Source organism: Pseudomonas sp. SIMBA_041 (genome assembly GCF_046535095.1).
GTDB classification, from domain to species: domain Bacteria; phylum Pseudomonadota; class Gammaproteobacteria; order Pseudomonadales; family Pseudomonadaceae; genus Aquipseudomonas; species Aquipseudomonas mucoides.
The window spans coordinates 576,301-672,162 of record NZ_JAWRXJ010000003.1; the positions used below are offsets into that span (position 1 = coordinate 576,301).

Genomic DNA, 95,862 nt, shown 5'->3' on the forward strand with positions numbered 1-95,862 from the left:
ACGGCCGTGGCCCATGCGATAACCGCTGCGCGCGCGGTCCAGCAGGTACGGCGCGTTGGACATGCTTTCCATGCCGCCCGCGACCACCACGTCAGCACTGCCGGCCATCAGCATGTCGTGGGCCAGAATCGCTGCTTCCATGCCCGAACCGCACATCTTGTTGAGCGTGGTGCAACGGGTCGATTTGTCCAGCCCGGCGCCCAGTGCAGCCTGGCGCGCCGGCGCCTGGCCGAGGCCAGCGGACAGCACGCAGCCAAACAGCACTTCTTCAACGGATTCGGCGTTGATGCCGGCGCGCTCGACCGCGGCACGGATGGCCAGGGCGCCGAGCTGCGGCGCGGTCAGGCTTTTCAGGTCGCCCTGAAACCCGCCCATCGGGGTGCGGACGGCGCTGACGATAACAATCGGATCGTTGGCAATGGTCATGTCAAAACTCCTTACTTGGCGGCCATGCGCAAGGCACCGTCAAGACGGATCACCTCGCCGTTGAGCATGCTGTTTTCAATGATATGCCGGACCAGCGCGGCGTACTCGCCGGGTTTGCCCAGGCGCGGCGGGAATGGCACGCCAGCAGCCAGCGAATCGCGCACTTCCTGGGTCATGCCGGCCATCATTGGCGTTTCGAAAATGCCCGGGGCGATGGTCATCACGCGGATGCCAAAACGCGCCAGTTCACGGGCGGCGGGCAAGGTCAGGCTGACGATGGCGCCTTTGGATGCGGCATAAGCCGCCTGGCCGATCTGGCCGTCATAGGCAGCGGCCGAGGCCGTGTTGATGATCACGCCGCGTTCGCCATCGGCGTCCGGCTGGGTTTCGGCGATGGCCGCCGAGGCCAGGCGCAGCATGTTGAAGCTGCCGATCAGGTTGACGTTGATCACCTGGCTGAAACTGGCCAATGCATGCGGGCCGTTCTTGCCGAGGATTTTCTCGCCACGCACGATACCGGCGCAATTGACCAGACCGTTGAGGCCACCGAAGGCTTTGACCGTGGCCTGCACCGCCGCTTCCGCCGCCGCTTCGTTGCTGATGTCCGCGACCACGCTTTGCGCGCCCAGGCGCTGGGCCTGCGCCGCCACGGCCTCGGCATTCATGTCCACCAGCATCACTTTGGCGCCGGCCGCGACCAGCATTTCAGCCGTGGCGGCCCCCAGGCCGGAAGCACCGCCGGTGACCAGAAAAATCTTGTTTTCGATCTGCATCATTGTTTCCTTGGATTCAAGCTGAAACGTTCTTCGCGGCGGCCTCTTGAGCCTTGGCGATTTCCTGGTTGCGCAAGATAAAGCGCTGCAATTTGCCGCTAGGGGTTTTCGGCAACTCGCTGACAAATTCGATTTCACGGGGATAGGAATGCGCCGCCAGACGCTTGCGCACGTGTTGGCGCAGTTCTTCGGCCAACTCCGGTGTGGCGCGGTATTGCTCGCAGATCACGACGAAGGCCTTGACCAGTTCGGTGCGCTCCGGATCGGGTTTGCCGACCACCGCCGCCTCGACCACGGCCGGGTGCTCGATCAACGCACTTTCCACGTCGAACGGGCCGACGCGGTAGCCGGAGGTGGTGATCACGTCATCGCTGCGACCGACGAAGCTGATGCTGCCGTCCGGGTTCCACTCCACGGTGTCGCCACTTAAATAATAGTCGCCGACGAACGCTTTGGTCGGCGCGCCTTCATAGCCGTTGAACCAACACATCGGCGACTGGGTGCGATCGATGGCCAGAATGCCGGGCTGACCGACGCCGAGCTCCTTGTATTCTTCGTCCAGCACCACGATGCGGTGGCCAGGCGAGGCAAAACCGGCGGCGCCAACGTGAACCGGGTGTTCCAGTGCATGGTGATTGCACAGGACCATGCCCAATTCGGTCTGGCCGTAATGGTCGTGGATGACCACGCCGAGGTTGTCGGCGAACCAGCGGATCACTTCCGGGTTCAGCGGTTCGCCGGCGCTGCTGACGATGCGCAGCTTGCCCTTGATCGACTTGGCGAACTCGTCGCCGCCCGCGATCAGCAGGCGGTAAGCCGTCGGCGATCCGGTGAGGTTGGTAATCCCGTACTTGTTGATCACCCGGCAGGTGCTTTCGAGGGTGAATGGGCCATCGTAAAAGGTGATCGGATGCCCCATCGACATCGGCCCGGTGACGCCGAAATAGATGCCGTAGGCCCAGCCCGGATCGGCCACGTTCCAGAACGCGTCTTCGGGACGCAAATCCACGGCGTCGCGGGTGTAGCTCTGGAACGCGACGATGGCTTTGAGCGGCACCGACAAGGCTTTCGAAGGGCCGGTGGTGCCCGAAGTGAACATCAACAGGAACGGGTCTTCGCCGGTCAGCAGCACCGGTTCGCAGTCGGCGGAATAATTCGCCAGTTCGGCCCAGAAGCTGTAATCGCCACGGACGATGCCCTGGCCTTTGGCGCCACCGACGGTGACGACGGTCGGGCAGTCGGCGACTTCAGCGAGTTTCGGGCGATTGACCGCGTCGGTCACCACGACTTTGGCCCCGGAGCAGCCGAGACGGTGTTCGATGGCTTTGGGGCCGAACGCGGTAAACAGCGGCTGATACACCGCCCCAATGCGCCAGGTGGCGAACACGATGATCAATAATTCGATGTTGCGTGGCAGGAGGCCGGCGACCTTGTCGCCCTTCTTCACCCCTTGGGCCAGCAGGAAATTGGCAAAACGCGCGGCTTTATCCTGCAAGTCGCAGAAGGTGTACGTGGCGCTGGCGCCATCGCGCCCTTCCCAGAACAGCGCAATGCGCCCCGGCAAGGCATGCCGGTCGCAACACTCGACACAGGCGTTGAGCGCTTGCAGGGAACCGCTGAGTGCGGCGTCGACGGTGTGCTGATAATTGAACTGTGATGTGGCAGACAAGTAATCGCGCATTGCCAGAATCCCTTTGTATTTTTATTAGGTTGGGGGAACCGTAAAAACCAGGGAAATACTCGCTCTGTGGGCAGAACGGGGCAATGGTCAAAGTTATCAAGTTGCGTGACTGCTTTGGCCAAGGTTCAGGAGGTGGGGCGCCTGAGCGGACGCCATCGCGGGCAAGTCACGCTCCCACAAGGGACTGCATTCCAAATGTGGGAGCGTGGCTTGCCTGCGATGGCGTCGGTCGTATCTATACAGGGTTTGGATCAGTGCGCTTCGTTCAGAATCAGGCTGCGGTAATGCCCCGGATTAGACCCCGACCACTTGCGGAACGCCTTGTAGAACGAACTGGCATCGGCAAACCCCAACCGCGTCGCGATCTCGGCGAAGCTGATGCTCGGCTCGGCCAGCCAGACGATCGCCAGTTCCTTGCGCACGCTGTCTTTGAGCCCTTGATAGGTCTGCCCTTCTTCCGCCAGACGCCGGCGCAAGGTCGAGGCCGATATGCACAGTTGCTGCGCCAAGGGTTCGGTCTCGGGCCACTGTTCAGCGGGGAGCTGTCGCAAGTTGTGCTTGATTCGGCTCGCAAGGCTTTCCGGATCACGGTACTTGACCAGGATATTGGCCGGCGCATGGGCCAGGAAACGCTTGAGTTCTTCCGGGCTGCGCTTGATGGGTAAATCCAGGCAGTCGGCCGAGAAAATCATCCGGGTGCGCGGGCGGTCGAAGCGCAGGTTCTCGGAGAACATCACCTGATAGTCGTCGCAAAAATCCGGCGCGGCGCAGCGCAATTCGATGGCCAGAATCGGGATGCGCCGCCCGGCCAACCAGCAGGCCACGCCGTGGACGATCATCCAGTAGGTAAAGTAGGTGAAGGCGCGACGCGGGTCCTGGTCGTCTTCCAGCAGCACGATTTCGGCCAGGCTTTGCTGGCGAACCAATTGCGCGGGCACGTGTTCGAGCATCAACGACAGAAAGCTCAACCCCGTGGTCAAACCAGCAGCGAGGCTGGGCTGAACCATGGAGCAACGACAAAGAAATTCGAGGCTGCCGGACTTGAGCTTGCGCGGGTCCATGCCAAAAAATTCGTCATCGCCACGCCGGGCCAGCAAGCGCCAGAGCCGCGCATAGGCGGTGGCCGGAACACGGGCATCGGTGGTCTGCAGCCAGGCCGGATCGATGCCGACCTTGTTCAACACCTCGTCGGTCGCCTGACCGGGGGCGCAACTTTGCAGCAGCGCTTCGCGCACCAGTTGAATGGAGATGGTGTCTTTTTCCGACATTGAGCGCGGTGAGCCCTGTTGTTTTTTGAGTGTGGGCATCTTACCGCAGCCGTTTGCCCAGTGCAGATCCCTGTAGGAGTGAGCCTGCTCGCGATAGCGGTGTGTCAGTCACCTCAGTTGCTGACAGTCAGTCCGCCATCGCGAGCAGGCTCACTCCTACAGGGGAATGTGTGATGCTCAAGGTCGTTCAGGTTAGGTTCAGGTAAATGGCAATCAACCCCATATGGGAATGAGTGTCATTATGTTACAAATTAGCACCCTATCTAATTCCACCGGTGCTGAATGCTCGTTCCTTTCCTGATCATGCTGCGCGAAGGCATTGAAGCCGCGTTGATCGTTGGCATCATCGCCAGCTACCTCAAGCAAACCGGCCGTGGCCAGTGGATGCCCGCCGTGTGGATCGGCGTGTTCCTCGCCGCCGCCCTGGCCCTGCTGGTGGGCGGTGGCCTGGAGCTGGTCAGCGCCGAGTTCCCGCAGAAACAACAAGAGCTGTTTGAAGGCGTGGTCGGTCTGGTGGCCGTCGGCATTCTCAGTTCCATGGTGTTCTGGATGCGTAAAGTGGCGCGTTCGATCAAGCATTCCTTGCATGTATCCCTTGATCACGCGCTGACCGGTTCCAGAAACCAGGTGTTCGCGCTGATCGCCATGGTGTTTTTCGCCGTGGCCCGGGAAGGCCTGGAGACAGTGTTCTTCCTGCTCGCCGTGTTTCAGCAAAGCGAAGGCCCCGCCGCGCCCATCGGCGCCCTGCTCGGCCTGGCCCTGGCCATCGTCATCGGTTTCCTCATCTATACCGGCAGCATGCGCCTGAACCTCAGTGCGTTTTTCCGCTGGACCGGGTTGTTCATCCTCGTGGTCGCCGCCGGCATTCTCGCCAACTCGGTGCAGGCGCTGCATGAAGCCGGGCTGTGGAATCACCTGCAAACCGTGCTGTTCGATTTCAGCGCCACGCTGCCGATGGACGGCCCGCTGGGCTCGGTGCTGGCAGGCATGTTCGGCTATCAGGACGCGCCAACCGTCAGCACCCTCGGCGCTTATCTGATTTACCTGGTGGTGGCGCTGGGGATGTTTTTTCTCCCGGCCCCGGCACCCGCAAAACAGTCTTCTTCCGTTTCCAGTCAGTAAGGGCTTTCATGTCAACGCCTACTCCAAATGTGGCCGCACCTTCCAGGGCTTTGCGCTGGGCGGTGGCCGGTTCGGTGATCGTGATGATCGCCGCCGGCGGCCTGTTCTACTACGCCTCGAACATGGCCGCGGCCAAACGCCAGGCCAACCATGACGAAATCGTGGTGAACATTCACCCGCACAGCTGCGAGCCGAATGCGTTGACGGTCCCGGCCGGTCGCGCCAGTTTCCGCATCGTCAACCGCTCGGACCGCGCCGTGGAATGGGAAATCCTCGACGGCGTGCTAGTGCTCGAAGAGCGCGAGAACATCGCGCCGGGCCTGAGCCAGGTGATCAACGCCAACCTAGCGCCCGGCGACTACACGATCACCTGTGGCTTGCTCAGCAACCCGCACGGCACCTTGCACGTGACCTCGACGGCCGCGTCCGACGCCGCCGCCAAGGCCAAACCGTCGATGGCCGCGTTCATCGGGCCGCTGTCGGAATTTCGCGTGTACCTGAGCAGCCAGAGCACGGCGCTGATCAAAGCCGTCACCGCGCTTGAGCAAGCGATCGAGGCCGGCGACCTTAGCCAGGCGCAAGCCTTGTATGTGCCGGCCCGTGCTGCGTATCAACGCATCGCCCCGGCCGCACAGCGCTTGGCCGAACTGGACAACGCGATCAATGCCCGCGCCGACTATTTCGAAAAACGCGAACAGGACCCGGCCTTCGTCGGCTTCCATCGCCTGGAATACGCGCTGTTCCAGCAACGCAACCTCGACGGTCTGACGCCAGTGGCGCAACGCCTGACCAGTGATGTCACCACGCTCAAACAACAATTGCTCGCCGAGCCGCTGCCGCCGGAACAACTGGTGAGCATTGTGGTGCGCAACCTCAACACCCTCGCCGACGTACGCGCCAGCAGCGGCGAAGAAGAACGCTACAGCCACACCGACCTCAACGGATTCGCCGCCAACCTCGACGTCGCGCACAAAGTTGTCGAGCTGTTGCGACCGATGCTGAGCAAGATCGCCGCTGACGTTCTGTCGAAGATCGACAGCGCCCTCGCCGACTTCGACAGCGAACTCAATGGCCTCAAGGTCAAGGACGGCTACGCCAGCTACGACAGTGTCAGCGCCGAACAACGCAAACAGATCGCCGACAAGGCCCAGGCACTGGCCGACGCCCTCGACACCATCGATCCCGCCCTTGGCCTGTCCGGCCTGTAAGCAGAAGACGACATTCAGATGAACGATTCAGAGCAATTCAACCTCCAGCGTCGCCGGGTCTTGATGGGCATGGGCGCCGCCGGTGTCGCATTGGCCGGCAGCGCCCTGAGCTGCCCGGCGATGGCCGCCAGCCCCGCGCAAGTTACCGAAGCGCCGAGCAGCGACCAGACCGAAGACCGCCACGCGTTCCATGGCAAACACCAGACCGGCATCGTCACCCCGCGCCCGGCGTCGGGCATGCTGGTGTCGTTTGATGTGTTGGCCAGCAACCGCGAAGACCTCGAGCGGCTGTTCCGTACCCTCAACGAGCGCATCGCGTTTTTGATGAAGGGCGGCCCGGTGACCCAGGTCGATCCTAAATTGCCGCCAGTGGACTCCGGGATTCTCGGCCCAGTGGTGACGCCGGACAATCTGACCATCACCGTCTCGGTGGGCGAGTCGCTATTCGATGAGCGCTTCGGTCTGGCCAACGTCAAACCCAAGCGGTTGATACGCATGGTCGGTTTCCCCAACGATGCGCTGGAAGCTGACTGCTGCCACGGCGACTTGAGCGTGCAGTTCTGTTCCAACACCACGGACACCAACATCCACGCCCTGCGCGACATCGTGAAAAACCTCCCGGATTTGCTGCTGGTGCGCTGGAAACAGGAAGGCAGCGTGCCGCCGCAGGCCCCGGCGAAACCGGGTGTTCCGGCACAGAGTGCGCGCAACTTCCTCGGTTTCCGCGACGGCTCGGCCAACCCTGACTCCAACAACGCCAACGCCATGGACAGCATTGTCTGGGTCCAGCCCGACAGCGATGAACCGGCCTGGGCGGTAAATGGCAGCTATCAAGCGGTGCGGATTATCCGCAACTTTGTCGAGCGCTGGGACCGCACGCCGTTGCAGGAACAGGAAAGCATTCTCGGACGGGTCAAAAGCACCGGAGCCCCCATGGGCGGCGCCCATGAAACCGAGGTGCCGGACTACGCCAAAGACCCGGAAGGCAAACTGACCAAACTCGACGCGCACATCCGCCTGGCCAACCCGCGCACCGCCGCGACCCAGGCCAACCTGATCCTGCGCCGTCCGTTCAACTACTCCAATGGCGTGAACAAAAACGGTCAGCTCGACATGGGCTTGCTGTTCATCTGTTACCAGGCCGATCTGGAAAAAGGCTTCATCACCGTGCAAACCCGTCTGAACGGCGAACCGCTGGAGGAATACCTCAAGCCTGTCGGCGGCGGCTACTTCTTTACTTTGCCGGGTGTCACGGGCGATCAGGATTTCATCGGTCGCTCGCTGCTGGACGCCACCCATTCAACAACAACCGCCTAACAACGCCCAACACGGAACCGCCCCATGAAAAAGTCGCCACTCGCTTTGCTGCTGACCCTTGGCTTGCTCAACACTCCGTTTTCAGCGTTCGCGGCGACCGCGCCGCTGGACCTGGTGGGGCCAGTCTCGGACTACAAGATCTACGTCACCGAACAACTGGACGAATTGGCCAGCCATACCCAGCCATTCACCGACGCGGTGAAAAAAGGTGACTTGGCCACCGCGCAAAGGCTCTATGCCCCGACCCGCGTCTACTACGAGTCGATCGAGCCGATTGCCGAGCTGTTCAGTGACCTGGACGCGTCCATCGACTCCCGCGTCGACGACCACGAAAAAGGCGTGGACGCCTCCGACTTCACCGGCTTCCACCGCCTCGAATACTCGCTGTTCTCGGAAAAAAGCACCCAAGGCCTGGGCGACCTGGCCGACGGTTTGAACAAAGACGTCAAGGATCTGCAAACCCGCGTCGCTGGCCTGACCTTCCCGCCTGAGAAAGTCGTCGGCGGCGCGGCGGCGTTGCTGGAAGAAGTGGCGGCGACCAAGATCTCCGGCGAAGAAGACCGTTACAGCCACACCGACCTGTATGACTTCCAGGGCAACGTCGACGGCGCAAAGAAAATCGTCGACCTGTTCCGACCGCAGATCCAGAAGCAGGACGCGGCGTTCATCGCCAAGGTCGACAAGAACTTCGCGACCGTGGACAAGATCCTGGCCAAGTACAAGACCAAGGACGGTGGTTTCGAAACGTATGACAAGGTGAAAGAGAGCGACCGCAAGGCGCTGGTTGGGCCGGTGAATACGCTGGCGGAAGATTTGTCGACGTTGCGTGGGAAACTCGGTTTGAACTGAGGTTTTGTAGCGTCTGGGCTGTCCCCATCGCGAGCAAGCTCGCCCCCACAGGGGTTTTGTGTTGATCACAATTTCAGTGTGGGAGCGGGCTTGCCCTCGATGGCATTATCACTATCACCGATATTCCCCCCGCTTTCCCGATACCCGCGCTACCATCCCCGCAAACAATAAAAGCTCACGGAAGGCTCACCCCATGACCCCCGCCACCTTCGACCTGCGCCCATTAATGGTGGCCAACATGGCCTGTTCCATGTCGATGATGGCGTTTGTCTCGCTGATCGGCCCGATTGCCCGGGTGCTGGGCCTGGCCACGTGGCAGGCCGGTGCGGCGGTGACGGTGTCCGGGGTGATCTGGATGCTGCTGGCCCGCCCGTGGGGCCAGGCCAGTGATCGCTATGGCCGGCGCCGCATTCTATTGATCGCCACCGCCGGTTTCACCCTCGCCTATTGGGCCTTGTGCCTGTTCATCGACGCGTCATTGCGATTCTTGCCATCGGCGCTGCTGGGGTTCATCGGTTTGATGATCGGCCGCGGCTTGATCGGCGTGTTCTATGCCGCGATCCCGGTGGGAGGCAACGCGCTGATCGCCGACAACATCGAGCCGCAGCACCGCGCCAAAGCCATGGCGGCGTTGGGGGCTGCCAACGCCTGTGGCCTGGTGATCGGGCCGGCCATCGCCGCGTTGCTCTCGCGTTTCAGTTTGAGCCTGCCGTTCTACGCCATGGCCGTCCTGCCGCTACTGGCCTTTCTGGTATTGCGCTTCAAGCTCAAGGGCCAGGAATTGCACCTGCGGCAAGTACCGCGCAAGGTGCACCTGAATGATCCGCGCCTGCGCCGGCCCATGGCGGTCGCGTTTGTGGCGATGCTGTGTGTGTCGATTGCGCAGATCACCGTCGGCTTCTTCGCCCTCGACCGACTCGGCATGAGCCCGGCCGATGCCGCGCAAACGGCGGGCATTGCCCTGACCATGGTCGGTTTCGCGTTGATCTGTTCGCAACTGGTGGTGCGCTGGCTGGAATGGCCGCCGCTGCAGTTGATCCGCGCGGGTGCACTGGTGGCGTCTGTGGGATTTGCCAGCAGTATCCTCGCGAATACCGCGTGGGGCTTGTGGCTGTGCTTTTTCGTTTCGGCGGGCGGGATGGGGCTGATTTTTCCGTCATTCGCCGCGTTGGCGGCGAACGCCGTGGACGCCTCGGAGCAAGGCGCGACCGCTGGCTCCATCGGCGCTGCGCAAGGCTTTGGCGTGGTCATCGGGCCATTGGCAGCCACATTGATCTACGACCTGGACCCGCGCCTGCCCTATCTGGTGGCCGCTTCGCTACTGCTGCTGGTGGCCCTGTGGCCAAAGCCCCCGGCAGCGCTGAGCCTTACAGAATCCGATAGAGCAACCGCTCAATCCGCACCCGACTGACGCGCGTGAGGAACTTGGCCACGGCCGGCGGGTAGTCCAACAGCGTTTCGAGGTTCTGGTAACGCTCGATGCGCTGGGTGTTTTGGAAAATCTCCACCAGCTCAGCCTTGCGCGGCTCCAGCAACTCGCCTTTCGGGTCATCGATCAGCAGCGCGTTTTCCAGGTCAAGACGGAACGCTCGCGGGTTGAGGTTGTTGCCGGTCAGCAAGGTGTAGCGCTGGTCGATCCACATGCCTTTGAGGTGATAGGTATTGTCGCCATCGCGCCACAAATGCAGGTTCAGCTTGCCGCTGTCGATGCTGTGTTGATGGCGTTTGGCAAAACGTCGCAGGCTGATCTCATACAGGTACGGCAGCGCCGCGATCACCTTGAACGGCTCGCTGGGCGGGATGTAGAAATCGTTGGCGGTCTTGTCGCCGACCACGATGTCGACCTTCACGCCCCGGCCCAGCGCCCGGTTGATTTCCCGGGTCACCGCCAGCGGCAAGTTGAAGTACGGCGTACAGATGGTCAGTTGATGCTGGGCGGTGGCGATCAGCTCGCAAATCACCCGGTTCAATGGATTGTTCTTGCCCACACCGAGCAACGGACTGACGCACAAATCGCCTTTCAGCGTGGTGCCGGCGGTGGTGTCGTAGGCGGCGTGCTTGAGGCGGCTGCGCAGGTCGCCGATGTCGTTGCGCAGGCTGCGGGTGGTCGGCAGGTTCGGCAAGTCGAGGCGGTGCACGGCTTTGGACGCGATGAACCCGTGCTGGATCAAGTGCTGCATGGAGTTGGCCAGCGCCTGGTTCTGCAGCACGTGATAGCGGTCGAAGCGGTACTTGTCGAACTTGTGCAGGTACACATTGTTCAGGCTCGCACCGCTGTAGATCACGCAGTCATCGATGACAAAGCCTTTCAAATGCAACACGCCAAACAACTCGCGGGTCTGCACCGGCACGCCATACACCGGCACTTCACTGGCGTGGGTGCGAGTCGCTTCCTGATACCACGCAGAGTTTCCCGGTTGCTTGCCGGCACCGATCAGGCCGCGCTGGGCGCGCAGCCAGTCCACCACCACGACCACGTCCAGCTGCGGACGCGCCAGTTTGGCGGCGTGCAAGGCATCGAGGATTTCCTGCCCGGCTTCGTCCTGTTGCAGGTACAGCGCGACGATATAGATGCGGTGCGTGGCCTGGGCAATTTTCTCCAGCAGGCAACGACGAAACTCGGCAGCGCCGGAAAGGATGGTGACGGCATCGGCGGTCAGCGGAAAACTGCGCAGTTTGGGCAGCAGAGGGCGTTTGAAAAGCGACGGCATAGGGCTCGCAGTGGGTCGAATCCGAAGAATTCAAGAGCTTACACCATGGATGGGCCTGGGTCTTGTTACCGTCTGTAATGGACCCATCGCGAGCAAGCTCGCGCCCACTGGGGAACGCATTCCAAGTGTAGGGGTGAGCCTGCTCGCGACGGGCCCATAACAGTCAATATAAATTTATATTGACCAAGGAGAACGTACGTTCTACTGTTCACCACATGAACGAATTAACCACCAATACTACGCGCGACATCATTCTGGATGTCACCGAAAAGTTGATCTATAAAAGTGGCATCGCCGCCACCGGCATGGACCTTCTGGTGAAAACCGCCGGTGTCTCCAGAAAAAGCATCTACCGCTACTTCGCCAACAAGGAGGAGCTGACCGTCGCAGCCCTGCAACGCCGCGATGTGCGCTGGATGCATTGGTACAAAACCGCCGTCGATCAGGCTGAAACACCGGCCGACCGCCTGCTCAACCTGTTTACCGTGCTCAAGGTCTGGTTCGCCTCGGAAGGCTTTCGCGGTTGCGCCTTCATCAATACCAGCGGCGAAACCGGCGACCCGCAAGACCCGGTCCGCCTGGTCGCCAAGGAACACAAACAGAAGCTGCTCGACTATGTGCGCGAGCTTTGCACCGAACATGGTGCCAGCGATCCGGAGAACACGGCCAGACAGCTGCTGATCCTGATCGACGGTGCCATTACCGTGGCGCTTGTCATGGGTGATCACAGTGCCGCCGATAATGCGCAATGCATGGCGCGAAAGTTATTGGACCTGTAACACTTTATATAAGCGTGACAATGTGTTTGAACGTTATTTTTATTGGGAGACTTTACATGTCTAACGCTGAAGTTCGTCCGCCATTGCCCCCTTTCACCCGCGAGTCGGCCATCGAAAAAGTTCGCCTGGCCGAAGACGGCTGGAACTCTCGCGACCCGCAACGGGTATCGCTGGCTTATACACTGGACACCCAATGGCGCAACCGCGCCGAGTTCGCCTACAACCGCGAAGAAGCCAAAGGTTTCCTCACCCGCAAATGGGCCAAGGAGCTGGATTACCGTTTGATCAAGGAGCTCTGGGCCTTCACCGGCAACCGCATCGCCGTGCGCTATGCCTATGAATGGCACGACGACTCGGGCAATTGGTTCCGTTCCTACGGCAACGAGAATTGGGAGTTTGATGAAAACGGCCTGATGGCTAACCGGTTTGCCTGCATCAACGACCTGCCGATCAAGGAAAGCGAGCGCAAGTTCCACTGGCCACTGGGACGTCGGCCGGATGATCATCCGGGGCTGTCCGACCTCGGCCTGTAAATTCACCCAGATCCAATCTGTAGGAGTGAGCCTGCTCGCGATTGCGGTGTATCAGTCACTGTATATATCGACTGACACTCAGCCATCGCGAGCAAGCTCGCTCCCACAGGGGACGATGGTGTTGCGCAGATCCCATGTGGGAGCAAGCTTGCTCGCGATGGGGCCAGACCAGTCGCCGCAGAAGTCGGATCTAGGTAAGATACCGCCCCTTCCCCGCAGCCCTTTCCTGCGCCCCGCCGAATAAGCCGATTCCATGCCTTTCGAACTCAGCGTTGACCTCACCACCCTGGCCATTCTGGCTGTCGTTGCCTTTATAGCCGGCTTCATCGACGCGATTGCCGGGGGTGGCGGCCTGCTCACCACGCCCGCACTGCTCACCGCCGGCCTGCCGCCGCACCTGGTGCTGGGCACCAACAAGTTGAGTTCCACCTTTGGCTCGGCCACCGCCAGTTTTACCTTCTACCGACGCAAGCTGTTCCATCCCCGGCAGTGGGTGCATGCCATCGTCGGCACCCTGATCGGCGCATTGACCGGCGCCATCGTCGCGCATTACTTGCCGGCCGAGTGGCTGAACAAAATGCTCCCGGTGATCGTCTTCGCCTGCGGCGTGTACCTGTTGTTCGGCGGTACACCCAAGGCACCGCTGGACAGCGATGCACCGATCAAGAAAAAGTGGCAGTCGACCCAAGGCTTCAGCCTCGGTTTCTACGACGGTGTGGCCGGTCCCGGCACGGGTGCATTCTGGACCGTCAGCACCCTGCTGATGTACCCCATCGATCTGGTGAAGGCCAGCGGCGTGGCGCGCAGCATGAACTTCGTCAGCAACATTGCGGCGCTGTCGGTGTTCGTGTTTTCCGGGCAGGTGGACTGGATCATCGGCCTGAGCATGGGCGTGTCGGTGATGGCCGGCGCATTCTTCGGCGCTCGCACCGCCATCAGCGGCGGCGCGAAGTTCATCCGTCCGGTGTTCATCACCGTGGTACTGGGCTTGACCGTGCGGTTAGCCTGGCAACACTGGTTCAGCGTGGCCTAAGCGCCGCGCCACGTAGACGTCGATCAGGTACCGGGCAATCGAGCGCGACGCCGGCAACGGCGGCAGCGCGTGGACGTTGAACCACTGGGCGTCTTCGATTTCGTCTTCCTGACAGACAATCTCGCCACCGGCGTACTCCGCATGGAAGCCGAGCATCATCGAGTGCGGGAACGGCCAGCACTGGCTGCCCAGGTACTGGATATTCTTGACCTCGATCTGCACTTCCTCGCGAACCTCGCGAATCAGACAGTCCTCAGCCGACTCACCCGGCTCGGCAAACCCGGCCAACGTGCTGTAGACCCCGCTGACAAAACGCGGCGAACGCGCCAGCAGCACTTCATCGCCACGGGTCACCAGCACGATCATGCTCGGCGAAATCCGTGGGTAATAGCGCAAATCACAAGGCTCGCAGTACATCGCCCGTTCACGCGGAACTTGCGTCGCCTCCTGCCCACAATTGCCGCAGAAGCGATGCTCACGGTACCAGGTGCCAATTTGCGCGGCATAGCCGAGCACCTTGTACACCGTGTGATCGCCCTCAAGCATGAACGCCCGCAGGCCTTTCCAGTTGCAACCCGCAACGTCGCTGGCGCTGCGCAGTTCCAGCAGATAGACCGGCTCACCGTCGAGATGGCCGATGCCGTGTTCGGCGAGAATCGGCAAGTCCTGACGCTTGAGCCATTCACGCGGGAACAGCGCGCCATTGTCATCGAACAGGAAGCCTTCCGGGCTGCGGGCCACGGCCCAGCCGCCGGGTTGATCGGTGTCCAGTACTGCAGTGGTCCAGCGTGAAGTCATGTTTAATCAGTCCAGAAATTCGGGTTTCTGTTTGCTCATATGGGCGGCCATGGCCACGCGCAAATCGGTGGATTGCAGCATGGCGGCGTTCCAGGTGGCGACGTATTCGAGGCCGTCGTCGATGCGGTGGTCGCGCATGTAGCTGATCATCTCTTTGGTGCCGGTGACCGCAATCGGCGACTTGCTGGCGATTTCCCGGGCAATGCCCATGACGCCCTCCAGCAGGCTGGCAGTGTCGCTGTAGACGCGATTGACCAGGCCGATGGTGCGCGCTTCCTCGGCGCCAAACGTGCGACCAGTGTAAGCCAGCTCACGTAGCATGCCGTCACCGATGATACGCGGCAAGCGTTGCAAAGTGCCTACATCCGCCGCCATGCCGATATCGATTTCCTTGATCGAGAATTGTGCGTCTTCGGCGGCGTAGCGCATGTCGCAGGCGGCGATCAGATCAATCGCACCACCCAGGCAATAGCCTTGAATCGCTGCCAGCACCGGCTTGCGGCAATGGTCGACGGCATTGAAGGACGCCTGCAGGGCGAGAATCTTGCGGCGCAGCAGGCGTGCATTGCGGCCGACGTCCTTGCCCAGTTCATTGGCCACGCCAGCCAGCATCATCAGGTCGATGCCGGAGGAGAAGTGCTTGCCGGCACCGCTGAGGACTACCACGCGCGCTTCATCGGTGTCGTCGATCCACTGGAAAATCTCGATGATCTCGCTCCAGAACGCGGCGTTCATGGCGTTGATCTTTTCCGGACGGTTGATCTGCACATGGGCGATGTTGTCGGCGAGTTCGACGGTGAACGCGGTGTACTGAGACATGGCAGTGATCCTTTTACCGGGCAAAAAATGAGGTCCGGACTATAACAAGGCATTGGCGGGGGGAGTAAGGCAGTGGTTCGGCCAAAAGCGGGACTCTGCAGGGATTTGTGCTGTCTGGGTGGGCCTGCTCGCGAAGGCCACACCACCGATCTAACTGCCCTTAACCGCGACGAACGCCGCGGTCTCATAAGGCACCGTCACCACATCCCGCCCACGCAACGCCGGCTCCCCGGCAATCAACGCCCGAACCTGCTCATCCACCCTCGCCCGCTGCGCCTGCGGCAACGCCGCAATAAAACTGGTTGAACGCACTCGATTGAAAATCACATCCTCAGGCGCCCCTGTATGGCCATGGCTGAAATGCTGCGCCTGCAACGACCCAAACGCCGGGTGAGGAAACGCCTGGCGCCAGGCACCGGTGTAATAGCGCGGCGTATCGCCTTCCAGCGCATTGACGATCGCATCCAGTTTCGGCACCCAACTCACCCGGGTATCGCGCACGTTCCACACCAACCCCAACCGCCCACCCGGTTTCAGGACCCGGGCAATTTCGGTCAGCGCTTCGGCACTGGCAAACCAGTGGAAGGCCTGGGCGCAGACCACCACGTCCACACACGCATCCGGCAGCGGCAGATCCATGGCAGTGCCGCTCACGGCCAACACCTCGGGATGAGCCAGGGAGAGTTTTTCCAGCATCTGCGGTACGGGCTCAACGGCAATCACCTGCGCCCCGGTCGCCAGCAAGCGGCCGGTGAATTTGCCGGTGCCGGCCCCCAGGTCGATCACGGTGCTGTCCGCGTTCAAGCCCAGCGTACCGGTCAACCAGTCGGCTACGGCCGGCGGATAGTCCGGGCGGCCGCGAACATAGGTGTCGGCGCCGGTCTTGTATCCCGCCGCTGCAGAATGATGAACGTAGTCTTTCATGGCAGTTCTCCGCTGGACAACGAATGCTGTCGAGCATAGCGCCTAGGTTTAAGCTTTCCTTGTAATGATCAGCACAAAGAAATGAATAATTGTTCACGCTGCGGTGTTCTTGTATCAGCACCACGAACGATGGTGGATCAAACCCTGGAGCCTTGCCCATGAACCTGCGTTTTGCTGTTTTCACCGCCCCGCTGCTGCTTGCCGGTTGTCTGACGGCAGCGCTGACCAGTTCCCTGGCCCTGGCCCATGGCGACGAAGATGAGCCCGCCAAACCCAACTGCCCGAAAGGCCAGGTCTTCGATTCCAAATCGCAAAAATGCCTCAGGCAGACCAGCAGTCTGGTGCCGGATGCCGACCGCACCAATTACGCCTATCGTCTGGCCAAGGACGGTCGCTACGAAGAAGCCCTGGCCCTGCTTGATACACTGAAAGATCCGAACACGGCCAAAGCCTTGAACTATCGCGGCTACGCGACGCGTAAACTGGGGCGCACCGACGAAGGCATCGGTTACTACCTGCAATCGGTCAAACTCGACCCGCAGTATGCGCAAGTGCGCGAGTACCTCGGCGAGGCCTATGTGATCAAAGGCCGACTGGACCTCGCGCAAGAACAGTTGCAGCACATCAAATCGATTTGCGGCAGCACGTGCGAGGAATACCAGGACCTGGCCGAAGCGATAAACGATTCATCGAAAACCTGACACTGATTAAACGACGGAGGTCGCTATCGCCAGCGATCATGCAATCAGGGCCGAACTGGGCCAACATCTAGCGCGATTGTGGCGCTATGGCTTGCTGCTGTCCCGGCAACGGCATGTGGCCGAAGACCTGGTGCAGGCGACCTGCGTGCGGGCGCTGGAGCGTGCCGGGCAGTTTGTCCCCGGCACGCGCATGGACCGCTGGCTGTTGAGCATTCTGCATTCAATCTGGCTCAACGAAGTGCGCGCCCGCCGGGTGCGCCAGGGTCAGGGGTTGGTGGACGCCGAAAGCCAGTTATCGTTTGACGGCGAGCACGCGGCGCAAACCCATGTGCGCGCAGCCCAGGTGATCAGGCGTGTCGACGCGCTGCCCGAAGCCCAGCGCGAAACCGTGTACCTGGCGTACGTCGAAGGCTTGTCGTATCGCGAAGTCGCCGAGGTGCTGCAAGTGCCCGTCGGGACCGTCATGAGCCGGCTGGCCGCTGCACGGGTGAAACTGGCCGAATATCCACCGCTGCATGCTGTACCGAACCCTTCCTCGGGAGAACGTCGATGAACGAACGCGCCGCACCGTCGGACGAGCAACTGGTGGCCTACCTCGACGACCAGCTCGATGCCGAGCAACGCGCCCGCATCGACACGGCCATCGCCGAGGATTCGGCGCTCAACCTGCGCCTGCAATGGCTGGCCCGCAGCAGCCTGCCGTTCAAGGACGCGTTTGCCCAATTGTCGCAACAGGCGCCCATCGATCGTTTGCAGTCCATGCTCGACACCTTGCCTTCGCCTGAACGCCCGTCGATGGATCGACGCTGGTTTCTGGCGGCCGCGGCCGGGTTGGTGGTCACCAGCGTGGTGGCGGATCGCTTGTTCCTTGGCTGGCAATTGAGCCAGGAAAAGAACAACTGGCGCGGGTTGGTGGCGGATTACATGTCGCTCTACGTGCCTGAAACCCTGGAACACTTGCCCAGCGATGAAGCCACCCAACTTGCGCAACTGCGCTCCATCGATACGCGCCTGGGCCTGAGCCTTGCGCCCGCGAAGCTGACCTTGCCGCGCGCTGAGTTCAAGCGTGCGCAAATCCTCGAATACGATGGGGTGCCGATTGCCCAGATCACCTACCTGGACCCTGCGAATGGCCCGATGGCGTTGTGCGTCACGCTCTCCAATAGCGGCAGCCGGCACTTCGCCCGTGAGCGTCGGCACGGCATGAACGTCGTGTATTGGGCGGACATGGAACACGCATGGATGCTGATCGGGCACAACCCGGCGGCGGAACTCGAAGACATGGCCAAGTTATTGCGTACGCGACTCAGCACATAGTTCTATAGCAGCTGTCGAGCCTGCGAGGCTGCGCAGCTGCTACAAAGAACGCGTCAGGGTTGGGTGGGTAACCACAAGCGGAAACGTGCGCCGCCTAGCGGGGACGGTTCGACCGTCAGGGTGCCGCCCTGCGCCTCCAGCGCCCGACGGCTGATCGCCAACCCCAACCCAAACCCGCCCGTGGCCCGGTCGCGGCTGCGGTCCAACCGATAAAACGGTTCAAAAATCCGCTCACGCTCGTCATCCGGAATGCCGATCCCGTCGTCATCCACCCAGATCTCACAGCCCTTCGCACACACCTGCACGCCAACCTGAATGCGTTTTTCGCAATAGCGCATGGCGTTGCGTAACAGGTTCTGGATCGCGCGGGCGGTCAGGCGCGGGTCGAGGGTGAAGCGTTCGAGTTGGCCATGAAGCAGCACATCCATCACGATATGCGGCGACTCCAGTTCTTCATCAACGCTGCCCAGAATGCTGTCGATAAACTCGTCCAGCGCTACTTCAACCTGCTCCGGCACTTGCGCCGGGTTTTGCAGGCGGCTGTAGGACAGCAATTCCAGGACCAATTCATCCAGCTCACGGATGTGCGCGACCAACCCTTGCAAGCGCTCGCGACTGGTCACGGGCAGGTCATCGGACAGCGCCAGCGCCAGGCCAAAATCCAGGCGGGTCAGCGGTGTGCGCAGTTCGTGGGATACAGCGTTGAGCAAGTCGCGCTGCTGGTTCAGCAGGTTTTCGATGTCGCCAGCCATGGTGTCGAAGACATTGGCCAGGCTGCCAATGTTGGAATGTCGGGAAATCCGTGTGCGTTCGCTCAGATGGCCTTTGCCGAAACGCTCGGCGGTGCCTTTGAGGCGTTCCAGATCACGCCAGTGCGGGCGCAGCCACAGCAGCAGGCAGGCGAGCATGGTCGCCCCGATCAGGACGTTGATGCTCCAGTACAACAGGCTGACGTCCATCGGGTCCGGCGGCACGATCATTTGCACCACCGTTTGCTCGTTCAACGGCGCCACGGCGAGCGTGCGCCAGCCCCAGTCGCCGATGCGCACCACGTTCTCGCCGCTTTGCAGGCGTTCGCGCTCGTACAAGGTGAAATCCGGGTCGTCATTGCGCGTCAACGCGATGTGCAGCGGGGCGAAATCCTTGTCCATCTCGACCGCCAACGCCGGCCATTGCACTTCAGGCACGGCGTGAAACTGTTTGACGATGAGGGTTTGCAAGCCGCGCGAATAGTCGAGGTTGTAGGTGACAAAGCGTTCATGGAAGACCTTGATCACCAGGTCCGGCACCAGGTAAATCGCCGCGCTGAACGAGACGATGGTCACCAGATACAGGCGAAACAGAATCCTGAACATCGTCTCAGCATTCCCACTCGGAACGACTGAACAGGTAGCCCTTGCCCCACACCGTCTTGATCTTGCGCGCTTCACCGGCGTGGTCGTCAAACTTGCGCCGCAACTTGGAAATCGCCACGTCCACCGAACGGTCGGTGCCGTTGAATTCGATGCCGCGCAGGCGTTGCAGGATCTGGTCGCGACTCAGCACTTCGCCGGCATGACGGGCCAGCACCACCAGCAGGTTGTATTCGCCGCTGGACAGCTCGACCAATTGCTCACGCCAGGTCACCGTGCGCTCCGACAGGTCGATGCACAGGTTGCCCATAAGGATGCGGTCGTTGGCGGTTTGCGGCTCGCCAAGGCTGCTGCGGCGCAACAGCGTGCGCACGCGCGCCAGCAGGACGCGGGGCTCGCAGGGCTTGGTGACGTAATCGTCGGCGCCCATTTCCAGGCCCAGGACTTGATCGTGGCTGTCGTCGCGGGCGGTGAGCATCAGGATCGGCAGCGTCGCCGAATCCGCCCGCAGCAAGCGGCACACTTGCAGGCCGTCGAGGCCTGGCAGCATCAGGTCGAGGATCACCAGGTCCGGCGGATTGACCCGCGCACGCTCCCGCACATGATCGCCACGGCTGATCACGCTGACCGAATAGCCGTTGCGTTCCAGGTAGCTGGCGATCAGTTCGGAGAGCGCGGTGTCGTCTTCGACCAAGAGGATGTTGGGCATGGGGTGTTCCAGAAAGTGCTGTGGCGACGGGTCGGGCGCTATCGCGAGCAAGCTCGCTCCCACAGTTGATTGGGGATGTTCACAACATCTGTGTCTACACCAAATCCCTGTGGGAGCGGGCTTGCCCGCGATGGCGGCTTGACCGTCGCAAAAAATATCAAGTCGCCAAGGATATACGCCCTCACCCCCGCTTGAGTAAAACCCTTACACAATTTCACACAGCACCAACAAAGCTTCACCGCTACCCTCGTCCGCTCCCCGTAGGATGCGGGTGGTCATTATTGGGGTAATTCCATGTCAAAGAATCTGTTCGCCACGCTCGGCCTGCTTGCATTGGCGCTGACGCTGAGCGCCTGTGACAAGTCCTCCACCGCCGAAGAACAGGCGCCGCTGGCTACCGTGCGTATCGAAACCATCGAAGCCCGCCCCCTGTCGATCACCAGCGAATTGAGCGGGCGGATTGCTGCGCCGAGGATTGCCGAAGTCCGGGCCCGTGTCGCCGGCGTCGTGTTGCAACGCACCTTCAACGAAGGCAGCGATGTGAAGAAAGGCGACGTGCTGTTCCGTATCGATCCGGCGCCCTTCAAGGCTGACCTGGACAGCGCCGAAGCGGCGTTACGCAAGGCCGAGGCCAATGCGTTCCAGGCCCGGCTGCAAGAGCAGCGTTATGCCCAACTGATCGAAGGAAACGCCATCAGCGGCCAGGATTACGACAACGCCCGCGCCAACGTCCGGCAAACCGCCGCCGACGTCGCCGCCAACAAAGCCGCCGTGGAACGGGCGAAGCTCAACCTCGGTTATGCCACCGTCACCGCGCCGATTTCCGGTCGCGTCGGCCGTGCGCTGGTGACCGAAGGTGCACTGGTCGGGCAAAACGAAACCACGCCACTGGCGCTGATTCAGCAGCTCAACCCGATCCATGCCGATCTGACCCAGTCCACCCGCGAACTCAATGACTTGCGCCGCGCCTTTCGCTCCGGCCAGTTGCAGCAAGTCGGCCAGGGCCAGGCCAAAGCCACGTTGATCCAGGACGATGGCAGCCTCTACCCGCTGCCGGGCAAGCTGTTGTTCACCGACATCACCGTCGACCCGAGCACTGGCCAGATCATCCTGCGCAGCGAATTCCCCAACCCGGACCTCGACTTGCTGCCCGGCAGTTTCGTGCGGGTGCGCCTGGAACAAGCGGTGAACCAGCAAGGCATCAGCGTGCCGCAACGGGCGATCCAGCGTGACAGCGCCGGCATTGCCCACGTGTTGCTGCTGGACCCCGAGCAGCGCGTCGGCCTGCAACCGGTTGAACTGGGCGCGGTTCAGGACGATCGCTGGATCGTCACCGGCGGCCTCAAACCCGGCGACCGCATCGTCACCGAAGGCCTGCAACACGCACGCCCCGGTGAACACGTGCAGATCGACAGTTCCCCTCTTCCACTTGCCCAGGTTTCCGGGCAGTAAGCAGGACGCTTTTTATGCCGCAGTTCTTTATTGATCGCCCGGTGTTTGCCTGGGTGGTTGCCTTGTTCATCCTGCTGGCCGGCGCATTGGCCATTCCGCAGTTGCCCGTGGCGCAGTACCCGGATGTCGCCCCGCCGCAAATTGAAATTTATGCCCAGTACCCGGGCGCTTCGGCGCAGACCGTGGACGAAAGCGTGGTCAGCCTGATCGAGGAAGAACTCAACGGCGCCGATCATTTGCTGTACTTCGAGTCGCAAAGCAGCCTCGGCAGCGCCACGATCAAGGCCACCTTCCAACCGGGTACAGACCCGGAGATGGCCCAGGTCGACGTGCAAAACCGCCTCAAGGTCGTGGAGTCGCGACTGCCGCAAGCGGTCAATCAGCAAGGCCTGCAAGTCGAGAAAGTCTCCGCCGGTTTCCTGTTGCTGGTCACCCTCACCTCCAGCGACGGCAAACTCGACGACGTGGCGCTCAGCGATTACCTGGCGCGCAACGTGATGAACGAGATCAAGCGCCTGGACGGCGTCGGCAAGGCGCAGTTGTATGGTGCAGAACGGGCGATGCGCATCTGGATCGACCCGCAGAAGCTGATTGGTTTCAACCTGACCCCGGCCGACGTCAATGCCGCCATCGTCGCGCAGAACGCCCAGGTGTCCGCCGGCAGCATCGGTGATTTGCCGACTCGTACTACACAGGAAATCACCGCGACGATTCTGGTGAAGGGCCAGTTGTCGACGCCGGAAGAATTCGCCGACATCGTGCTCAAGGCCAACCCCGACGGTTCCACCGTGCGCATTGGCGATGTCGCGCGGGTCGAGATCGGCAGCCAGGAATACAACTTCTCCACCCGCTTGAACGGCAAGCCGTCGACCGCCGTCAGCGTGCAACTGGCGCCCGGCGCCAATGCCTTGAGCACCGCCACGTTAGTCCGCGCGAAGATGGATGAACTGTCGCGCTACTTCCCGGCCGGCGTGGAATACAAAATCCCCTACGACACCTCGCCGTTCGTCAAAGTCTCGATCACCAAAGTGGTTTACACCCTGGGCGAGGCAATGCTGCTGGTGTTTGCGGTGATGTTCCTGTTCTTGCAAAACATCCGTTACACGCTGATCCCGACGCTGGTAGTGCCGGTCGCGTTGATGGGTACGTTTGCGACCATGTTGGCGCTGGGCTTTTCGATCAACGTGCTGACCATGTTCGGCATGGTGTTGGCCATCGGCATTCTGGTGGACGACGCCATCGTGGTGGTGGAGAACGTGGAGCGGATCATGGCCACCGAAGGCCTGTCGCCCAAGGAAGCGACGCGCAAGGCAATGACGCAGATCACCGGGGCAATCATCGGCATTACCCTGGTGCTGGTGGCGGTGTTCATCCCGATGGCGTTCATGCAGGGTTCGGTCGGGGTCATTTACCAGCAGTTTTCATTGTCGATGGCCACGTCGATCCTGTTCTCGGCATTCCTCGCACTGACCTTGACCCCGGCGCTGTGCGCGACGTTGCTCAAACCGATTGCCAAGGGTGAACATCACGAAAAAACCGGGTTCTTCGGCTGGTTCAACCGTGGCTTCGAACGCTTGACCGATCGCTATCAAGGCTGGGTTGCCTATGCGTTGAAACGCACCGGCCGATACCTGCTGATCTATGGCGTGCTGCTGATCGGTCTGGGCGTATGTTTCAGTCGTCTGCCCTCCTCGTTCCTGCCGGTCGAGGATCAGGGGTACACCATCACCGACATTCAGTTGCCACCGGGCGCGAGCAAGAACCGCACGGTGCAGGTGGTTGAGCAGATTGAAGCGCACAACGCCACCGAACCGGGAATTGGCGACAGCACGATCATTCTCGGTTTCAGTTTTTCCGGCAGCGGGCAGAACGCCGCGCTGGCGTTTTCCACGCTCAAGGATTGGTCTGAACGCGGCAGTGACGATTCGGCGAGTTCGATTGCCGACCGGGCCAACGTCGCGTTGAGTCAGATCAAGGACGCCGTGGTGTTCTCGGTTCTGCCGCCACCGGTTGACGGCCTCGGCACCTCCAGCGGTTTCGAGTTCCGTTTGCAGGACCGTGCTGGCCTCGGCCATGCCACGCTGATGCAGGCGCGCAGCGAACTGCTCGCAGCGGCCGAGAAGAGCCCGATCCTGATGAACGTGCGTGAAAGTGCCTTGGCCGAAGCACCGCAAGTGCAACTGGAGGTCGACCGCAAGCAAGCCAACGCGCTGGGCGTTTCTTTTGCCGACATCGGCAATGTGCTGTCCACCGCTGTCGGCTCGGCCTACATCAACGACTTCCCCAATCAGGGCCGGATGCAACGAGTCGTCGTGCAGGCTGAAGGCGATCAGCGCAGTCAGGTGGCTGATCTGCTGAAGATGCACGTACGCAATACCCACGGAAAAATGGTGCCGTTGTCGGCCTTCGTCCAGGCCAAATGGACCCAGGGCCCGGCGCAACTGACCCGTTATAACGGCTACCCGGCGATAGCCATTTCCGGTGAACCGTCGCCGGGTCACAGCACCGGTGAAGCCATGGCGGAAATCGAGCGGTTGGTCGCACAAGGGCCCGCGGGACTGGGTCAGGAATGGACCGGATTGTCGTTGCAAGAGCGATTATCCGGCAGTCAGGCACCGATTCTGCTCGGCCTGTCGCTGCTGATCGTGTTCCTGTGCCTGGCCGCACTGTACGAGAGCTGGTCCATTCCGACCTCGGTGCTGCTGGTGGTGCCGCTCGGCGTGCTTGGCGCGGTATTGGCCGTGACCTTTCGCGGAATGCCCAACGACGTGTTCTTCAAGGTCGGACTGATCACCATCATCGGGCTGTCGGCTAAAAACGCGATCCTGATCATCGAGTTCGCCAAGAGCCTCTATGACGAAGGGCATGACCTGATCGATGCCACGCTGCAAGCCGCACGGTTGCGGTTGCGACCGATTGTCATGACGTCGCTGGCATTCATTCTGGGCGTGGTGCCTTTGGCAATTGCCACGGGCGCGAGCTCGGCGAGCCAGCAGGCGATAGGCACCGGCGTGATTGGCGGGATGATCACGGCAACGCTGGCGGTGGTGTTTGTCCCGGTGTTTTTCGTGGTGGTGATGAAGTGGGTCAGACGATTTAACAAAAACCACTGAACCACTTCATTCTATAAACCCTGTTTTTTAAGCCAACTATCCCCCGTGAACTGTCAAATCTGACAGTTCACGGGGTTCGCATTCCTCTTTACGCTGGGTTCAACACTCGACAACGTCGTCGAGCACGCAATGAACCCGAGCGAAGGAATGCCCAGATGAAAAAATCAGCCCGCCCTACACCAAACGCCACTATCGGAACGTGCACCGCAGATCTTGGCGAGCGCGGAAAGTTTGTGGGCGACGAAAAAAAAATGAAGTTATACAAAGATCCCGGTGAAGGTCGCTGGTATGCAATGGCCACTCATAACGTCGAGAAAGATAAACCGCACTATTACGATCTCGCCTTCGTCATTCCTGATGAGGGTAATGTGGCCGACAAGGTTTACGAAATTGATGACGACTTCCACAACCTGAAGACCGTCAAAGTCACCTTTTGGGAGCGCAATGGACCAGGCGCCGAAGCGTTTATAGCCAAGTCGGGGCGTTTGACCTTCACCATCAACGAAAGCACTGGGAATGCCACCGCTACCTTCGAGTTTCAGACAGACAAACAAGTCACTGTGACCGAAGGGAAGTTCGACCTGGAAGGCTTTGATCCAAGCCTGATGGTGTCGACGGAGCACAAAGCCTCCGAGAGCTTCACCGCTGACATTCAAGACGGCGAGTTCCCGAAAAATTACAGTGCTGTTGAATTTTCCCTCACCCGGCAAGAGGGTAACGAAATCAACTTTCCACTGGCGCATTGGTTGGGCTGGTCCAAACAACCCGGCACGCCGAATGCCGTCATTTCCCTGTTCGTCGCCACTACGCTTGATGCCAACAAGGAATACACCCTCAGTCGCAACAGCAATGAAGTTCGGGCGATGTACATCGATTTTGATGCCTCCGGGATACGGAGTTACCTCTCCATAGGCGGGACGCTCAAGCTCGACTCCATCCCACTCGAGGATTCATCCTTGTGTGTCTTGAAGGGTTCTATCGAATTCGAAGCCGAACGCTCGGACGGGTCAAAAACCATCAGCGTGAAAAAAGGGCTGTTCCATTTCGACGGCACAAAGCATCCGGCCTGAGCATTTTGATAAAAGGCAAAAGCTCCGCACTTGCCGCATCACTCACGGCAGGGCTATGGTGCTGCAAAGCCCCTGACCGTGAGTCTTCATGCCCTTCCTCGCGCGCACCCACCCTCGCCTGTCCGCCGCCGCTACCCTGGGTGTCGCGGCAGGCATTCTGGCTCCGGTCGATTCGATCATCAGCAAAATCCTTATAGGCTGGAATGTCGGGGTGTGGACTTACCTGATCCTGATGCTCTGGCTCGCCGCCCGCGCCAAAGCGCCGGATGTAAAGCGTATTGCCGAGATTGAAGACGAAAATGCCGGCCTGGTGTTGTTCGTGGTGAGCATCGCCGCGCTTGCCAGCCTCGCGACCATCACCTTCGAACTGGCTGGCAGCAAGGAGCTGGAAACCACCCGCAAGCTCCTGCATTACGGCTTCACCGCACTGACGATCATCGGTTCATGGCTGTTGATCGGGGTGATTTTCAGCGTGCATTACGCTCGCCTGTTCTACACCTGGGACGGCAAGGACCTGGCGCTGCGTTTCGCCGAAGGACTGGAAACCCCCAATTACTGGGACTTCCTGTACTTCTCTTTCACCATTGGCGTGGCGGTGCAAACCTCGGATGTCGGTGTGGCGACACGGGGTATTCGCAAAATCGTGCTGGCGCAATCGTTGATCAGTTTTCTGTTCAACACGGCGATTCTAGGGTTTTCGATCAATATTGCGGCGGGGTTGTTTGGCTGATGGCTGCACAAACGTTCTAGTCATTGTTCCCTGCGTGGGTGTCAAATAAGTCGGCAATCCGTTTCGCAGGTGCAGCATGACCCATCACAACTGGATCGACCTGGCTCAAGACGCCGACACCGGCATCGAAACCCTGCGCGCCCATTTCGAGGGCCACGCTTACGATCCGCACTGGCATGACAGCTATCTGGTGGGCGTGACCGAGCAAGGTGTCCAGCAGTTCAATTGTCGGCGCACCCGCCACCAAAGCACGCCGGGCAAGGTATTCCTGCTGGAACCGGGGGACATTCATGACGGTGAGGCGCCGACGGAGGATGGTTTCACCTACCGAATGTTGTACCTCGACCCACTGTGGTTGCAGCAGGAACTGGGCGCCGTTTTCGAACATGCCCCCGACCATAGCCAATTGAGTTTTGCCACCACCCTGGCCAGCGACACCCGACTGGCTCAGGCCACCAGTCTGGCCTTTCAGACACTGCATGGAGGCGAACTGAAGATCGTACGCCAGGCCGCCCTCGACGGTTTACTCGGACGCCTGACCAGCCACCTGCGCTGGCGCGCGCGTTATGCCGAAGACCCGCGCCTGCCGCTGGTCGCGCAAAAAGCCCGGGAGTACTTGCACGCCAATGCTCAATACGACATCGGCCTCGACCAGGTGGCCGCAGCAACCGGTGTAGACCGATACCGCCTGACCCGCGCCTTCAAGGCAGCCTACGGCCTGGCGCCCCATGCCTATCTGGTGCAATTGCGCCTGGCCACTGCCCGACGCCTGTTGGCCCGTGGCGCACAGCCGGCGACGGTGGCGATGGAACTGGGTTTTGCCGACCAGAGCCATCTGGGGCGCTGGTTCGTTCGGGCGTATGGTTTGACGCCGGCCATGTACCGCAAGCGCTGCTCAAATCTTCCAGACGCTTGAAACGTACTTTGTGAGGATCAGCTTCTGAAATCATTCACGGAGCCCATTCTCATGCCGTCCACTTTCCTTACGATGTTGCCCTTTGTGCTGTTCGCTTTTGTCGCCTCCATTACGCCGGGGCCGACCAACATTCTGGTCATGAGCAACAGCGCTCGTTATGGTTTCAAAGCCGCATTGCCCATTGTCTTCGGCGCTTGCACGAGCGCCGGTTTGATCGTGTTGGCGGTTGGCAACGGCATTGGTGAAACGTTGGATAAGCTGCCGCTCATTGAATCTTTTATGAAGTGGACGGGAGTGCTCTGGCTCAGCTATCTGGCCTGGCAGATTTACCGTTCGCCGGCCACGCTCCCCCACACAGAGCACGCCGCACCGCACAAAGTCGGACTTTGGGCCGGTGCCAGCCTGCAACTGGTCAATCCTAAGACCTGGATGATGGCGTTGGCCGTCGTCAGCGTGTTTGCAGGCTCCGGGGAAGATCGCCAGGTACGAACGCTTTGTCTGTCGATGATCTTTTTTCTGGTTGCGTTGCCGTGCATGGGATCCTGAGCCCTGCTGGGCGCGGGGTCAGCCAAATGGATACGTTCGTCCAGCGCCATGAGACGCTTCAATCAATTCATGGCGTTTTTGCTGTTGGGATCGGCCTGGCTAAGTGTGCTGGCGTAACGTGAACCGGACAGAAAAAAATGCCCCGACCGAGGTCGAGGCATTTTTTCGCTGATTGATCATCAGAAGAAATAGCTCACTCTCAAGCTACTGCTCCAGTCCTGATTGACCGTCGTCCCTTGACTGCCGCCCACCTGACCGGACACCTGCCAGTTGCGTTGCGCCGGCGTCCACTTGAGCCCGGCGCCATACTCGAAAGAGCTACTGGCCCGGTCATCATCAAAGCTGTCGTCGTTGATCTTGATTTCGTTGGTTTTCACAAACTCATGGTTGAGCGCCGTGGACAGACTCGGCTCCAACGTGCTGCCGTTATCGAGCGCAATGACGCGGCCGCCACGAATACCCACTTTGCCCTGCAACGAACGCATGGTATCGGCGCTGACTTCGAGGCCATTGTCGAGCTTGTAGTTATCGCTTTGAGTGACGCCTGTCGAGACCTGGAATTGAGGCTCGATGAAGTAGCCATTTTTTAGGTGGATATGTTTGCCCACGGCCACCGAACCGCTTGCGCCCAAGGCCTTGTAGTCGCCCTTGGCCCGGGAGCCATCACTCATGGTCACTTTGGCTTTGTTATCGAACTGGTTGATTTTGGCCATGACATTGACGAACACACCACTTTCAACATCGAAGGTACTGCCGTAAACCCCGGCATTCAGGCTGTCGACAATGGCACTGGAACCGTACTTCAGGTCGATGTTGGTACGGCTCGCTCCGACGAACCCGCCCAGCACCCAAGAGCGTCCGCCCAATTCGACGACCGTATCGGCACCACCGGTGATACCGGTCTGGTTCTGGGTGTATCCATCGCCATAGGCGTTGTCGACATTGTACTGGTTGCCATAAGTGCGGACCCAAACGCTGTTGCTCAGGTTCACCGCGCCGTCATCCATCGCACGCATTGAGGCGTCGGGGCGGATGCTGAGACTACGATCGCCCACCTGGTCGTTGAGCATGGCCGCTTCGGCGTTCAACACGCTGCGCGCACTGCCGGCCAGAGCCAACGCGGTATTGCTTGAAGTACTGACCGTTTCCTTGTCGGGATTGAGGTACAAACCCTCACCTTCCTTCTCCAACCGATACACAAAAGTGCCTGCATCGACGGTGGAGCGATTGGCCAGCGAAAAGTGCGCGTTGCCGGCCGCGATGTTACCCACCTTCACCGGCTCGGCCGTGACCGGCGTAGTGCCGGTCGCAGCGATTTGCAGTTTAAAATCCCCGTTTGCGTTTTGGGCGTCAAGGAAATCGGTGGCGCCGTTGCCGAGGTCGGTGCCCATCACGATCATGCCCTTACCCGAAAGATTAACCACGTTCAGTTGCTGGAACTGCTCGTTGGTCCCCATGCGAACGACACCATCATTCAAGGCAAGATTTTCCAAGGCGCTGTCGCCAGTCATCACCCACTGCGCGGCGTTATTGATATTCACATTACGGGAATTGTTGATCTGACCGGTCAACACCGAACCGTTGTCCAGAAGCACGTTGCCATTGGTGCCGGTTACGACATTACCCGTCATGTTGCTGCCATTGTTCAGCGTCAGGCTGGAAACATTGTCGACATTGCCCTTGAGCGTAGAAAGGTTATCCAGCAGTACGTTGCCATTGGTATCGGTGAGCACGTCACCGGTCATGCTGCTGCCGTTGTTCAGCGCAAGGCTGACGACATTGTCGACGTTGCCGTTGATGACGGAGCCATTGTTCAGGCCGACCGTGGCAGCCGTTCCGGCAACCGCCTGCACATTACCGTTCAACGTGCTGCGGGAATCGAGGCTGACCCGCGTAACGTTCTGCAGATTGCCATCAATAGAGGCTGCGTTTTGCATCAACAGTGCGACGGTGCTGCCGGTATCGGCAATGACATTACCGCTTAATGCACTGGCGTCGACGGTGAGGTTGGCCGTGGAGCGATTGGTCGCCAGGAGCGCCGTGCCATTGCCGCCGATCAGTTCCGTGCCGTTGAGAACATTGATGGTTGCGACCGATCCCGCAGCACCGGACGAGCCCAGCACGATTGCTGAACCTGTTCCTCCTGTCACGCGGCTACCATTGAGCGTCACATCGCTCGCGTTGACGCCGGTCGTGTCGGTAATGATTTGCAGGCCATCTTGCTCACCGGAAATAACGCTCCCAGTCGCCGATAGCGTTGCGCCGCCCAATTGCACGCCGTAACTGGTTGCTCCGGTGCCGCGAAGGGTCGAGTTTTCGACATTCAATACCGCGAAACCCACCGCGTTTGCACCTCCCAAAGCGCCGGTGATCGTACTGCCCCCCTTGACCGTGGCACTAGAAGATACCGGCGTGTTGATATTGCGCCCCAACAGCACACCAAAACTATTCCCGCTGGTGATGTTCGTGTTGTCAATTGTGGCAGTACTGTCGATCAGCTGAACCGCTCCCCTGCCGGTCGTACTATTGACGTTGGCTCCAGAGATGTTCAGCACCGAAGTATCCGCACTGATGCGCTGGCTTTGGCCACCGTTAAAAACGACGGTGGCTTTTTGTGAATCAATAGACAAGGTAGTTGCGTTATTGATCGTCAATGTTCCCCCTTGAGATACCCCCCAACTTTCCGGCGCGGGTGGATTAGTCACTACTGCGCTTTCGCCTGGCAACAGTGTTCTGCTGTAGGCGTCGGGAGTGGAAACGAGAACAGTCGCAACTGCGGTCGTAATCAATGTTCTTTTAAAAAAAACCGGATATTTAAAACACGAAAAAAAATACATGAAGGACTCCTCAAACCTGCACAATCACACAAGATTTTTCTGGCAGAATAAAAGTCCCACCAGAAGCGCCAGGCAGCCTAAAGATAAAAATTAAATTCTGATGTAGGAAAAATCCTTGTTCATTGGAAAATGATCCTCCAATGGCGTGCCCTTCATCAGATCCTGCCTCCGCTCAATGGAAAAGCATCGCAAGGAAGAAATTCAAACCTCCCTTGCGATGTTAAAAAACCATTTGATTAATTAAGGGGCTGGAGCGGCCGGCGCCGCCGTTTGGTCGCAATAATTGAAACTATTGCTGATGGTATCCAGCGGTTTGAAAACGGGTACAGATGTTTGCTGCCCATTAATCTCGGTTGTATACCAATATTTCCCGAAGGCAATCGCTCCGCGTACCGGTTGTGCTGCTTTGAAAACTGCGGGGCTGCCCACCGGTGCCACATCAGGCACATCGGCGGCCTTAATGACATAATCTTGCGAAGCCTCCGTACCTGGAATCAACTGAGTACCCGCCAGATCGCGATAGGCCGCGAAATGGGCTGTAATGGTTTTACCTGGTGGCAGGAGCGGACTCTTTGCAATAAGCAAACCCAGTTTGTATGCGCTTGTAGGGCTGGTCATCCCGAAGCACTCGATGAAATCACGATTTGCAGGGTTGCGGATAGCGATCGTAGGCGAAGGCAAAGGAATTGGAACGCCACTGACTGTCACCGGTTGCGGCAGGGATTTCATGACGTTCTTGTCAGAACCTGACTTCTGAATCGTCCAGTAAGCCGATACTTCTGGAGTAGGAAGTCCGGAAATGATGTTTGCCGGAACGTCAACTACAAACCCATTTTCGTCTGTAAATGAAACATATTCGGCAATCTTCAGATCATTGATATAGCACGTGGCCGTCTGTTCCGGGGTGATATCTGGATCACTGAGCGCAAATACGACTGTGAATTTACCAGCCTTGTCGCGATCGCCAGGCAGCAAACTATTCGGCGTACCAGAGGCACCAGTGACAACGGGTAGTTGCATAGCCCGGTTTGTCAAATCCGGAAGATCTGGATTCGTTGGACCCGCGTAGTCAAACGCCAACATAAAGGTTGCTTCTGGCGACTCAACGTTGGGGGTCATCCCGGTCCGGGTGATTACAGACATGATCGTGACAGCTTTTGGCTCGTCGGCATCAGCAAATAGTTTTGCAAGGTCTGCATAAGTAAGCGCGAAACTCAGATTCGCACCAGCCCATGGTTGTGGAGCCGTTTCTACAAAGTTGGTCGCGTCAGCCGCATCCTCTAAAATCAAAAAGATTTCGTCGCCCGTTTCCGCATGTTGGATAAACGCGTTTTCGACAATCGCAAAAATCCCACTGGCAATATCGTCCAGAAAAAGCGGAGTGTTGTAGTTTGGATCGGTTTTTGGCACCAAAGGTGCTTTTGTCAGCAACGGTCTTTGCGCAAGAGCCAATGTCAGAAAGGCGGTCGACACTGACTCCAGACTTTGGTTGCCGGGAAGGTCTTTCCAGTCATACACGATATTGACACGCCCGTTCGGGAGTTGACTCAACATCGTATTTGGAAATGAGATAGCACCACTTGCAGGGACTTGATCGTCCCAGACCAAAACCCTCTGAGTGCCGGACACGAGCCAGATGCGCAGATGATCGTCCAGTCGCCGAAGGGGATAACCAACGTTCATTGTAATGTTCAAGTTGGCGTTCGCGGGCAGTGCCCTCCAGGCCTCATTGATAGTGACTTGCGAATCCGTAGGTTTATTGACAAAGACAGGAGCTGGCGTTGGCCTTACTTCTCGTCTTGGGTTTTTCGTATTGAATGGCGCAGTCTGGTCGATTACAAATTTCAGGGTATTGGAAGGTTCCTCGTTACCACCACCTCCCTTATAAAGTTTAATCATCACCTCATAGGTAGTAGGTGTTGCCGGCGTAGGTTGCTCCGGAAACAAGCTAGCGGGTATTTTAAATGGAATGACACCATCAGGCCTGTCAGCAATTGGCCCTAGGGAAAATGTTTGATCGTGGGCGACTAAAGTCCCACCTTCTACTCCTAAGTAAAAATCAAAATCATCTCCGTCGAGCTCACTAAGGGTGCGAATAAAATTTAAGGTAATTTCCCCGCTATCCAGAACACTTTTCGCGATAAAGCCCTCAGCCAGCGTGTCTATTGTAATAGCCGAGAAAGGTCCAGCATCACTAACACCAACGGATTCAGCTCTTTGCTTTTTAGGTACAGATTGCAGTGTCATCTTTGCTTCTCCTTGTGCATTAAGGCCAGTAGGGCCACTTTCGCCGGGTGTTACTCTGTCTATTCTCACCAAACCTTTTCGTGACTCACCGATCAGCCGCCCAGCTCTAAGCAACTGCCAATAGACGAGGGCCGAGTCGTTATCAATAAGAGGTTTTATATGAGGATCAAATGGAATGCCTTGCTCATATCCTTTATCAATGTCCTGCTGTTGCAATTTTTTATCAAAAGCGCCATATGTATTGGATACAGGCGGACCACTTCCATTCAAACTTAAGTAACCTTGCCAGTGCACTTTGGCAATATCGTCAGGTACTGCAATGCCCGTTGAGGCAGGTATCGCAACGGTTGCGCCGGATGTCAGTGGTGGAGCCGTATTGTTATTCAGATATCCCCAAACCGTGGCATGGGGAAATGTCAGTTCCGCCAGAACGAGAGGTACAGTGTGATCAATCGTCAACTTTCTTTCTGGCGAAGGGTCGGGGATACCGCCTGAACCTTTCCAGACTTTATAAGATAAAAATTCGATGCCATCGATTGCCAAATGCTGCGGTGTCAGTGCGAAATATAAAAAGGCTGGTTGTGGCGGGCTGAAAAATTCAGTGTAAAGCCTTTGCTCAACTCCGCCTCGACGTGTCATGACCCAAAGTTCATCGTTATTCAGAGGTTTGACCCAATAAGGAATAGCAATACGAGTACCATTACGCAGAATATCGAGGGGGACATATCCCTCGATATCGCTATCGTCGATACCCTCGACTGAAAGTGGCGCCGCCAATATTCCTGCGTCTGACTCCGAAGACTTCTTTGCCGTCATCGCATTTACCTGTTTGATGGTAGAAGCACTGCGCGTAACTTCTCAGTCGCTCATGGAAGAATTAAGCGCTAAGCCATCGCACTTGCCTACTGTCATAACTGACAGGTAAATCGACCATTCGTCTGGAAACTAGCCGTGGTACAGGTCCGTCGGCGATGAACTCGACTTGACGAAGAGGCAGGGATTAGTGTTCCCTGAAACCGGTTTCACTGCGATAAAAAAGCCAATCCAACAACAAAAAGCTACCGCCATGAACGATTTCTCCGCCGCCCAGCGTAACCGCGTCACCATGCTCGACGTTGCCGAACACGCTGGCGTGTCCAAGGCCAGCGTCTCGCGTTTCATTGGCGACGACCGCGCCCTGCTCTCCGATGCCACGGCCTTGCGCATCGAGCAGGCAATTGCCCAACTCGGCTACCGCCCCAACCAGATGGCCCGTGGTCTGAAACGCGGACGCACTCGCCTGATTGGCATGCTGGTGGCCGATATCCGCAACCCTTATTCAATTGCCGTGATGCACGGGGTGGAAACCGCCTGCCGTCAGCACGGCTACAGCCTGGTGGTGTGCAACACCGATCGCGATGACGAGCAGGAACGTCAGCACCTGGCGTTGCTGCGCTCCTACAACATCGAAGGCTTGATCGTGAACACCCTGGGCCATCACCGCGACGAACTGCGCGAGTTGCATCGGGAGATGCCGATGGTGCTGGTGGATCGCAAGGTTGAGCAGCTTGAGAGTGACCTGGTCGGGCTGGATAACCCGGCGGCCGTGGAGATGGCCCTCGCCCACTTGCAGGAACGCGGTTATCGCGATGTGTTGATGGTGACCGAGCCGTTTGACGGCACCAGTTCCCGGATCGAGCGGGTCAGCAGTTTCAAGATGCAGATTGAGCAACGTCCGGCGCTGAATGGTGCAGTGGTCGAAACCGGTAGCGAGTTGACCGCCCACGTTAAGACCTTCTTGAACACTCCCGGCTCCGGCCCGAAAGCGCTGTTTTGCGCCAATGGCATTGCCGCGTTGGCCAGTACGCATTCGTTGCGTGAGTTGCAGTGCAATTTGTTTGCGGATGTAGGGTTGATCGCGCTGGATGACCTGGATTGGTATCCGTTGGTGGGCAGCGGGATTACCGCCCTCGCCCAGCCGACGGCCGAGATTGGCGCGAGCGCGTTTGAGTGTCTGCTCAAACGGTTGCGTGGGGATGCCGGAGCGGCGCGGACACTGGATTTTTCTGCGCAGCTGGTTGTTCGGGGATCAACCCTTGGGAATCTTTGGTGAACGTTATGGCCCCTTCGCGAGCAGGCTCGCTCCCACAGTTGAACGCATTCCAATGTGGGAGCGAGCCTGCTCGCGAAGACGCCCCGAAAAACATCGCCCTTTTCAGCCATGCATTTTTTTTGAACAAAAATGAAACCGGTTTCAGAGGTATAAAAACAATGAATACACCCCCCGTTTCCATCAGCCTGTCCAGCTACGGCGCAGACCTTGTGCGCCAACGTGGCCAAGGCAGTTTTATCGATGTGCTGGCCGCCGCCGGCGCTACGCGCATTGAATGGCGCGAAGAGCTGCTGACCGATGAAAACCCGCTGCAACTGGCCGACAACAGCCACGCCCAGGGTCTGGAAAGCATCTACTCATCGCCCATGGAGCTGTGGCTGGCCGGTCAGTCAAAACCCAATCCTGAGCTGACCGCGACCCTGCAGCGTGCCCAAGCGTTCGGCGCCAAATGGCTGAAAGTTTCCCTGGGTTACTTCACCGACAACAATGATCTTCAGGCACTCAGCCGCGTCCTCGCCCAGAGCCCGGTACAGGTGCTGGTGGAAAACGACCAGACCTTGCACGGCGGTCGCATCGAACCCTTTCAACGCTTTTTTACTCAAGTCGAACACCACAACCTGCCGATCAAAATGACCTTCGACATCGGCAACTGGCACTGGCAGGACCAATCCGCCGCCAGCGCCGCACGGTTGCTCGGTCGGCATGTCGGTTACGTGCACTGCAAAGCCGTGACCCGCCGGGCCGACGGAAAACTGGTTGCGATCCCGCCAACCGCCAATGATGTGCACGAGTGGGAACACCTGCTGCGACACATGGCCCAAGGTGTTATGCGGGCGGCGGAATACCCGCTGCAAGGCGATGACCTGGTGCAACTGACCACCGAACACGTCGCTGCCCTCGCCCGCCTTGGCCAATCCCGGTTGGAGAACGCTCATGTCTGAGTTCGATATCCTGTCGTTCGGCGAAACCATGGCGATGTTTGTCGCTGAGCAAAGCGGTGATCTGGCCGACGTCGGCCAGTTCCACAAACGTATTGCCGGAGCGGACAGCAACGTCGCGATTGGCCTGTCACGGCTCGGCTTCAACGTGGCGTGGCTGAGTCGAGTGGGCGCCGATTCATTGGGCCGATTTGTCGTCGATACGCTGCGCAAAGAAGGTCTGGATTGCAGCAACGTCGCCATCGACCCAGCGCATCCGACCGGTTTCCAACTCAAGTCCCGTACCGACGATGGCAGCGATCCGGCCGTCGAGTATTTCCGGCGTGGTTCGGCCGCCAGTCACTTGTCGGTGCAATCGATCTCCTCGTCATTGCTCGACGCCCGGCACTTGCACGCCACCGGTATTCCACCGGCGCTGTCTGCATCTGCCCGGGAAATGTCCTTCGAACTGATGACCCGCATGCGCAATGCCGGACGCAGCGTGTCGTTCGACCCGAACCTGCGCCCGAGCCTGTGGGCCAGCGAGCAACAGATGATTACCGAAATCAACCGCCTCGCGGGCCTCGCCCATTGGGTGCTGCCGGGGTTGAGCGAAGGCCGTTTGCTGACCGGGTTTGAAGACCCGGCGGACATTGCGGCGTTTTATCTGGATCTGGGTGTTGAAGCGGTGGCGATCAAACTCGGCCCGCATGGGGCGTATTACCGCACCTCACTGGATCAGGGGTTTATCGCAGGCATACCGGTGCAAACCGTGGTGGATACGGTCGGCGCTGGCGATGGCTTTGCGGTCGGGATGATCAGCGCGTTGCTGGAAAACCAAAGCGTTGCCGATGCGGTGCGGCGTGCCAACTGGATTGGCAGTCGTGCGGTGCAGAGTCGGGGGGATATGGAAGGGTTGCCGACCCGGCTGGAATTATCTACTGAATTTGAAGGCGTCAATCGCCATCAAGCTGTGCGCCTACAGGCGTTGTAGGAACCGAGCTTGCTCGCGATGAGACCCGCACAAACGCTGAAGATGTAACTACCTGCTGCGACAAAAACAACAAGCTCAGGAGCACTGCCCATGAAAACCGCCTCACTCGCCACCCGCCGCTGGTGGTACATCATGCCCATCGTGTTCATCACCTATAGCCTGGCGTATCTGGACCGCGCCAACTATGGCTTCGCCGCTGCCTCGGGCATGGCCGCCGACCTGATGATCACGCCGGGCCTGTCGTCGATGCTCGGCGCGCTGTTCTTCCTTGGATACTTTTTCTTCCAGGTGCCCGGCGCGATCTATGCCCAGAAACACAGCGTCAAAAAGCTGATTTTCGTCAGCCTGATCCTCTGGGGCGGGCTCGCGACGCTGACCGGGATCGTCTCCAATGCCTACTGGCTGGTCGTCATTCGCTTCATGCTAGGCGTGGTTGAAGCCGCGGTCATGCCGGCGATGCTGGTCTATCTGTGCCACTGGTTCACCCGTGCCGAACGCTCACGGGCCAACACGTTCCTGATCCTCGGCAACCCGGTCACCATGCTCTGGATGTCGGTGGTGTCGGGCTATCTGGTACAGCATTTCAGCTGGCGCTGGATGTTCATCATCGAAGGTTTGCCGGCAGTGCTGTGGGCATTTATCTGGTGGCGCCTGGCGGACGATCGTCCGGCGCAGGCCAAGTGGCTCAGCGATCAAGAGAAGCAGGACCTGGAAAGCGCCCTCGCCGCCGAACAGGTCGGCATCAAAGCGGTGAAGAACTACGCCGAAGCCTTTCGCTCGCCGAAGGTGATCATCCTGGCGTTGCAGTTTTTCTGCTGGAGCATTGGCGTTTACGGCTTCGTGCTGTGGTTGCCATCGATCCTCAAGGCCGGTGCGCAGATGGACATGATCGAAGCCGGCTGGCTCTCGGCGCTGCCGTATCTGGCCGCAGTGATCGGCATGCTGCTGGTGTCGTGGGGCTCGGACAAACTGCAGAAGCGTAAACGCTTCGTCTGGCCGCCGCTGCTGATTGCCTCCATTGCGTTCTACGGTTCCTACGCCTTGGGCGCCGAACATTTCTGGTGGTCCTACACCCTGCTGGTGATTGCCGGCGCCTGCATGTACGCGCCGTACGGGCCATTTTTCGCCATCGTCCCCGAAATCCTTCCGGCCAACGTGGCGGGCGGTGCCATGGCATTGATCAACAGCATGGGCGCGCTCGGTTCGTTTGGCGGCTCCTATCTGGTCGGTTACCTGAACAGCTCCACCGGCTCGCCCGGCGCTTCTTACTTGCTGATGAGCGGCGCGTTGATGCTCTCGGTGGTGCTGACGATGTTCCTCAAGCCCGGCGCCAGTGACCGGGTCGTGGCCAAGGCCGATACGCAACGGCCAGTGACGGCTCACCCTTGAACATGAAGTTGAGATGATGACGATGAAAAAGCAGGTCGTGCTGTACAAGAAACTCTCGCCGCTGTTGATGGCTCGCCTGCATGAGCACACCGACGTGACGCTGATCGATAACCTCAGCCCCGAAGGCATTGCACAACTGCGCGACGCCCTGCCCCGCGCCCAGGGTTTGCTCGGCGCGAGCCTGAAACTGGACGCGCAGTTATTGGACCTGGCGCCGAATCTGAAAGCCATCGCCAGCGTCTCGGTCGGTGTCGACAATTACGATATCGACTACCTGACCGAACGCCGCATCTTGCTGAGCAACACGCCGGATGTACTGACTGAAACCACGGCAGACACCGGTTTCGCGCTGATTCTGGCGACCGCCCGGCGCGTGGTGGAATTGGCCAACATGGTTCGCAACGGCCAATGGCAACGCAACATTGGCCCGGTGCATTTCGGCACGGATGTGCATGGCAAGACGCTGGGCATCATCGGCATGGGGCGTATTGGTGAAGCCTTGGCTCAGCGCGGGCATTTCGGATTTGGCATGCCGGTGATTTATCACAGTCATTCGCCGAAACCGGCGGTGGAAGCGCGTTTCAATGCACAGTACCGCAGCCTGACGGAGCTTTTGCAGCAAGCTGATTTCATTTGCCTGACCTTGCCGCTGACGGCTGAAACCGAAGGGCTGATCGGCGCCGAGGAGTTCGCCTTGATGCGCCCGGAAAGTATTTTCATCAATATTTCCCGGGGCAAGGTGGTGGACGAAGCAGCGCTGATCGAGGCGCTGCGTACAGGACAGATTCGGGCGGCAGGGCTGGATGTTTTTGAGCGTGAACCGCTGCAGTTGGATTCACCGTTGATGACGTTGAATAACGTAGTGGCGACGCCTCACATGGGCTCGGCGACGCATGAAACGCGGGAGGCGATGGCGCGGTGTGCGGTGGATAATCTGCTGATGGCGTTGGCTGGAGAACGGCCGAAAAACCTGGTGAATGCCGGGGCGTGGCAGGCTTAAGACATTTGCTGTTCTTCAGGCGGCCATCGCGAGCAAGCTCGCTCCCACATTGGATCTGTGGCGTTCACAAACCCCTGTGGGAGCGAGCTTGCTCGCGATGAGGCCAATAACTTCAGGCTCTACGCGCCTCCAGCAGGTCCGCCGCACACAACGCAATCCGCCGACACGCATCCGCCAGCTTCACCTGATCCACCACCAACCCAATCCGGATATGCCCCGCCGCACTCGGCCCGAACGCCTCCCCGGCCAGCACCGACACCCCATAACCCTCAAGCAACCGTTCGGCAAAGCCCTGGGCGCCGAGCCCGGTCTGGCGTACGTCAACCATCACAAACATGCCGCCATCCGGACGGATCGGCTGGATGCCGGGGCATCCGCTCAACCGTGCGCACACCAGATCCCGACGCTGACGATATTCCTCGCGCATCAGCGCCACTTCCGGCAAGTTTTGATCCAGCGCCAATTGCGCGGCGTTCTGGATGAAGTCCGGAATCCCGAACAACATGCACAACGACAGATTCACCAGGTGCTCGGCCATGGGTTTCGGCCCGATCGACCACCCCACGCGCCAGCCGCTCATGGCGTGGGATTTGGACAGGCTGTTGATGGTCGCGGTGCGCTCGGCCATGCCCGGCAAACTCGCCGGGCTGATGTGTTCGCCCTCGAACAACAAGTCGCTGTAGACCTCATCGCTGATCAGCCACAGGTCATGGCGCACGCACAATGCTGCCAGCGCTTGCCAGGTCTTCAAGGACAGGCTGGCACCCGACGGATTGTTCGGACTGTTGAGCAACAGGACACGAGTCCTGGGCGTGATCAGCGCCGCCACATCCGCCGGGTCAACGCGAAAGCCGTTCTCCGGCCGCACCGCCACCGGCACCACTTTAGCGGCACAGGCGCCGAACACCCCTTCATAGGTCACGTACATCGGTTCGGCGACGATCACTTCATCACCCGGATCGAGCAGGCATTGCGCAACGGAATACACCGCGCATTGCGCCCCCGGAAACACAATCACATGATCGGCGTCCACCGCCTGACCACTGCGTTGCCTATGGCGTCGCGCGATGCTGCTGCGCAATCCGCGGCTGCCGCGCACGTCCGGGTAGTGGGTGTCGCCGGCCTGCAAGCTGTCGATAGCGGCCTGGACAATCGGTGGTGGCGTGTCGAAATCCGGATCGCCGATCGACAGAAGCAGGACATCAATGCCCTGCTCGCGCATGTCCAGCGCTCGGTCATGAATCCGCCAGGCTGCCGCTCCGTCGCCGGCGATTCGTTGGGTCAAGGCTGAATAGCGCATGTGATTCTCCTGTCGCGCGCGGACTCCCAGCCTTCACCCTATCTCAAATCACGAAACGCGCCACCATCGCATTCAAATCCACCGCCAGGCGCGACAGTTCATGGGTGGCGACGCTGGTCTGGTTGGCACCGGTCGCGGACTGAGTGGCCAGGTCGCGGATGTTCACCAGGTTGCGGTCGACTTCGCGGGACACTTGCGCCTGTTCTTCCGACGCACTGGCGATCACCAGGTTGCGTTCGTTGATCAAGTGGATCGACTGGGTGATCTGCTCCAGCGCGACACCGGCGGCGCGGGCCATTTCCAGGGTGCTTTGGGTGCGCTGATTGCTTTGCTGCATCGACGAAACCGCTTGGCCGGTGCCGTTCTGGATGCCGGCGACCATTTTTTCGATTTCCTGGGTCGATTGCGCAGTGCGATGGGCCAATGCCCGCACCTCGTCTGCCACCACGGCGAAGCCTCGTCCGGCTTCACCGGCACGGGCAGCTTCGATGGCGGCGTTGAGTGCCAGCAGGTTGGTTTGTTCGGCGATGGCGCGAATAACGTCCAGCACTTTGCCGATGTCACGGCCCTGCGCGGCCAGCCCTTCGATCATCACCGAGGTGTTTTGCACGTCGTGGGTCATGGTCTGGATTGCGTTGACGGTTTCCACCACCCGGTCACGGCCTTCGCGGGCGGCTTGGGTCGACTGGCTGGAGGCTTCCGAGGTCGACACCGCGTTGCGCGCGACCTCTTCCACGGCGGCGGTCATTTCGTTGACGGCGGTGGCAGCTTGTTCGATTTCGTTGTTTTGCTGTTGCAGGCCGCGCGAGGCTTCCTCGGTCACGGTGCTGAGCTCTTCAGCGGCAGCGCCCAGTTGCGTGGCGGAACCGGCGATCTGTTCGATGGTTTGGCGCAGGTTGGTTTGCATGGCGGCCAAGGCGCCGAGCAAACGAGCCGGTTCGTCCTTGCCGTCAATCTCGATAACTTTGGTCAGGTTGCCGCCGGCGATGGTTTCGGCCGCCTGCACCGCGCGGTTCAGCGGGGTGACGATGCTGCGGGTCAGCAGCCAGGCCAGCAGCACAGTCATGAGCGACGCCAGCACCGACACCAGAATGATGCCGTACACGGCGGTGTTGTAGTTTTCTTCGGCGGTGACACCGGCCGTTTTCGCGGCCTCATTGTTATAGGCCACCAGCTTATTCAGCTGTTCGCCCATCAGGTCGGTGCCGTCCTTGATCCGCGTGTTGATCAAGGTGCGCAGCTCCTCGACCTTGTTCTGGCGCGAAAGGTCCAACATTTCGCGCTGCGCTTGCATGTAATTGTCCAGCGTCGCGCTGAACACTTTATACAGCGCCGCTTCGTCCGGGCCCATCGGCAATGCGGCATAGCTGGCCTGCGCCTTGCGCGCCTTGTCGGTGAGCACGGCAATGCGGGTTTCGGCTTCTTGCAGGCTGGCCGGTTCGCGGTTGACCAGAATCCGGAACGACAAAATGCGCATGCGCAGGATATTTTCGGTGACATTGCCCAGGAAGCTGACGCTGGGCAGTTGAGTACTGCTCATATCGATTGAGGATTGACGGATGATCGACATGCGGTTCACGGCAAACACACCCAGCACGATGACGAGCAAGGCAATGAAAGCAAAACCGAGGAAGGCGCGAGGCGCGATGTTCAGATTACGCAGTGACATAAGTGGATTCTCGGGTGATTGAGGCTGCGAGCATCCTTGCCGGTGATCACTGAAGGGGCGTTCCTTCAGCTCGGCGCCACTGTCGAATCGGGTGTGTGAGCGTCTATAAGTTGTATCGGCCGGGGATGAGGATTTCTGCGGGGGATGAGCAAATATATTTCGGGGGGGATGAGTGTTTCACTCATGAAACACAAATCCCTGTAGCAGCTGCCGAAGGGTGCGTTCGACTGCGAAGCGGTCGCGTTTTTTAGATCCTGCGACTGCTGCACACTCGAACGCAGCCTCGCAGGCTCGACAGCTGCTACTTAGCGATTCGCCAGACCCGTGCGATGTCGCTCGCGCGATCTTTCAGCAACCGTGGCGCTTCGGCGCACGCCTGTTCCAGCGTCATCGGACCACTGGCCAAGGCAAACGCCGCATCGATGCCGTGCTCGTACAACGCCTGATAACCCTCGCCCAACGTGCCCGCGATCACGATCACCGGCACGCCTTGCTGCCGGGCAATGCGCGCCACGCCGAACGGCGTCTTGCCGCGCAAGGTCTGCGCATCGAAACGCCCTTCGCCGGTAATCACCAGGTCGGCACCTTGCACGGCTTCAGCCAGCCCAACCAACTCGGCAACCACGTCCACACCGGCCTGGAACTGCGCGCCGAGAAACGCCTTGGCGGCAAATCCCAGACCGCCGGCCGCCCCACTGCCCGGTTCGTCCTTGACGTCGTGACCCAACGCACGCGCACACAGTTGGGCAAAGTGCCCCAGCGCGTTATCCAGTTTCTGGACTTGCTCGGGCGATGCGCCTTTCTGCGGGCCGAAAATCGCCGAAGCGCCGTGAGGGCCGCACAGTGGATTGTTAACGTCGGCAGCAATGTCAAAACGCACGCCACTCAGGCGCGAATCCATGCCGCTCAGATCAATGCGATCCAGTTGCGCCAACGCCAAACCGCCCGGTGCCAGGGTTTGCCCCTGCGCATCCAGCAACTTCACGCCCAGCGCCTGCATCGCCCCGGCACCGCCATCGTTGGTGGCGCTACCACCAATTGCCAGAATCACCCGTTGCGCACGGGCATCGAGTGCCGCGCGAATGAGCTCGCCGGTGCCGAAGGTGCTGCTGGTGCACGCGTCGCGTTTGCCCGGCGGAACCAGTTGCAGGCCACTGGCCTCGGCCATTTCGATGATCGCGGTGTGGTTGTGCGGGAGCCAGCCCCAGGCGGCGTCAACGGTTGCACCGAGTGGCCCCCGCACCTTCGTGCGGCGCCATTCGCCCTTGCACGCGGCCAGAATAGACTCGACCGTGCCTTCGCCGCCGTCGGCCATCGGGCATTTGACCAAGTGCGCGTCCGGCCACACGTCTGCCAGCCCCAATGCAATGGCGTCGGCCACGCCTTGGGCGCTGAGGCTGTCCTTGAACGAATCGGGGGCGATGACGATTTTCATGCGAATTCTCCAGTTCCAATGCGCTCCATGCTGCCAGTAGCCCCGGACAATAACGCCAGTCCGCTGCACAAGTGGGTGTGGCGTTTATTGTTCATTTTCACAAAACCGCACGACTACACACTGTGTTGTAGCCGCTGCCGAGCCTGCGAGGCTGCGTTCGGCCGCGAAGTCGTCGTAAACCCGGCAAGCGCAATTTCCCTGACACACCGCAGTGCGTGATTTTACGACTGCTGCGCAGCCGAACGCAGCCTCGCAGGCTCGGCAGCTGCTACAGGGGTTGTGTTCGGTCAGTCGGTTTGGGGCAGGAGCTGGACGCCGAGGTAGAGCGCAAGCATCCCGTCCAGCCTGAGAGGATCAACCCCACTCAACTCGGCAATCCGCTCCATCCGATACCGCAAGCTATTGCGATGAATCCCCAGCGCATCAGCACACGCCTGGCTCTGACCATCGTGATCACACCAGCTGCGCAGCGTCGCCAACAGTTGACCGTTGCCATCCTTGGCAATGACTTTGCGCAGCGGCTTGAGCAATTCGTCCAGCGCATCGTCATTACGATGCCGCCACAGCATCACCGGCAATCGATAACGGGTCAGCGTCAGCAAGCGCGAACGCGGCAACACATCGCGTCCATACGCCAACAAATCACCCACGCGCCGGTAGCAGCGGCGCAGCCCCGATAAGCCATCGGCCTGCCCGCCCACGGCGATGCGCAAAATGTTCCAGCCCAAGCCGTCGAGTTTTTCCAGCAGCCGATCATTCTCGATCGATTGCGAAGCCGGTCGGCACCACAGCAACGACGACTTCGCCGAACTCACGCACCAACTGTCCGGGTAACGCGACATCAGCCAGGCGCTCAGCGCTTCAACGGTTTGCGCCGGGCCGTGTTCCAAGCCCAGTTCAAAAAGATACGGCACCCGCGTCATCTGCGGCTTGAGCCCCAATTGCTGCGCCTCATCGAGCAAGCGCGGCGAGTCCCCGGCCTCGCTCAGCAGCAACGCGAGCAGATCGTCACAACGCTGACGCCGCCATTGCTGGTCGGCCTGCTGATTGCGCTGGCCGACCAGCATCTCGGCGGTCATCCGCACCAACTCGGCATAGGTGCGCAACGGCTCGGGCTCGCCAGTGATGCCAAGCACGCCAATCAAGCGCCCATCCAGCAGCAGCGGCAAGTTGATCCCCGGTTGCACGCCCTTGAGATGCATTGCCGTTTGCGCGTCGATTTCCACCACCCGCCCGTTGGCCAGCACCAATTGCGCACCCTCGTGGCGGGTGTTGATGCGCTCCGGTTCGCCGCTGCCGAGAATCAATCCCTGGCTGTCCATCACGTTGACGTTGTACGGCAGGATGGCCATCGCCCGGTCGACGATGTCCTGGGCCAGGTCGTGATCGAGTTCGAACATAACGGTGATCCTTGAAAACGGGGTGGGACGGGTTGTTCACCCGCACAGGCCTTGGTCGCAAACCCTGTGCTCAGGCACAAAGACAACCACCCAAGGCGTGGCCGAGACTCACTGGGCGATCAACGTTACCCTTGCAAAAAAAAAAATCATAATAAAGAGAGAGCCGCCATGTCACAGAGCGCCGCCGCTACCCAGGCCATCGTTGACGAGAAAAACGCCGTCTACAAACGCATTACCCTGCGTTTGATCCCCTTCATCTTCATCTGCTACCTGTTCAACTACCTCGACCGGGTGAACGTTGGATTTGCCAAACTGCAGATGCTCGACGCCCTGAAATTCAGCGAAACCGTGTACGGCCTCGGTGCCGGGATCTTCTTTATTGGCTACGTGCTGTGCGGCGTGCCGAGCAACCTGGCCCTGACCAAATTCGGCCCGCGACGCTGGATCGCGCTGATGATGATCGTCTGGGGCACGCTCTCGACGTGCCTGCTGTTCGTCACCACCCCGACCGAGTTCTACACCCTGCGCCTGTTCACCGGCGCCGCCGAAGCCGGGTTCTTCCCGGGCGTGGTCCTGTATCTATCGCAATGGTTCCCGACCTTCCGCCGGGGCCGCATCATGGCGCTGTTCATGTCGGCGATCCCGGTGTCCGGCCTGCTCGGCAGCCCGTTTTCTGGCTGGATCCTCAATCACTTTGGTGCAGGCCAGGGCGGCTTGGCCGGCTGGCAGTGGATGTTCCTGCTGCAAGGCATTCCGACTGTGATCCTCGGTGCCCTCGCCTATTTCCTGCTGAGCGACAGCTACGCCAACGCCAAATGGCTGACCCCGTTCGAGCGCTCGGTACTGGAAGCGGATCACGCTGAAGACTTGGCCAACAAGCCGAAAACCACCACGGATTCGTTGCTGGCGGTGTTCAAAAACCCGGCGATCTGGGCGTTTGGTTTGATCTACTTCTGCATCCAGAGCGGCGTGTACGCGATCAACTTCTGGCTGCCGTCGATCATCAAGAACCTGGGCTTCAGCGATAACCTGGTGATCGGCTGGTTGAGTGCGATTCCGTACCTGTTGGCGGCGGTGTTCATGTTGCTGGTCGGTCGCTCGGCGGACCTGCGCAAGGAACGTCGCTGGCATTTGGTGGTGCCGATGTTGATGGGCGCGGTGGGTCTGTTGATCGCGGTGAATTTCGCGACGACGCCGGCGATTGCGATTCTCGGCCTGAGCATCGCCACCATGGGCGCCCTCACCGGCCTGCCGATGTTCTGGCCGGTGCCGACGGCACTGCTGAGCGCGGGCGCGGCGGCGGGTGGTCTGGCGTTGATCAACTCCATGGGGCAGATGGCAGGTTTCCTCAGCCCTTACCTGGTGGGCTGGGTCAAGGACAGCACCGGTTCGACGGATGCTGCGCTTTATCTGCTGGCGGGTGTGATTGTGGGTGGCAGCTTGCTGGCACTGCGGATGACGCGGACGTTGCGGGTGTAACGAAGCCTCTGCCCCTGATCGTTCCCACGCGCGTGGGAACGATCATCTCGAGACCGCTTTAGCTATACGGGTCGACGTTATCCAGCATCCGGTTCACCGCCAGTTCACCCAGCATGACGGAGTTTTGAATGCCCAGCAGTGTATGGCGCTGTGTGCCGTTCAGTTGCCCGGCGAAATCACTCAACATCACACTCGCTGACGCCAACGTCTCGCAGGCGTTGACCAGCAGGGTTTCGTGATCGGTGTCGGGGCCGATGGAATAGATGGTGCTGGGTTTGCGTGGGGTGTCTTTGGGGATGACCGGTTTGAGGTAGTAATCGAGGGCGCGGTCGGCGGCGGTGTTGAGTTTTTTGGGATTGGTGGATTCGTACGGCGAAACGTCGTCGGTGTCGATGTCGGTTTCTGGTGGGTTGGGTGTGATCTTGAACATAGATGAAACTCCTTGCGTCGAATAAGGAGCCATCACTTTCGCTACCAAACGAAGAGGTGGTGGCCATACGCAGGTTGGTAGACCGGGACGCAAGGAGACCGGCGCGCCCGAAGACGCCCTGTGCATGACCACCATAAAGTCGAGACGAAAGACGCCACGAAATAGTGATGCTGCGAACCTTACGTAAATCCCGGGCTACCAAACCCGATCGCTGTTTTTCAGCGACGAGCAAACGATAGAGCCCAGCCCCAAGGCGCACAAGCCGGCGGATTCTGGCGCAGTCGTAGGCAACGGCGCAAGGTTATGTAGCCTCCAATCCCTTCCCTCCCGCCCGTTTAAACATTGCTGTTTATTGCCACAGGCTCATTCCTACACTGGCTCCACCATTGAGCTGATATTCCGATTGCTCCCGACGACGGTTCTGGTATTTGATTGAGGCCTTTCCCCCCCCCACCGGTAAAAGGATTTCCTCATGAGCTATCGCACGCTGGGTCATTCAGGTTTACAGGTCTCTACCCTGACCCTGGGCACCATGATGTTCGGCGAACAGACCAGCACCGAAGATTCCCTGCGGATCATCGACAAGGCCTGGGACCAGGGCATCAATTTCATCGACACCGCCGACGTTTACACCGGCGGGCGTTCCGAAGAAATCGTCGGCGAAGCGATTGCCGGCAACCGCCACGAATGGGTGCTGGCGACCAAGGTTGGCTTCGGCCCGGTGGACGGTGTACCGAACCGCAGCGGCTTGAGCCGCAAACACCTGTTCAACGGCATCGACGCCAGCCTGACCCGTTTGGGCACTGACTACCTCGACATCTATTACCTGCACCGCGAAGACCACAACACGCCGCTGGAAGTGACCGTGTCGGCGATGGGCGACCTGATTCGTCAGGGCAAGGTTCGCTATTGGGGTTTGTCGAACTACCGTGGCTGGCGCATTGCCGAGGTGATCCGTGTGGCCGATCAACTGGGCGTCGACCGGCCAGTGATCAGCCAACCGCTGTACAACATCGTCAACCGTCAGGCCGAGACCGAACAAATCACCGCCGCCCACAATTATGGTCTGGGTGTTGTGCCTTACAGCCCGTTGGCGCGAGGTGTGCTCAGCGGCAAATATGCGCCGGATGTGAAGCCGGACGCCGATAGCCGCGCCGGGCGTGCCGACAAACGCATTCTGGAAACCGAATGGCGGGTTGAGTCGTTGCGCATTGCCCAGCAGATTCAGCAGTACACCCAGGAACGTGGCGTGGGGATTGTCGAGTTTGCGATTGCCTGGGTGCTGAACAACGGCGCGGTCACTTCAGCGATTGTCGGGCCGCGCACCGAAGAACAGTGGGACGCGTACACCAAGGCGCAAGCGGTGAAGATTACGGCGCAGGATGAGGCGTTTATTGATTCGCTGGTGGTGCCGGGGCACTCGTCGACGCCGGGGTTTAATGACGTGAGCCATTTTGTGTCGGGCCGTAAACCCCGCACCCACTGAAGAAACACACAACCCGTGTGGGAGCGTGGCTTGCCCGCGATGGCATCGACGCGGTCTGAGGGATGTACCGCGGTGTCTGCATCGCGGGCAAGCTACGCTCCCACACTAGGTTTGTGGTGATTGATCAGCCGATATTCGACTGTAAAACCACGTATCCTCTGCGCCCTGTTTCACCTTCAACCTCGCGAGGGCAGTTTGTCTAAAGGTATCGCTTTATCGGTGTCGGCCTCGGTGCTGTTTGCCGTCATGTACTACTACACGTCGTTGCTCACGCCCCTGAGCGGCGTGGAAATTTTCGGCTGGCGCATGTTGCTGACCGTGCCCTGCATGACCGTGTTCATGGTGGTGTCCGGCGAGTGGACGCGCGTGGTGGAGATTGTCCGGCGCGCCATGGCGAATCCGACATTGATCGCCGCCCTGATCGCCTCCTCGGCCCTGCTTGGCGTGCAACTCTGGCTGTTCATGTGGGCGCCGCTCAACGGCTACAGCCTGGACGTATCACTGGGGTATTTCCTGCTGCCACTGACGATGGTGCTGACCGGGCGAATCGCCTACGGCGAACGCTTGTCCTACCTGCAAAAAGTCGCCGTGGTACTGGCCTGCCTCGGCGTGATCAATGAGGTGTATCAGGTCGGTGGTTTTTCCTGGGCGACGTTGCTGGTGTGCATTGGTTATCCCACCTATTTCATCGGGCGCAAGCGCCTGGCCTCGGACAACCTCGGTGGTTTGTGGCTGGACATGGCGTTGACGCTGCCGGTGGCATTCTGGTTTGTGCAAAGTGGCGAGCAAGGCTTCGGCGTGTTCGATCAACACCCGTGGCTGTCGCTGTTGATCCCGATCCTGGGGGTGATCAGCGCGTCGGCATTGGTGGTCTACATCATCGCCAGCCGCTTGTTGCCGTTTAGTCTTTTCGGGTTGTTGAGTTACGTCGAGCCGGTGTTGTTGCTGGGCGTGGCGTTGCTGCTGGGGGAAAGCATCAAGCCTGGGGAATGGTTGACCTATATTCCGATCTGGATGGCGGTGGTGGTGCTGGTGTTCGAAGGCTTCAAACACCTGATGCGACAGCGCCGCCCTTAAGCCTTACACAAAACAAATGCAGGAGTGAGCCTGCTCGCGACAGCGTCTTCTAATTCAACATCAATGTTGACTGAAAGACAGCTATCGCGAGCAGGCTCACTCCTGCAGGTTTAGTGGTGTGGCGGGTTACTCGGTGGCGAGCACGCCACGACGAACCTGGTCGCGTTCGATCGATTCAAACAGCGCCTTGAAGTTGCCTTCGCCGAAACCATCGTCGCCTTTACGCTGGATGAATTCGAAAAACACCGGCCCCATCAGGGTTTCCGAGAAGATCTGCAACAGCAGGCGCTTGTCACCCGACTCGGACGAACCGTCCAGCAGAATGCCCCGCGCTTGCAGTTGATCCACCGGCTCGCCGTGGTTTGGCAAACGGCCTTCGAGCATTTCGTAATACGTTTCCGGTGGCGCGGTCATGAAGCGCATGCCGATGCTTTTCAGGTGATCCCAGGTCTTGATCAGGTCATCGGACAGGAACGCAACGTGCTGGATGCCTTCGCCGTTGAACTGCATCAGGAACTCTTCGATCTGCCCGGCGCCCTTGGACGACTCTTCGTTCAGCGGGATGCGGATCATGCCGTCCGGCGCGGTCATGGCCTTGGAGGTCAGGCCGGTGTATTCGCCCTTGATGTCGAAGTAGCGAATTTCGCGGAAGTTGAACAGCTTCTCGTAGAAGTTGGCCCAGTAGGCCATGCGACCGCGATACACATTGTGCGTCAGGTGGTCGATGATTTTCAGGCCGGCACCGACCGGATTGCGGTCCACACCTTCGATGAACACGAAGTCGATGTCATAGATCGAGCTGCCTTCGCCGAAACGGTCGATCAGGTACAGCGGCGCACCGCCAATGCCTTTGATCGCCGGCAGGTTCAGTTCCATCGGACCGGTTTCGATGTGGATCGGCTGGGCGCCGAGTTCCAGTGCGCGCTTGTAGGCGAGCTGCGAATCCTTGACGCGAAACGCCATGCCGCATACCGACGGGCCGTGCTCGGCCGCGAAGTACGAAGCAACGCTGTGCGGTTCGTTGTTGAGGATCAGGTTGATCGCGCCCTGGCGATACAGGTGCACGTCTTTGGAGCGGTGGGTCGCCACCTTGGTGAAGCCCATGATCTCGAAGATCGGCTCCAGGGTGTTCGGGGTTGGCGATGCGAATTCGATGAACTCAAAGCCCATCAGGCCCATTGGGTTTTCGTATAAATCTGCCATTTTGGCGCCTCATCATGCTTTTAGAATTAACAGTTAAAAAGTGTTAGTTGCTAGCAATGCTGAGACCGGCGGGTGGCGCACAGGAGATGCCCCGCACGCTGCGGGCGAGGAAGTCACCGTAGATCAATTGAAACCCAAAACTCTTCATTGTCGACCCAAGGCTCTTGCGGGCGAGGCTTCTGCTGCCAGAAGACGTTTATTATTGTATGCGTAACCCGATTCTACACAGCGTAAATCGGTTTGTCCGCCTTCTGTATCAAATCCCCTTTTCCCCTACTCGCGCAAGGGGTTTATTACAGAGGAAAATCCCCGCCAGAATCAACACGCCGCCAAGGTACATCGCCAGTGTCAACGGCTCGCCCAGCAACAGTGCGCCGAGGATGACGGCGGTCAACGGGTTCAAGGCTATGAACACTCCTGAACGCGTCGCGCCGATCTGGCGGATGCCGTCGTAATAACCAATGTAGGCCAGCGCCGAACCCAAAACCCCGAGGTACATCAGGCTCAGCCATTGTTGCGGACCGAGGCTGAGCAGCGCGCTGACACTCAGTTCACCGCGCACGGCACTGGTCACCCAGAGCATCGCCGTGCCCAACAGAATCGAATACGTCACCGTCTGCACCGGCCCCAGCGAATGATTCAGCGCTTTGGAGAACAGCGAATAAATACCCCAGCCGAGCACGCAGCCGAAAATCAGCAAGTCACCTATCCAGGCATCAGCGTTGCCGGCCAATAGCTGCGGGTTACGACTGGCAATCACCACACTCGCCCCGGCCATACAAATCACGATGCCGAAGACTTTGGCCCGGCTCAGGCGCTCCTTGAACAGCAACCATGAGGCGAGGCCGATCACTGCCGGGTTCAGCGCAACAATCAACGAGGCTCGCGAGGCGTTGATGTAATGCAGCCCATAAAAGAAGCACAGGTTATAGAAGAAGATCCCGAAGAACCCCAGCAGCGCCAGTCGCAGCCATTGTTGCGGGTTCGGCCGGATCAACGGGATACGCGCCAACAGCAGAAACAGCAACAACGCCGCGCTGGCCAGCAGGAACCGCAGGCTGGCGGCGAACAACGGGCTGAGACTGTCGGCGAGAAAACGCCCGGCCACAAATGTCCCGCCCCAGATCATGGTGACGGCGGCGAGTTTCAGATACACCGGTGTGTGCGAAGTCATTGTTTTCGCAGAGATTGTCATGGAGAAGCAAAACCAGGGCGAGGAAGATGACGTATCATTCGACTAATCAACGATCATCGTAAAATGAGTAAAAACTCATGACCCTGACTCAACTCGAGATTTTCTCACTGGTTGCTGAACTGCGTGGCTTCACGGCGGCAGCCAATCGCCTGGGGATTTCCCAGTCGGCGGTGTCTCACGCGCTCAAGTCGCTGGAACAGGAACTCGGCGTCGAACTGCTGCGGCGGCATCAGTCCCAGGTCGAACTGAGCGATATCGGCCAACAACTGTTAATGCGCGCCCGAACAATGCTCGGGCTGGCCAACACCTTGCGCCAGGAAGCGGCCGATGCGCGCGGGATGAAGCGCGGCACGTTGCGCATCGGCTCGTTTGGCCCGACCTCATCGATCCGCCTGCTGCCGCAGATCCTGCAGCACTACCGCACGGCGCATCCGGGCATTGAAGTCCACATCGACGAAGGCCCGGATCGCCAGGTGATTCAATGGCTTGAAGAGCGGCGAATCGACATCGGTTTTGTGGTGCTGCCTGAAGAACGCTTCGACACCTTCGCACTGCTGGAAGATCAGATGGTCGCACTGGTGCCTGCCGAGCACGCACTGGCCGATCGCGACAATCTGAGTTTGAGCGATTTGTGCAACGACCCGTTCGTGCTGACGGAGGCAGGCTCATCGGAGCTGGTGTCGCGACTGTTCAGCGCCGCTCGCCTCATACCGAACATCCGATATCGCTGCTCACAATTGCTCAGCACGCTGGACACGGTCAGCCGCGGCGATGCGTTGACGGTCGTGGCTGAAAGTTCTCTGCCCGACAACGTCAACAGTCGCTATGTGAAAAAACCACTGTCGCCCCCCGTTATTCGCCAGGTCGGACTGGCGGTGCTGGACCAGCGTCAGGCGTCACCCGCGACGCTGGCCTTTATCAAACTGGCCACTGGCCTGAACGCTCATTGAGCGGCATAAGCGCCAAGGGCCAACTATCATGGCCACTACCTGAACTCTTTATGGGAGGCGTGTTGTTGTCCTGCCCGCAGTTGAGAGCCCTGTTTCTGTGTGAGAGATTTCGCGAATGCCATTGAGTGCCAAACGCCGTCGCCCGTTGCGCATCCGCATTCTGGTGACCCTGCTGTGTGGATTGCTTCCGGTGATATTGGGTTTTGCCATTCTCTATATGCAGGCTGGACGAGCTCTTGAGCAAAGCACCCGGGTGACCGCAGACGAAGCCGTGCGCCAGTTCGAACTGATGCTGGACAACACGGCGCAGTCCGCGAGCGAGTTGTTGCCGCTGGCCGGAAAAAATTGCGACGACGTCATACTGGCCTTGCGTGAACAAGTCACCCGCCGCCCGTTTGTGCGCTCGGCCAGCCTGGTGTGGGATGACAACCTTTATTGCACTTCGTTGTTTGGTAACACTCAGCAAAAGGTCGACGCCGCAAACTACGTGCAAGGCAAGTTGCGGCTTATGAACGGCAACCCGGTCACCCCCGATACGGCGTTGCTGGTGTATCGCCTGAATGAGGGAAAACAGGGGGCGATGACGACGCTAGACGGTTACCACTTGACTAATGTGCTGCGCCTGATTGGTCGCAAGACGATACTGCTGTTGCAAGTGGGGCCGTACTGGTTGTCGGTCGACGGCAAAGTCCACGAAGGCGCCCTGCCCGCTTTGCCCTTGGCCGAAAGCGAACAGACGTCCTCGCGCTATGCCTTTTCAGTCGTCTCCGGTTTCCCAGAAGGGGAAAACTGGCGTTACATGGCCAGCGAATATCCGCCGTTGTTCAGCCTGCTGATTTTTTTTGGCGTGGCATCGGGCGCCATCGGGCACGTCTTGCAAAGGCGTTCATGGTCGCCCATTCATGAAATGCAGCGCGCCCTCGCGGCCGACGAGTTTGTTCCCTGGTTTCAGCCCGTGGTGCATGGCGATACCCGGAAGTGGTCCGGCACCGAAGTGTTGATGCGCTGGAAGCACCCAAAGGAAGGCCTGGTCCGGCCTGATCTGTTTATCCCGTTCGCCGAAGACTCCGGGTTGATCGTGCCCATGACCCGTTCCCTCATGCGCCAGACTGCGCAATTGCTGGGGCCTGTTTCTTCCTCGTTCGCCGAGCCCTTTCACATCGGCATCAATATCACTGCCAGCCACTGCAAGGACCTGGAACTGGTCAAGGACTGTCGTGAGTTTCTCAGTGCCTTTGCACCCGGCTCCATTTACCTGGTGCTGGAACTGACCGAGCGCGAATTGATCAAGCCCAGCGACATTACGTTGGAGCTCTTTGAACGACTTCATGCACTGGGCGTGATGATCGCGATTGACGACTTTGGCACCGGGCATTCCAGCCTGGGTTATCTGCGACAGTTCAATGTGGACTTCCTGAAAATCGACCAGAGTTTCGTGGCCATGATCGGCATCGACGCCCTTTCACGGCATATTCTGGACACCATCATCGAACTCTCGGCCAAGCTCGATCTGGGGATCGTTGCCGAAGGTGTCGAAACCGAAGAACAAAGCGACTATCTGACCGCCCACGGTGTGAACTTCCTGCAAGGTTATCTGTTCGGTCGACCGATGCCCGCCGCAGAATTCATTAGCGCATTAACCCACCATTAACTAATGGTTTTATGCGACGAATCATCGGCATCGCGCACCAAATTGAATCAAAAGACTACTGTTGTTACATGAAGAAAATGTCAGGATTTACTCTTGGCCAATTAACTACTACAATTTTTCGTACCTGTGCAAGATGAGCAGGTGAGCCACTATCACCGAGTCGCTTCAAGGCTCTTGGCTTATAGCTTTGTTTGCGGTTGGTATCAGCCAAACACACTATTGGAGTAAAGATATTGTCCAGACTCGCTGAATTTCGTGCAGCTGAAAAGGCCCTTCAGGAACAGCTCAAGCAGCTGGAATCGCTGAAGAATGATGCCGGCCTCAAGAAAGAAATCGAATTCGAAGAAAAGCTCCAGGGGCTGATGAAAACCTACGGCAAAAGCCTGCGTGACATCATCGCCATCCTCGATCCGAACCCGGCAAAATCCGGCCTGCAACAAGCAAAAACACCTAAAACCCGCCGCGCTCGCGTGGTCAAGGTCTATCAGAACCCGCACACCGGCGAACTGATTGAAACCAAGGGCGGCAACCACCGCGGCCTGAAGGCCTGGAAGGAACAATATGGCGCAGCCACTGTTGATTCCTGGCTGCGTGGCTAACAGCTTGCGGTTATCAAAAAGCCCTGCTCATGCAGGGCTTTTTCATGAATACTCACTAAATGCAACGATCTGACGGGATCAACTCGCAACTTACCGATCAACTTTATGCTTAATGCCTTTGGGTATCTAAAAATGTCGGAAACCGCCAAAATCCACTGACACGTAAACCCCCGACACTAAAGTTTCAAGCTGTTACGCACCGCCTCGATTTCTTCCTGACTTGCCTTATAAGCCTCGGCCTGCCCTGCGTAAGAAAGAACATAGGCTTTATCGGCATCCACCGCCCCGACCAATGTTTGCGACAGCACGTGTCGCCCGTTCTGGGTAATGGTGCAGGTTGTTTCCAGCGCCGACAGGCGGCTCAATGTCGCGGGATGTATTTTGTTGCAGACACTTTGATAGCCGCTTTGAAAGAAATCTTTCTGCACCGCTTTGCGCATCTCAAGCAAAACGCCCTGCACATTCACTTGATGACCGCTTTCGACTTGAGTCATCGTCAACTCCATGACCATGACTGGCGTGCCGCTTTGATCGTTTTTGACCGCACGCTGACGGGAAACAGCTGAATTGGCCGCGTCTGGCGCAAGGGCTTCGACTTCCCAGCCACTGGGCCACGTCACCTGTGGCGCCTCGGCATGAGCAATGGCAACCATTGAAAACAGGCCCAGCAGGACGAACATCGGCTTACAGAATCGAACCATTGCAATAAACACTCACGAATTGAACCGTAAAGTCTGAGCCTCGCCCGCCTGTCAGGCAATAGCAGACCGTTTGGGTTTGGTGATGTCAGAGCCCTTGCGTATCATTGTGACCATTCGTTAGCCCCACTTATTTTCCGGAGGGCCCATGAGCCTGCACGAATTGAACACCTTCCCAGGCGTCACCGCCCAGCCTGACACCGCCACCCAGAAATTCGTCTTCAATCACACCATGCTGCGGGTCAAGGACATCACCAAGTCCCTGGACTTCTACACGCGTATCCTCGGTTTCTCGCTGGTGGAAAAACGCGATTTTCCAGAAGCGGAATTCAGCCTGTATTTCCTCGCCCTGGTCGACAAGAACCAGATCCCGGCCGACGCTGCCGCCCGCACCGAGTGGATGAAGTCGATTCCCGGCATTCTCGAACTGACCCACAACCACGGCACCGAGAACGACCCTGACTTCGCCTACCACAACGGCAACACCGACCCGCGTGGTTTTGGTCATATTTGCATCTCCGTGCCGGACATCCGCGCGGCGTGCGAACGTTTTGAAGCGCTGGGCTGTGACTTTCAGAAGCGTTTGAATGACGGACGCATGAAGAGCCTGGCCTTCATTAAAGACCCGGATGCTTACTGGGTTGAAATCATTCAGCCTGCTCCGCTTTAACCTTCACCAAACATACCCCTGCAGGAGTGTGTGAAGCACAAAAAACCCCATGATCACTCATGGGGTTTTGTGTTTTCAGCGGCGGCGTTTATGCGGGGGCCGAGGTCCGGATCAGGTGATCGAATGCGCTCAGGGAAGCCTTGGCGCCCTCGCCCACCGCAATCACGATCTGCTTATACGGCACGGTGGTCACGTCACCGGCAGCAAACACGCCCGGCATCGAGGTTTCACCGCGAGCATCGACGATGATCTCGCCACGAGGCGACAACTCGATGGTGCCCTTGAGCCAATCGGTGTTAGGTAGCAAACCGATCTGCACGAAGATGCCTTCGAGGTTGACCGTGTTGAACTCGCCCGAATCGCGATCTTTGTAGACCAGACCGGTCACCTTCTGGCCATCACCTTTTACTTCACTGGTCAAGGCACTGGTAATGACGGTGACGTTCGGCAGGCTGAACAGCTTGCGTTGCAACACCGCATCGGCGCGCAGTTTGCTGTCGAACTCCAGCAGCGTGACGTGGCTGACGATACCGGCCAGGTCGATGGCCGCTTCAACGCCGGAATTACCGCCGCCGATCACCGCCACACGCTTACCCTTGAACAGCGGACCGTCGCAATGCGGGCAGAAACAGACGCCTTTGGCTTTGTATTCCTGCTCGCCCGGCACGCCCATTTCACGCCAGCGCGCACCGGTGGCGAGAATCAGCGCCTTGGTTTTCAGTGTGGCACCGCTTTCGAAACGGACCTCATGCAACTCACCGGGATTCTTCGCCGGGATCAGCGCGGTGGCGCGTTGCAGGTTCATGATATCGACGTCGTATTGCTTGACGTGTTCTTCGAGCGCGCTGGCCAGTTTTGGCCCTTCGGTTTCCTGCACGGAGATGAAGTTTTCGATGGCCATGGTGTCGAGCACCTGCCCACCAAAACGTTCTGCCGCGACACCGGTGCGAATGCCTTTACGCGCGGCATAGATCGCCGCTGCTGCACCCGCTGGACCACCGCCGACGACCAATACATCAAAGGCGTCCTTGGCGCTGAGCTTCTCGGCTTGACGCTCGATGCCGCGGGTGTCGAGCTTGGCGAGGATTTCTTCCAGGCCCATGCGGCCCTGGCCGAAGTTCACGCCGTTCAGGTAGATGCTTGGCACTGCCATGACTTGGCGCTCATCGACTTCGGCCTGGAACAGCGCGCCATCAATGGCGACGTGGCGGATGTTGGGGTTCAACACGGCCATCAGGTTCAGCGCCTGGACCACGTCCGGGCAGTTCTGGCAGGACAGCGAGAAGTAAGTCTCGAAGCTGAACTCGCCTTTGAGTGAGCGAATCTGTTCGATCACTTCAACGCTGGCCTTCGAAGGGTGGCCGCCGACTTGCAACAGCGCCAACACCAACGAGGTGAATTCGTGGCCCATCGGGAGGCCGGCAAAGCGCAGGCTGATGTCGGCGCCCGGGCGATTGATCGAGAACGATGGCTTGCGTGCGTCATCACCGTTATCGAGCAAAGTAATTTGCGTGGAAAGACTGGCAACGTCTTTCAACAGTTCGAGCATTTCCTGGGATTTCGCACCGTCGTCGAGGGAGGCAACGATCTCGATCGGCTGGGTGACCCGTTCCAGGTACGATTTCAACTGGGCTTTAAGATTGGCGTCCAACATACGGGCGATTTCCTTTCTGGTATTTCGTGAAAAGCAGGCATAAAAAAACGCCCGAGCGAATCTCGCCCGGGCGTTTTTGAGGGCGGTTGCAGCTTACTGAGTAGGTGCGGCGTACCGCCCTGTTGTAGCGCTCACAGACTTAGATCTTGCCGACCAGGTCCAGGGACGGCGCCAGAGTGGCCTCGCCTTCTTTCCACTTGGCCGGGCAAACCTGGCCTGGGTGAGCAGCGACGTACTGGGCAGCCTTGATCTTGCGCAGCAGCTCGGAAGCGTCGCGGCCAACGCCGCCATCGTTCAGTTCAACGATTTTGATCTGGCCTTCAGGGTTGATCACGAAGGTGCCACGGTCAGCCAGGCCTGCGTCTTCGATCAGCACGTCGAAGTTGCGGGAGATGGCGTGAGTCGGGTCACCGATCATGGTGTACTGGATTTTGCCGATGGCTGGCGAAGTGTTGTGCCAGGCAGCGTGGGCAAAGTGGGTATCGGTGGAAACGCTGTAGATCTCGACGCCCAGTTTCTGGAACGCGTCGTAGTTGTCAGCGAGGTCTTCCAGTTCGGTCGGGCAAACGAAGGTGAAGTCAGCCGGGTAGAAGAAAACGACAGACCATTTGCCTTTCAGGTCAGCGTCCGACACTTTTACGAAGTCGCCATTTTTGAAGGCGTCAGCTTTGAACGGTTTAACGTGGCTGTTGATGATAGGCATCGATGACTCTCCGTCAGGGTTGAAAAGTTGGGTTAACAAGTTGATGGGGTGAATCCTACCCACTCGATCCCCGGATGGCTCATTGGCAAACCTCATGCTGGTGATTTGTTTTCGCTATTAGCCGACGGTATTAATAGAAGAAAACGTGATCTACAGCGCCAACGGCTTTTCCGCGAGTCGGGCCATGCCCAGAAACGGGCTGGCTTCAACATAGCGCATGGCGGACTTCATATCCTTCCAGCCCACGTAACTCATCAACGACTTCAAGTCCCAACCACTCTGATGGGCCCAACTGGCAAAGCCGCGTCGCAAGGAGTGACTGGTGTAGTGCTCGGCGGGAATGCCGGCGCGCTCAAGGGCCTGGCGCAGTAGCGGGATGACACTGTTGGCGTGCAACCCCTCCTCGCTCAGGTGCCCCCAGCGATCGATGCCTCGAAACACCGGCCCACGAACCAATGCGGCTTCGGTGATCCACTGGATGTAAGCGTTCACCGGGCAAAGGCGTTGCAAGGCTGGGGTCTGGTAGGTCTTGCCGAGGTTCTCGCGGTCGCTCTTGGTGCGCGGTAAGTAGAGTGTGATGCCAGAGCTGGCGATCGCTTGAACGTGCTCGATTTGTACACGGCACAGCTCATCACTGCGAAACCCGCGCCAGAATCCCAGGAGGATCAGCGCCATGTCGCGCCGCGCCCGCAGGAGCGCCGGTCGATCCTGCTGCGCCCTGGCTTCTGCCGCTTCTTTTTCCAACCAGGCAACCACCTGCTCCAGATGTTGCAGTTGCAACGGTTCGGCCTGTTTTTCCTGAGCCGGGTGCAGCGCGCGAATCCCCTTGAAGACCTTGCGCACCACTGGCGCCTTGGTCGGATCAGGAAATCCCTGACTGTGGTGCCACTGCGCCAGCGCCGACAGACGCAACTTCAGCGTATTGATCGACAACTCCCCCGCATACGCCACCAGATAGCGCGCGACGCTGTCGGCGGTGGCCGGCAGAAACCCGCCCCACGTGACTTCGAAATGCTCAATGGCTGCCCGGTAGCTGCGCCGGGTGTTGTCGCGCGTGGCGGCCTGTAGGTATCGATCCAGCTCGGTCATCGGTTCAACTCTCTAAAACGTACCGCGTTGGCGGGTGCAATCGTGCCGTGCGGCTCATCACACGGGGTAATACCAGTATATCCCGCATGACATATTGACATCATTTATCTTTATTTTTTAGATGGTACACTGCGTACTTTAGTGGCATGTACCACAGTACGAAATCGTAGGAGAACTCATGGCTCGTGGCGGCGTAAATAAAGCAGTGGTGCAAGCGGCACGGTTGGCGATCCTCGCCCGTGGCGAAAACCCAAGCATCGATGCAGTACGGATCGAAATGGGCAACACCGGCTCGAAAACCACGATCCATCGCTACCTGAAGGAACTGGATGACGGCCGTGAACGGGCCGAGCCCGTGGCGGAACCCATCGATGACGAACTGGCGGATCTGGTGTCGCGCCTGGCCCAACGCCTGAAAGAGAAGGCCCAGGAACCGATCGACCAGGCTCGCGAGCAGTTCGACCAGCAGCGCAAAACACTGGAAAGCCAGCTTTCAGAAGCCCAGGAAGCCAATACCGAATTGCATCAGCAGTACGAGATGCAAAGCCTGGCACTGACCCAGGAATCCGAATCGCTACAAGAAACCCGCTCCATGCTGCAAACCGAGCAAACCCGCAATGCCGGGTTGAATCAGGCACTGGCCGGTTTCGAATTGCGCTTGCAGGACAAGGACGAGCAGATTCGCTCACTGGAAGAAAAGCACCTGCACGCCCGCGAGGCCTTGGAGCACTACCGCAACGCCGTCAAGGAACAGCGTGAGCAGGAACAAGGCCGCCACGAAAGCCAGGTGCAGCAGATTCAAATGGAGCTGCGTCAGGCACAGCAAAGCGCGATGGTGCGTCAGGACGAGATCACTCAGCTGCACCGCGACAATGAGCGTTTGTTCACTGAAAACCGCGGCTCCCAGAGGGAGCTGAGCCTGTTGCAGGATCAACTCAAGCACACCAATAGCCGGCAGGATCAACTGCTGGAACAGGTCAACCGCATCGACAGCGAACGCACCCTCCTCCAGGAACGCTTGCGCGTCGCCCTGCTGGAAAGTCAGTCGCTGAAACAGAGCGTCGACGAGCAGTCGCAGGCTAATAAAGCGCTGGAAATTGAATTACTCAAGACTCAGGCGAGCCTCGATGAAAGCATGCGCCTGGCGGCTGCTGTTGCAACAGCGCCAGACGCAGCCAAGGACGATTAACCGGAGACAGGCGTACGCATGGTGACGAACTCTTCGGCGGCCGTCGGGTGCACGCCGATGGTTTCGTCGAAATCGCGCTTGGTCGCCCCTGCCTTCAAGGCAATCGCCAAGCCCTGGACGATCTCGCCGGCATCCGGCCCGACCATGTGGCAGCCCAACACCTTGTCGGTCTTGGCCTCTACCACCAGTTTCATCAGCGTGCGCTCCTGGCACTCAGTCAGGGTCAGCTTCATTGGGCGGAAACGGCTTTCGTAGATCACCACCTCGTGGCCCGCTTCGCGAGCGTCTTCCTCGCTCAAGCCAACGGTGCCAATGTTCGGCAGGCTGAACACGGCGGTCGGAATCATCTTGTAATCCACCGGGCGGTATTGCTCAGGCTTGAACAAGCGTCGAGCCACAGCCATGCCTTCGGCCAGAGCGACCGGCGTCAGCTGAACACGACCGATTACATCGCCGAGCGCCAGGATCGACGGTTCAGCCGTCTGATACTGCTCATCGACCTCGACAAAGCCTTTCTTGTCGAGTTTGACGCCGGTGTTTTCAAGCCCGAGGTTGTCGAGCATCGGACGCCGGCCAGTCGCGTAGAACACACAATCCGCTTCCAGCTCGCGACCATCCTTGAGTGCAACCTTCAGACTGCCATCAGGCTGCTTGTCGATACGCTCAATGTCGGAGTTGAATTGCAGGTCCATGCCACGCTTGGTCAATTCTTCCTGCAAATGCTTGCGCACCGCGCCATCGAAACCGCGCAAGAACAACTCACCGCGGTACAGCAACGTGGTCTTGGCACCCAACCCGTGGAAGATACCGGCGAACTCAACGGCAATGTAACCACCGCCCACCACCAGAACGCGCTTCGGCAGTTCCTTGAGGAAAAACGCCTGGTTGGAGCTGATTGCATGCTCGTGTCCCGGGATTTCCGGGATCTGCGGCCAGCCACCGGTCGCAATCAGGATGTTTTTAGCGGTATGGCGTTCACCATTGATCTCGACCGTGTGCGGATCGACGATTTTGGCGTGGCCTTCATGCAAGGTCACGCCGCTGTTGACCAGCAAGTTGCGGTAAATGCCATTCAGGCGATTGATCTCGCGGTCCTTGTTGGCGATCAGCGTGGCCCAATCAAACTGCGCCTCGCCCAGTGCCCAGCCAAAACCGGAAGACTGCTCGAAGTCTTCGGCGAAGTGCGCACCGTAGACGAGCAATTTCTTCGGCACACAGCCGACGTTCACGCAGGTACCGCCCAGATAGCGGCTCTCGGCCACGGCCACTTTTGCGCCAAATCCGGCGGAAAACCGTGCAGCTCGAACACCACCGGAACCGGCGCCAATCACGTACAAATCAAAATCAAAGGCCATTTTCAATCTCCTCGGCAGTCCACAAGCATACCCGCAGACGTTCGCCGGGCAAGTGCTGCAAACGATATAGGGCCAGAAAATAAAAAAGCCACCCGAAGGTGGCTTTTCAATACAAGCGAGTCAACAGCTATCAGTAAGCCTTGCCAGTCTTGTAGAAGTTCTCGAAGCAGAAGTTGGTCGCGTCGATGTAGCCTTCAGCGCCACCGCAGTCGAAACGCTTGCCTTTGAACTTGTAGGCCATCACGCAGCCGTTCTGGGCTTGCTTCATCAGGGCGTCGGTGATCTGGATTTCACCACCCTTGCCTGGCTCGGTTTGTTCGATCAGGTCGAAGATATCCGGGGTCAGGATGTAGCGACCGATGATCGCCAGGTTGGACGGTGCATCTTCCGGCTTTGGTTTCTCGACCATGCTGTGAACGCGGTAGATATCATCGCGAATCATCTCACCGGCGATCACGCCGTACTTGTGAGTTTCTTGTGGGTCGACTTCCTGAATGGCGACGATCGAGCAGCGGAACTGCTTGTACAGCTTGACCATCTGGGTCAGAACGCCGTCACCTTCAAGGTTTACACACAAGTCATCCGCCAGCACCACGGCGAACGGTTCGTCACCGATCAGCGGGCGACCGGTCAGGATCGCGTGACCCAGGCCTTTCATTTCGGTCTGACGGGTATAGGAGAACGAGCAATTGTCGAGCAGCTTGCGGATACCGACCAGGTATTTCTCTTTGTCGGTGCCCTTGATCTGGTTTTCCAGCTCGTAGCTGATGTCGAAGTGGTCTTCCAGGGCGCGCTTGCCGCGACCGGTAACGATGGAGATTTCGGTCAAACCGGCATCCAGAGCTTCTTCGACGCCGTACTGGATCAGTGGCTTGTTTACCACCGGCAGCATTTCTTTGGGCATGGCTTTAGTCGCTGGCAGGAAGCGAGTACCGTAACCGGCTGCTGGGAACAAGCATTTCTTGATCATATAAGTCCTTGAAAGGGCTGTGTGTACGAGTTTCGGCGCAGTCTAATCAGGCGGCGTGCACCTTACAATGCCCCGCACTGGCTAACCGATGCCAACATAGAGAAATATTCTCGCGGATAGTTCCGCATATCGCTGCACAGATCCTTCGACAGCTTCTAATAGATAGCAGATAACCCGGAACCTGCACTGGCGATCACACCAGACATGCAATCGCACCACCATACGCCCATCAGCACTCTCTGGGTGCATTTGGCGTTATCATGGCGCAATTGAACAAGCCAACGAGGCAGATAGATGTCGGAAGCAAAAAGCGTCAACGGGTTCCTGATCAAACAGAAAGACGGCGAATGGTGGATAAAGAACTTCGGCGATACCGAGACGATCACCGGGCCGTTCCCTACCGAAGCACGGGCGATTGAAGTGGCATCCGTATTGCAGCTTGAACACCCAGCACCCGCCAAACGTCGCGGCAAAGACAAGACTTGATCTGAACCGGTTTCTGACCAGGCCCTGCTTCGCGCAGGGCTTTTTTGTGATTACACGCAAGGGAAGTGGCCCTTCGCTATAACCTTTTGATGCCAGCGCTGTCACAGGCTTAGCCCCATCATCCTGACGACGACAACGACATGACTAAATTTTTGCCTCTGATTGCAGTATTGGCCCTGAGCGGCTGCGCCACCTCGGAAACGGCTTACCTGAAAAACGGCGAACAGGGGCTGGCCATCGACTGCTCCGGCGAAGCCAACTCGTGGGCCACCTGCTACGAAAAAGCCGATGCATCCTGCGCTGGCACCGGCTATCGAATCGTCGGGACCGACGGCACGCCGTCAACCAAGGAAAGCGACAAGACCCTTGGCGTCGATGTAGGCAATTTCAAGAACCGCAGTGTCTTGGTGGTCTGCAAGTAAGTCCGACGCTACATGTGAATTTCAGCAAACTTAATCCCGAGACCGCGCACGGTCTCGATCAGGTCGTCGAGACGGCTGAACGATTCGACTTCGTCGTTATCGTCCACCAGAAAATAACTGCGCCCGGCGCTTTTCTTGAAAAACACGATCCACTCCCCTGGATTCGCCGGGTTCTGAATCACATGGGTGGCAGAGATGTGACCCTCTGCATGCCGCTCCCGAACCTGCTCTCGCTTCATGCCTGACTCCAGAAATGACAATGCCGTCAAAGCACAGCCTTGACGGCATCGATGTAGATTGTCGCTAGTGTATCAGCCGGAAATGCAGGCGTTGGCGGCTTTCTGCACATCCTTGGGGCGTACCGGCACATTGGACATGCGCTCATGCAGCTTGATGCTGCTGCCACCGGAACGCTCTTCAATATCAAAGACGGCGGCCGGGTCCGACGAGAACTTCGCCGGAACGATCACGCGCACCCCGTCTTTGTGTGGCTCAACCTGCAAAGCACCACGGCTATCGGCCAGTTGCTCAACCAGGCACTGTGCATACTCATGGGGCTTTTTTCCTGAGATCACGTTCATGGTCGGCAGCGTCTCGTTGATCTCAGTCACGCTGGCGCAGCCACTTACGACCAACGCCAACGGCAGGACTAACACACCCCACTTCATACAAAAACCTCCGATAAAGACCCTCGGACAGCACAATTGCTGATTTTCTCCGAGGCGCACCGCTTTTATCGCCCACAGAATGCCGAATAACTGTTTTTAATTGCCAAAGCGAACCATGACGACCCGATAATAACCTGTGCGGGCTGATAAACTGCGCCAATCGCCCATGCTATCGTTTTGATTTTGTAGAAAAAGCCCTTCTGGAGGCGCCTCATGAAATTTATCCACCAGCGCGAGCACCTCAATGAAGACGACATCGTCGTCATCCAGTGCTCCCAAATGTGCAACATCCGCTTGATGAACGACGCCAACTTTCGCAGCTTCAAGAATGGTGGTCGTCACACCTACCACGGCGGCGCATTCGATACTTTCCCGGCCCGGATTACCGCGCCGAGCACCGGCTTCTGGAACATCACCATCGACACGGTCAACCGCCGGCCGATCAGCGTGACCCGCAAGCCGACCCTGTCTCATTCGATCAAGATCATCCGTCGCTCCAGCACAAAACTGAGCTGAGCAACGTCCGCACACGAAACAAGGCAGGTATGACCGTGGCTCAAACGACCAAGTACGTCATCAAATACAAACTCAACGGTGAGCGCCGCTTCGAGTTTGCCCAGCTTGAAAACGGCACCGCTGAAGAAGCCAAGGCCGCGCTCGACGCCATTCATGGCCAGAGCGACGATGTCATCAGCGAGATCAGCGTCAGCAAAGCACTGTAACAGCCCCCGGAGCGGCCACAGGGATGTCTGCTTCCGCGCCTGAAGTTTGACCGCAAGCGCCGGAGTGTTCGCCCCGCCCCTGCTGCCTAGACTGGCCACCTCAACCTTGGGTTAAGGAGTCAGAACATGCTGGAGCAACAACTCGATCAGGATGGCTGCGCCATTATCAGATCACTCCTGAGTGCCGAATCCTGCGACGAGATCAGCGCATTTTACGCGCAGCCCGGGCTTTTTCGTTCACAGGTGATCATGGCTCGTCACGGCTTTGGCCGTGGCGAGTACAAATACTTCAAATACCCTCTGCCGGATCCCGTCGCGCGCCTGCGCAACGCGCTCTACCCGAGCCTGGTGCCGATTGCCAATCGCTGGCACGAATGCATGGGCCTGCCGACGCGTTTTCCCGCGACGCATGCAGACTTTTTGCAGCGCTGCCATGCCGCCGGTCAGGAACGCCCGACCCCCTTGTTGCTGCAATATGGCCCGCAGGACTACAACTGCCTGCACCAGGACCTGTACGGCGAACACGTCTTTCCGCTGCAAGTGGCGATTCTTCTGTCAGAACCCGACGAAGATTTCACCGGCGGCGAATTCGTGCTGACCGAACAGCGCCCGCGCATGCAGTCACGTCCTCTGGTCATGGACCTGAAGAAAGGCGATGCCTTGATCTTTGCCGTCAGCCAGCGCCCGGTCAAAGGTGTTCGCGGCTACTACCGAGTGAACATGCGCCACGGCGTGAGTCGCCTGCACAGCGGAAAACGGCATACCCTTGGAATCATCTTTCACGATGCGTTATGAACCATGAACCCTTTCACCCTGGATTTGTTTGCCGACACCGAACCCGAACAACCGCTACGGCGCGAGCAGATCGGTGAACAAGCCTGCGTCTTGCGCGGCTTTGCCCTGCCCTGGCTGGAATCGTTGCTGACAGCGCTAGAGGGGGTTTTGACCGTCGCGCCGTTTCGGCAGATGGTCACCCCCGGCGGCTTCACCATGTCCGTAGCCTTGAGCAGTTGCGGTGCCCTGGGCTGGACCACCGACCGAAGCGGCTACACCTACACGCGCAATGACCCGCAGACCGGGCAACCCTGGCCGAAAATGCCTGAGGTGTTTTTTGAACTGGCACAAGCGGCGGCACGTGAAGCCGGATTTACGGATTTTGTTCCCGATTCCTGCCTGATCAACCGCTATGTCCCCGGCGCGAAGATGTCTTTGCACCAGGATAAAGACGAAGGTTCCTACGCAGCGCCGATCGTTTCGGTATCGCTAGGGCTGCCCGCAACGTTCCTGTTCGGCGGTTTTGAGCGCAGCGATAAAAGCCAGCGTGTGCCCCTGTTGCATGGCGATATTGTGGTCTGGGGTGGCGTCGACCGTTTGCGCTATCACGGCGTATTGCCGATCAAGGACGGGCATCATCCGAAGCTGGGCGAACAACGGATCAACTTCACGTTTCGTAAGGCCGGTTGAAAGACTCGAATTTGACCGCAAGCCCCGGAGTGCCACGCCCCTCTCGCCTGATTAATCTGAATGAAACGGGTCAATGGAACTACAGACATGACAACTCATTCGACTAAAACAGCTACCGAAATCGATCCTCGCTGGGCCGCCGTTGTAGCGCGCGATCCAGCCGCAGACGGGCAGTTTGTCTACGCGGTCAAAACCACCGGCATTTATTGCCGCCCGAGCAGCCTGGCGCGCTTGCCGAATCCGCAGAACGTCGAGTTTTTCGACACGCCGGAGCAAGCCCAGGCGGCGGGATACCGTCCCAGCAAACGCGCAGCAAAAGACCAAAGCGATGTTGCCGCCCAACACGCGGCCACCGTGGCAGCGGCCTGTCGGCACATCGAATCCGCCGAAAATCTGCCGCCGCTCAATGAACTGGCGGACGCAGCGGGCCTCAGCAGCTTCCATTTCCACCGAGTGTTCAAAGCCGTCACCGGGCTGACACCCAAGGGTTACGCCACGGCTCATCGCTCGCGCAAGGTGCGTGATCGTCTGGCGGGTGGTGGCTCGGTCACCGATGCCATATATGACGCTGGTTTCAATTCCAACAGTCGTTTCTATGAAGCGGCGGATAACTTGCTCGGCATGAAGCCGGGCGACTACCGCGCTGCCGGGCAAAACAACGACATCCACTTTGCCGTTGGCCAGTGTTCCCTGGGGGCCATTCTGGTGGCGCAAAGTGAACGCGGGGTTTGCGCGATTCTGCTGGGGGATGATCCGCATCAACTGGTCTGCGATCTGCAGGACAAATTTCGGCGTGCCAACCTGATCGGCGCCGATCATGAGTTCGAGCAACTGATCGCCCAGGTCGTAGGGTTTATCGAAGCGCCGGCCCTTGGTCTGGATTTGCCGCTGGACGTGCGCGGCACGGCGTTCCAGGAGCGTGTCTGGCAAGCCTTGCGCGAAATTCCCGCTGGCCGCACCGCGAGCTATGCCGAGATTGCCCAACGCATCGGGTCGCCCAAGGCTGTGCGCGCCGTGGCCCAGGCGTGCGGCGCGAACAGTCTGGCGGTGGCGATCCCTTGCCACCGCGTGGTGCGCAGCGACGGCAACCTGTCAGGCTATCGCTGGGGCGTTGAGCGCAAGCGTCTGTTGCTGGAACGCGAGACGCGCTGATCAGCGATTCACATCGACCACCACCCGCCCGCGCAATTGCCCGGCGAGCAGGCGCGGCGCGGCATCGATGGCTTCGCTCAAAGCGATTTCATGGCTGATCAGCGGCAGCAGCGCGAAGTCCAGATCCTTGGCCAGTCGATTCCAGGCCAGTACGCGCCTGGCCTTGGGCTGGGTCACGCTGTTGATCCCGGCCAGGGTCACGCCACGCAGAATGAACGGGGCGACCGAGGCCGGGAAGTCCATGCCTTGCGCCAGACCACACGCCGCTACCGTGCCGTTGGCCTTGGTGCTGGCGCAGGCGTTGGCCAACGTGTGGCTGCCGACCGAGTCAATCACCCCCGCCCAACGCTCCTTGGCCAACGGTTTGCCGGGGGCGGACAATGTGGCACGGTCGATGATTTCACTGGCGCCCAGCTGCTTCAGGTAATCGTGTTCGGAAGTTCGACCGGTGGAAGCGACGACGCGATAACCCAGCTTGCTCAGCAGCGCGATCGCGAAACTGCCGACACCGCCGTTGGCACCGGTGACCAGCACTTCACCTTGATCGGGCGTCACACCGTTATGTTCCAGCGCCAGGATGCTCAGCATGGCCGTGTAACCGGCAGTACCGATGGCCATGGCTTGGGCCGCTGTAAATTCCTTTGGCAGCGGGATCAGCCAGTCACCGTTCAGGCGTGCCTTCTGCGCCAATCCACCCCAATGCCCTTCGCCCACGCCCCAGCCATTGAGGACCACTTGATCTCCGGCCTTGTAGTCCGGGTGATCGCTGGTTTCGACAGTGCCTGCCAGATCGATCCCCGGCACCATCGGGAATTTTCGCACCACCGGGCTGCTGCCGGTGATTGCCAAGCCATCCTTGAAGTTCAGCGTGCTGTACGCCACGCGGACCGTTACGTTCCCTTCGGGCAGTTGATCGTCATTGATCTCTTGCAGTGTGGCCCGGTAACCGCTGTCGTCTTTGTCGATCAAAATGCCCTTGAACATCGTTACCTCTCAATGGAATCAACCAGGATGTGGAGCCCTTGAAATACCATAAAGAAACATTTCGCCGTACAAGACTTTAAGCCAAACCGCTGGCCAGCCAAAAGTAGACTGGCCCTTCACCCTCGATAGCTGGTAAAAAACCGGTTCAACCGTCCTGCCCTGTTTTGACGTCGGAGATTGAAATGAGCCAATGGCCAGACACCCGCATTCTTGACCTGCTCGGGATTGAGCTGCCGATCATCCAGGCCCCCATGGCCGGCGCCAACGGATCGGCCATGGTCATCGCCGCGAGTAACGCCGGCGGCCTGGGCTCGATGCCGGCTGCATTGCTGACCATCGAGCAATTGCGCGAAGAGCTGAAGACGATTCGCCAACACAGCCAGCGCCCGTTCAACATCAACTATTTCTGCCATCAACCTCCGGCCCCTGACGAGCAACGCGCCCGGGACTGGAAGAACGTGCTGGAACCTTACTACCGGGAACTGGGCGTCGATTTCGATGCGCCGACACCTGTTTCAAACCGCGCGCCGTTCGATGTGGCCGCCTGCGAGGTCGTCGAAGCGTTTTGCCCTGAAGTGGTCAGTTTTCATTTCGGCCTGCCGGAAAAGTCCCTGCTGGACCGGGTGAAAGCCACCGGTGCAAAAATTCTCTCCTCGGCGACCACGGTTGAAGAAGCTGTCTGGCTCGAAAGGCACGGCTGTGACGCCATCATCGCCATGGGTTACGAGGCCGGTGGTCATCGCGGGATGTTTCTCAGTGATGATCTGAGTAGCCAGGTCGGGACGTTTGCCTTGGTGCCACAGATTGTCGATGCGGTAAAAGTGCCGGTGATTGCCGCCGGCGGGATCAGTGATGCGCGCGGCGTTGCGGCCGCCTTTATGTTGGGCGCTTCAGCGGTGCAAGTGGGCACGGCTTATTTGTTCACGCCAGAAGCCAAGGTCAGCGCGTCTCACTACAAGGCATTGCGCACGGCCAAAGAAAGCGAGACCGCTGTCACCAACATTTTTACCGGCCGCCCGGCACGCGGCATTCTCAATCGGGTGATGCGTGAAATCGGGCCGATCAGCGATAAAGCGCCGAAATTCCCACTCGCCGGCGGTGCGCTGATGCCGTTGCGAGCCAAGGATGAAGCGGATTTCAGCAACCTCTGGGCCGGGCAAGCGTTCCGGTTGAGCGCTGAAATGACCACAGCCGAATTGACCCGTCGCCTGGCGGATGAAGCATTGGCCAAACTGCTCCGTCGATAAAGCGATCCCCGGTTGCGCTGCCGAGCCCGCGAGGCTGCGTCCGGCGGCGCAACCGGACGCAGGCTTCGCCAACGGCTACAGGGTTGAGCGCGGCTAATACCGATTCCCCACTCATAAACCAACACATTCCGTTTGAAGGCATTTCGCTATATATTCGACTATATAGCGTTTCACCTCCTTGCTGCATTTGCCTATAACGGAGCCGTTTCATGACCATGGGTGCCTCACGTTTTGCCCCTTCTTGCCTCGCCAGCCTGATCGCCCTCTTCGCTTTCGGCTCCGCGCACGCGGACGAAGTCCAGGTCGCTGTCGCCGCCAACTTCACAGCCCCTCTCCAGGTCATCGCTGCCGATTTTGAGAAAGACACCGGGCACAAACTGATCGCGGCGTATGGCGCCACCGGCCAGTTCTACACCCAGATCAAGAATGGCGCGCCGTTCGAAGTGTTCCTCTCGGCCGACGACACCACCCCGCAAAAACTTGAATCCGAAGGCGACACGGTCAAGGGTTCGCGCTTCACCTACGCCATCGGCACCCTGGCGCTGTGGTCGGCCAAAGAAGGTTACGTCGACGCCAAGGGCGAAGTACTGAAGAAGAACGAGTACCGGCACTTGTCCATTGCCAACCCGAAAGCTGCACCGTACGGTCTGGCCGCGACTCAGGTACTGGCCAAGCTGGGCCTGACCGACAAGGTCAAGGATAAGATCGTAGAAGGCCAGAACATCACCCAGGCTTACCAATTCGTCTCCACCGGCAACGCAGAACTGGGCTTCGTAGCCTTGTCGCAGATCTACAAAGACGGCAAAGTCACCAGCGGTTCGGCGTGGATCGTTCCAGCTGACATGCATGACCCGATCAAACAAGACGCGGTGATCCTCAACAAAGGCCAGGACAACCCGGCCGCCGAGGCACTGGTTGAATACCTGAAGGGTCCGAAAGCCGCTGCTGTCATCAAATCCTATGGTTACCAACTCTAAATGACGCTGACGAGTGCCGACTTCGCTGCCATCTGGCTAACCCTCAAACTGGCGTCCCTGACGACTGCGATCCTGTTGGTCATCGGCACTCCAATTGCGTTATGGCTGTCACGCACCCATTCCTGGTTGCGCGGCCCGGTCGGGGCGATCGTCGCCCTGCCCTTGGTCCTCCCGCCCACGGTGATTGGCTTTTATCTGTTGCTGGCGCTGGGGCCTCACGGTTTTGTCGGTCAGTTCACCCAATCGCTGGGGTTTGGCACCCTCACCTTCAGCTTTGCGGGGTTGGTCGTCGGCTCGGTGCTGTACTCGATGCCATTCGTGGTTCAACCGCTGCAAAACGCCTTTTCCGCCATTGGCACTCGCCCCTTGGAAGTGGCCGCGACCTTACGCGCCAATCCGTGGGACACCTTCTTCAGCGTGATCCTGCCGCTCGCACGGCCGGGTTTTATCACAGCGGCGATTCTCGGCTTCGCCCACACCGTCGGTGAGTTCGGTGTGGTCTTGATGATCGGCGGCAACATCCCGGACAAGACGCGCGTGGTGTCGGTGCAGATCTACGATCACGTCGAAGCCATGGAATACGCCCAGGCCCATTGGCTGGCCGGGGCGATGCTGGTGTTCTCCTTTGCGGTGTTGCTGGCGCTCTACTCCAGCCGCAAAACCAAAGCGATCTGGATCTGATCGATGATCGATATGCGTCTGCAATTGAGCTATTCGGGGTTCGCCCTGGACGTGGACCTTCAATTGCCCGGTCGTGGCGTGACCGCGCTTTATGGACACTCAGGCTCGGGAAAGACCACCTGCCTGCGCTGCATCGCCGGACTGGAACAAGCCCCACAGGGTTTTATCCAGGTCAACGATGAAGTCTGGCAGGACAGCGAAAAGAAGATTTTCGTACCGCCGCATAAACGTGCGCTGGGGTATGTCTTCCAGGAAGCCAGTCTGTTCCCGCACCTGTCAGTGCTGGCGAACCTGCAATTCGGCCTCAAGCGCATCCCGAAACAGCAGCGCCGGGTCGACATGGGCCATGCCACGGAATTGCTGGGGATCGGGCATCTGCTGGAACGTCACCCGCAGCACCTTTCCGGCGGCGAGCGGCAGCGGGTCGGCATTGCGCGCGCGCTGCTCACCAGCCCGAAACTGCTGCTGATGGACGAGCCACTGGCGGCGCTGGACAGTCAACGCAAAAACGAAATCCTGCCTTACCTGCAACGCCTGCACGATGAGCTGGACATCCCGGTGCTGTATGTCAGTCACTCGCAGGATGAGGTCGCGCGATTGGCCGATCACATTGTCTTGCTGAGCGAAGGCAAGGCGCTGGCCAGCGGCCCCATCGGCGAAACCCTCGCCCGTCTCGACCTGCCACTGGCGCTGGGCGACGATGCGGGCGTGGTGATCGAGGGGCATGTCAGCGCGTATGACGCCCACTATCAGTTGCTGACCTTGCAGTTGCCCGAGACCGAACTGGGCATTCGCGTCGCCCATGCGCCCATGCCCTTGGGTCAGACACTGCGTTGCAAGGTTCAGGCGCGCGATGTCAGCCTGAGCCTGCGAAGCGTCGAGCAAAGCAGCATCCTCAATCGCCTGCCGGTGACCGTGATCGGTGAAATCAGCGCCGACAACGCTGCCCATGTGCTGATACGCCTGAATGCCGCCGGCACGCCATTACTGTCTCGTATCACCCGCTACTCCCGGGATCAGTTGGGCGTGCATCCTGGCCAGCAACTCTGGGCACAAATCAAAGCGGTGGCAGTGCTGGCCTAAGTCTTTTGGCACCAACGACAAATGAGCGCGGTCAATGGCTGTACTGACCCCTGATTTGTTGTCGAGGTTGACTCGCCATGTCCGATACCGCGCTGCCAGATGTTCTGCCACCCGACCTGCACTATGTCGATGACACGCAGCCCGGAATCAGCCGAAAGCTGCTGCGTGGAAAGTTTGTTTACTTCGATCCGACGGGCCAGCGCATTACCGATACGGACGAAATCAAACGCCTCAACGCGCTCGCCGTACCGCCGGCCTATATGGATGTGTGGATTTGCGCCGACCCGCGCGGCCATCTGCAAGCCACCGGCCGCGACGCTCGTGGTCGCAAGCAATACCGCTACCACGCACGCTGGCGCGAAGTGCGCGATGCCGACAAATACTCGCGCCTGCGCGACTTCGGCCTGGCACTGCCGAAACTGCGCAAACAGCTTGAAACGCTACTGGCCGCGCCAGGGTTCAGCCGAGACAAGGTCATGGCCACCGTCATCACCTTGCTCGATGCAACGCTGATCCGGGTCGGCAACACCCAGTACGCCCGGGACAATCGTTCCTACGGCCTGACGACGTTGCGCAGCCGTCACGTTGAAGTCAACGGCAGCGCTATCCGCTTTCAGTTCCGCGGCAAGAGTGGCGTCGAGCACCAGATCACCGTGAGAGACCGACGCCTGGCCCGGATCATCAAGCGTTGCCAGGAAATCCCCGGACAAAACCTGTTTCAGTATCTGGATGAGAACGGCGAGCGACACACCGTCAGTTCCGCCGACGTCAACGCGTACCTGCAAACCCTCACCGGCGCCGATTTCACGGCCAAGGATTACCGCACGTGGGCAGGCAGTGTCCTGGCATTGTCGGTGTTGCGCGAATTGCAGTGGGAGCCGGAGTCCGACGCCAAACGCCAGGTGGTAGAGATGGTCAAGAGCGTCGCCAGGCAGTTAGGCAACACGCCCGCGGTGTGCCGCAAATGCTACATCCACCCAGCGGTGCTCGACGCTTTTATGCTCGGTGCTCTGGCTGAGTTGCCTCGGCCAAGGTTGCGTAAAGGGCTCAGGCCAGAGGAAGTCGGGCTGACCATGTTCCTTGAGCGCATGATCGCCAGCGCTGAAGCGACGAACTGACCTGTCTATTTTTTGCACGACCAGAAAGAACTTCTATAGTTGATCTGAACCAGAATCAGCTGCGGTGACGCCATGGAAGACATTTTCGTTGTGAAGCGTTGCAACAAGATCATCATTCATGGTCGCCGAGCCGGTGAATCCGGTCACCCGCCACCCGACGCCGCCGTCTGGTACCGCATCGCCGACACTCGCACTCATGGTTTCATCGGCGACGGCTTTGACGCTGAAGCCGATGCCAGGCGGGAATGCCAACGGCTGAATGCCACATCGCAAGTGATGGCCCGGCAAGGATGATGAACAGGTACCTGTCTATTCCGGGTCTATACTGAAAACAGCTGAAGGATCGGCGACCCCAACGGCTGAAAGCTCGCACCTGGCGGGCTTTTTGCTGCCATTTGCCAGGTTTCTTCAACGGAGGTGTTTTCCATGTCCGAAAAAGAGTCCATCACCACCCTCCTCACCCTGCTTGACTCCCGGCAGGCTCGGCTTGCCGCCGCGTGCAAGGAAATTGCCGATTGGGTCGATCATCAAGGGGGGCACCCAACAGCCCTCAGAATTCGTGATCGGCTAAACGACATCGAAAAAGACACTCCCCTGATTCGAAACACGCTGTCGTCGCTAAAACCTGTCGATCCGCCCCTGCCACGGTTCAGATGAGTCGGGCACGCGACGCGAGAACAGAGCCTGTTTCAGGACGCATGAACGGCGACCTTATCGTCACCGCGATTGTGCCTGTCTGAGTGTCTGCCGCTACACCCGCAAACCCGGCCTGGCGCTGGGCTTTTTTTTGCGACATTTCTTTCACGCCGCATTTACAACACGCGCCCTACAGTGAGTCACTCCTTTGAAGAATCACCTTGGTCTGCCCGCATGCAGACCTTTTTTTTTGCCTGTCAGGCAGCCATCGAACGCTGGCGTTTGCGCGGGGTCAAACAATCACACGTCACGAAGGAGACGTTCCATGGTCACCCACTACAAAGTCAGCGGGCATCTGGCCTGCGGTCACAACGGCAGCAACCTCACGTCCACCCAGGAACTGAACCGCGTGAAATGCAGAAGCTGCCGAAACACCGACGCGTACAAGGAAGCGCGCAAGGCCCAACGCAATGCAACACGCCGTGCCGCACGCAAGGCCAAAGCCACTCACACCGCCAATGACTGGCGCGCAGCCTGGACTGAACGGCTAACCGCCATGGCCGGGTTGCAAAGACTGCCTCGTGGTTTCAGCGGCCAGCCTTTTGTATAACAGGCTCATTCGACAGCAGGGTCGACTTCGTTCGACCCACTGCTGATCAACGCGCTAGAGGGCGCCATCACTTCCGCGAGCGACATACGCTTGAATGCTTCGAACAGTCGCCGCCCCTCTTCAGGCGCGCAGGTGATGGCCAAACGCATGGTCGCCTCGCCCAGTTGCCAGATCAAAAAAGCCGTATCGCAAACTTGCTGGGTATCACTGCCTGGAAACACACGAAGCATCGCATCCGCCAGCAACCTGCCCGCCACTCGACTCTCTTCCAGTTCCAGCGCCAGCAGTTGCTTGTCGGCTTGCATCCCCGACCAGATATCACGCATTACAGGCTCCGCCTGAGCGATGTTGTAATACTGCTCAAGCAAGTCCGAATAGGCCTCACGCAGCCCTTGCGCATCCTGGACCGCTACCAATGCCGTTTCTATGCAACGGCGACTCTCTGCGTTAAAGCGTTCGGCCAGCGTGCGGATCACCGAGCTCTTGTCCGGAAAATACTGATAAAGCGAACCGATCGAAATCTCCGAGCGTTCGGCGATTTCACTCATCTTTAATGAGTCGCTGCCCTTGGTTGCGATCAGTTTTGTTGCCACCGCCAGAATGCGCTCCTGCCGCTCGCGACTGCGTTGTTGCGTGGGGTTGCGTCGGCTCGGCGCTGAAACCGCCTGTTCGCGCTCGGTGATGGTTTTCTTCGGCACTGGTGGGAATCCCGGTCGATAACGTGACATGCACTCACCTTAGCACCGCCTATCAACCCACCCAAGGGGGGATGGCCGTACGTCGGTTCCGCTCTTTCGTTTATTGACGGCAGAACGTGAGCGTTTATCATCTTTTTAACGTGAGTGTTACTCACATTAACCCGATGGAGATGAACGCGATGAAGACCTCTCAAGACCGCATCCTCATTCTCGGTGCGACCGGTAAAACAGGGAGCAGGATTACTCAACGGCTACAACATGTGGGATTGCCCGTGCGGCTGGGCTCTCGTGGCGCCAATCCACCTTTCGACTGGGAAGATCGCGGCACTTGGGAGGCCACGCTTGATGGCATCGACGCCGTATACATTTCCTATCAACCAGACCTCGCCGTTCCGGGTGCCGTCGATACGATTCAGGCGTTTACCGACCTGGCGGTCAAAAGCGGCGTCCGCAAACTGGTGCTGCTGTCCGGACGCGGAGAGGCCGAAGCGGAACAAGCCGAACGCGTCATACAAAACAGCGGCGTCGACTGGACGATCCTTCGCTGCAGCTGGTTCTTCCAGAACTTCAGTGAGGCACATTTTCTGGAGCCGATTGTTCAAGGAGAAGTAGCCCTTCCCGTTGGCAACATCGCCGAGCCCTTTGTCGACGTGGAAGACATCGCCGAGATTGCCGTCCTGGCGCTGACGCAACCCGGCCACTCAGATCAGCTTTATGAACTCACAGGGCCACGGGCGCTGACGTTTGCCGAGGCGGTCGATGAGATTGCTCGAGGGACCGGCCGCGATATCGGCTTCGTCGCCGTACCGCCGGATGCCTATAGAGAGGCGCTGGAACAGGCGCACCTTCCAGCCGAGTTGACCAACCTGGTGCTGCACCTCTTCACAACGGTGCTCGACGGGCGCAACACGCCCCTTGCCGATGGCGTCCAGCGTGCACTGGGCCGTCCCGCGCGGGACTTTAGCGATTATGTGCGGCGCACTGCGGATACGGGGGTTTGGGCGAGTGAAGGCTGAACAAATAAATACGGCAAACATCCCGAATGAGATCAATACTCATCCTGTCATGTTGTGGACACTATGATGGGACGCCGATTCGGCTTGGCTCAGTAACGTTCGAGGTGACGCCATGTTTTTGAAAGTGATTTTCATCTACTGGCCGCTGCTGGCGATCATCATCGCCGCAGCGCTGAGCCGACTTGTCCATAACGCCAAGGTTGCTGATCGGGCGCTAGAAGCGCAGCAGTTTTCAAACGTGATTGCAGAGCAATTCTGAAATCAAGAGCCGGAAACAAACAAGGGCTTGCATCAGCTTTCGCCCGCAAACCCTTGATTTTAGATGGTGCCCGAAGCCGGAACCTTATTTATTCTTAAAATCACCGCATTCATTGGAGTCAACCGACAACCTTAGAATCAAATGTACTGACTAATGTACTATTTTGTGAACGCTGGGGGGTTGAGGTCGTTACGCCAGAGTGAGTACGCAAGGGCAGCAATCGGCCAGAAGCTGCCTTTCGCCAGTGGCAGCTATGTATCACGACCTGAAATTGTCATCACTGAAAAATGGTCGCGACAGCTAGATGAGTTCACTAAGACGGGGATTGAAGCAGGTAGCAGCATTACATGATGCGCCTATTCCCTTGGTCTGAATTGCCTGAGCTGATACTCGAGGGAGTCATAAAGTTGAAGAATTTCGTCACCTGTGACATCCAGTCCGCACTCGAAACACTTCAATCTGAGTAAGTCTTTAAACGAGGCGAACCGATGCAGGGCAGGCTGAAGATCAGCGCCGCAATTTGGACACGTCACCGTACAGGTGTCTACTTCTAGCATCACAGCCACCGCTCTCTGGCTCGTTTCAGATATTAAACGATATCGGGAACCTCTAACTTTGAGAAAAATCAACAAGCTGTCGCATCCGGTCACGGAGGGCGGCGCCTGACTGGCCCCTATTTTTGCTCGTGACGGTAACACCGTCACCAACCCAGCCGAGATCAATCCTGACTGCGGCTCCTGGCCGCTTTCTGACCCTCGCGGCGGGCAGAAAACGGCCAATAGCAGCCGGTCACAACCGACGGAGAACAGCCAAAAGCGCATAATCATGACCGTCCGCCATTCTCTCTAAGCAGACGCGTAAGTGAACGGCTCCAGCAAAATTTGAGGTTCGACCCACAACCTTAAACCGTAGGGAATTACCGAATACCCGTCGTATCGCCCAGTGAAAGTATTCGAAGCTGCAAACTCCAAGAATTTACCGCGCTTGTCATCAACAACGCGGATACCGGGGCATCCAAGCATTGTGTATTTGATAATGGGGTTTGGTAGTGAAGCCTCACTCACCTGAATTTCCACATCAGAATCATATTGCCAAATTGTCAATTTCAGTCTGACAGTACCTTGCTCGATAACGTAACAGTGTGATGTTTCGAACTCATCCAGGGAGGGGAAGACGCCGAGTACGGCGATTAAATCAAAAGGATCCCACGTTAAAAGGGGCATAAAGCATCCTTTGCTGACATCACGGTGAATTTGATCCCATTCTAATCATCAGCCAATCTGTAACGCAGTTTTTCTCTAAGACTTGTTGGCCATAGGCAGGGCGATTTTTCGCAATCCATCACCAAACGAACATTCACGATCTGGAGGACTCTACGGTTTTTTCCCTCCGTCAGCTTTGGGTCGAATGCAGCCATTTAACTACCTTATCGAAGCCCACATTGCGATAGGCCCTTCGAGTGCCTTTTCACATCCACGGGGATTTTAAGTCCCAAGAGAAAATCAATCAGGCTGCACCTTCCAATAGTTTTTCCGGGTCGCAATTACGCCTTTTTGGCTGCAATCCAACCCAATGTTTCCGCGTACCTTTCAGAGATTGCGGACCGGAAAAATCGTCCCATTTCAGCGTTAATGTATGCACTCACTCCGAACCAATCTACATCATGGTATGCCGATAACACATACCATAGCGCTCGCTGTGTGGCCCTTGGCCCCTAACACCCCATGCTGGGGCTGTAGGGAAACACGCGGCCTCCAGAGGAGGTTTTGCGCAGATCCCACCCTTGGCGTCCTGTCGACCATTCAACAATTATTCCAAGCTACGGATTTCACCTGCTACGCTGCTTCCATTCACGGAGGAAACGCGATGCCCAACAATGACCTGCTCCCTTCCCTGCTATTCAAGATCAACGAAAACCAACTCGCCCTGGAGGCTGCAATCATGGAGCTGACGCTTTGGGTAGAGCAGCGCGGTGCGACCGAGGTCGGTGGCAATGTTCGTGGCGCCTTGGAAACGATCGACAAGAACGAAGAGTTCATCAAAATGACACTCGCGGTACTTATGACACCAGAGTGATCGCTCATAAAGCTACCTCGTTTCCTGCGCCATCATCCCAACTTGAGCAGCCGCCCTCGCCCAGCCGGGTAACACTTCCATCGAACAGATGGCCCTCGGCAACCGATCATGTAAGACGTTAGAAAGCTACTGGCTTTGGGTCGACTGCGGCCCTTCGCGACAGGCAACAATCGGCCAAAAGCGGGCGTTCGCTAATAATGACCCAGTAGCGCCGCGATGACTCACTCAGCGCAGAGGGGATCTGCTTAACGTTTTCCGCAGGTAGCTTGCTGACGAAGGGCACAAATGCTTGAACTGAGCTGTCTGGGAAATTGCGACAGGTGCCTTATCCCTATCAAGCCGTTCGTACCCGTTGGCCGTGAAAAAATCAACAGCACTTTGGGTCAACAAATGCAGTCGGACTGCGCCTCGGGAGACCGCGTATTGTTCCAGTTCCGACAACACCGCCGAACCCAGTCCTGCTCCACGATGCTGCTCGCAAACGACCATAGATCGCAACAGGAGATCGGGACCAGTACCCTCCAACCCTCCATAAGCAACCAATTCCCCATCCACGTCGAATCGGTAAAACTGCCGCCCGCGATCGCTCACATCATCGTAGGGCAATCCAGCTTGACTCAGGGACGCACGGAGCTGATTCAAACCGCTCGCTTCTACTTCAATCATCTGCATTTTCAGTGCTCTTATAAGCTCTCTGATACTCAATGCTAGCAGGCTCAATCCTTATCGCCGATCAATCGACGACGGCACCTGAATTCGTCCGCTTTGGGTCGTTTTCAGCCGGTAGCGGGAGGGGCCTGGGGGAATGCCCAGAGCAAAGTCTTGAAACGCATCAAGTCGACAAGGTAACCCGTCCTATCCCGGCAAATTCAACTTCCACTCGCACCCCGGCTGGCGCCCAGTAGATACCGGTCCAGCTACCGCTAGCCACCAGGTCACCGGCACGCAAAGGGTTCCCCAGTGCTGCAGCGTGACGCGCCAGCCACGGCAGCGAACTCAGCGGCTCACCGAATGGATGGCTGCCAACGCCGACGAACTCAGGCTCCCCGGCCACCCGCAACGCCACCTGTTGCCTGGACCAGTCCGGCATGTCCCTAAGCGTTCGCGGTGCACCGAGTACCAGCGCGCGGTTGAGTTGCTGGTCGGCCAGCCGAAGCAGTGGCGAGGCCCGATCGCCCTGCAGCCAGCGCGTTCCACACAGTTCGATGCCCGGCATCCATACATCGACCGCCGCATAGGCCATGGCCAGATCAGTGTGCGGGTCGAGGTCACGCGACAGGCGCACGATCAGTTCTCCCTCGATCCCGAAACCGAAGGCATCGCCCGGCGGAACCTGCCAACCCGACGGGTGTACGGCCGTTGCCGGTACCCCGGCGGTGCTGATCAGCCCTCCCGGAGCGCCGCCCAGTTTCCACGCCGCCGGCGGCCCAGAGGCGAACCAGCCGAGGGCATCCGCCACCTGGTGCTGCACGGCATAGGCCTCGGCTTCGCTAGCCGGTTCCAGGGTTGGCAACGGTTGTTGCCGCCCCTCACGCCAACCACGAATCAGGGTCGCGGCCACCTGCGCAACCGCACTCACAATGACAACTCAGTCCTGCGTCGGCGCAGTTGCGCGGGCGCCGGGCGCTCGCACGGCAGAAACCGGCCGCGACCCGCCTCACCGCGCGGCTCGCCGTCCCAGACCACCTCACCGCGAGACAGGGTCATGGCCGGCCAGGCGCTCAGCGTCATGCCGGCGTAAGGCGTGTAATCGACGTTGTGGTGCAGCATTTCGTTGCACAGGTGCACCGGCTCACCTTCGTTCCAGATCACCAGGTCGGCATCACCACCAATAGCGATGCTGCCCTTGCGCGGATACAGCCCATACAGCTTGGCGGCATTAGTGGAGGTCAGCGCAACAAAGCTTTGCGGGGTGATACGCCCACTGCGCACGCCTTCGGACCAGAGCAGTGCCATGCGGGTTTCGACACCGGGAATGCCGTTGGCGATCTGGTCGAACGACACCTCTTCACCGTGGGCCTTCTTGCCATTGGGGCCATCGAAGCGAAAGGGTGCGTGGTCTGACGAGAAAATCTCGAACGAGCCGTTCTCCAGGCCATCCCAGATCACCTGCTGGTTTGCCGCATCGCGCGGCGGCGGGCTGCAGATGCACTTGGCACCTTCGAAACTGTCGTCACATCCCAGCGAGTCGGCGGTCAGGAACAGATACTGCGGGCAGGTTTCGGCGTACACCTTCAACCCCTGGCTCTGGGCCCAGCGAATCTGCTCCACAGCCTCGCGACCCGACACGTGCACGATCAGGATCGGCACGTCCACCAGCTCGGCAAGGGCGATGGCACGATGGGTCGCTTCACGCTCCACCAGCATCGGCCGCGACGCGGCGTGGTAGCGCGGCGCAGTCAGCCCGGCCGCCAGTAGTCGCTCGGTAAGCCAGGCGATGCAATCGCTGTTCTCGGCGTGGAGCATCACCATGGCGCCCTCACGGCGCGCGACTGACAACGTCTCGAGAGTCTCCCGGTCGCCCAGCTTCAGCGCATCATAGGTCATGTAGATCTTGAACGAGGTATAGCCTTCAGCAATCAAGGCCGGCAGTTCTTCACGCAGCACCTGCGGGGTGGGATCGGTGACGATCAGGTGGAAGGCATAATCGATCACCGGCTTGTTACCCGCCCGACGATGGTAGTCATCGACGGCAGCGCGCAGGCTTTCGCCCTTCTGCTGGCAGGCGAACGGGATGACGGTGGTGGTGCCGCCGCAGGCCGCCGAGACCGTGCCGCTGAAGAAGTCATCGGCCATTACCGAGCCGTCGCCCGTCGGCTGGTCGAGGTGCACGTGGCTGTCGACGCCACCGGGGGTGACATGCCGGCCTGCCGCGTCGATTTCCTGGTGACCTTGCGGCAGGTCCAGGCCAAGGGAGACGATGCGCCCATCACGAATACCGATATCGCTGGTGAACGTGTCCGCGGCGGTGACCACGCGGGCGTTGCGAATCACCGTGTCAAAAGGTTGCATATCAGGCCTCTTCCAGAAGTAACCGACCCAGCCGTGGGGACTAACGCATCAATTTTTTGATCAAGTTCGTTCAAGCCAGGCACGGGCGATTTCTTCGCGCGTAGCAAACCAGACACCGCCGTGTTGCTTGGCATACTCGATGAACTGCTTGATCGCCCTTACTCGCCCGGGACGGCCCACCATGCGTGGATGCAGCCCGATCGACATCATGCGTGGCCCTTCAGCCGACTCCTCATAAAGGACTTCAAAGCTTTCTTTCATGTACTCGAAAAAGTCCGATGCCTGCGACAGCCCCGGCGAATTCCAGTAGCGGAAATCGTTCACGTCGGCGGTGTAAGGCACCACGAGATGACGCTTGCCCTCGACCTCGACAAAGTAGGGAACATCGTCGTTGTAGGCATCGGAGTCGTAGAGAAAACCGCCCTCCTCAGCGACCAACCGCCGGGTACTGACGCTGGCACCGTACCGGCAATACCAGCCAACGGGACGCTTGCCGCAGGTGCGCTCGAATGACTCGATGGCCAGACGCATGTGTTCACGCTCTTGCTCTTCAGTCAGGCGAAACACTTCCTCCCAGCGATAACCGTGACTGCAAATTTCATGACCCCCTGCGACTGCAGCGCGTGCAACATCAGGGTTCTGTTCAAAGGCTACTGCGCAAGCATGGAAAGTCGCACGAACCGATTGCTGATCGAGAATATCCAGGATTCGCCAGATCCCGACGCGCGAGCCGTACTCGTACATCGATTCCATCGCCAGATTGCGTGTGCCATCGGGGATTGAATAACTGCCCCACTCGGTCATGGATTCCTGGTCCGGGTCGCCCATGGCGAGCGAGCGTTCGGAGCCTTCTTCGTAGTTGATCACCAGGCTGATGGCCAAACGTGCGCCATTCGGCCAAGTGCCTTGCGGGCGTTGTCTTGCGTAACCCACTAAATCGCGTGCAGGTGAAACCATCGGGATATTCTCCTGAAGTGACTGGTTAAATAAGAACGTGGCGAAAGTTGCGACTTAGCAGTCGATATCTTTCAATCGGTCATGGCTAAAGGTGCTATCCGCTTGCCAATCGCTGAAGGCCAGCCCCATGGCCAGGGTTTGCGCAATACAGAACGAAGCCGTGAGGGAGCGAAAGCCCAGTAATTCAGCGTCGTTGACCTCTATCACCGTATCGGCCATCTGCCCGATAGGACTCAGAACGCTGTCAGTGATCGCCACCAGCGTCACGCCTGCGGCCCGCGCCTGACGACATGCCTCAATGGTGTCATTGGCGTACGGCGGAAAGCTGACGGCTATCAACAAATCATCTTCGGCAATCGCGCTGACCTGCTCTGGCAACGTGCCGCCCGCACCGCTGATGTGCACGGCTCGCCGTCCCACACGACTCAACGCGTAGCTCAGATAGGCGGCAACCGGAAAGGCACGACGCATGCCGATGACGAAGGTGGTACGCGCAACTTGCAAATGGGCGATGGCGGCTTCGATATTGGCCTGTTCGCCGCCTTCGGCCAGGTGTTCCAGAGATACGATATTGGCCTGGCTGAACTCACGCAGAATTGCGCCGACATCACTTGGGTCCTCCAGCAACGTCTCGCCGCCGTAGTGCCGAATGCGCTCGCTTTGGGTGTCGGCAGCCTGCTGCAACGGTGCGCGAAACAGCCGCTGCAAATCCTTGAAACCTGCAAAACCAAGGGCCTGGGCCAACCGAATATAGGCTGAAGGCGCAATGCTTGAGCGCTTACCCAGTTCGGCCACCGTATTGAGTGCGATCTCATGCGGGTTGTCGATCAGGAATCGGGCAGCATCGCGCAGGCGACCGGTCAGTTGTTCGTGCTGGGCCGCTATACAGTCACGCAGCTCTGCAAGGGTTTCAGGTAAGGCCATAGTGAAGGCTCGTTAAATTAGAAGTGTGTACGCCGGTCAACGCAACGCATTGATTGCTTGATCCAGTGCAGTGATAAGGCGATCGACTTCTTCCAGCGTGTTGTAGTGCGCTAACGACACCCGCACCACCCCGCCAAACTGATCAAGCCCAAGGGCTTCAATAAGTCGCCGCGCATAGAAGTCACCAAATCGAATGCCGATCCGGTGCTCATCGACCCTGCGCACAACCTCCTCGGACTGAACGCCTTCAACCACGAAACTGATCGTTGGCACTCGATTGCGGGTGTCCTTTTTGCCAATGATCCGAACACCATCGCGCTCACGCAGGAATGCCAGCAGACGCTCGGCGAGCAAATCTTCCTGCACCTCGAAGGCATCGAACGCAGCCTGCATGCACTGGCGCTCGCTACCTTGTGCACCAAGTCGGGTGCTGATGTCGAGCAAGTAGTCGGTAATGCCGATGCAGCCGAATGACAATTCGTAGTTGACGTTGCCTGGCTGCAATTTGTAAGGCACCACATCCTGACCAATAAAGAAGTGGTTAAGACTCGGCAATTCCAGCAACAGATAGCGACGTCCCCAGAGTACGGCGAAGTGCGGACCGAACGTTTTATAGAAGCTATAGACGTAGAAATCGGCGCCGCTGGCCTGAACATCCACCAGGCGGTGTGGTGCATAAGCGACGGCGTCCACACACAGCTTGGCGCCCACCGCATGCACACGCCGCGCAACCTCGGCGACGGGATTGACCGAGCCGAGAATGTTCGAGGTGTGAGTCATCGCCACATAACGGGTGTTGTCATTGAGCAGGACCTGCAGGTCATCCAGCTCCAGCTCACAACTGTCGGGATTGACCTGCCACACGCGCAAGGTCGCACCACGGCTTTCGCACAGTTTGACCCATGGGCCGATGTTGGCCTCATGATCGCAATTGGTGACGATGATTTCATCGCCAGGGACGATTGATGGGGCGATGGCGCGACACAGAATTTGCAATAAGTGGGTAGTCGAGCCGCCCATGATCACTTCTTCGGGATGCTCGGCGTTGATCAACTGCATGACCGAGTGACGCGCCTGCATCACTCGCTCGCCAGCGACAACGGAAGGTTGATAGGACGCACCCAGTTGCACACTGTTGTTCAGCAGGTAATCACACACCCGCTCAGCCACAGTGCTCAACACCATCGAACCGCCGGCGTTATCCATGTAGGCATAACCATCGGCCAGACCTGGAAATTGCTTGCGAACGTAATCAATATCGAGAGGATTCACTCTACTTTCTCCAGCCGGATTCAATGGTGCAAGATGGCCTGCAGGAACGCTTTTGTACGAGGTTCCTTAGGTGCGGTAAAAAACGGTTCAGGGATGTTCTGCTCAACAATGCGTCCGCTTTCCATGAAGATCACCCGGTCGGCGACCCGACGGGCAAAGCCCATCTCATGGGTGACCACGACCATCGTGACGCCGGAGCGAGCGAGGTTTTGCATGACATCGAGTACTTCGCCAACCATTTCCGGGTCGAGAGCCGAAGTCGGTTCGTCGAACAGGATTGCGCGAGGTTCCATGGCCATGGTGCGGGCAATGGCAACTCGTTGCTGTTGACCACCGGACAATTGGCTGGGGTATTTGTGCGCGTGATCTCCCATGCCGACCTTGAGCAAAAGCTCCTTGGCCCTGGCATGCGCATCACGCCGACTCAGACCGCGAACACGGATCGGCGCCAGCGATACATTGTCAAGAACAGTGAGGTGCGGATAGAGGTTGAAGCTCTGAAACACCATGCCCACTTCGCTACGAATTGCGCTCAGTCGCGGACCGTTTTCAACCCGCTCACCGGCCACGCGGATATGGCCTTGCTGGTAGTCTTCGAGCAGATTGATGCAGCGGATCAAGGTCGATTTTCCCGAGCCGGACGGGCCAAGAATGACCACCACCTCACCTTCTTCAACCTGCAGGTTGATGTCGCTCAACGCTTTGAAATTGCCGTAGTACTTGTCGAGTTTTTCAATGTCGATCAACGTGCTCATGCGGTTTTTCCTCCAGAGGCGTTACGACGCTCAACCCAGCTGACCATTTGCACCAGCGGCAACAGCAGTAACAGATAGAGCAAGGCCGCCCCCACCAGCGGTGTCGGGTTGGCCGCCAGCGCCTGCGCCTGGGTTGCCTGCTTCAGCAAGTCAGGCATCGCTACGACTGAAGCGAGTGCCGTGTCTTTCATCACGTTGATGCAATTGCTGGTCATGGGCGGCATCACAATGCGGATAGCCTGCGGCAAAACCACGTCGCGCATGGTGTTGAAGAAACTCATGCCTTGAGAAGCCGATGCTTCGAACTGGCCACGGGGAATGGCCTCGATGCCTGACCGAAAAATCTCCGCACTGTAGGCACAAGAGACAAGCGAGAGCGCACTGGCAGCAGCCGCAAAAGACGACAGTCGAATGCCGACAAAGGGCAGCGCGTAATAGATGAGGACCAGCAAAACCAGTAATGGAATGGAGCGCATGATATCGATGTAGATACGCGCAAGCGCTCGAACAGGTGCGTAGGAGTACAACCGCAGCAATGCCAGCAACAGCCCGCCCACCAGGCCCAGGGCAATGCTCACCACCCCAAGCAAAATGGTCACGCCCAAACCGCGCATCATCAGCGGAAGCGAATCGACGAGCACGTTCCAGTTGAAGAATGTCTGCAAAAGATCCATGGGATACCTCGGTCAATACAAGTGGCGAACAGGTGTCGCCACTTACATGCATCATCAGCAGGGCTTACTTGAGGACGGCTGTCACTTTCAGGGTGCTCGAATCTTTATCGGCGTCGGCGCCGAACCACTGTTTGTGGATTTTTCCGAGCGTGCCGTCTTCTTTCATCTTGCTGATGATGTCGTTGACTTGATCGCTCATCGCCCAGCCTTTGGCATGCATCAGCGAGTAGCGCTCACCGGTAGGGATTCGAGCAATGATGGTGTATTGCGGCTTGTCCTTGATGTAGTAGAGCACTGCCGGAATGTCGCTGAGGTAGCCATCGATTCGCCCGGAAGCCAGATCGAGCATGGCTGGCGATAGCCCTTCATAACGCGAAACATCGGCAAACTTGTACTCATCCTTATGTTGGTTAATCCACATGTCACCCGTCGAGCCAGTGTCGACACCCACCACCTTGTCCTTCATGTCAGTCAGGCTTTTGACCTTGGAAGTAGTCAGTGCGGTGAGCGACTGGTCGCTGTCGAAGTAAGGCTGCGCAAAGGCTACCGACTCCAGGCGTTTCGGGGTAATGGTGATTGAGGAGATCGCGATATCGACACGGTTGGATTGCACGGCACTGAACAGGCCGTTGAAAGGAATATTGACGAACTCGACGCTTTTTCCGGCGCGCTTGGCCACCTCTTTTACAACATCAACTTCAAAGCCGACAAACTCACCTTTGGAATCCTGAAACTCCCAGGGCACGTTGCCAACGTTAGCACCTACGGTCCAGTCCGCGGCCCAGGCTGGCAGTGAAACTGCGGCCGTCATGAACAATCCCAACATCACTTTCGCTTTCATGTTTGCTCCCGATTGTTTGTTTTATTAGGTGCTAACAGCGGTGGATCTCGTACAACGTGGGATCGAGAGTAAATCAGCGGAGCATTTGTTTCAATACCTTTCGTCCGTGAATTTTTTGCTCCGAAACCGGCGTTCTCTTTCCCGAAAGGTGGCGTTAAAAGGCTTCTTGGCGCCATAGATGAATCCCCCCTCGCACAAAACCACCCTCCACAAAAAAGCCCACTGACAGTCACCGGTGTTGCCGCTTATGTAAAACAGGCCCCCCACCTCAGCCCGGTGCGGGGGCCTTTTTGATTGGCGGCGGAAATCACCACCGCCTAGACTGGTATACCGACCCCCGGCCCTCTGGTTTGACGCACCGTCGGCCGCTCATTCGCCTAGGAGCCTCCCCATGCCGCGCTCAAAAGAACCGTTGCCGGATGACCCGCTGCCGCTGCGCCTGCCGAATGGCCGCCCATGACCGCTTTCTGACCTTTGCGACTGAGCGAAATGGGGCCAAAACCGGGTAACAGCCCTCCGAATCTGATCAGTCATTAAGACCGAGGAACATCAGAACACTTAAATTTCAGAGTGCGGGATAGAAAGATCCAGCACATCGCGTTAATGCGTCCGGAATGGTCTAGATTTTCATATGAGCATCTTCACCGACTCTGGCGTAGCCATTGCTTTAGGAGACGCTTTTATCACGGGGAGGCTGCTATGCATTACACAGGTTTGGTTGAGTCGGACAGTCGAATCAGTGATAAGGATTTTGCCGCCCTTCTGGAGAGCGGTCTGATGGCGAATGATCCGAGCGTATTGATTGCTGCACTGGGCACAATTGCGCGAGACAAAGGAATGAGCCGGCTTTCTCGCGAGACCGGAATTAGTAGAGCCACGCTGTACCGGGCATTTTCTAAGGATGGTGATCCGAACCTTTCTATCGTTCTGAAAGTGGCCACGGCCTTAGGCATCAAAGTCAAGATCGTTGTCGCAACTGTTCCCAGAAATGGAGGCAGTTCACGGATATAAACACCACGGAAAAAAGCAGCTAAACGTGTGAGTCCGTCCGATGAACGTCGCCTATGGGCCGACTTCTGCCTCTCGTGATGGGCAGAAACGACCTAGGCTGTCACGTCAAAATAGTCCTCCCAACGCTGCTGGCTCCCAGTTCATGATCACCAGTTCGCCACTGACATCAGCCTTGCCTTGCCGCTGATTCGTCGTGGTGTAGCGGATGTCCAGCGTTTCGAAGTGAAAGCCTTCAAAGACCCGGCGAATGTCCGGATGATCGTTGATGCTGACCATCACCCTGCCCTTGCAGCGGCGCATGAAGTCGGCCATTCGCTCGTAGTTCTCAAACGGAAAATCCACCCCATACCCGGCGGTCTGCCAGTACGGCGGGTCCATATAATGGAAGGTGTGGGCACGGTCATAGCGTTCGGCACATTCCAGCCACGGCAGGTTCTCGACGTAGGTACCGGACAGGCGTTGCCAGGCAGCCGAGAGGTTTTCCTCAATCCGTAACAGGTTGATCGCTGGGCCGGTGGTGGCGGTACCGAACGTCTGCCCGGACACCTTGCCGGCGAAGGCATGGTGCTGCAGATAAAAGAATCGTGCAGCGCGTTGGATGTCGGTGAGGGTTTCAACGCGGGTCATTTTCTGCCATTCAAACACCTGACGCGAACTGAGCGCCCACTTGAACTGACGCACGAACTCCTCGAGATGGTTCTGCACCACGCGGTAAAGGGTCACCAAGTCGCCGTTGATGTCGTTGAGCACCTCCACCGGCGCGGCCTGGGGTCGCATAAAGTAAAGCGCAGCACCTCCGGCAAAGACCTCGACGTAGCATTCGTGAGGGGGAAACAGGGGGATGAGGCGATCGGCCAGACGGCGTTTGCCGCCCATCCAAGGGATAATAGGGGTAGACATAGATAGCAAGACCTTTACTGTATAAATAAACAGGTGCTAGGCTCGCTCCGCTTTGTGCACAGAGCGGGAGCCTTGGCGGGACTTGCAGGGACAATCTGCGGGGACGGTGGCCAGGCTGAATGTTGACGCATTCAGCTTGGCCGCTCCTTTACTTTGAAATTAAAACCTCGTTGACCTGGGACAACTCACGCGCCCGGGCCATCAAACTGGCACTTTTAGTACGACTTTCTGCGGCTTCCCTGACGCCTTGGCCTTGCCCTCCTTACCGCCGTTGCATTCCACCGACACCGTCCACCCGGATGGGGTGAAGGTGTGATCGACCGACTCCGCCAAATACTCACCATCGAGCCCACGCTTGAATCCCTGCGCTTCGATCATGCATTCGGCAAACAGGTCCGTCCGACCCGACAGGTCGAGGCGCACCGAGGCCGTCGAACGATTGAACGCCGCCAGGCGTGCCTTCGCCGCCTCATCGGCCGCCGTGCAGTCCGGGTAGAGATGGCGGTCGGTATGCACCGGCGGCAGGCCCTCGGGCACGTTGGGGTTGTCCAGGTGCGATACCATCAATTCACCGCTGGCCGGGTCCTGGTACTGGGTGCTTACGCCCTGATGGGCACTGCGATCGCTCAAGCGAAACTGCCAGCGGGTCACGTCATTGCGTTGCAAGGTGATCACACCCAAGGCCTTACCACTCGCACTCTGCCCACCTTGTCGCGGCAGAACCAACAGCTTGCCGTCGGCCACCTTGGCGGTGCAGTCGTGTTTCTTGGCCAGGCGGGTGATGAAGTTGAAATCGGATTCATTGAGCTGATCCATGCGCGGCACACGAGTTTCGACCGGGCACGACGGCTGCCAGCCATTTCGCGCGGCCACATCGCCGACGATCTGCGCCAGACTGACGTCTTCCCAACTGCCACTGCGGGTGGTCTTGCCGCTGCCGCGCATATCGCTGGCCTTGCCGCTGATCACCAGCGTGTCCGGCGGGCCGGAAACGGCCACCTCGTCCACGGTGTAGCGGCCCATGCGGGTCAGGTCGGCGCCGGCATAACCCAGGTAGACTTCGATACTCGCGCCCCGCACGGGCAGCGACACCGCGCCGTCCCGGTCATCAATGCGCAGCTCAAACGAATCTGAGGCCATACCGGGCCGATCGGAGAGCTGCAGCGAGACCAGCCGATCATTGATCAAGGTGGTGATGTCGGCACCGTCGGCGACGATGCGGAAAAGCGGTTGCATGTCGGCACTCCAGACAAGAAAAAGCCCGCACTGAGCGGGCTGAGTAATGGGATCAATCCCACAGGGAAATCACGCTGTCGGGCTCGATCACCAGATCCGGCAGCGTGATCAACACACCCGCCCGGAACGGCTGCGGCTCATCGGCCAGGCCCTGATTGGCCGCCAGCACCGCTTCGACGCTGCGGTTCAGGTGGCCGTAATAGTGGTGGCACAGGGTGTCGAGTAGATCCCCGTCAGCTGTTCTGCAAGTCATCGCCATAACGGACAAACTCCAGTGAAAAGCCCTGCTTGCGCGGGATCGCCCCAGGCAGCAAAGCGCTTTGTTCTTCGTCGATGTTGGTCAGGCACCAGTTGCCCAGCACCTCGCCGTAACCGGTGGTCAAGTTCAGCGGCAACAACTTCGCGCCGATGCTGCGCAGCGTATCCAGTTGCTTCAGTCCGCCTTTGTAGCTTGGGTAGATCGCACCCTTGATCGTGATTTTCTCCTCGCCCTGACCCACGGCCTGCTGCGCCGGACGCCGGGTCAGGCGTTCCTGCGCGGCCCAGCGAAACGACGTCTGCCGACGCAGCTCGTCAAAGGCCGCCGTGTCCAGGTTGAAGTAATACGGCCGCTCGTTGGCCTTGAGCGGATAGATGATCAGCAGATGCGGGAACGGCTTCACCGCGTCGGGAATCGGCGACATGTCGCCGGCAAACCATTCCGTAGGGAAGATATTGCCCAGCGCGGCATTGGCCTTGCCGGCGACCTTATTGAACGCCGCGCCAAAGCGGCCAATCTGCTCAGTCAGCGCGGAAAAGTGTTGCTCGAACTGCGCCAGGGATCGTTGAGTCTGGTTATAGAAACTCGCGACTTTGCCGATCTTGGCCTGCGCCGAGTTGATCGCACTTTGCAGGCGGCGGGTTTTGTCACTGAGGTCTTCGCTGATAAAAGGCAAGCCTTCCAGCGCATCCGCCGCCCCGCTGATTTCGTTGAGCGCGCCATTCATGGGCCCGGTCATCGACTCCAGGTCAGTGCGGCCGGCCTCGCCGGCGTCGACCATGTACTTCAGCCCGCCCTGCAAGTGTTGCAGGTAGGTTTTTTCATCCGACATAACATTTCCTCAACCCACATGGGGCGCATCAAACAACTGGCGGGCGCGCGCCTCCCGGGCGAAGTCCTCAAACTGGCGCTGCAGGTGCGGCATCAACGCTTGGGCCAACTGCGCCGGGTCTTTCACATCGCCCTGCACGGTAATGACCGGGGCCGGGGCGAAAGTAAATTGTTGATCGACCTTCGGCCATTCGGCTGCCTTTGCCGCAGGGGTCGCCATCAATGCCGCCGCCGTCACCGGCGCGGCGGGAGCGTTTTCCATCGAGCGCACGACCGCGCCCACTTCCTGGCCGGCAGCCATGGGCAAGATGCCGATCGGCGCTTTGGCCGGCGTGTCCGGCCCGCCAAACAACGCCTTACCCATGGTCGCGCCCAGCTCACCGCCGCCCCACGCGCCGACGATGCCACCGATCACTCCGCCAATCGCGGTGCCGAGCAGCGGAATGACCGAACCAATGGCCGCACCGGCTGCTGCACCCGCCAAACCACCGGCCAGCCCACCCGCTGCCTCACCGTAGCCCGCGGCCTTTTCATCAAGGGTGGTCGCATTCTGGTACGTGTCCAATGCCTGAACGCCGGCACCGACCACCGCCAGCGCCCCGCCCACTTTCATGCCACGGGACATTCGACTTGCAGGGCTTTTGCCCTTTCCGCCCTTCCCTTCTTTGCCGTGATCCAGCCCGTCGTCTTCGTCGTCATTCGCGTTGGTCACGAACACCCGCTGCACGATGTTGGACCGGTCGCCAGCCGAACCTCGCGCGATGTTGGCCAGGCCCCGGCCAATCTTCAGCGTGGCCCAGGCTTTGCCCAGCACCAATGCCCCGGCACTCACTGCCGCCAGGCCCAGCACCACTTGGGGCGCTTGCTCGGACAACTCGGTCAAGCCCCGCGCCGCGCCGGCGATACCGGTGGCCAGCGCATCCGTCGCCGGTCGCAGGGCGTCACCAATGGCCCGCAGCGAATCGTTGAACGCTTGACCGGTTTCGGCCCAGCGTTGCGACGAGCTCTCGCGACGTTCGCTCAGGTTTTTGTCGAGAATGTCCTTGCGCGGGCCGCTGGGGTCCGAGGCGCCCTTTTTCAGGTCCGCGTAGAATTTTTTGTTCTGGGTGTACGCCATCAGGGCGGTCTTGACCTGCATGTCGGCAAACAGATCGCCGGTCCGCAGGGTGGCGGCCAAGGCATCGGCCATCGCTTGCGCCTTGGCCGGGTCCGTCTCCTGGCTGATCTGGGTCAACCCCTGATCCAACTGCTTTGACTTTTTCGGGTCGGTCTTTTCCACATACCGGCGCGCCAGTTCGAAGCTGGCCTCGAAGGTCGACAAGCCCTTGCCAATGGCGGCGTTCATCGAGCCCTGATAATCAATCCCGGCATCGGCATACCCTTTGACCGTTTCCTCCGAACCGATTTTTGCGACCCAGTTTTTTAGGTTGTTCGCCGCTTCATCCGCACTGCCGGCGCTCTTAATCTGCACCTGCAGCATCGCCCCCAGTTGCGTGACCGCCTCCTGGCCGGTGATGCCGGTGCCGGCCATTTGCGCCAACAGCTCTGGAAACCACTTGGCCATGTCGGCCGCCTCGAAGCTGCCTTGCTGACCCAGCAGGGCGACCGAGGCCAAGGCCTGTTCCATTTTCTGCGGGTCGGTGATCTTGGCGTTGTTCTGCATCGCCAGAATCATCTTCGCCGTATCGGCACCCGAAGCGCCCTGCCCGACCGCAAACTTGGCGGCCACCGGAGCGTATTTCAGCGCTTCGGTCAGATCCATGCCGCCACCGACCAACTGGTTCACCAGCTCGGCCACTTGGGTGTTGGCCATACCGGTGTCCTTTGAGGTCTGGACAATGTCGCGGGCGGTGTTTACTTCCTGCTGCGTGTTCGCGGTACCGGACTTGATCGCGATGTCGCGAATGATCGCCTGAAAGTCCGCACTGATTTTGGTCGGCACGGCCGCCAGGGTGGTACCGGCCACCGCCGTACCGAATCCACTGCGCAGGCTCTCCTGCCCGTCCTGCACCTGGCCCATACCTTTGGCCTTGAACTCGGCACTGCGCACCACCTTGCCCAGCGCCAGGTACTCCTGACGCAGGCGCCCGACTTCAACACCCTGCTTGCGCAGGCTGCTGGTGTTGGCTTCCAGCTTTTTGAGCAAGGCGCCGGCATTGGCCGCGCCGCTGTCGTGGGCTTTTTTCCATTCCTCGCGCAGGCGCATGGTCTCGCCGATGACTTTCTGCAAGCCCTTGGCGCGCGTGGTTTGCGCCTCGAGCTTTTTCATTTCACCGCTGACGTTCTTGAAGGCCGCGCCGAGGGATGAATCGACAGCACCGCCAATCACCAGCCCGAGCGAGAGTTTGTTCGACATGGTTTTCACCTACGTGCGACGGGATGGGCTCAGTCCGTGAGCCACCAGACCATCTCGGAAAACGACAGCCCCTGAATCTCGGCCGCCGAAAAATTCAGCTCGACGGCCAAGCGTTTGGCCAGGGCTTTTTGCAGTTTTGGGTTAAACCCCGTCGTCTGCTCCCAGACGAAAATAGGCGGTCTGCAGACGACGGTAATCACGCATTAGCAGCCCCTCCAGATCGCCCCGGCCGATGCTCGCCAGGCTGCAGAACAGAACCATTTCCTGTTCTTCTTCATTGGTACCGCCCTGTAATGTGGCGGCGCGCATTTCGCGTACCGTTGGCTCGCGCAGGGTCAGCTTGTCGACCTTGATACCGTTGGCCTCGCTCGGTCGAGACAGGACTACGGTGGCAATGCCATCACCCAGTTGCAGCCACTTGGGCAGGACGTTGTCTTTTGCATTACTCATGGTGTGGCTCCTTACATGCCCAGGGCAGACCGCACGGCGGCCAGTTGGTCGACGCCGTCAATGACACGAATCGAGTTAAGGGGATCGATTTCAAACATTACGCTGCCGTCGATTTCCAGCTTGTAATAGGTCACCGCGACGGCGTACTTGAACTCACCTTTTTCGCCCGCTTTCCAGTCCCCGGGATCGACTTCCTTGAGGCCCCCTCGCAGGGTGGCAACCACCGCCTTGACCGAACCTTTCTCGCCCTTGAAGGCCCC

94 protein-coding genes and 1 pseudogene (1 of these 95 only partly in view) are annotated in these 95,862 nt (G+C 58.9%); 49 read left to right on the top strand and 46 right to left on the bottom strand.

The features are described 5' to 3' along the window. The 4 genes from SB725_RS09670 to SB725_RS09685 form a co-directional block, all read right to left on the bottom strand. A protein-coding gene (locus SB725_RS09670; RefSeq protein WP_410921690.1) for an acetyl-CoA C-acyltransferase crosses the window boundary here: on the bottom strand, positions 1-426 show its 5' portion. It extends 768 nt beyond the left edge of the window; the window shows 426 of its 1,194 coding nt (coding positions 1-426); the start codon lies at positions 424-426; its stop codon lies off the left edge, out of view. 11 nt (positions 427-437) lie between these two features. Beyond that, positions 438-1,199, bottom strand: a complete 762-nt coding sequence (locus SB725_RS09675) for an SDR family NAD(P)-dependent oxidoreductase (protein ID WP_027923042.1) — start codon at positions 1,197-1,199, stop codon at positions 438-440. A gap of 16 nt (positions 1,200-1,215) precedes the next feature. Further along, the gene (locus SB725_RS09680; RefSeq protein ID WP_410921691.1) at positions 1,216-2,880 is read right to left on the bottom strand and encodes an AMP-binding protein; all 1,665 of its coding nucleotides are present in this window, start codon (positions 2,878-2,880) and stop codon (positions 1,216-1,218) included. 251 nt (positions 2,881-3,131) lie between these two features. Then, positions 3,132-4,148, bottom strand: a complete 1,017-nt coding sequence (locus SB725_RS09685; RefSeq protein WP_059183091.1) for an AraC family transcriptional regulator — start codon at positions 4,146-4,148, stop codon at positions 3,132-3,134. 282 nt (positions 4,149-4,430) lie between these two features. Here SB725_RS09685 and efeU point away from each other — a divergent pair, with 282 nt between their 5' ends. From efeU to SB725_RS09710, 5 genes are all read left to right on the top strand, one after another. After that, the gene (gene efeU, locus SB725_RS09690) at positions 4,431-5,270 is read left to right on the top strand and encodes an iron uptake transporter permease EfeU (RefSeq protein ID WP_410921692.1); all 840 of its coding nucleotides are present in this window, start codon (positions 4,431-4,433) and stop codon (positions 5,268-5,270) included. An 8-nt stretch (positions 5,271-5,278) separates the two neighbouring features. Beyond that, entirely contained in the window at positions 5,279-6,478 is a 1,200-nt protein-coding gene (efeO, locus tag SB725_RS09695; RefSeq protein WP_410921693.1) for an iron uptake system protein EfeO, read from the top strand. An 18-nt stretch (positions 6,479-6,496) separates the two neighbouring features. Beyond that, positions 6,497-7,795 carry an iron uptake transporter deferrochelatase/peroxidase subunit gene (gene efeB / locus SB725_RS09700; protein WP_027923037.1) on the top strand — a complete coding sequence of 433 codons (1,299 nt, stop codon included), beginning with the start codon at positions 6,497-6,499 and terminating at the stop codon, positions 7,793-7,795. Between the two features lie 24 nt (positions 7,796-7,819). Further along, positions 7,820-8,644 carry an iron uptake system protein EfeO gene (gene efeO / locus SB725_RS09705; protein WP_059182903.1) on the top strand — a complete coding sequence of 275 codons (825 nt, stop codon included), beginning with the start codon at positions 7,820-7,822 and terminating at the stop codon, positions 8,642-8,644. A gap of 193 nt (positions 8,645-8,837) precedes the next feature. Further along, positions 8,838-10,055, top strand: a complete 1,218-nt coding sequence (locus SB725_RS09710; protein WP_410921694.1) for an MFS transporter — start codon at positions 8,838-8,840, stop codon at positions 10,053-10,055. Here SB725_RS09710 and pssA read toward each other — a convergent pair. Next, on the bottom strand, positions 10,012-11,355 hold the full coding sequence (pssA, locus tag SB725_RS09715) for a CDP-diacylglycerol--serine O-phosphatidyltransferase (RefSeq protein ID WP_027923035.1): 1,344 nt from the start codon (positions 11,353-11,355) through the stop codon (positions 10,012-10,014). The two genes, SB725_RS09710 and pssA, sit on opposite strands and share 44 nt — an antisense overlap. A gap of 215 nt (positions 11,356-11,570) precedes the next feature. Here pssA and SB725_RS09720 point away from each other — a divergent pair, with 215 nt between their 5' ends. The 3 genes from SB725_RS09720 to SB725_RS09730 all read left to right on the top strand — a co-directional run bounded on the left by SB725_RS09720 (position 11,571) and on the right by SB725_RS09730 (position 13,700). Continuing rightward, a complete protein-coding gene (locus SB725_RS09720) occupies positions 11,571-12,134 on the top strand; it encodes a TetR/AcrR family transcriptional regulator (RefSeq protein ID WP_410921695.1) in 564 nt (187 codons plus the stop codon). 56 nt (positions 12,135-12,190) lie between these two features. Continuing rightward, positions 12,191-12,667, top strand: a complete 477-nt coding sequence (locus SB725_RS09725) for a DUF1348 family protein (protein ID WP_027923033.1) — start codon at positions 12,191-12,193, stop codon at positions 12,665-12,667. A gap of 253 nt (positions 12,668-12,920) precedes the next feature. Beyond that, positions 12,921-13,700, top strand: coding sequence for a TSUP family transporter (locus SB725_RS09730; protein WP_027923032.1), 780 nt, complete (start codon positions 12,921-12,923; stop codon positions 13,698-13,700). Here the strand turns inward: SB725_RS09730 and nudC are convergent. The 3 genes from nudC to SB725_RS09745 all read right to left on the bottom strand — a co-directional run bounded on the left by nudC (position 13,668) and on the right by SB725_RS09745 (position 16,241). Further along, positions 13,668-14,498: an NAD(+) diphosphatase gene (nudC, locus tag SB725_RS09735; RefSeq protein ID WP_059182900.1), complete on the bottom strand. Its 831-nt coding sequence runs from the start codon at positions 14,496-14,498 to the stop codon at positions 13,668-13,670. The genes SB725_RS09730 and nudC overlap by 33 nt on opposite strands. A 6-nt stretch (positions 14,499-14,504) precedes the next feature. Further along, the gene (locus SB725_RS09740; RefSeq protein ID WP_027923030.1) at positions 14,505-15,317 is read right to left on the bottom strand and encodes a crotonase/enoyl-CoA hydratase family protein; all 813 of its coding nucleotides are present in this window, start codon (positions 15,315-15,317) and stop codon (positions 14,505-14,507) included. Positions 15,318-15,467: 150 nt separating this feature from the next. Then, a complete protein-coding gene (locus tag SB725_RS09745; RefSeq protein ID WP_027923029.1) occupies positions 15,468-16,241 on the bottom strand; it encodes a class I SAM-dependent methyltransferase in 774 nt (257 codons plus the stop codon). Positions 16,242-16,399: 158 nt separating this feature from the next. On the opposite strand from SB725_RS09745, the gene SB725_RS09750 reads away from it, so the two are divergent. Genes SB725_RS09750 through SB725_RS09760 form a run of 3 tightly spaced genes read left to right on the top strand, consistent with a single transcriptional unit; the run spans position 16,400 to position 18,259 of the window. Next, the gene (locus SB725_RS09750) at positions 16,400-16,942 is read left to right on the top strand and encodes a tetratricopeptide repeat protein (protein ID WP_027923028.1); all 543 of its coding nucleotides are present in this window, start codon (positions 16,400-16,402) and stop codon (positions 16,940-16,942) included. A 55-nt stretch (positions 16,943-16,997) separates the two neighbouring features. Next, positions 16,998-17,495, top strand: a complete 498-nt coding sequence (locus SB725_RS09755; RefSeq protein WP_081743930.1) for an RNA polymerase sigma factor — start codon at positions 16,998-17,000, stop codon at positions 17,493-17,495. Then, positions 17,492-18,259 (top strand): anti-sigma factor family protein, encoded by a 768-nt coding sequence (locus SB725_RS09760; RefSeq protein WP_027923026.1) that lies wholly within the window; start codon positions 17,492-17,494, stop codon positions 18,257-18,259. The genes SB725_RS09755 and SB725_RS09760 overlap by 4 nt, the downstream gene beginning before the upstream one ends. 53 nt (positions 18,260-18,312) lie before the next feature. Here SB725_RS09760 and SB725_RS09765 read toward each other — a convergent pair whose 3' ends face one another. Both SB725_RS09765 and SB725_RS09770 read right to left on the bottom strand, forming a co-directional pair. After that, positions 18,313-19,614, bottom strand: coding sequence for an ATP-binding protein (locus tag SB725_RS09765; protein WP_027923025.1), 1,302 nt, complete (start codon positions 19,612-19,614; stop codon positions 18,313-18,315). Between the two features lie 4 nt (positions 19,615-19,618). Then, positions 19,619-20,320 (bottom strand): response regulator transcription factor, encoded by a 702-nt coding sequence (locus SB725_RS09770; protein ID WP_027923024.1) that lies wholly within the window; start codon positions 20,318-20,320, stop codon positions 19,619-19,621. 294 nt (positions 20,321-20,614) lie between these two features. On the opposite strand from SB725_RS09770, the gene SB725_RS09775 reads away from it, so the two are divergent. From SB725_RS09775 to SB725_RS09800, 6 genes and pseudogenes are all read left to right on the top strand, one after another. Next, a complete protein-coding gene (locus tag SB725_RS09775) occupies positions 20,615-21,772 on the top strand; it encodes an efflux RND transporter periplasmic adaptor subunit (RefSeq protein ID WP_027923023.1) in 1,158 nt (385 codons plus the stop codon). A gap of 14 nt (positions 21,773-21,786) precedes the next feature. Next, positions 21,787-24,885 (top strand): multidrug efflux RND transporter permease subunit, encoded by a 3,099-nt coding sequence (locus SB725_RS09780; protein WP_410921696.1) that lies wholly within the window; start codon positions 21,787-21,789, stop codon positions 24,883-24,885. A 155-nt stretch (positions 24,886-25,040) separates the two neighbouring features. Continuing rightward, positions 25,041-25,955: a hypothetical protein gene (locus tag SB725_RS09785; protein ID WP_410921697.1), complete on the top strand. Its 915-nt coding sequence runs from the start codon at positions 25,041-25,043 to the stop codon at positions 25,953-25,955. An 88-nt stretch (positions 25,956-26,043) separates the two neighbouring features. Next, positions 26,044-26,685, top strand: a complete 642-nt coding sequence (locus SB725_RS09790; RefSeq protein ID WP_027923020.1) for a DUF1345 domain-containing protein — start codon at positions 26,044-26,046, stop codon at positions 26,683-26,685. 76 nt (positions 26,686-26,761) lie between these two features. Beyond that, entirely contained in the window at positions 26,762-27,601 is an 840-nt protein-coding gene (locus tag SB725_RS09795) for an AraC family transcriptional regulator (protein ID WP_194940098.1), read from the top strand. A gap of 51 nt (positions 27,602-27,652) precedes the next feature. Further along, positions 27,653-28,264, top strand: a pseudogene (locus SB725_RS09800) (LysE family translocator). 62 nt (positions 28,265-28,326) lie between these two features. Here SB725_RS09800 and SB725_RS09805 read toward each other — a convergent pair. Both SB725_RS09805 and SB725_RS09810 read right to left on the bottom strand, forming a co-directional pair. After that, positions 28,327-30,984, bottom strand: a complete 2,658-nt coding sequence (locus SB725_RS09805; RefSeq protein ID WP_082694362.1) for an autotransporter outer membrane beta-barrel domain-containing protein — start codon at positions 30,982-30,984, stop codon at positions 28,327-28,329. Positions 30,985-31,224: 240 nt separating this feature from the next. Next, entirely contained in the window at positions 31,225-34,047 is a 2,823-nt protein-coding gene (locus tag SB725_RS09810; protein WP_410921698.1) for a hypothetical protein, read from the bottom strand. Between the two features lie 250 nt (positions 34,048-34,297). Between SB725_RS09810 and SB725_RS09815 the strand changes: the two genes are divergently transcribed. The 5 genes from SB725_RS09815 to SB725_RS09835 all read left to right on the top strand — a co-directional run bounded on the left by SB725_RS09815 (position 34,298) and on the right by SB725_RS09835 (position 39,623). Then, positions 34,298-35,323, top strand: a complete 1,026-nt coding sequence (locus SB725_RS09815) for a LacI family DNA-binding transcriptional regulator (protein WP_027923015.1) — start codon at positions 34,298-34,300, stop codon at positions 35,321-35,323. Between the two features lie 158 nt (positions 35,324-35,481). Continuing rightward, entirely contained in the window at positions 35,482-36,264 is a 783-nt protein-coding gene (locus SB725_RS09820; RefSeq protein WP_027923014.1) for a sugar phosphate isomerase/epimerase family protein, read from the top strand. Next, positions 36,257-37,234: a sugar kinase gene (locus SB725_RS09825; RefSeq protein WP_059182894.1), complete on the top strand. Its 978-nt coding sequence runs from the start codon at positions 36,257-36,259 to the stop codon at positions 37,232-37,234. Before SB725_RS09820 ends, SB725_RS09825 begins: the two co-directional genes overlap by 8 nt. A gap of 90 nt (positions 37,235-37,324) precedes the next feature. Continuing rightward, a complete protein-coding gene (locus SB725_RS09830) occupies positions 37,325-38,623 on the top strand; it encodes an MFS transporter (RefSeq protein WP_027923013.1) in 1,299 nt (432 codons plus the stop codon). 22 nt (positions 38,624-38,645) lie between these two features. Beyond that, positions 38,646-39,623: an NAD(P)-dependent oxidoreductase gene (locus tag SB725_RS09835; RefSeq protein WP_410921722.1), complete on the top strand. Its 978-nt coding sequence runs from the start codon at positions 38,646-38,648 to the stop codon at positions 39,621-39,623. 112 nt (positions 39,624-39,735) lie between these two features. Here SB725_RS09835 and SB725_RS09840 read toward each other — a convergent pair whose 3' ends face one another. The 4 genes from SB725_RS09840 to SB725_RS09855 form a co-directional block, all read right to left on the bottom strand. Next, positions 39,736-40,923, bottom strand: coding sequence for a pyridoxal phosphate-dependent aminotransferase (locus SB725_RS09840; RefSeq protein ID WP_410921699.1), 1,188 nt, complete (start codon positions 40,921-40,923; stop codon positions 39,736-39,738). 43 nt (positions 40,924-40,966) lie between these two features. Then, complete coding sequence (locus tag SB725_RS09845) at positions 40,967-42,592, bottom strand: methyl-accepting chemotaxis protein (protein WP_027923010.1); 1,626 nt, start codon at positions 42,590-42,592, stop codon at positions 40,967-40,969. 301 nt (positions 42,593-42,893) lie between these two features. Beyond that, positions 42,894-44,027, bottom strand: a complete 1,134-nt coding sequence (locus SB725_RS09850) for a glycerate kinase (protein WP_027923009.1) — start codon at positions 44,025-44,027, stop codon at positions 42,894-42,896. 287 nt (positions 44,028-44,314) lie between these two features. Beyond that, positions 44,315-45,427: a sugar diacid recognition domain-containing protein gene (locus tag SB725_RS09855; protein ID WP_059182892.1), complete on the bottom strand. Its 1,113-nt coding sequence runs from the start codon at positions 45,425-45,427 to the stop codon at positions 44,315-44,317. 168 nt (positions 45,428-45,595) lie between these two features. Here SB725_RS09855 and SB725_RS09860 point away from each other — a divergent pair, with 168 nt between their 5' ends. Next, positions 45,596-46,906: an MFS transporter gene (locus tag SB725_RS09860; protein WP_027923007.1), complete on the top strand. Its 1,311-nt coding sequence runs from the start codon at positions 45,596-45,598 to the stop codon at positions 46,904-46,906. Between the two features lie 58 nt (positions 46,907-46,964). On the opposite strand, the gene SB725_RS09865 is transcribed toward SB725_RS09860, so the two are convergent. Next, on the bottom strand, positions 46,965-47,336 hold the full coding sequence (locus SB725_RS09865) for a DUF6124 family protein (protein ID WP_059182891.1): 372 nt from the start codon (positions 47,334-47,336) through the stop codon (positions 46,965-46,967). Positions 47,337-47,808: 472 nt separating this feature from the next. Between SB725_RS09865 and SB725_RS09870 the strand changes: the two genes are divergently transcribed. Both SB725_RS09870 and rarD read left to right on the top strand, forming a co-directional pair. Further along, positions 47,809-48,822 carry an aldo/keto reductase gene (locus SB725_RS09870; RefSeq protein ID WP_027923005.1) on the top strand — a complete coding sequence of 338 codons (1,014 nt, stop codon included), beginning with the start codon at positions 47,809-47,811 and terminating at the stop codon, positions 48,820-48,822. A gap of 195 nt (positions 48,823-49,017) precedes the next feature. Next, positions 49,018-49,899, top strand: a complete 882-nt coding sequence (rarD, locus tag SB725_RS09875; RefSeq protein ID WP_410921700.1) for an EamA family transporter RarD — start codon at positions 49,018-49,020, stop codon at positions 49,897-49,899. 126 nt (positions 49,900-50,025) lie between these two features. Here rarD and hppD read toward each other — a convergent pair whose 3' ends face one another. Further along, a complete protein-coding gene (gene hppD / locus SB725_RS09880) occupies positions 50,026-51,102 on the bottom strand; it encodes a 4-hydroxyphenylpyruvate dioxygenase (protein WP_027923003.1) in 1,077 nt (358 codons plus the stop codon). Positions 51,103-51,358: 256 nt separating this feature from the next. Then, positions 51,359-52,276 carry a DMT family transporter gene (locus tag SB725_RS09885; RefSeq protein ID WP_371258944.1) on the bottom strand — a complete coding sequence of 306 codons (918 nt, stop codon included), beginning with the start codon at positions 52,274-52,276 and terminating at the stop codon, positions 51,359-51,361. A 98-nt stretch (positions 52,277-52,374) separates the two neighbouring features. Between SB725_RS09885 and SB725_RS09890 the strand changes: the two genes are divergently transcribed. The 3 genes from SB725_RS09890 (at position 52,375) to SB725_RS09900 (ending at position 55,497) form a co-directional block, all read left to right on the top strand. Then, positions 52,375-53,247, top strand: coding sequence for a LysR family transcriptional regulator (locus SB725_RS09890; protein WP_027923001.1), 873 nt, complete (start codon positions 52,375-52,377; stop codon positions 53,245-53,247). Positions 53,248-53,362: 115 nt separating this feature from the next. Beyond that, complete coding sequence (locus SB725_RS09895; protein ID WP_410921701.1) at positions 53,363-54,898, top strand: EAL domain-containing protein; 1,536 nt, start codon at positions 53,363-53,365, stop codon at positions 54,896-54,898. A 233-nt stretch (positions 54,899-55,131) separates the two neighbouring features. After that, positions 55,132-55,497, top strand: coding sequence for a histone-like nucleoid-structuring protein, MvaT/MvaU family (locus tag SB725_RS09900; protein ID WP_027922999.1), 366 nt, complete (start codon positions 55,132-55,134; stop codon positions 55,495-55,497). A 176-nt stretch (positions 55,498-55,673) separates the two neighbouring features. On the opposite strand, the gene SB725_RS09905 is transcribed toward SB725_RS09900, so the two are convergent. After that, a complete protein-coding gene (locus SB725_RS09905) occupies positions 55,674-56,198 on the bottom strand; it encodes a DUF4946 domain-containing protein (protein WP_027922998.1) in 525 nt (174 codons plus the stop codon). A 145-nt stretch (positions 56,199-56,343) separates the two neighbouring features. Here SB725_RS09905 and gloA point away from each other — a divergent pair, with 145 nt between their 5' ends. After that, positions 56,344-56,865 carry a lactoylglutathione lyase gene (gene gloA / locus SB725_RS09910; RefSeq protein WP_007946202.1) on the top strand — a complete coding sequence of 174 codons (522 nt, stop codon included), beginning with the start codon at positions 56,344-56,346 and terminating at the stop codon, positions 56,863-56,865. A gap of 88 nt (positions 56,866-56,953) precedes the next feature. Here gloA and ahpF read toward each other — a convergent pair whose 3' ends face one another. From ahpF to SB725_RS09925, 3 genes are all read right to left on the bottom strand, one after another. Beyond that, positions 56,954-58,519, bottom strand: a complete 1,566-nt coding sequence (gene ahpF, locus SB725_RS09915; protein ID WP_194940104.1) for an alkyl hydroperoxide reductase subunit F — start codon at positions 58,517-58,519, stop codon at positions 56,954-56,956. A 139-nt stretch (positions 58,520-58,658) separates the two neighbouring features. Then, positions 58,659-59,222 (bottom strand): alkyl hydroperoxide reductase subunit C, encoded by a 564-nt coding sequence (gene ahpC, locus SB725_RS09920; protein ID WP_027922996.1) that lies wholly within the window; start codon positions 59,220-59,222, stop codon positions 58,659-58,661. Between the two features lie 150 nt (positions 59,223-59,372). Then, positions 59,373-60,311, bottom strand: a complete 939-nt coding sequence (locus tag SB725_RS09925; RefSeq protein ID WP_027922995.1) for a site-specific integrase — start codon at positions 60,309-60,311, stop codon at positions 59,373-59,375. 178 nt (positions 60,312-60,489) lie between these two features. Here SB725_RS09925 and SB725_RS09930 point away from each other — a divergent pair, with 178 nt between their 5' ends. Then, positions 60,490-61,500, top strand: a complete 1,011-nt coding sequence (locus SB725_RS09930; protein ID WP_027922994.1) for a DNA-binding protein — start codon at positions 60,490-60,492, stop codon at positions 61,498-61,500. Here SB725_RS09930 and gorA read toward each other — a convergent pair. Both gorA and galU read right to left on the bottom strand, forming a co-directional pair. Next, on the bottom strand, positions 61,497-62,855 hold the full coding sequence (gorA, locus tag SB725_RS09935; RefSeq protein ID WP_410921702.1) for a glutathione-disulfide reductase: 1,359 nt from the start codon (positions 62,853-62,855) through the stop codon (positions 61,497-61,499). The two genes, SB725_RS09930 and gorA, sit on opposite strands and share 4 nt — an antisense overlap. 130 nt (positions 62,856-62,985) lie before the next feature. After that, positions 62,986-63,825 carry a UTP--glucose-1-phosphate uridylyltransferase GalU gene (gene galU / locus SB725_RS09940; protein WP_010460715.1) on the bottom strand — a complete coding sequence of 280 codons (840 nt, stop codon included), beginning with the start codon at positions 63,823-63,825 and terminating at the stop codon, positions 62,986-62,988. Between the two features lie 294 nt (positions 63,826-64,119). Between galU and SB725_RS09945 the strand changes: the two genes are divergently transcribed. Both SB725_RS09945 and SB725_RS09950 read left to right on the top strand, forming a co-directional pair. Beyond that, a complete protein-coding gene (locus SB725_RS09945; protein WP_027922992.1) occupies positions 64,120-64,311 on the top strand; it encodes a hypothetical protein in 192 nt (63 codons plus the stop codon). Positions 64,312-64,451: 140 nt separating this feature from the next. Next, positions 64,452-64,733 (top strand): hypothetical protein, encoded by a 282-nt coding sequence (locus tag SB725_RS09950; RefSeq protein WP_027922991.1) that lies wholly within the window; start codon positions 64,452-64,454, stop codon positions 64,731-64,733. Between the two features lie 8 nt (positions 64,734-64,741). On the opposite strand, the gene SB725_RS09955 is transcribed toward SB725_RS09950, so the two are convergent. Next, positions 64,742-64,972 carry a hypothetical protein gene (locus SB725_RS09955; protein WP_027922990.1) on the bottom strand — a complete coding sequence of 77 codons (231 nt, stop codon included), beginning with the start codon at positions 64,970-64,972 and terminating at the stop codon, positions 64,742-64,744. Positions 64,973-65,044: 72 nt separating this feature from the next. Next, entirely contained in the window at positions 65,045-65,401 is a 357-nt protein-coding gene (locus SB725_RS09960; RefSeq protein WP_027922989.1) for a hypothetical protein, read from the bottom strand. Positions 65,402-65,614: 213 nt separating this feature from the next. Between SB725_RS09960 and SB725_RS09965 the strand changes: the two genes are divergently transcribed. From SB725_RS09965 to ada, 5 genes are all read left to right on the top strand, one after another. Continuing rightward, positions 65,615-65,917 (top strand): DUF1883 domain-containing protein, encoded by a 303-nt coding sequence (locus SB725_RS09965; RefSeq protein ID WP_027922988.1) that lies wholly within the window; start codon positions 65,615-65,617, stop codon positions 65,915-65,917. 29 nt (positions 65,918-65,946) lie between these two features. Further along, positions 65,947-66,123, top strand: coding sequence for a hypothetical protein (locus SB725_RS09970; protein ID WP_155953714.1), 177 nt, complete (start codon positions 65,947-65,949; stop codon positions 66,121-66,123). Positions 66,124-66,249: 126 nt separating this feature from the next. Beyond that, positions 66,250-66,918 (top strand): 2OG-Fe(II) oxygenase, encoded by a 669-nt coding sequence (locus SB725_RS09975; protein WP_027922987.1) that lies wholly within the window; start codon positions 66,250-66,252, stop codon positions 66,916-66,918. 3 nt (positions 66,919-66,921) lie between these two features. After that, positions 66,922-67,587, top strand: a complete 666-nt coding sequence (gene alkB / locus SB725_RS09980; RefSeq protein WP_027922986.1) for a DNA oxidative demethylase AlkB — start codon at positions 66,922-66,924, stop codon at positions 67,585-67,587. A gap of 87 nt (positions 67,588-67,674) precedes the next feature. Next, positions 67,675-68,739: a bifunctional DNA-binding transcriptional regulator/O6-methylguanine-DNA methyltransferase Ada gene (gene ada / locus SB725_RS09985; RefSeq protein ID WP_410921703.1), complete on the top strand. Its 1,065-nt coding sequence runs from the start codon at positions 67,675-67,677 to the stop codon at positions 68,737-68,739. Here the strand turns inward: ada and SB725_RS09990 are convergent, their stop codons facing one another. Then, positions 68,740-69,723, bottom strand: a complete 984-nt coding sequence (locus SB725_RS09990; protein ID WP_027922984.1) for an MDR family oxidoreductase — start codon at positions 69,721-69,723, stop codon at positions 68,740-68,742. Positions 69,724-69,905: 182 nt separating this feature from the next. On the opposite strand from SB725_RS09990, the gene SB725_RS09995 reads away from it, so the two are divergent. The 8 genes from SB725_RS09995 (at position 69,906) to SB725_RS10030 (ending at position 76,075) form a co-directional block, all read left to right on the top strand. Next, positions 69,906-70,970, top strand: coding sequence for an NAD(P)H-dependent flavin oxidoreductase (locus tag SB725_RS09995; protein WP_410921704.1), 1,065 nt, complete (start codon positions 69,906-69,908; stop codon positions 70,968-70,970). Positions 70,971-71,179: 209 nt separating this feature from the next. Beyond that, positions 71,180-71,947, top strand: coding sequence for a molybdate ABC transporter substrate-binding protein (gene modA, locus SB725_RS10000; RefSeq protein WP_410921705.1), 768 nt, complete (start codon positions 71,180-71,182; stop codon positions 71,945-71,947). Then, the gene (modB, locus tag SB725_RS10005) at positions 71,948-72,628 is read left to right on the top strand and encodes a molybdate ABC transporter permease subunit (protein ID WP_410921706.1); all 681 of its coding nucleotides are present in this window, start codon (positions 71,948-71,950) and stop codon (positions 72,626-72,628) included. 3 nt (positions 72,629-72,631) lie between these two features. Further along, a complete protein-coding gene (gene modC / locus SB725_RS10010) occupies positions 72,632-73,711 on the top strand; it encodes a molybdenum ABC transporter ATP-binding protein (RefSeq protein WP_410921707.1) in 1,080 nt (359 codons plus the stop codon). Positions 73,712-73,788: 77 nt separating this feature from the next. Next, positions 73,789-74,829 carry a DNA topoisomerase IB gene (locus SB725_RS10015; protein WP_410921708.1) on the top strand — a complete coding sequence of 347 codons (1,041 nt, stop codon included), beginning with the start codon at positions 73,789-73,791 and terminating at the stop codon, positions 74,827-74,829. Positions 74,830-74,901: 72 nt separating this feature from the next. Beyond that, on the top strand, positions 74,902-75,123 hold the full coding sequence (locus SB725_RS10020) for a hypothetical protein (protein ID WP_027922978.1): 222 nt from the start codon (positions 74,902-74,904) through the stop codon (positions 75,121-75,123). Between the two features lie 132 nt (positions 75,124-75,255). Beyond that, a complete protein-coding gene (locus SB725_RS10025) occupies positions 75,256-75,486 on the top strand; it encodes a hypothetical protein (RefSeq protein ID WP_007946177.1) in 231 nt (76 codons plus the stop codon). Between the two features lie 304 nt (positions 75,487-75,790). Further along, on the top strand, positions 75,791-76,075 hold the full coding sequence (locus tag SB725_RS10030; protein ID WP_027922977.1) for a hypothetical protein: 285 nt from the start codon (positions 75,791-75,793) through the stop codon (positions 76,073-76,075). Between the two features lie 5 nt (positions 76,076-76,080). Here the strand turns inward: SB725_RS10030 and SB725_RS10035 are convergent, their stop codons facing one another. Then, positions 76,081-76,803, bottom strand: coding sequence for a TetR family transcriptional regulator (locus SB725_RS10035; protein ID WP_410921709.1), 723 nt, complete (start codon positions 76,801-76,803; stop codon positions 76,081-76,083). A 149-nt stretch (positions 76,804-76,952) separates the two neighbouring features. Between SB725_RS10035 and SB725_RS10040 the strand changes: the two genes are divergently transcribed. Then, positions 76,953-77,789: an NAD(P)H-binding protein gene (locus SB725_RS10040; RefSeq protein ID WP_410921723.1), complete on the top strand. Its 837-nt coding sequence runs from the start codon at positions 76,953-76,955 to the stop codon at positions 77,787-77,789. A gap of 112 nt (positions 77,790-77,901) precedes the next feature. Next, positions 77,902-78,048 (top strand): hypothetical protein, encoded by a 147-nt coding sequence (locus tag SB725_RS10045; RefSeq protein WP_172825944.1) that lies wholly within the window; start codon positions 77,902-77,904, stop codon positions 78,046-78,048. Between the two features lie 845 nt (positions 78,049-78,893). Here the strand turns inward: SB725_RS10045 and SB725_RS10050 are convergent. After that, complete coding sequence (locus SB725_RS10050; protein ID WP_027922974.1) at positions 78,894-79,271, bottom strand: hypothetical protein; 378 nt, start codon at positions 79,269-79,271, stop codon at positions 78,894-78,896. A gap of 643 nt (positions 79,272-79,914) precedes the next feature. Between SB725_RS10050 and SB725_RS10055 the strand changes: the two genes are divergently transcribed. After that, complete coding sequence (locus SB725_RS10055; protein WP_027923854.1) at positions 79,915-80,124, top strand: hypothetical protein; 210 nt, start codon at positions 79,915-79,917, stop codon at positions 80,122-80,124. A gap of 225 nt (positions 80,125-80,349) precedes the next feature. Here SB725_RS10055 and arsN2 read toward each other — a convergent pair whose 3' ends face one another. From arsN2 to SB725_RS10100, 9 genes are all read right to left on the bottom strand, one after another. Further along, positions 80,350-80,796 carry an arsenic resistance N-acetyltransferase ArsN2 gene (arsN2, locus tag SB725_RS10060; RefSeq protein ID WP_081743961.1) on the bottom strand — a complete coding sequence of 149 codons (447 nt, stop codon included), beginning with the start codon at positions 80,794-80,796 and terminating at the stop codon, positions 80,350-80,352. A 160-nt stretch (positions 80,797-80,956) separates the two neighbouring features. Next, entirely contained in the window at positions 80,957-81,703 is a 747-nt protein-coding gene (locus SB725_RS10065) for a 2-keto-4-pentenoate hydratase (protein ID WP_027923852.1), read from the bottom strand. After that, positions 81,700-83,136, bottom strand: coding sequence for a dihydropyrimidinase (gene hydA / locus SB725_RS10070; RefSeq protein WP_027923851.1), 1,437 nt, complete (start codon positions 83,134-83,136; stop codon positions 81,700-81,702). Before hydA ends, SB725_RS10065 begins: the two co-directional genes overlap by 4 nt. Positions 83,137-83,196: 60 nt before the next feature. After that, the gene (locus SB725_RS10075; protein WP_027923850.1) at positions 83,197-84,093 is read right to left on the bottom strand and encodes an allantoinase PuuE; all 897 of its coding nucleotides are present in this window, start codon (positions 84,091-84,093) and stop codon (positions 83,197-83,199) included. 54 nt (positions 84,094-84,147) lie between these two features. Continuing rightward, the gene (locus SB725_RS10080; protein ID WP_027923849.1) at positions 84,148-85,017 is read right to left on the bottom strand and encodes a MurR/RpiR family transcriptional regulator; all 870 of its coding nucleotides are present in this window, start codon (positions 85,015-85,017) and stop codon (positions 84,148-84,150) included. 36 nt (positions 85,018-85,053) lie between these two features. Next, positions 85,054-86,289, bottom strand: coding sequence for a cysteine desulfurase-like protein (locus SB725_RS10085; protein ID WP_027923848.1), 1,236 nt, complete (start codon positions 86,287-86,289; stop codon positions 85,054-85,056). A 20-nt stretch (positions 86,290-86,309) separates the two neighbouring features. After that, positions 86,310-87,044 (bottom strand): amino acid ABC transporter ATP-binding protein, encoded by a 735-nt coding sequence (locus SB725_RS10090; RefSeq protein WP_027923847.1) that lies wholly within the window; start codon positions 87,042-87,044, stop codon positions 86,310-86,312. Further along, the gene (locus SB725_RS10095; protein ID WP_027923846.1) at positions 87,041-87,718 is read right to left on the bottom strand and encodes an amino acid ABC transporter permease; all 678 of its coding nucleotides are present in this window, start codon (positions 87,716-87,718) and stop codon (positions 87,041-87,043) included. Before SB725_RS10095 ends, SB725_RS10090 begins: the two co-directional genes overlap by 4 nt. A 64-nt stretch (positions 87,719-87,782) precedes the next feature. Beyond that, positions 87,783-88,559: a transporter substrate-binding domain-containing protein gene (locus SB725_RS10100; RefSeq protein ID WP_027923845.1), complete on the bottom strand. Its 777-nt coding sequence runs from the start codon at positions 88,557-88,559 to the stop codon at positions 87,783-87,785. Between the two features lie 699 nt (positions 88,560-89,258). On the opposite strand from SB725_RS10100, the gene SB725_RS10105 reads away from it, so the two are divergent. Further along, positions 89,259-89,570, top strand: a complete 312-nt coding sequence (locus SB725_RS10105; protein ID WP_050590199.1) for an addiction module antidote protein — start codon at positions 89,259-89,261, stop codon at positions 89,568-89,570. A 105-nt stretch (positions 89,571-89,675) separates the two neighbouring features. On the opposite strand, the gene SB725_RS10110 is transcribed toward SB725_RS10105, so the two are convergent. The 7 genes from SB725_RS10110 to SB725_RS10140 form a co-directional block, all read right to left on the bottom strand. Continuing rightward, a complete protein-coding gene (locus SB725_RS10110; protein WP_027923843.1) occupies positions 89,676-90,470 on the bottom strand; it encodes a DNA adenine methylase in 795 nt (264 codons plus the stop codon). A gap of 201 nt (positions 90,471-90,671) precedes the next feature. Beyond that, positions 90,672-91,706 (bottom strand): phage late control D family protein, encoded by a 1,035-nt coding sequence (locus SB725_RS10115; RefSeq protein ID WP_027923842.1) that lies wholly within the window; start codon positions 91,704-91,706, stop codon positions 90,672-90,674. A gap of 52 nt (positions 91,707-91,758) precedes the next feature. Beyond that, entirely contained in the window at positions 91,759-91,965 is a 207-nt protein-coding gene (locus SB725_RS10120) for a tail protein X (protein ID WP_027923855.1), read from the bottom strand. Further along, the gene (locus SB725_RS10125) at positions 91,940-92,797 is read right to left on the bottom strand and encodes a phage tail protein (RefSeq protein WP_027923841.1); all 858 of its coding nucleotides are present in this window, start codon (positions 92,795-92,797) and stop codon (positions 91,940-91,942) included. Before SB725_RS10125 ends, SB725_RS10120 begins: the two co-directional genes overlap by 26 nt. Positions 92,798-92,806: 9 nt before the next feature. After that, a complete protein-coding gene (locus SB725_RS10130) occupies positions 92,807-95,152 on the bottom strand; it encodes a phage tail tape measure protein (protein WP_410921710.1) in 2,346 nt (781 codons plus the stop codon). A 141-nt stretch (positions 95,153-95,293) separates the two neighbouring features. Further along, on the bottom strand, positions 95,294-95,602 hold the full coding sequence (locus SB725_RS10135; protein WP_410921711.1) for a phage tail assembly protein: 309 nt from the start codon (positions 95,600-95,602) through the stop codon (positions 95,294-95,296). Between the two features lie 11 nt (positions 95,603-95,613). Then, the coding region (locus SB725_RS10140; RefSeq protein WP_410921712.1) for a phage major tail tube protein at positions 95,614-95,862 on the bottom strand (249 nt) is incomplete at its 5' end.

Excerpts from the sequence above, each read along its gene's own strand:
- SB725_RS09675 (WP_027923042.1), bottom strand. The coding sequence starts at position 1,199 with ATGCAGATCGAAAACAAGATTTTTCTGGTCACCGGCGGTGCTTCCGGC.
- SB725_RS09680 (WP_410921691.1), bottom strand. The coding sequence starts at position 2,880 with ATGCGCGATTACTTGTCTGCCACATCACAGTTCAATTATCAGCACACC.
- SB725_RS09685 (WP_059183091.1), bottom strand. The coding sequence starts at position 4,148 with ATGTCGGAAAAAGACACCATCTCCATTCAACTGGTGCGCGAAGCGCTG.
- efeU (WP_410921692.1), top strand. The coding sequence starts at position 4,431 with ATGCTCGTTCCTTTCCTGATCATGCTGCGCGAAGGCATTGAAGCCGCG.
- efeO (WP_410921693.1), top strand. The coding sequence starts at position 5,279 with ATGTCAACGCCTACTCCAAATGTGGCCGCACCTTCCAGGGCTTTGCGC.
- efeB (WP_027923037.1), top strand. The coding sequence starts at position 6,497 with ATGAACGATTCAGAGCAATTCAACCTCCAGCGTCGCCGGGTCTTGATG.
- efeO (WP_059182903.1), top strand. The coding sequence starts at position 7,820 with ATGAAAAAGTCGCCACTCGCTTTGCTGCTGACCCTTGGCTTGCTCAAC.
- SB725_RS09710 (WP_410921694.1), top strand. The coding sequence starts at position 8,838 with ATGACCCCCGCCACCTTCGACCTGCGCCCATTAATGGTGGCCAACATG.
- pssA (WP_027923035.1), bottom strand. The coding sequence starts at position 11,355 with ATGCCGTCGCTTTTCAAACGCCCTCTGCTGCCCAAACTGCGCAGTTTT.
- SB725_RS09720 (WP_410921695.1), top strand. The coding sequence starts at position 11,571 with ATGAACGAATTAACCACCAATACTACGCGCGACATCATTCTGGATGTC.
- SB725_RS09725 (WP_027923033.1), top strand. The coding sequence starts at position 12,191 with ATGTCTAACGCTGAAGTTCGTCCGCCATTGCCCCCTTTCACCCGCGAG.
- SB725_RS09730 (WP_027923032.1), top strand. The coding sequence starts at position 12,921 with ATGCCTTTCGAACTCAGCGTTGACCTCACCACCCTGGCCATTCTGGCT.
- nudC (WP_059182900.1), bottom strand. The coding sequence starts at position 14,498 with ATGACTTCACGCTGGACCACTGCAGTACTGGACACCGATCAACCCGGC.
- SB725_RS09740 (WP_027923030.1), bottom strand. The coding sequence starts at position 15,317 with ATGTCTCAGTACACCGCGTTCACCGTCGAACTCGCCGACAACATCGCC.
- SB725_RS09745 (WP_027923029.1), bottom strand. The coding sequence starts at position 16,241 with ATGAAAGACTACGTTCATCATTCTGCAGCGGCGGGATACAAGACCGGC.
- SB725_RS09750 (WP_027923028.1), top strand. The coding sequence starts at position 16,400 with ATGAACCTGCGTTTTGCTGTTTTCACCGCCCCGCTGCTGCTTGCCGGT.
- SB725_RS09760 (WP_027923026.1), top strand. The coding sequence starts at position 17,492 with ATGAACGAACGCGCCGCACCGTCGGACGAGCAACTGGTGGCCTACCTC.
- SB725_RS09765 (WP_027923025.1), bottom strand. The coding sequence starts at position 19,614 with ATGTTCAGGATTCTGTTTCGCCTGTATCTGGTGACCATCGTCTCGTTC.
- SB725_RS09770 (WP_027923024.1), bottom strand. The coding sequence starts at position 20,320 with ATGCCCAACATCCTCTTGGTCGAAGACGACACCGCGCTCTCCGAACTG.
- SB725_RS09775 (WP_027923023.1), top strand. The coding sequence starts at position 20,615 with ATGTCAAAGAATCTGTTCGCCACGCTCGGCCTGCTTGCATTGGCGCTG.
- SB725_RS09780 (WP_410921696.1), top strand. The coding sequence starts at position 21,787 with ATGCCGCAGTTCTTTATTGATCGCCCGGTGTTTGCCTGGGTGGTTGCC.
- SB725_RS09785 (WP_410921697.1), top strand. The coding sequence starts at position 25,041 with ATGAAAAAATCAGCCCGCCCTACACCAAACGCCACTATCGGAACGTGC.
- SB725_RS09790 (WP_027923020.1), top strand. The coding sequence starts at position 26,044 with ATGCCCTTCCTCGCGCGCACCCACCCTCGCCTGTCCGCCGCCGCTACC.
- SB725_RS09795 (WP_194940098.1), top strand. The coding sequence starts at position 26,762 with ATGACCCATCACAACTGGATCGACCTGGCTCAAGACGCCGACACCGGC.
- SB725_RS09805 (WP_082694362.1), bottom strand. The coding sequence starts at position 30,984 with ATGTATTTTTTTTCGTGTTTTAAATATCCGGTTTTTTTTAAAAGAACA.
- SB725_RS09810 (WP_410921698.1), bottom strand. The coding sequence starts at position 34,047 with ATGACGGCAAAGAAGTCTTCGGAGTCAGACGCAGGAATATTGGCGGCG.
- SB725_RS09815 (WP_027923015.1), top strand. The coding sequence starts at position 34,298 with ATGAACGATTTCTCCGCCGCCCAGCGTAACCGCGTCACCATGCTCGAC.
- SB725_RS09820 (WP_027923014.1), top strand. The coding sequence starts at position 35,482 with ATGAATACACCCCCCGTTTCCATCAGCCTGTCCAGCTACGGCGCAGAC.
- SB725_RS09825 (WP_059182894.1), top strand. The coding sequence starts at position 36,257 with ATGTCTGAGTTCGATATCCTGTCGTTCGGCGAAACCATGGCGATGTTT.
- SB725_RS09830 (WP_027923013.1), top strand. The coding sequence starts at position 37,325 with ATGAAAACCGCCTCACTCGCCACCCGCCGCTGGTGGTACATCATGCCC.
- SB725_RS09835 (WP_410921722.1), top strand. The coding sequence starts at position 38,646 with ATGAAAAAGCAGGTCGTGCTGTACAAGAAACTCTCGCCGCTGTTGATG.
- SB725_RS09840 (WP_410921699.1), bottom strand. The coding sequence starts at position 40,923 with ATGCGCTATTCAGCCTTGACCCAACGAATCGCCGGCGACGGAGCGGCA.
- SB725_RS09845 (WP_027923010.1), bottom strand. The coding sequence starts at position 42,592 with ATGTCACTGCGTAATCTGAACATCGCGCCTCGCGCCTTCCTCGGTTTT.
- SB725_RS09850 (WP_027923009.1), bottom strand. The coding sequence starts at position 44,027 with ATGAAAATCGTCATCGCCCCCGATTCGTTCAAGGACAGCCTCAGCGCC.
- SB725_RS09855 (WP_059182892.1), bottom strand. The coding sequence starts at position 45,427 with ATGTTCGAACTCGATCACGACCTGGCCCAGGACATCGTCGACCGGGCG.
- SB725_RS09860 (WP_027923007.1), top strand. The coding sequence starts at position 45,596 with ATGTCACAGAGCGCCGCCGCTACCCAGGCCATCGTTGACGAGAAAAAC.
- SB725_RS09865 (WP_059182891.1), bottom strand. The coding sequence starts at position 47,336 with ATGTTCAAGATCACACCCAACCCACCAGAAACCGACATCGACACCGAC.
- SB725_RS09870 (WP_027923005.1), top strand. The coding sequence starts at position 47,809 with ATGAGCTATCGCACGCTGGGTCATTCAGGTTTACAGGTCTCTACCCTG.
- hppD (WP_027923003.1), bottom strand. The coding sequence starts at position 51,102 with ATGGCAGATTTATACGAAAACCCAATGGGCCTGATGGGCTTTGAGTTC.
- SB725_RS09885 (WP_371258944.1), bottom strand. The coding sequence starts at position 52,276 with ATGACTTCGCACACACCGGTGTATCTGAAACTCGCCGCCGTCACCATG.
- SB725_RS09890 (WP_027923001.1), top strand. The coding sequence starts at position 52,375 with ATGACCCTGACTCAACTCGAGATTTTCTCACTGGTTGCTGAACTGCGT.
- SB725_RS09895 (WP_410921701.1), top strand. The coding sequence starts at position 53,363 with ATGCCATTGAGTGCCAAACGCCGTCGCCCGTTGCGCATCCGCATTCTG.
- SB725_RS09905 (WP_027922998.1), bottom strand. The coding sequence starts at position 56,198 with ATGGTTCGATTCTGTAAGCCGATGTTCGTCCTGCTGGGCCTGTTTTCA.
- gloA (WP_007946202.1), top strand. The coding sequence starts at position 56,344 with ATGAGCCTGCACGAATTGAACACCTTCCCAGGCGTCACCGCCCAGCCT.
- ahpF (WP_194940104.1), bottom strand. The coding sequence starts at position 58,519 with ATGTTGGACGCCAATCTTAAAGCCCAGTTGAAATCGTACCTGGAACGG.
- ahpC (WP_027922996.1), bottom strand. The coding sequence starts at position 59,222 with ATGCCTATCATCAACAGCCACGTTAAACCGTTCAAAGCTGACGCCTTC.
- SB725_RS09925 (WP_027922995.1), bottom strand. The coding sequence starts at position 60,311 with ATGACCGAGCTGGATCGATACCTACAGGCCGCCACGCGCGACAACACC.
- SB725_RS09930 (WP_027922994.1), top strand. The coding sequence starts at position 60,490 with ATGGCTCGTGGCGGCGTAAATAAAGCAGTGGTGCAAGCGGCACGGTTG.
- gorA (WP_410921702.1), bottom strand. The coding sequence starts at position 62,855 with ATGGCCTTTGATTTTGATTTGTACGTGATTGGCGCCGGTTCCGGTGGT.
- galU (WP_010460715.1), bottom strand. The coding sequence starts at position 63,825 with ATGATCAAGAAATGCTTGTTCCCAGCAGCCGGTTACGGTACTCGCTTC.
- SB725_RS09945 (WP_027922992.1), top strand. The coding sequence starts at position 64,120 with ATGTCGGAAGCAAAAAGCGTCAACGGGTTCCTGATCAAACAGAAAGAC.
- SB725_RS09950 (WP_027922991.1), top strand. The coding sequence starts at position 64,452 with ATGACTAAATTTTTGCCTCTGATTGCAGTATTGGCCCTGAGCGGCTGC.
- SB725_RS09955 (WP_027922990.1), bottom strand. The coding sequence starts at position 64,972 with ATGAAGCGAGAGCAGGTTCGGGAGCGGCATGCAGAGGGTCACATCTCT.
- SB725_RS09960 (WP_027922989.1), bottom strand. The coding sequence starts at position 65,401 with ATGAAGTGGGGTGTGTTAGTCCTGCCGTTGGCGTTGGTCGTAAGTGGC.
- SB725_RS09965 (WP_027922988.1), top strand. The coding sequence starts at position 65,615 with ATGAAATTTATCCACCAGCGCGAGCACCTCAATGAAGACGACATCGTC.
- SB725_RS09970 (WP_155953714.1), top strand. The coding sequence starts at position 65,947 with ATGACCGTGGCTCAAACGACCAAGTACGTCATCAAATACAAACTCAAC.
- SB725_RS09975 (WP_027922987.1), top strand. The coding sequence starts at position 66,250 with ATGCTGGAGCAACAACTCGATCAGGATGGCTGCGCCATTATCAGATCA.
- alkB (WP_027922986.1), top strand. The coding sequence starts at position 66,922 with ATGAACCCTTTCACCCTGGATTTGTTTGCCGACACCGAACCCGAACAA.
- ada (WP_410921703.1), top strand. The coding sequence starts at position 67,675 with ATGACAACTCATTCGACTAAAACAGCTACCGAAATCGATCCTCGCTGG.
- SB725_RS09990 (WP_027922984.1), bottom strand. The coding sequence starts at position 69,723 with ATGTTCAAGGGCATTTTGATCGACAAAGACGACAGCGGTTACCGGGCC.
- SB725_RS09995 (WP_410921704.1), top strand. The coding sequence starts at position 69,906 with ATGAGCCAATGGCCAGACACCCGCATTCTTGACCTGCTCGGGATTGAG.
- modA (WP_410921705.1), top strand. The coding sequence starts at position 71,180 with ATGACCATGGGTGCCTCACGTTTTGCCCCTTCTTGCCTCGCCAGCCTG.
- modB (WP_410921706.1), top strand. The coding sequence starts at position 71,948 with ATGACGCTGACGAGTGCCGACTTCGCTGCCATCTGGCTAACCCTCAAA.
- modC (WP_410921707.1), top strand. The coding sequence starts at position 72,632 with ATGATCGATATGCGTCTGCAATTGAGCTATTCGGGGTTCGCCCTGGAC.
- SB725_RS10015 (WP_410921708.1), top strand. The coding sequence starts at position 73,789 with ATGTCCGATACCGCGCTGCCAGATGTTCTGCCACCCGACCTGCACTAT.
- SB725_RS10020 (WP_027922978.1), top strand. The coding sequence starts at position 74,902 with ATGGAAGACATTTTCGTTGTGAAGCGTTGCAACAAGATCATCATTCAT.
- SB725_RS10025 (WP_007946177.1), top strand. The coding sequence starts at position 75,256 with ATGTCCGAAAAAGAGTCCATCACCACCCTCCTCACCCTGCTTGACTCC.
- SB725_RS10030 (WP_027922977.1), top strand. The coding sequence starts at position 75,791 with ATGGTCACCCACTACAAAGTCAGCGGGCATCTGGCCTGCGGTCACAAC.
- SB725_RS10035 (WP_410921709.1), bottom strand. The coding sequence starts at position 76,803 with ATGTCACGTTATCGACCGGGATTCCCACCAGTGCCGAAGAAAACCATC.
- SB725_RS10040 (WP_410921723.1), top strand. The coding sequence starts at position 76,953 with ATGAAGACCTCTCAAGACCGCATCCTCATTCTCGGTGCGACCGGTAAA.
- SB725_RS10045 (WP_172825944.1), top strand. The coding sequence starts at position 77,902 with ATGTTTTTGAAAGTGATTTTCATCTACTGGCCGCTGCTGGCGATCATC.
- SB725_RS10050 (WP_027922974.1), bottom strand. The coding sequence starts at position 79,271 with ATGCCCCTTTTAACGTGGGATCCTTTTGATTTAATCGCCGTACTCGGC.
- SB725_RS10055 (WP_027923854.1), top strand. The coding sequence starts at position 79,915 with ATGCCCAACAATGACCTGCTCCCTTCCCTGCTATTCAAGATCAACGAA.
- arsN2 (WP_081743961.1), bottom strand. The coding sequence starts at position 80,796 with ATGCAGATGATTGAAGTAGAAGCGAGCGGTTTGAATCAGCTCCGTGCG.
- hydA (WP_027923851.1), bottom strand. The coding sequence starts at position 83,136 with ATGCAACCTTTTGACACGGTGATTCGCAACGCCCGCGTGGTCACCGCC.
- SB725_RS10075 (WP_027923850.1), bottom strand. The coding sequence starts at position 84,093 with ATGGTTTCACCTGCACGCGATTTAGTGGGTTACGCAAGACAACGCCCG.
- SB725_RS10080 (WP_027923849.1), bottom strand. The coding sequence starts at position 85,017 with ATGGCCTTACCTGAAACCCTTGCAGAGCTGCGTGACTGTATAGCGGCC.
- SB725_RS10090 (WP_027923847.1), bottom strand. The coding sequence starts at position 87,044 with ATGAGCACGTTGATCGACATTGAAAAACTCGACAAGTACTACGGCAAT.
- SB725_RS10095 (WP_027923846.1), bottom strand. The coding sequence starts at position 87,718 with ATGGATCTTTTGCAGACATTCTTCAACTGGAACGTGCTCGTCGATTCG.
- SB725_RS10100 (WP_027923845.1), bottom strand. The coding sequence starts at position 88,559 with ATGAAAGCGAAAGTGATGTTGGGATTGTTCATGACGGCCGCAGTTTCA.
- SB725_RS10105 (WP_050590199.1), top strand. The coding sequence starts at position 89,259 with ATGCATTACACAGGTTTGGTTGAGTCGGACAGTCGAATCAGTGATAAG.
- SB725_RS10110 (WP_027923843.1), bottom strand. The coding sequence starts at position 90,470 with ATGTCTACCCCTATTATCCCTTGGATGGGCGGCAAACGCCGTCTGGCC.
- SB725_RS10115 (WP_027923842.1), bottom strand. The coding sequence starts at position 91,706 with ATGCAACCGCTTTTCCGCATCGTCGCCGACGGTGCCGACATCACCACC.
- SB725_RS10120 (WP_027923855.1), bottom strand. The coding sequence starts at position 91,965 with ATGGCGATGACTTGCAGAACAGCTGACGGGGATCTACTCGACACCCTG.
- SB725_RS10125 (WP_027923841.1), bottom strand. The coding sequence starts at position 92,797 with ATGTCGGATGAAAAAACCTACCTGCAACACTTGCAGGGCGGGCTGAAG.
- SB725_RS10130 (WP_410921710.1), bottom strand. The coding sequence starts at position 95,152 with ATGTCGAACAAACTCTCGCTCGGGCTGGTGATTGGCGGTGCTGTCGAT.
- SB725_RS10135 (WP_410921711.1), bottom strand. The coding sequence starts at position 95,602 with ATGAGTAATGCAAAAGACAACGTCCTGCCCAAGTGGCTGCAACTGGGT.